The organism is Spirulina sp. LEGE 11439 (genome assembly GCF_059821285.1).
Genome location: NZ_JCAMRX010000004.1, coordinates 26395 through 141737, shown reverse-complemented (window position 1 = coordinate 141737; position 115343 = coordinate 26395). Strand labels below are relative to the sequence as shown.

Here is a 115343-nt window from a genome sequence, read left to right as displayed (position 1 = left end):
TTTCTGGGGCTAACCTATACGATAATAATATATTTGGGTTTCGATCTCGATCCAATCTTCGAGATTTGTTGGAAAAGATCGTGAAAGAGGGAGTAAGATCGGAACGATCGACCCAAGAGGGCGGCCGAAAAAGTGCCGTCACAAAAAAGTATCAAGGAAATATCGAGGAAATAATGACTTGCAAGAGGGTTTTCAGGAGATCGCACCAGATATTCTCAGCAAAAACTAATTTGGTGCTACAATAAGGAGCAAAATAAACTCAGAACCTCTTATATACTGAAAAATACCGAAAATTTATTAATCTTTATCAAAAAATTCAGTTTATAAAAAATGCTAAATCATTAAATTTAGAAGAGTTCATTGTGAGAATCGAATTAATTTAAAAATATGGAGGCATAGATAAATTGTCCGAACAAAAAATTCGTATCGCCATTTTAGGGGCAACCGGAGCCGTAGGAACGGAATTAATTGCACTTTTAGAAGAGCGAAATTTTCCAGTTTCATCCCTTAAATTATTGGCATCGCCGCGATCGGCAGGTCAACAAATTTCCTTTCGAGGCAACAGTTTAACCGTCGAAGCCGTTGAAGAAGACTCTTTTCAAGACATAGACTTAGTTTTGGCTTCCGCCGGAGGTTCGACTTCTAAAAAATGGGCGGCTACTGCCGTGAGAGCAGGAGCCGTTATGATTGATAATTCCAGTGCCTTTCGCATGGATTCTGATGTTCCCCTTGTCGTTCCGGAAATCAATCCAGAAGCAGCAAGCCAACATAAAGGAATTATTGCCAATCCCAACTGTACGACCATCCTCATGGGTATGGCCGTTTATCCCTTGCACCAGATTCAACCCATCGATCGCATTATCGTTGCGACTTATCAATCAGCAAGCGGTGCGGGCGCTCGGGCAATGGAAGAAGTTAAAATTCAATCTCGGGATATTTTGGCGGGGAAAGAACCCAAGGCTGAAATTTTGCCTTATCCTCTTGCTTTCAATCTCTTTCCTCATAATTCTCCTTTAGACGAACAAGGATATTGTCAAGAGGAAATCAAAATGGTGAATGAAACCCGCAAAATTTTCAATGCTCCCCAATTAAGGATCAGTGCAACTTGCATTCGCGTTCCCGTTCTCCGTGCCCATTCAGAAGCCATTAATTTAGAATTTAAATCCCCTTTTGACCGACAAAAAGCCAAAGATATTTTATCTGCGACACCGGGAGTCCGTTTAGTGGAAGATTGGCAAAAAAATTATTTTCCCATGCCAATTGAAGCATCAGGTCAAGATGATGTTTTAGTCGGACGCATTCGCCAAGATATTTCTCACCCAAATTGTTTAGAATTATGGTTGAGTGGCGATCAAATTCGCAAAGGAGCCGCCTTGAATGCCGTGCAAATTGCTGAGTTATTGGTTGAGAAAAATTGTTTAAAGCCTAAAAAAATAGCAGTTCCAGTATAAGCAAACAACCAACAAGCAGTGCGACCCCGGTGAATCGCATTCACCAAGCGGTCGAGGGACGGCGAGGTTTCCTCGCCATGTCCAATCGACCAAGAGGGAACGCGCACCAAGACACAAATAAACAAATTGGAGTGATAATGTGGTAGAAACAGGCTTTGGTCGAGTGATTACGGCAATGATTACGCCATTTAAAGCCGATGGCAGCGTCAATTATGAAACCGCGAAAAAACTCGCATCTTATTTAGTGGAAAATGGTTCCGACACGATTTTATTGTGCGGGACGACGGGAGAATCTCCCACCTTAACTCGAGAGGAAGAATATCAGCTTTTTCAAGAAGTCAAGGACGCGATCGGCGATCGCGGCAAGGTCTTAGCTGGCACGGGTTCAAATTCGACGATTGAAGCGATCGCGGCAACTCGAGAGGCAGCAAAATTTGGGATTGATGGCACATTGCAAGTCGTTCCCTACTACAATAAACCTCCCCAAGATGGTTTGTACGAACACTTTAAAGCGATCGCCGAAGCTTGTCCCGATCTGCCGATCGTGCTTTATAATATTCCCAGTCGTACCGGACGGAATTTAGAACCGGAAACAACGATCGAGTTGGCAAAAATTGATAACATTATCGGGATTAAAGAAGCCAGTGGCAATCTCGATACAGCCAGTCAAATCCGCGCCTCAACTTCTGCTAATTTTGCGATTTATTCTGGAGATGATTCCTTAACGCTTCCCCTATTAGCCGTTGGTGCCAATGGTGTTGTCAGCGTTGCCAGTCATCTTGTCGGCAATGCCTTACAAGATGCGATCGCAGCCTGCAAAAATGGCGAACTCCAAGTTGCCACAGCCATACATCTAAAATTATTTCCTCTTTTCAAAGCCTTGTTTTACACCACAAATCCCATTCCCATTAAAACTGCATTGAAATTACAAGGTTGGGATGTGGGTGGAGTGCGTCTGCCTCTTTGCAAGATTCCTGCTGAATTAGAAGCAAAATTGAAAGCGGTGTTAGAAGAATTAGGGCTTGTATAAAACGAATAACAAACAAACAACAACCAAACAACACATGACTAATAACCAATCGAAACTCAAAATTATTCCTCTAGGAGGATTGCACGAAATTGGCAAAAACACCTGCATTTTTGAATACGAAGATGAAATGATTCTGTTAGATGCAGGATTGGGATTTCCGACGGATGGAATGCACGGCATTAATATTATTTTGCCGGATATGACCTATGTGCAGGAAAATCGCCAGAAAATTAAAGGCATGATCGTCACCCACGGTCACGAAGATCATATTGGTGGTATTGCCTATCATCTCAAACAATTCGATATTCCCGATATTTACGGGCCGCGTTTGGCCATGACCTTACTGCGAGATAAATTGAGCGAAGCAGGAGTTAGCGATCGCACCACTTTACACAAAGTTTTGCCTCGGGATATCGTCAGGATCGGCAAACATTTCTTGGTTGAATATATTCGCAATACCCACTCCATGGCCGATAGTTTTTGCGTTGCCATTCATACCCCTTTAGGAGTCATTATTCACACGGGAGATTTTAAAATCGACTTTACCCCCGTAGATGGCGAACACTTCGACCTACAAAAATTAGCAGAACATGGAGAAAAAGGCGTACTCTGTCTTCTCAGCGATTCCACCAACGCCGAAACCCCCGGACATACTCCCTCCGAACGAGCCGTTTATCCTCACTTGGATCGCGTTTTTGCCCAAGCTCCAGCACGCTTATTTGTAACGACGTTTGCTTCTTCAGTCCATCGGGTCAATATTATTTTAGAACTGGCACAAAAACACGATCGCAAAGTGATTGTCGTCGGGCGATCGATGTTGAATGTCATCGCCCATGCGCGAGAACTTGGTTATATTAAATGTCCCGATAACTTATTTGTGCCATTAAGATCGCAGCACAGTTTGCCCGATGATAAGGTACTGATTCTGACAACAGGATCTCAAGGAGAAACTCTTGCTGCTTTAACCCGCATTTCCCACGATTCTCACCACCATATTCGCATTAAAGAAGGAGATACCGTCGTTTTCTCCGCCAATCCCATTCCGGGTAATACCCTAGGAGTCGTCGCAACCATCGATCGCTTGATGATGCGCGGCGCAAAAGTTATTTACGGTCGCCAGCATGGGATTCACGTCTCTGGTCACGGTTCCCAAGAAGACCACAAGCTCATGTTGGCCTTGACTAAACCTAAATTTTTCGTTCCCGTCCACGGTCAGCACCGGATGTTAGTCAAACATGCCCAATTAGCTCATAATATGGGGATTCCGGTGGAAAATACCATCATTATCGATAACGGTGATATTGTCGAACTCACGCAAGATAGCATTGGTATTGCTGGGCAAGTGCCTTCAGGAATTAAATTGGTAGACGGTTCGGGTATTGTTCACGATGAAGTGATGAAAGAACGCCAGCAACTGGCCGAAGATGGGGTCGTTACTGTGGCGGCGGCCCTTGATTTCGACCTGAAACTTATTGCTGCGCCAGAAGTTCACCTGCGTGGAGTGGCACGAACCATCGAGCGATCGCTTCTCCAGCAACTCGTCCTGCGTAATGTTGAACGCACCCTGAGCGAACGCGGCCAAGAATTTGTGCGAAAATCCGACGGTGAAAAACCCGAAATTGATTGGGTGGGTTTGAAAACAGAACTTGAAAGTTATTTGGAACGGTTGGCGCGACGAGAACTGCGATGTCGTCCTTTAGTGGTGTTCTTGTTACAAACCCCCGAACCCATTGTTCCCCTTGACATTCAATCAATCTCCTCTCCCAAATCACCAATCCTCAAAAAGGCCACAGAAAAAATTCCTCCCCCAAAAGAAAAAATAGAATCAAAGATTCCCGTGCCAGAAGAAAAAACCACAGAAGAAAACAAAACGGCTCCAACCCGAACGATTTCCCGACGACGGCGGCGCTCGGCGGCTTCTGTTGCTTCTTAGTTTTTTGTGAGTCTGTTTGAGATGTAGGGGTAAGCCGAAGGTTTTATCCCTACAATGTTGTTTGAGAATAACAAACAACCAATAACCAATCATCAAGAACCAAATTAGTGAGTACGAATTCCTTTGGCCGAACGATTGAAATGCAGGAGGTTGGGATCGCGATCGCGGCACTCGATCTCAACCCTCAGATGCTTAACTTGGACTTTCTCAAATTTAGCGGCATTATTGCTACCGATTGGGAATTAGTGAGGCAACCGATTCTTAATGCGTCAATGGCACAATTGTCCTTTAGTAACGGGGTGAATATACTGGCGCAGCCTCGCAATATTACTTTTTTAGAAGCGATCGGCGATCGCAAACCGGGAGAATTGCAAGCACCGCAAGCCGCTTGTCGTTATGTAGAAAAACTACCTCATGCGGACTATCAAGGAGTCAATATCAATCCGAAAATTCTCATCGGGTTTCTGGAAACCCAAGACCAAGACAGTGCAAGGCAATTTATTGTCGATCGCTTGCTTGCCCCCGGAGGATGGCAAAATATGGGACAAACTCCTGTAAAAGCCTCTGTAAATTTAAGCTATCAACTCAAACGCTGTCCTCTGAGCATTGCCATTACTGAAGTTAAATTACAGCAGCCGGAAGGAGAAGCAATTTCCGCTTTATTGTTTTCGGGAGGATTTAACTATACGATCGCGCCTAAATATCAAGATAAAAAAGCCCTTTATTTAAAAAAGCGCATGGAAACTTGGCCAACGGATTTGGAAATGTTTAAAGAAATCGTGCATAAAAAGTTTGTTGGACAGAATCAGAGTATTTTTCCTAACTCATTTTTATAGCTTAATTTTTATCATTCATCAGAATCGTGATGTTGGGCAAAGGCGCGATCGCTTTTGCGATCGGAATTGGTCAACGCAGACAAAGCCATGTAAAATCGATCGCGGCTCATGTCGAATCTGGGAAAATGTCGGAATCAATCGAGGGTTATTCTTCTCGCAATCTTTTATTGCAACAAGTCAGGGTATTAGACCCCATCTCTAATTGCGATCGCGTTGCCGATGTTTGGTTAAAAAATGGGAAAATTGCAGCAATAGAAGCACGGATCGCCGATATTCCTGCTGAAACAACGGTCAAAAATAGCGAAAATTTAATTCTCGGCCCCGGTTTGACGGATCTCTATAGTGCCAATAACGATCCCGGGCATGAAGAACGAGAAACGCTGACTTCTCTTTCTCAGGCCGCCCTTGCCGGTGGTTTTACTCAGTTAAATCTCCTTCCCAATACCGTCCCACCTCTCGACAATCCTGCCGGACTCACTTTATTACAGCGAAAAATTCCCGAAAATTCCCCTCGCTTACAATTCTGGGGAGCGCTGAGTGAAAATCTAGCAGGGAAAAAGATGGCAGAGTTGGCAGAATTGGCCAATGCAGGAGTTATCGGATTTACGGATGGGAAAGCGATCGCGAATTGGGGGGTTTTGCGTCGTTTGCTGGAGTATGCTCGGCCTTTAGGAAAACCGATCGCGATCGTGCCGACGAGCTTGCAATTGCGCGATAATGGAGCGATACGAGAGGGTACGTTTTCAATCCGCTCGGGGTTGCCGGGAGATCCTTCTTTTTCAGAAACGGCAGCATTAGCAGCACTATTAGAAATAGTAGCAGTTGTGAGGACTCCCGTACATATTATGCGCGTTTCCACGGCGCGAGGGGTGGAGTTAATTGCTGAGGCAAAACGGCGAGGACTACCCGTTACAGCGAGTACGACTTGGCTGCATTTACTATTAGATACGGAAGCAGTGGAGAGTTACGATCCCAGTTTGCGCCTCGATCCGCCATTGGGAAACCCGAGGGATCGCGTTGCTTTGGCCGATGGGGTTAAAAGTGGGGCGATCGATGCGATCGCGATCGATCATTCTCCTTACACTTACGAAGAGAAAACCGTCTCGTTTGCAGAAGCACCGCCCGGAGCGATCGGGTTAGAGTTTGCGTTACCTTTACTCTGGGAAAAGTTGGTGATTCAGGGAGATTGGACGGGGTTGCAACTATATACCGCACTAACGGCGGCTCCACGCATTTGTTTGGGTCAAAAACCGTTAGTTTGTGCGGTAGGAGAAGTGGCAGAGTTGGCATTATTCGATCCGCAAAAAACATGGATTGCCAATCGAGAAACCCTATTTTCTCGGAGTGCAAATACTTCTTGGTGGGGTCAGGAAATTAAGGGAAAAGTTTTATCGGTTTGGCAAGAAGTGGCTATAGAGTTGTCACCCTGAAACGGGAGAGGAAATTTAAGATCGATGATGAGTAGAGACAAGGTATGCCTTGTCTCTACTGGCGATCGCTTTCTGTCTCCAAGGGCAAAATCTAACCCGATGGGTATTTTTGCGTTTCCAATATCATCCTCTTGACAACCATGCAAATAATTGTTACATTAGTTTACATAAGGATTTACAAAACTATACAAGCAGTTACAAGGAGAATTCACATGACTATCTTATTTGCCTTCTTAATGATTGGTTGGGTTGCAGCAGCCACTTTAGGGACTCAGGCATATTTCCGAGGCGAACAAAGTAAGCCCATCCACGAACGAAACTGGAATTCTGAGGGGTTTGAAGTTGCCGCAAAAACAGTAACGGGTCGCGAAACGGACTACAGCGATCGCATTCCCGCTTATGGTTTAGATGCTTACGGCAGCAACGCGATCGCCAATTCCTAATCTTTAAAATCTCGATCGTCAATTTCTTTCAATCTCGAATGATCGTAAGGGTGCAAATTTGCACCCTTTTTTATTCGCTCTCTAGCTTGCAGCTAGGAGATATTGTAAAGAAATCTTGAAATGAGTTGACAAATTGCGTTAAAGTAAATCGATAATTTCAACTTTTCTATTCCTTTTGTCTTCAGCATCTCTCCTCGTTTGGCACGGAAGCCGCGATCGCCGTCCCCCTCTTGCCATTGCGCGGTTAACCGCCCTCGTCTCTCGAGAATTAGCGGCGATCGCCCCGAGTTCTGTCACGGGAAATACCCTCGTTTTACCCCGTCCGCCCTTAGTCGGAAGTGCCGCCCTCGAACTCGCCCCCGTTCCCTTGCGAGACAACATTCTCCGCTTTGCCAGACAAGCAAAATCCCAAGGGTGTCAGCGCGTGCAGATTTGCCCCTTATTCTTGTTAAATGGGATTCATGTCAGCGAAGATATCCCCACCGAAGTTGCCGCCGCGCGATCGCAACTGGGAGGAGAAATTGAATTAAAGCTCTTACCTCATTTAGGATCTCGCCTTGAAATGGTCAAGTTACTTGCGGCCGCTTTCTCCCAAATTCCGACTCAAAATCGCATTTTATTAGCTCATGGCAGTCGGCGCGAGTTCGCCAATCAGAAAATTGCAGAAATTGCGGTACAATTAAACGCCCTACCCGCTTATTGGCACGTCCAGCCCGATTTAGAAACACAAATTTCTCGTTTCGTTACTAGCGAACAGAAAGATATTGCCATTCAGCCCTACTTTTTATTCACTGGGGGAATTACCGACGCGATCGCACGAGAGATTCAGCAATTGCAATCTAAATTTACCGACGCAAATTTATGGTTGGGACAACCCTTCGGTGTAACCCCAGAACTGGCGAGATTAATTAAAAATTGGATTGATTCATGCAGCTAGCGCAAAAAACAACCTGTTTGGGCAAAGTATATCTCGTGGGGGCAGGACCGGGAGATCCCGGTTTAATGACTTTGAAAGGAAAAGGCATCCTCGAATGTGCGGATGTGGTGGTTTACGATGCCCTCGTCAGTCCGGCAATATTACAAATGATTAACCCCCAAGCCGAAAAAATTGACGCAGGCAAACGCAAGGGGAGACATTCCAAATTGCAACAAGAAACGACGCAAATTTTAATCAACAAGGCGCGAAATAACGCGATCGTCGTGCGTTTGAAAGGCGGAGATCCTTTTGTCTTTGGACGAGGGGGGGAAGAAATGGAAGATATTATCGCCGCCGGAGTTCCCGTAGAAGTCGTTCCGGGCATTACCTCTGGAATTGCCGCCCCCGCTTATGCAGGCATTCCCGTCACCCATCGCAATTATAGTTCCTCTGTTACCTTTGTTACGGGTCACGAAGCTGCGGGGAAATATCGTCCGCAAATTGATTGGGAGGCGATCGCCAAAGGGTCGGAAACGATTGTTATTTACATGGGCATTCACAACCTCTCCAACATTACCGCCCAACTACAAGCTGGCGGTTTGGATGCGGAAACCCCGATCGCCCTGATTCGCTGGGGAACTCGTCCGGAACAAGAAGAACTCATCGGTACCCTCGCGACAATCGTGGAACGGGTTGCCCATACTGGTTTTACCGCCCCTGCGATCGCGATCGTCGGCAAGATTATCAATTTTCGCGAACAGCTTGGAAAATGCGGACAAGAGTCAACAATTTCCTAGATTTTCCCGGTACTGGCGATCGATAATCGCTTCTCAATTACCGATTGATGGCATCATATTATCTATGAGAATCCCTTAACCCTTCGTTATATTGGCTTCATTGAGCCAGTCATCCCGATCGATCGTCCGAGATGAGAAGCCAAAAACGCAAGACTTGAGGTGGTGTCGTTTCCATAACAAAAAAATGGAACAAAAATCCATTGGAGGAGAAGAATGCGTTTTTTAAAATTTGCCGCGATCGCTTTAGCGGTGCTATTGTTCGGTTTACAAATGACCGTCGATAGCGCTCGGGCGGTTAATATAGATGAGAGCTACCGAACCGTCAAATTAAATTCAGAAGGCGAGACGGTTGTTGTAACCAACAAACAATTAGATAACGGGAAAAAGCTATTTAACGATACCTGTTCCCAATGTCACATGGCGGGAAGAACCAAAACGAACCCCAATATCACTTTAAAATTAGATGATTTGGCTGGCGCTTTCCCTCCCCGAGATAGCATCGCGGGCATTGTAGATTTCGTCAACGATCCCAAAACTTACGATGGAGAAATATCCATTGATGTTTTGCATTACAGCACGAGTCGTCTCGATCTCTGGCCGGAAATGAGAAAATACGACCAAGACGATCTCTATGATGTGGCGGGTTATATTCTCGTTCAACCTGCTTTACAGGGTGAAATGTGGGGTGGCGGTAAAACCGTTAACTAATTCTCTTTGAGAAAGGCTTGAGATGGCGAATTGGACGCTCTCACTCCTATCCCCAATTATCAAGCGATCGGGATGTGGCGATGCCATGTCCCTTTAATTTTTTCAGGGAAGAGGCCACAGAGGAAGAGGAATTCCCAATCACTAACCACCAACAACCCACCACTAAAATGCAAATTCGAGTCGATCTCCCTCAAAATGCTTACGATATTGCGATCGCGCCCAATAGTTTAGAGTCTATTGGCGAACAACTCCAACCTTTAAATCTCGGTCAAAAAGTTCTCCTCATCTCTAACCCGGCAATTTTTAAACATTACGGGGAGAGGGTGCAAAAATCTTTAGAACGTGCGGGTTTTGCTGTTGCAACTCATCTCATTCCTCCAGGAGAACGCTATAAAACTCTCAAGTCTATTCAAAAAGTCTACGATACGGCCTTACACAATCGCCTCGAACGATCTTCGACGTTTATCGCGTTGGGTGGGGGAGTAATTGGCGATATGACGGGGTTTGCAGCTTCGAGTTGGTTGCGGGGGGTGAATTTTGTGCAGATCCCGACTTCTCTCTTGGCGATGGTGGACGCGGCGATCGGCGGGAAAACGGGGGTTAATCATCCTCAAGGGAAGAATTTAATCGGGGCTTTTTATCAACCTAAACTCGTTGCGATCGATCCCTTGGTTTTAAAAACCCTGCATCCTCGGGAATTTCGCGCGGGAATGGCGGAAGTGATTAAATATGGGGTGATTTGGGATGCGGATCTCTTTGACCGTCTAGAAGCAGCGAAACGTCTCGATAGTTACCATTTTATTGATAAAGAATTATTACAAATTATCTTGCAACGTTCCTGCCAAGCAAAAGCTGAGGTAGTCAGTAAGGATGAGAAAGAAGCGGGTTTGCGTGCCATTCTCAACTATGGGCATACGATTGGTCATGCAGTAGAAAGTTTGACGGGATATCGCCGTATTAATCATGGGGAAGCGGTGGGAATTGGCATGGTGGCGGCGGGGGAAATTGCCCTAAAGTTGGGAATGTGGAGCGATCGCGCCGCCGAGCGCCAAAATGCTTTAATTGAGAAAACGAGACTCCCGACAAAAATTCCTGCGGATATTGAAGTCGAGGCAATTTTAGAAACTTTGAAAAGCGATAAAAAAGTTAAAGATGGGAAAGTTCGTTTTATTCTGCCCGATCGCATGGGTTCCGTGAGCATCAGCGATCGCGTTGGGGAAGAGGAGATAAGGAGTGCGATCGCGAATTGCCAGTCAAAATAATGTTTGATTAGCAAAATCATCTCAAATTAGAGGAGTTGCGATCGCACTTTACACGATGGATAGCCGATCGCTGAATCAGTAAATATTGATAGAGGAACTCGGGTAACTAGAAATCCGTCAGATCGTCAGAAGCCAGAACGGTCAGGAAAGCAGAATTTTTAGGTTTCCTTCTTTGCCGATCGCCTCTTCTTTGTTTCCCGTTTACCTTGTCAATATTTTGAAAATTTTCATGCTGAAACGATTATTAAAACCATCCCGATCGCTTTCTCTTATTCTCTCTTCCACTGTTGCGATCGCTGCCATCGGCTGGGCATCCCTCGCATTAGCCGGAGATCCCTTCCAACGTCTCCCCGAGAAACCCATTGGTGATGCGACAGAAGACGTATTTGAAGCCATGTTTAAAGAAGGGGATTATCGCGAAGCCGAACGCTTGATTAGTCAAGCCTTGCGCGAAGATGACGACGAACCCCTCGCCCATGCCCTCCAAGCAGCCCTTGCCTACAATAAAGGAGATTGGGAAACGCTGAAAACTTACGGAGAAAAAACCAAGGAAGCCGCAGAACGATTAATGTCCCGCGATCCCGTGCGCGGGAATCTCTATAAAGGTGTGGGTTTGATGCTAGAAGGCGCTTACGATGTTTTAAGAAATAAGAACTATCTCGGGGCAGTTCCCAAGCTACAAGGAATTTTCCAAGCCTTCGACGCGGCTAAAGCTGCCGATCCCGACGATCCAGAGTTGAATTTGGCAAAAGGCTATATGGAGTTACTCCTCGCAGTGAATTTGCCCTTTTCCAGTCCCGATACGGCCATTGAAAATTTCCAACGCACCGCTAAACCTTCCTATTTAGTCGATCGCGGCTTAGCCTTAGCTTATCGAGATTTAGGGCGCTTTCAAGAGGCACTCGATCGCGTCGAACGGGCGCGATCGCAAACCGCAGATAATCCCGAAATTATTTACCTCAAAGCACAAATTCTCCATGAATTGGGCAAAAAAGACAATCAAACTAAGGTTGTTCGAGAAGCTGTGGAACTATTTAACGATGCTTTAAAAGAGATCGACCAATTTCCTAACCCAGAAGCCAATCAACCGCAAATCGAACGAGAAAAGCGAATTGCTGAGGAGTGGCTGCAAGAGAACGGTTAAGCGATCGCAGCAAAACTGATTTTATAAGAATCCCGATCGCGCCAGATGCGATCGGGATTTTTAACTTAAGTTAACGTCTTCCCCACAGGAGATAAAACTCTGAGACCTTATAATTAGAAGCGATCGCATTGGAGGTCGAAAAATCTTGAAATTCGGCATTGATATGGGACACAATGCCCCTCCAGATACGGGGGCCGTGGGAATTCGACGAGAAGATGACCTGACCAAAGCTGTTGGCATGCAGGTCATGGCCAAATTACAAAATTTAGGGTATAGCGTTATCGACTGTACGCCGCGTTGGGCTTCCAGCGTTCTCGACTCTCTCAGAAAGCGCGTACAAACTGCCAATTCCAATGGAGTCGATATTTTTGTCTCCATTCACTTTAATGCTTTTAACGGACGGGCAAGCGGGTCGGAAATCTTTGCCACCAGTTCGGCTGGACGAAAAATTGCAGCCCCCATTCTCAACAATATCGTTGCCTTGGGATATTATAATCGCGGCGTTAAAAATGGCTCTCATTTATATGTCGTGAAAAATACAATAATGCCAGCCATCTTAATCGAAGGCTGTTTTATTGACTCGCGGCGGGATATGGATTTATATAACACGGAGAAGATGGTCAATGCGATCGTCAAAGGATTGACGGGGGTGAGTCCAGCGAACGATCCTCCTGACGATCGCGGCGATACCGATGCACCCATTTCCGTTAACCCAGAGGTACTCAGATTGCAACAGGCACTCAACCGCTTGCAAATTCGCGATCGCAATAGAAAAGCCCTCGTTGAGGACGGCATCAGTGGACCTGCGACCCAATCAGCCACCGATCGCTTTCATACCGTGATGGCCTTGCAAACCCTCAGTGCAGCTAGTGCCGCCACTTGGAAGGCGATCGAAGAGATTTTTGAGCGTCCCATTCTTCGTCCCTCTCATGCAACGGGAAAAGCCGTGCGCTACGTTCAGTTTCGCGTCCGAAGCGCGATCGACGGTATCTTCGGCCCAAATACGGCTGTAGCAGTTAAACGCTACCAACAAATCAACCATTTGACCGTTGATGGGATCGTAGGTTCGCAAACATGGAGCAAGTTAATTGGCTAGTTATTTGTTGTTTCTCAAGACGACTACAATCGCATTCTACAAACAGCAATTCTCGTACCAATAACCAATAACCGATAACTAATTTAAGGAGATAAGTTTATGAAATTCGGTATTGATATGGGGCATAATGCTCCCCCCGATACGGGCGCTTCCTCCAAATTTGGCAGCGAAGATCAACTAACCAAAGCGATCGGAACTTTAGTCATTAATAAACTACAGGCTCTCGGACACGAGGCCATAAACTGTACCCCCAGCAGTGCCAGTAGTGTCATCGACTCTCTCCGCAAGCGAGTCGGGACGGCCAATAGTCAAAAGGTTGATATCTATGTTTCGATTCACTTTAACGCCTTTAATGGCAGCGCTAATGGAACGGAAATTTTTGCCATTAGCGATGCTTCTCGCCGCATTGCCTCCCCGGTTTTAAAGAATATTCTCGATTTGGGTTTTTTCAATCGCAAAGTCAAAAACGGCTCGCATCTCTATGTTTTGAAAAATACCGCCATGCCCGCTATTCTGATTGAATGCTGCTTCATTGATGCTGAAAAAGATATGAAGCGCTACAATACCGAAGCGATGGCTAATGCGATCGTCAAAGGATTGGCGGGTAAACTCCCAGATGAAAAACCCGATACCCCTAAAGTTGAAGAACGACAAACTCTAGAATTACAAAAAGCCCTTAATCGCTTGCAAATTCGCGATTCTAATGGGAAAGCGTTGAAAGAAGATGGTATCCCCGGACCGAGTACGGAATCTGCAACCCAGAAGTTTCACCAATTAATGGGGATTAATGCTTCCGGTCGCCCGGTTTCCCTAACGTGGAAGGCGATCGATGAAATCATTTCTCAACCCATCCTGCGTCCCAATCATGCAGAAGGTTTAGCCGTGCGCTATGTCGAACATCGGGTCGGTGCCGAAATTGATGGGGTTTACGATGCGAAAACCGTTGAAGCAGTCAAAAATTATCAAAGACAGCAGGGACTCACCGCAGATGGAATTATTGGGGGGAAAAGTTGGGGGAAAATCTTCGGTCAACCCAAACCCAGTTTAGCCGTAGAAATTATTCGCGATACGGTACTCAAACAAGAACCAATCGATAGTACCCAAATCGCCGATCCCAATCAAAAATATCCCATTAAGGAAGGGGAAAAACTATCGTTACACAGTTGGGGAGAGGAAGGCAATCACGTCAAACTCGCTCTCCTTGAAGAGACTTTTAACGGTTTTAATACTTGGTATGCCTTTGTGGATCATATCGAGATTTTGCAGAATGGAGAACCATTACAGCAAGAACCCGAGGAGGAGGCTCCTCAACTGGGCGATCGCGGCGATGCCTTTAATTTACCGGGCTATACGAGTACGTTCTTTCTCAACGATCCGATCATTCCTAATGGAAGTTTTCTCTGGCGAGAAGCGATTCATAACGGCCAGCGAATCCCTCAAAGTAAGGCACATGTGGATAATATTATCGCTCTCGCAACCCGTTTAGAGGACGTGCGCGAACGTTTGGGAGGATTTCCGCTCACAATTACGAGTTGGTATCGCCCCGAACCTTGGAATTCTCGAGTAGGAGGGGCTAAATATTCCCGTCATAAAATCGGTCAAGCGGTGGATCTGCTGCGATCGGGCATGACGGGGCGACAAATGGCCAGCAAATTGCGAAATTGGCCGGGAGGGATGGGTATTTACCGCAATTATCCCAATCTCCTCCACCTCGATATCCGACCCTATCGCGCCCGTTGGGGAGGGGCTTAATCAGTTATCAGTTGGGAGTTGACTTTGCTGCCGATTATTTATAGCGATCGCTTTCTTTATGGCGATCGCAATTCATCTCATCCGGAATGTCCTCGGCGTTTAATGGCGATCGTGGAGGCGTTAAAATTGGCTTCTTGGCACGATCTTTTGCAATGGCATGAGCCTAAAATGAGAGAAGAAGAGGCGATCTCAGCATGGCTACTCAAAGCGCATTCGCAACAGTATACCGATCGTGTTAAATTGTCGCGTCAAAATTATCAAAGGGCATCTTTGGCGATGAGTGCTTGGTTAGATGGGATCGACCTCGTTTTAGAGATCGATAGTCCTGCTTTGGTTTTAGCGCGTCCGGCGGGACATCATGCGGAACGCAATCGCGGGATGGGATTTTGTGTATTTTGTAATGCTGGGATCGCGGCTTTGTATGCACTCAAACAACCTGAGATCGAACGAGTTGCGATTCTTGATTGGGATGTACATCACGGCAATGGAACTCAGGATATTATTAAAGAATATCCTCAAATTGCTTTTTGTTCTCTGCATCAGTTTCCCTGCTATCCGGGGACGGGAAAGGCAGAAGAGCGAGGAAAATACGATAATGTTCTTAATATTCCCCTATCTGCGGGAAGTACATTAAAAGAATATTGCTTTGAATTTGAAGCCAAAGTTCTTCCTTTTTTAAAGAATTTTGCCCCAGATATTCTCATTGTTAGTGCGGGATATGATGCCAATAGAGCCGATCCTTTGGCAGAAATTTGTCTCGAACCTTCTGACTATCGCATCTTAACTGAATATACTTTGCAAATTACCCATTGCATTGTCTATGGTTTAGAAGGTGGCTATCATTTGGAAGCCCTTGCGCGATCGGTGAAAGAAACAATTGAAGGAATCGTTAATAATTAGCTATTTTTTAACAGAGTACTCAAATAATCAATAACCAACAACTAATAAAAAATGCAACTACCTGTCCTTTATTCCGATCGCTTTCTCGACCATAAAACCGGACGCTTTCATCCCGAATGTCCCCAACGTTTAACGGCAATTGTAGAGGCGTTAAAAAAAGCATCGTGGCGCGATCGCTTACAATGGCAAGAGCCGACACCTATCGAACAGCGAGATGTAATCCCGTGGTTGTTGAAAGTCCATCCCCGTAGTCACATCGATCGCATCAAATTAGCGGCTGAAGAAGCGACGGGATTAGATATCGATACTCCCGTTTCTTCTCAAAGTTACGAAGTAGCATTACTGGCAGTGAGTGCGTGGCTGGATGGAGTCGATCGCGCGATCGAGACCCAAAATCCTGCTTTAGTTTTAGCACGTCCCCCCGGACACCATGCAGAACGCGATCGCGCGATGGGATTTTGCTTGTTTTCTAATGCAGCGATCGCGGCGTATTATGCCCTAGAACAGCCTGCGATCGAGCGAGTTGCCATTCTAGACTGGGACGTACATCACGGCAATGGCACGCAGCACATTATCGAGAACAATCCCCAACTCGCTTATTGTTCCTTGCATCAATCTCCTTTTTATCCGGGAACGGGAAGTTGTGGGGAGAGAGGACTTCACAATAATGTTCTCAATGTTCCCATGCAGGCAGGCAGTATGTTAGTTGAATATGAAGCAGCATTTACTGAAAAAGTTTTGCCTTTTTTAAAGAATTTTGCCCCCGATATTCTCATCGTTAGTGCTGGATATGACGCAACTCGAGTCGATCCTCTCGCAGGAATTAGCCTCGAACCCGAGGATTTTCGTCTCTTCACTGAATACAGCTTGCAAGTAACTCGCCGCGTAGTTTACGGTTTAGAGGGAGGCTATGATTTTGACGCGCTATCTGAGTCGGTTAAAGCGACAGTTGAAGGTATTATTGACAATTAAAATATAATAAGATTGAAAGGCGATCGCGAAAATCTTCAATAGGAAGATAAAACCCTCATGTTCAAAAAGTTTACTCTCAAAAATTATAAGACTCACAAATTAACAACAATTGAACTGAGTTCTGTAACACTATTGATTGGTAATAACAGTTCCGGTAAAACGAATCTACTATCAGGAATTCAGCATTTTGCCAACTTAGTCCGGCGAGGTAATCCTTCGAGAGAATCACATTCTACAGTTCGATCTAGTGATTATTTTCCCCATAAGCATCGTTTAGCGAATGACAACGAGAAAATGTCGATTGAGGTAGTTTGGTTAACTAATAACACAGAAGTAATCTATAAACTAGAATTATATACTAACAATAATTTGGAAGGTAATGTAGGATGTTGTGAAAAAATCAACATAAATATTTCTGGAAATGAGCAGGAACTGAAAAATGGATTTGAAAATGAAACTCAGAATTTAGAGCTACGAAAAATACTTGAATCGTCTGAGCAATCGAATACTATTCGGACTCTTGCAAATAATTTTTTTAGGGATTTTGCAACAACATTTAGTTATCATTTTCAACCCAGTTTTCTTAAAGGAAATGTTTCTCTAGAGGACAATAAAAATGGTGAGAAAATCAGAATTCCGAGTGCTTTAGGTTATGAAGGGCGGAACTTAGAAAAGCTGATTGTATATATTAAAGAGAAAGAAGAAAGGACATTTTCTAGATTTATTGTGCTGATGCGACGTTTTAATTCTTCATTTCAAGGTGTTCGTTTTGATGATTATCGTCGCCAGCGTTTAATATGGGAATTTGATTTAGGTCGTTCCGGTACAGATCGCCTCGTTGAAGAATTTACATCTGATTCAATTTCTGATGGCTTTATTAAAGCTGCCGCTATTGCTTTGTTGGTTTCACTGCAACGTTCACCTGCTTTGATTCTCATAGAAGAAATTGAAAATGGCATTAACCCCGGTAATATTCAGGAGATTATGGATTGGATTTGGCAAGCAACAGCATCAGAGGATCGTTCTCATACACCTCAGTTTATTTTGACAACTCATAGTCCCTCAGTATTACGAGAATTTCATAAGAATTTGGACTGTGTTTATACTACTCGAATTCAGAAAAAAGGATTTCAGAGTGATGTGCGAAATTTAAACCAAGCTCTCGATACGTTGATCGGAATTGGTGCTGTAGAGGGTGAAAGTTTTACCGATCCGGAAACTGGAAAAGTAAAAGTTGAAATGCCACAGTATCAATTAGCAGAGCTTTGGTATTCTGGGACTATTGGATAGTAATTATGGTTGAGTTATTGCAAAGAAATATCGGTATTATTGCGGATGGAGGCAGCGATTATGCTATTTTTAAACGAATCATTGAATGTATTATCGAAGGAAACTATGGTTCGCCATCAGAGGTAAATTGTGTTGAACTGAGAAACCAATCTATTCGAGATTATGTCGATCGCTATTGGATAAATACTAAAAATAGCGATCCTTCTTTACCGAGTTATCCTGCACTCGAGTTACGAAATAAAGTTTTATCAGTTCTCATTAAAGGATTTGATGAATTTGCAGGTGAATTGGATTCAGGTATTTTGACGAATAAGGATATTTTATTATTAACCACTGATTCCGAGCGTCGTTTATCATCAGAAGATGACTATTTTGAAGGATATGGCTTTCATGTTGTCAAAATTTTAGAGAGTGCTATTGAAAAATTCTACAACTTTAAATCTAATCAAGATTTCTCTTTTGAATATTTACCTTTAATTCTACCTTTTATTGTTTTTCCTTCAACAGAAATCTTAATTGCTTCATCTCGTTCTCTTTTGAGTAAATGTCGCGGCAAAAAGCCAACAGAGCTAAAGCAACTCCTTTATAAAACCAGCAATATTCATACAATGGATTCAAATGCTTTGAAAAATAAAGCATTACAGTATCTTGACGAACAAGGTATTCGGCGAATTTACAAAGATATTCCTGAAGCGAGGATATTGATTCAAACTCTTTCTACTCTCAATCCTCTGACTATTTAACTGACGATAATTACTATAAAATCATTCATCCTCATCCCAATCTTCTTCCTCGTCCCAATCAGGATATTGTTCTGGGGATTTCCCTTTTCGAGAAATAATTTTTGGTCGATCGCATTCCACTCCTTCCTCAATCTTCTCCAAAGTGACTGCAAATTCCCACCAATCGCCAAAATCGAAAATATACATCATCAAATCCCCTTCAGCTAAGGGTAAATCCCCAATTTTTACATCAGGGGTAGACGGCGAACCATCTGCGGCAGGATGCGTCGCTTCCACCGTGCGACCCAGCCGATCTTTATAGCGAAACATATCGAGATGATCCGCAGAAAATTTAACAGAATGTAAAATCATACGACTCAAATCGGCTAGGGTATTAGCACTAGAAATAGCAATTCTGCGCCAGATTTTGCCCAGAGATATTTTAAAGATATACATTCCCGAACGAGACTCGAATTTCGGGGTTTTTAATGTCTTGTTCCATTCAGGAAAATAAGGCTGTAATATGGGTTGTAATTCTCCCATAGGAATATTTTGATTGTTCTCAAATTCCCACGATAAACCGCGATCGCTAAATGTGCGGAACATTAATTCCATGAAGGCTTCCCCAAAGGGTAATTTTTTGATTTGTCGAATTCGCATCCCTTTTCCTGTTTCGGGTTTTCCGGTTTTAATTTCAATTAACCCGAACAGTTCCATCAAAGCAATATTATACAAAGCCGGCTCGTAACTGAGAGATTGCTGCGCCTCATAACTGGTAAATTTTCGACCATTATTGGGAATATGCGGCCAATATTGGAGACATTTGCTAGATGTATTGAAAATATCTCCACCTCGTTCTCCTAATATATCTTCATTCCCGCGAACCAACCATGCTTCAAGTAAAGTACAATAGCGTTCTGTGGGATTGAATTCATGCCACGATCGCATCATTTCCGGGTCGAGAACAAGCATTTTTGTCTTCCCATACTTTTCTATTCGGACTAACCCTGATGCTCGCAGGAGCAAGTATAAACCATGAATAGGAGGATAGGATTTTTGCAAGGGACGCTTGAGAGCTAAATCCACGGGTTGACTCAAACATTGATTAATCTCTCGCAATCGCTTTAAAGGAAAGAGATTATGTTTTCCCGTCACGGCAATTCCTTTTTTGCCAATAAGTTCCAGTAGAACTTGAAAATCTTGTAAAATTGTTCCGGGCTGAGTTTCAGAAATTTTCTGTTCTCGCAAAATCGCAATTTTTTCAGCTGAGAAAGGTGGTAATTTTTCTACTAATTCCTTAAACATTTTAACGCGCAATTCCTGTAAGAAATCCTGCGGGCTATTATCGCTATTAGAATGAGTAGCTGATTCTAATATTGCTCCTCCCAATAAAGAGTCAACAATATTTTTTAATTCTGGAGGCAGTTCGTCGATGGAAATATCTTCATTGGAGCTATCAGCCACAAGTTTAAACTCTTGTTCTGAATCGGGCATAAAAATTTTAGTTGTGGGAGAATTAGAAGAATTTGTTTTTGCTTGTTTGAGATTGGCATTATATTGTTTCTGAAATTCTGCAAGTCCCTCTGGATTAGTCATGTCAAATCCTGCCGCATTCCCTTGGGTTAAAAATGACTTAGCGATACCAAATTTACTGGAATCATTCATCATTTTTTTGAATTTGGGTTTAATTTTTTTAAGTAAAGCAACAATACGTTTGGCTTGAGGATGTTGGTAAGCGCGATCGAGAAAGCGCCAAAATGCTAAAAGTTCGGGAATAGCAGTATCGGCTTCATCGGGATTCATTAAGGAGACTTTACGAGGAAATAGTTCCGTGACGATTATCTCAACATCATTTCGTTTCATACGAGGCAATGTCACCGATTCGTAAGCGTAGCCAAAATAAAGGAGATTATCAATCCAACTACCTGCATATTGCTGCATTTCTGGGCATTGTTCGAGATAAGTTTTTCCTTCTGGCGCTGCGACAAATTCTTTGACTAAATCGCGAACATAATCTTCTAAGACGGCGATCGCTTCGTCGTAATCTTCAATTGAGTCGATGCAGTGGAGATCGATGCTCATAATTAATTATTCTCAATGATTATTTTGCCAATATTTTACTGTGATTCCGTTTTAGCGCTACGGCGATCGCAGAGTAATGATAAACCCTCCTTGTCTCTTAGGTCAGCGAATTTGAAGAACAAGCCGATCCCAAGTCCCCCCACTGGCTTAACATTAACTTTAGAAACAGTCTCAAGGAAGCGATCGATACTTGCGATCTCCCGAGCGGATTTTGGTAACGATGGAATCTTTTAGACTGACCCTTATCGGGATACCCTAAAAAATCTGCGTCTATCGAGGGTGCAGAATATCAAGCGAATAGATTTTCAATGACTTTTAATTTAATGACTTGGGCGAATTCTCTTCCCCTCATTGACTCCCCACTCCTCCCCGGGATTCCTCATCATTTCTTAGCCACCACAGAAGAGGCGGATAGCAGCTTAGTCCTCGCTGGGGTTTTGCTGAGTTTGGTGTTGATTTATGCTGCCAGTAAAATCGGCGGCGAACTTTGCGCTCGCATTAATCTTCCCCCGGTTTTAGGGGAATTGGTCGGCGGGGTTGCGATCGGTGTTTCAGCCCTACATCTCCTCGTGTTTCCCGAGGGCGGTTCTCAAGCCGGTGACTCCCTCATTATCCAATTTCTCGAACTAACCGCCAACCTCTCCCCCGAGGATGCTAACGCGGTCTTTAACTCCCAAAGCGAGGTGATTTCCGTTCTCTCAGAAGTCGGCGTGATCCTACTTTTGTTTGAAATTGGCTTGGAATCAGAACTCCAAGAACTGATCCGCGTTGGCCCCCAAGCTGCGATCGTCGCAGTTGTCGGTGTCGTCGTCCCTTTTGTGGCAGGAACTGCGGGATTAATGTTTTTGTTCGATGTCAGTGCCATTCCCTCGATCTTCGCTGGAGCCGCCCTCACTGCCACCAGTATTGGCATCACCGCTAAAGTCCTCGCCGAAATCGGACAGTTGAGTTCTAAAGAAGGACAGATTATTATCGGGGCGGCGGTACTGGATGACGTACTCGGTATTATCGTTCTCGCGGTCGTTGCCAGCTTGGTCAAAACTGGAGAAATTCAAATTACCAATATTGTTTATCTCATCATCAGTGCTGGGGTGTTCCTCATTGGCGCAATTTTTATCGGTCGTTTTCTCAAGCCCTTTTACACCGGCTTGGTGGATAAAATGAAAACCCGAGGCCAATTGTTGCTTGTCTCTCTTGTTTTTGCTTTTATTCTCTCCTATATTGCTGCCGCTATTCAACTGGAGGCTATTCTCGGAGCATTTGCCGCCGGATTGGTCTTAGCGGAAACTGAAAAACGCAAAGAACTCGAAGAGCAAGTGATCCCTGTTGCCGATATTCTCGTTCCAATTTTCTTTGTGGGAGTTGGGGCGCGAACGGATCTCAGCGTCCTCAATCCAGCCATTCCAGCCAACCGAGAAGGATTAATTATTGCGGCCTTCCTGATTGTCGTGGCAATTCTGGGTAAAGTAGTTACGGGATTTACCGTTTTCGGCCAGCCAGATTTGAATAAGTTGGCTATTGGCGTGGGCATGATCCCCCGAGGCGAAGTAGGATTGGTATTTGCTGGGGTCGGTGCCGCAAGTGGGGCGCTGTCATCCGCAACGGAGGCGGCTATCATTATGATGGTGATTACAACTACGTTTGTTGCACCACCTTTATTGCGGGTCGTCTTCCAAGAACCGCAAGCCGTTTCAGAAAAATCTTCTGAAGCCTAACGCCCTCGTTCGTCGTTCCTTGGTGAGGAAAGAGGATTTTGAGAAAATACTGGTTACTGTTTAGCGTATTGAGCATTTTGCTCTCTTGTTCTCCGGCAGAAGCCTCTCGGCTTCTGTTTTGGCGCTTCGATTCTTCTCAGAATCGCTTGGTTTTTACCACGGATAGCGACGTGCGACCGAGCGCCCAATTAATTGACGATCCAACGCGCTTGGTTATCGATTTGCCGGGGGTGCAGTTGGACGATCGCTTGGCCCCTCAGCGCATCGGCGGCGCGATCGCTGCCGTGCGAGTCGGGCAGGTCACTCCCGCTTCGGCGCGTTTGGTCATCGAACTGGCTCCCGGTTATACCCTCGACCCACAAAAAGTGAGTTTTACAGGGTCTTCGGCGACGCAATGGGAGGTCAAATTACCGGAACCCGAACGGATCGCGGTGGCGACTTTTACACCGGAGTTGACCCCGATCGCTGCTTCTCCTGCTCCGAGGCCGGCGCGATCGTTGAGTAAAGGCGATCGCCAGCGCTTTCAAAGCACTCGTAATGGTTTTTTCGTGCGCTTGGAGAATGCCAATTCGGGGCAAGTTAGCGTCAGTCACGGGGAAGATATTCGACAAGTGGAAATCGATCTGGACGGTATCGTTCTGCCTAACGATCTGGTCTCTCGTTCTTTTGATGTCGAGCGTTTGGGGGTTAATCGCGTGGCTTTTGCTCAGTTGAGCGCTTCTCCTCCCAAGGCCAGAATTACCCTCGATACGACGGGAGAACAACCGGATTGGAATGCCGCACTGGGTCGCAATGGCTTAGCGATCGTGCCGATGGCAGGGGCTGAGCTTCGCAGTGAAAATTTATCTCCCCCAGAATCCCTCACGAATAGTTTTTCGTCGGAGTCTCTCAATACGAACGATATTGCTTCCGTAGAACCGATCGCTAATCGTTCTCAACCCGATATTGACCCCAGGGAATCCCCTGTTAATTTTGCCCAACGCGATCGCCTGACGACAATTCGTTCGGTCGATTGGGGTTTGGGGGAACAACTCTACATTCGCGGTAATGGCAGGATTCGCGGTTCGATTAATTGGAATAGCGATATCGAGGCTTATGTGATTACGATTCCCAATGCTCGTTTGGCGGAGGGTGTGCGCGGTCCTCAACTACGTGCCAACGGACCGATTACCGAGATGCGCTTGCGCCAGCACGATCGCGAGCAAACCGTAGAAATCACCTTAAAAACCGCTCGCGGCATTGTTGCCGGAGAACTCAATCAACTGGGTTCGACTCTTCTCGCCCTCGAGTTACGCGACGATCCCATTGCTTCGACTCCAGTTCCGTCTCGTCCCATTCCTCCTCGCGTTTCCACTCCTCGCAGAACAACCCGACCGAGAAGGACGACTCCACCTCGGACGACCACCCCACCCCGGACGACTATCCCCCCTCGCCGCATTAATAGCCGCGTTTTAATTACCATCGATCCAGGCCATGGAGGCAAAGACCCCGGCGCGATCGGGATTGGTGGACTCCGAGAAAAAGATGTGGTTTTGCCGATTTCTTTAGAAGTATCTCGTATTTTGCAACAAAATGGCGTACAGGTGGTGATGACCCGCAATCGAGATTATTTTGTGAGCTTGGCCGGGCGGGCATCCATTGCTAATCGCTCTCGCGCTGATATTTTTGTCAGCATTCATGCTAATGCAATTAGTATGAGTCGTCCTGATGTAAATGGGGTAGAAACTTTCTACTATTCTTATTCGGGGCGGCGTTTGGCGAGTGCCATTCAGTCGCGGATTCTTCGCAATATTCGCATTGGCAACCGAGGGGTGAAGCGTGCGAGATTTTACGTGCTGCGTCATACATCCATGCCTTCAGCTTTAGTGGAAGTGGGTTTTGTGACTGGACGCTACGATGCTCCCCGCTTGAGGACTTCCGCCTTCCGCTCGCAAATGGCTCAAGCGATCGCAGATGGAATTCTCGATTATATTCGCGCAACTCGGCGTTAATTTGTTATTTATTATTTGTTGTTTGTGTCTGAGTCAGCAGTCCCTTGGCCAATTTGATTCGCTGAAGTTTAACTGCTTGTTCGGAGTCAAATAACGCATAATCAAGAACCAATAACCAAGAACATTTGAATATGAACGAACTCCAAGACAAACGCATTGGCGTTTTTGATAGTGGTGTGGGGGGGTTAACTGTTCTCAATGAGCTTTACCGACAGTTGCCAAGAGAATCAATTCTTTATTTTGGAGATACGGCGCGATTACCTTATGGAACGCGATCGAAGGCGGAAATTCTTCAGTTTGTCCGAGAAATTTTAACTTGGATGGATGGGGAAGGGGTGAAAATGGCGATTATGGCTTGCAATACCAGTTCTGCTTTGGCTTTGGATGAAGTGCGATCGCAGTTTGATTTCCCCATTCTCGGCTTAATTTTACCGGGGGCGAGGGCTGCCGTTCGACAAGGCCGGCGAATTGGTGCGATCGCCACTCCTGCAACCGTTGCCAGTAATGCCTACCGTCAAGCAATTTTAGAAAGTGATGTTGATGTTCGCGTTTGGCAGGTGGGTTGTCCGGAATTCGTTCCTCTCATCGAAGAAAATCGCATTCATCATCCCTATACGCGTCAAGTGGCGATGAATTATCTCCAACCATTACTCAAAAATCAAATCGATACTTTAATCTACGGTTGTACTCATTATCCTCATCTCGAACCCGTCTTAAAAACAATTTTGCCTCCCCGAGTTCGTTTAGTGAATCCGGCTTATCATGTTGCCAAAGCTGCACTGCGAGAACTTCAACTATTAGGACTAGACAGCCCTCGAAAGAAGCGCTCAACTCGCTTTTGTGTTAGTGGAGATCCGCAACGTTTTGCTCAATTGTCTCGACAGTGGCTGCCAGAAGTCCCTAATGTAGAAAAAGTCAATGTAGAAAAAGTCTACCTTTTATCCGCACGACTTGCATCAATGCCTCTGAATTCGGTAGACTTATAGAGCTTTATTCGAAATATCTGGGATTGCTTAACTCCCAGATTCAATCTGGCGAGGTGCTGGTCGTTCTGTTTTATTCTTCCGTCCGACCAGCATCAATAAACCATAAACCAGTAACAAGTAGCCTGTTGCTACCAAGAGAATCATCATAAGCCCACCTCCAAAGCAACGCGAAAAAACACCTTTGAACTAGCCTAATTTGGGTTTGCAATCTTCAATCTAGAAGTTATCCCAAAAGAAGAAGTTATCCCAAAAGAAGAAGTTATCCCAAAAGAATATGACGGAAGATTTCACATTCTTTGATTTTAGAGATTTTTACTTCCCAGATCGCGATCGCAAACTTCCTTTTAAGTTCTGATTGCAAAAATCCCGCAAAAACCTATCAGTCAGAAACTGAATTACGCTTCCAGTCCGCTCCTCTTTCAACCCTCTGCATTTAATGTCATTGTTAAAACAATGCCGTTCTTTAAACAATGCAGAATTGGATTTGCAGGTGCTATGCACTGCTCCCATAATGCTTTGCTGGAATCCAACCAGAATCGAGCGTAAAATTAAAATGCAAAATCTAAGACTTGCTAAAGCAACTTGAGAATAAGAGTAGATGAAAAAATACTTTTGTTCTCACTTCTTTACTCAATCGCTCTAGCTCGCGGCTAAGATATTTTCCAAAGATTTGTGTTTCAAACATTTATCCGAACGGGATCGATAAAATCCTATGGACAAACTTCAAATGAAAATCAAAATTCTCATTCTTAGATATAAAACTTAAGCTGTTAAAGAAAAATCATTGAATTTAAGTATTCTTGATTTATATCCTTTACTTAAGCTCTTTTAACAATCTCTTTAAAAGAAACCTTTGAAAAAAGCGATGATTTTTTACGATCGCTTCAGGGAAGACAAAAATCAGTCTTTCCTTCCTGCAATTATGGGTTATTTATTTCTCATTCTGCCCAAAGAGTGCAAATGAGTATAGTAAATCTTGGAAACCCTTAATATAAGATTAACACAACTAATCTCACTCGTGAAGAATTTGCAAAAATTTTTTTTTATTTTCAAGGTGACGCGATCGCGTTAAAACTAGAAGAGATGAGGACGAGCAAATAAGATGATGAGCCGGCAAGTCGAATTGGAACAAAAGCGAATTTTGCAATTGGTGCGCGAAGGCAATCCCAAGGCGATCGCATCACTCTTCAATCATAAACTCAAAGCCAAAGGCATTACCGCCCGAGTGGCATGGCAAAGCAATATTCTTGTGGTCAACCTCGAATCGGAAGAGATTCCCGATCGCCCCTTCAGTTTAGCCATTATCGCCAAAGGATTAAAGCGTCTGCGAATTCAATCCCTAACGGGGGCGGAGATTGCCGGATATATTCAAGGTCAAGGACAACCTGCTTGGCAAGAACACATTGAAATCGATAATACCCGAGTCGCGATCGATCTGGAATCTTGGTTAGAATCGGGTTCTTCTCTGGATGACTCGATTATTGAATTTTCTTTGGAAGAATCAAGACCAATCGAGATTGGAAGAGGCGATCGCAATCCCTCTGCTCCTATACCTGAAGAGAAATTTTTAGGCTGTCAAATTGCGATCGAAAATACAGCCTTATTCCCTGTCGAAAATATTCAAGAAATTTTGCGAATTCGTCCGGCGCAAATTCTCTCCATTCCAGATATGCCAGAATTTGTCTTGGGGATCTATAACTGGCGAGGGGAAATGCTATGGTTAATCGATCTCGATCGCCAATTGGGATTAGGAGATTTGCCCGAGTCCCTAGCAGACTCATTGAATATTATTGTCGTTCGCGTTGAGAGCCGAGTTTTAGGGTTAGTCGTCAAGGGCGTTGATGAGATCGAATCTCTTGCTATCGAGGAATTTCAATCTCCCGTCGGTTTATTTGCACCTCAACTCGAACGTTTTATTACGGGATATCTACAACAAACCGGGCGCGTCATTCTCAATCCGCAAACAATTCTCAGCCTTGTGAATTAGCCGGACGAGAATGAGCAAAAATAGCCGCTTGAGTCCGAATCATTCTCAATATTGCTAAGTTTTAATAACTCGCATTTGGAGCGGATAGCCCCCAAAAGATTTCTGCTACAATATTTTGTAACTCGCTACCGCCCGATAGCGGGTCATTGCGCTAAGTTATTTCACTAACTCAAGCCAACGTGGGGTAGAAGCAGGCTAGTTTTTTACAGGCTAGTTTTTCCTTAGCGTAATCATTGTTCAATCGTCTTGCAAGCATCTACAGTCCTAAAGGGCATGGGACCCAAGTCCCAAAAAAAAACAGAGGACTCCTGCCTCATGGGGGATAAAGCCTCTTCAGTCTAGAATAAATTCATCGGAAAACCGACCAGAAAGATTTTCAACCCAAAAAAAATGGGGCAAAAGAAACCATGAGTACGATTTTAGTTGTTGAAGATAGCCGAACTCAGCGCTGTATCATTTCTCAGTGGCTTGCAAGCAGAAATTTTACTGTGACTTCAGCTAAAGACGGCATCGAGGCAATCCAAAAAATCAAAAAAGAACGTCCCGATGCAATTATTCTAGACATCATCATGCCCAAGCTCAATGGCTACGAGTTGTGCCGCAAACTCAAGTCTCATCCCGCCACAAAAGATATTCAAGTCATTCTCTGTTCTTCCAAGTCTACCGAGATCGATCGCTATTGGGGTTTGAAGCAAGGCGCAGATGCCTATCTCGTTAAGCCGTTTAAAGCACACGAACTCATTACTACAGTACAGCATTTACTGAACCTCGATCAGGAGTGATATTCAGTCACCAGTCACCAGTCACCAGTCACCAGTCACCAGTTATCCATTCAACGCAAAACACCATCAAAAAATTTTTTCTATCTCCTTGACAAATCCGTAACATACTTGTAGTATGTGGTCATGGGAATAAAAAAAGGAACACAATCCAAGAGATTCCCGGTTTTTAAAAACTTGTTGAATGATTAAAAAGAAGGATAGAGGTAAAGACAATGGTTCACATTCGTTTTGAAGGTCGTTCTTACGATGTAGCCGAACCCCAAGTCAATATTAACACGGGAATGAATGATACTCAAGTGAAAGAGCGACTGGCACAGTATTTTGATGTCCATCGCGATCGCCTTTCCGATTACGTCATCGATCGCCCGCAAAATGGAGATTTGATCGTTCGTCCAGAAGCCGTTTACGGTTAAGAAACTCAATAATTGTTCAATGGTAAAGGAATATTCCCGCGCCCTAACAATAAAAGCGTACACACTTCTCCTGTAAAGAGGATAATGTGGGTTCGAATCCCACCTAGTGCATCTATGCGCTAGTAGCCTAAATGGAAAAGGCATCTTGTGAAACTCACTTTTTAAACTTGCGCGGGACATATCAATTATCAATGAACAATTATCAATAACTGATAACTGTTTACTGATAACCGATAATTGATTTAAGCCCGCACCCTAACCTCGCGTAGCTTACATACCTTGTTTAATCCATTGGTCGCAGGTTCGATTCCTCGCCAGCCGCGTTCCGTGCGGTTGTAGCTCAGTGGTAGAGCGATGGACGTGTGAAAAAACAGCTTTGCAAACTTGTGCGGGTTTATTTCAATCATCAATTAATTTTGTATCGATTTGCGAAATTTATCTTTCCATTCTATTTGCAATTTTGACAATATCTGGAGGTGATAATGATGCTTCATTGTTTAACAAGTTTGAATTTAATGAGTGATTTGCAGAGATTAGTGCGATCGCGAGAAAAATCATGTTATCGAAAAATCTTTCATCTCAGATTGAATTGTGAGCGAACATCGTTTAGATCGAATTGTTATCGAACGCCCTCGCAGTGGCTTGAGAGTTAGCTGCAAGAAAGTCAAAGGGTATAAAAAAGCCCTCGATCGCATTACCCGAGAAGCTAGCGAAGATGGGCTATTAAAGCCTTTTGTCATTAAGAAAAAACACTGGCGATCGCGCTATTTTTCCGACCATCTTTCCCCTTTATATCGTTGGCTTCGTTCTTACATCGGACAACCTTGGAATATCGTTTATAGCGAACTTTGCTATCGACTGGATACCAGTACGCTTTCCGGGCAGCATATCCTTTCTCATGTTTGGGATTTTGTCGAACAGGATGTCATTATAATTGATGGAATTCCTTATCGAAAAGCGGCTCGAAGTTACAAGCGATCGCGATTAGACGACTATTGCTGGAGAAGACGAGAAAATCTCTACATTCATCCAGAAACCGGTATTCTTTGCCTTGCCAAGAAACAGCCTCGGATCGAGGAAAAAAAGCGGGATGATATCGTGGAATGCGATCGCGATCGACAATATCGCAAAATTGACGGAATTTGGTATCTTATTTCTTTTCAAGTTCTTCCTTTAAAAAGACAACCCTTTGATATTTTGCTACAGCGAAAAATTAGCGATCGGCAAGCCTTAAATGAATACGGAAAAAATATTTACGCTTTTCATAGAAGGCACTGTACAAAAAAGGAAATTAAAGCTATAATGAAACAGATGCAACCGAAATAAAGAATTTGATTTCGCGCCCTAACATTGATAGCTTACATACTAGCCGAATGGTAAGGCACTTGACTCAAGATCAAGCGATTACAGGTTCAAATCCTGTGTATCTCCAACAGCTTTCTTAACTTGCGCGAAATCTTGATTTTCTCTCAATTTTAAATTTCCTTCAATCTTCAGAAGCAGAACAATAGCATCAAAAATAAATTCATATTCGTTCGCCGATTATTGAACTCGGGGAGGTGAGTCAAATGTCTGCAAAAGTGATGACAATTATCGAGCAAATGAAAACCTTAACCTTGGTTGAAGCTGCCGAACTTATCAAACAAATTGAAAAGAATTTTGGCATAGACGCCTCCCCGATGAAAGTGAAATTTATCTCGCCCATCAATCGGGATATTCAATCCAAACCAGAAGATTTTCAAATGGTCGATGTGGTTCTCGAAACCGCACCGAAGAATAAAAAAGCAGCAATTACCCGCGCCGTTTGGAATGTCACGGGATTGGGCTTAAAAAATGCCAAAATTTTGGTTAATTCTACGCCCAGTATTGTCAAGCAAGCCGTTACACCAGAAGATGGTTTAAAAATTAAAGCCAATCTCGAATCTTTCGGCGCAATTATTTCTCTAAAATCCTAGAGAAGCACATCTGCGAAAGACCAATAAAATTTGTGCCGCGTCCCGATCGCAAAGGCATACATACTTCTACCAAAAGTACGGTGCGCTTAGAAGTTAGCGCTGCGAGCCCGAGCCATAAAGCGGGAGCCTTTGCAACTTACGCGGCCTGCCATTCTTGACATCAACCCAAGTCAAAAGTTATACTGGCAGATGTCGCCGCGCCCCAAGATAGAGGGCATACATACTCGACTCTAAAATCGATAACAAAAGCCCTCTAAACTTGCGCGGCCACTTTTCAATTATCAATGAGAAAAGTTACCCATTCACTGATAACTGATAACTGATAACTGATGACTGAAAAAGGCGACACCTGCCTCCCTAGATTTCCCTACAATCACTAAGGAGGTAGCTCAAATGACCACTGCAACGATGAATAACACCGAACGAGATTTGCGTTTGGAAATGCTGAATAGCTTGCTGACGACTCCTCACCGTAAGCTGGAAGATGTGGCAGAAATTCACAAAACGATTATCGAACTCGACCCGCTCTTTTATGGTCGCTTAGCAGCTTGGTACGGCAAAAACGGGGACGTGCGCGATCATAAGGAAGTTTTTACCGGAAACTTGCTCGCGAGTGCCTTGATGGAGCATCGAGATGCCGGATTTATGATGTTGCAAGATTTTCCTCCCTACCAAGTGGCGAGGATTGTAGACTTTATGAAGCAACATCGGAATAAAATGCCGCGATCGGCACGAACTGCGGTGCGTCGGTATCTGCGTCACCGGGAAGCGAAACCAGAATTCTTCGATCGCGCTGCTTTGCGAGGTCGGAAAGCCATGAAACACCTGTATGCGACCCTGCACATTAAACCCAACCCTCGCGCCGATGCCATCTTGTTTAAAGATGCGCCCCCTGCTGGTAGTTTGGCTTATGCAGTAAAAATGCTGGCTAAAGCCGATACTCCCACAGACCAAGCCCGGGCGATCGTCGAGAATAAGATTCCTTATACTGTTGCGATCGGGGCAGTGAAACAAGTAACTCCTGTAGTATTGGTGGCACTCATTAACGCCATGAGTCCTCAAGAGACGATCAACAACCTCAAATCTCTCAAAGAACGCGGCGCGCTGGAAAACCCAGATGTGAAAGCGTTGATCGATGAGAAATTGGAGGCGGCGAAGTCTAGCAAGCGAGTTTCGGCTTTGAAAGGTAAGGTTGCGGCGGAGGCTGCTGGCTTAGATGCAGAAACCACCGCGAAGTTAGAACAAGTGATGGACGCACAAGTGAAGCAAAAAGGGTCAATTAAAAAACCCACAGCTTTACTGGTGGATAAGTCGAGTTCGATGGATGCGGCGTTGGAAGTCGGGAAGCAAATTGCCGCTTTGATTTCCGGGGTTGTAGAGGCGGATTTGTTTGTCTACGCTTTTGACACGATGCCCTACCCGATTACCGCATCAGGTCAGAACTTGAGTGACTGGGATAAAGCCTTTCAACACTTGCACGCAGGTGGGGCAACGAGTATCGGTTCTCCAGTGGAAGCAATGCGCTTGCGGAAACAGGTGGTAGAACAGTTCATTGTGGTCACGGATGAAGGGGATAACACGGCTCCTTACTTTAATACGGCGTTTGCTGCATACTGCAAAGAGTTAAACGTAAAACCCAACGTCGTTATCGTTAAAGTCGGTCATGCTTCTGATTTCGTAGAACGCAAATTGCGATCGGAAGAAGTGCAAATTGATACGTTCACTTTTAGCGGGGACTACTACTCGTTACCGAACTTGATTCCGTTGTTGTCTCGTCCTTCTCGGTTGGAGTTGTTGATGGAAATTCTGGAAACTCCTTTACCGGTGCGGAACGATCGATAAATTTTCTAGGGTGGGTGGAATACCTGCCCTTTTTTATGGGTTATAACTTTTGCCCTAATCCGAATTTTGGCAGAGGGTATTGAATTGATGGAATCACAAAAAGGCTGTTGCAATAAATAGTATGATTCTTGAAAGGCGATCGCATTTCCGATGATGAGGACAAAGTAATGAGTCAGACAATCCGAATGACAATTCAGTTTATAGATGGGACAAGTCAATCTTTTGAATGGGAAGTAAAGCCTGAAGAAACCCCAGCCGTAAATATGGTCAGCAAACTCCAAAAAGGTCTTCTAGAAGACTATCTTTTGCTAGAAATGGGAGACAAATTTACAATTATCCCCAAATTCAATATTAAAACTATCGAAATTAACGCAGTCCCTCCCAAATTACCACCTTCCACAATTCATGGCGTTCGCTTAGTCGAGGAAAAATCTTGAAACCCTTTCACTTATTTCAAAATTTCCTTTTTGCTGGCGCGATCGCCGCGATCGGAATGTTGGCATCGCCACAAAAATTAGCCGCGCAAACCTCTCCAGAGGCTTCCATGCGTTGGCAACCCGAGCAAGGAACATGGCAGCCCGTTCCTTCTCGTCGCGAAGACTATGGCAAAATTAAGGTGGTTTGGTTGAAAGGTACGCCCTATGAGATGGGCTATCAACACGGCACATTATTACATGATGAAATTGCCGCCCTCGGAAAAGAAATCATTGATTCGCTGAACTTCTTTGGTCGAGGACTGGCTCTCGGTAGACTGGCACGCAAACGCTCTTTTCCCAATGTCATCGAAGAATGTAAAGGCTTGGTTGCTGCCACTGAAGATATTGGCATGACCTTAGATGGTTGTATGGTTCTCGCTCTTGGGGATGTTTACCAAGAATATTTTACCTATTTAGCCCCCAATATTCTCTTTAATGATGGCTGCGCTCATTTTATTGCCTTTGGCGATGCGACTGCTGACGGACGGATGTATCACGGTTGGACGCTAGATAATGATGGTTCGCCGATCCCTTACTGGATCGACCATCCCACGATTCTTGTGCGCCAGCCTAATGATGGTATTCCCCACGCCTTTATTACCATTCCCGGTATGGTTTGGCCGAATGCTGGATTTAATGCTGAAGGAATTATTATTTCGAATAACACCTCTCATCCTCGGGATTATGGCGATCTCTCCTTGCAAGGCAAAAGTACAGTGCAACTCATGGCACGAGTGACACAGTATGCGAGAAACTATGAAGAAGCCTATGCTATTATGAATGCTTACGAACGAATGCGATCTACACTGGTCATTATTTCTGACGCAAAATCCGAACGTGCGGGAGTATTTGAACTTTTGGGGACAGAAATGGGAGTGCGGGAGTTGAATCAGAATGGACTCCTCTATATGACCAATCATTTTGCCGCACCAGAAACAGAAGGTCGAGATAGTTCCAGCGAATCGAGTTTTAATCGTTTCAGAAGTTTTCAGCAACTACTAGAACCCAATGGATCGCGATCGCATTATGGCAAAATCAACCCAGAAACCACCGTAGAAATTTTGCGCGATCGCATTCACTCGGAAACGGGAGAATTTAGCCCCTTTGACGTTTTTGATAATAATGCCAGCATTGGCGGTAATGGCTCTTTGCGTCAGGTAGTTTTCGATCCTCAACGATTGCTTTTTTGGGTGGCTGCTGGAGAAGTGCCGATCCCGGAAAATCCCTTTACCTGTTTTTCTCTAGGGGAAATGCTCGGGCTTCCCGGTGCTGAATCCTGCCCGTCTCCTGCGATCGATTAAATTAAAGAGATTCAATTTATGTTTTCTGTATTCCGAGGAAAGAAATTTTCAATGCGATCGCGTCTCAAAGAGTTAAGCCGAAAATATCTCGCACCTAGTTTGTTTCTGTCTGCGATCGTTCTTTTTAACTCTGTCGCAAGTGCCACGGCTGCGGAGACTGTCTTTTTAAGATATCAAAACATTACGGCGACATTGCCTGTTAGTGAGATAGAAGAGTTTGCGACAGAAGGCGAAACGTCTGAAGCATTGCAAGCCTTCTTGGATCGTACTCCCTTATCTGCCGACCTGATGGCAACCCTCCTCGCCGATGAAATTCCCGATACGGGTATTCCTCTCGGTCCGACGGATATTCAATTTTTGCTCTTCCAACTCAATAAACTGGTTGGAGATCCGTTAGAGCGAGAAAATCTGAATTCGTTAGGTCAAGCGCTCTATTCTGCCTTTTTAGATAAAAATATGTCCGTTTTGGAACTCGTCAAACGCTATCCAGAATCAGAGGTACGCCTAGATTTAGGACGATTGAGCCGAGTTCATCGGGATATCGATCTTTTTGTACGACGACTCTCAACCCTGTTTAGTTTTTTCGAGGATCTTCTTCCCGATCTTGTTTGTGAATGTGAGGAAACGATTTCTCGAGAAATTTCCTCATCAAAGGAGAATCTTGCGATCGCTACAGTTAAATCTCAAAAATCGAGGAACGAATCATCCTGTAAGATTTCAGACGATCTGAGCTTAGCATTAGAAATAATTGAGAAAGAAGTCTGGTTAAAAGACTCTGCAACCCCAGAAGAAGCAATACGATTGGCTCAATTTTCTTCTCCTACTTTGCTCTCGCCTTATCGACCCTCTCGAACAGCAGAAGAAATAATTTTAGTCTTTGGTCCGCTTCGTTTCAACTTTTCTATTGCCGACTTAACGACCTTTGCTGAAACCGGTAAAGTTCCTCCCGGTTGGCGCTTTTTTATGGCACAGGCGAATTTAGAGCCGGAAGATTTACAAACGATTCTAACTTCAGAAACAAAATTAGAGTTTGCTTCAATTAATCGCATTCTCAAAAGTCTTCTCGGTGAGTATGCTTTATTTCAACTAGGACAGGTGATTCACACGCCTTCAAGCAGTGCGAATGTTCAATCTATTCGGAGTGCCGTAATTTTCTCCATTCTTGATGATGGTAAAATCTCTTTGCTGGAATTCTTGGGAAACTTTCCCACCCAGCAAGTCATTATCGAAGGAGAAAAACTCCTCGGGTTGGGAAAAAGTTTACAAGATAGAGGACTTGTTCCTTCAATAACAGGCAATCTTGAAGATTTGCTGGTAGAAATTCAAGTCGCGATCGCAGACCAAATTTGTAATTGCAACGATCTCAATTCACAATAAACGACTATCCAACAAAAGATTCTGATGTTTTTGTGACCAGTCAAAAAGTCTATTTTTTCATTTAAACTATAGTCATTTTCTCATCGTTTTACCCACCAAATGGCCCCAGCTCCCACAAAAGCGCATAAAGGAAAAAAGGCGATCGCAAGCCAGCCTAATAATGCGGCTAATTCGGGTGATAAATTAATCCGGCGATTGGACAATTCTTTCGGACGAATTGATAATAATTGTTCATCTTCATTCGCCAGCCATTTAACAGAATTGAGGAATACATCGCTGTTAAATTGTTGCTCAAACCAACCATTGGTGGCAAAACTTGAATTCCCAAAAACAACCATTCTGACTTTAGGCGAATTGTCTTCTTCCTCGTCTGAATCTGTTGTCTTAGTCTCTGTATCTTCTTCGCTAGATTCTTCTGTATTTTCTTCCTCTTCTTGGCTTTCGGTTGACTCTGAATTTTCGTTATCTTCTGCTGCTGATTCTAAAGACTGTTCGAGGGCAACCCCAATATTAATCGGCCCGGCTAAATCTTCCTCGGGATCGAATTCGAGGGTATCCGAAGTTAAGTCTCTTTCAGCCCAGCTTTCCTCATTGGTCATCACAAGAGGGACAGCTTCAATATCATTTTTATCTTCAATAATAATGGGCGCAGATAGGGGATAAACCGAGAAGCGATTGTTAAATTCAAGAGTAATAGGATGAGTGCCGTAGCGGTTGACTAAGGGGGTAGTTGGGCTATAACCGATCGCACTTCCCGTTCCCGAAGCATCGATCGCCAGACGAGTATCGAGTTCAATTCCCCATGCTTCTAAGAGGTCATTTAAGCCTGCATTACTATTGGGAGGTAACAAGAGAAGTAGTCCGCCGCCCTGCTTTAAGTAGTCTTCCACGGCTTCTCGTTCGCCAGTAAAGAGCGGTCGTTCTGGAGAAGCGATCGCCAGCACTGTTGTATCTTCGGGAATGTCAGATTCCCTACTGAGATCGAGAGGTTCGACAATGTACCCCCGCTCTTGCAAACTGGTGACAGCTTGAGAAAGTCCCCCTTCGATCGGTTCTAAAGGTAATTCCCCATGACCCTGCAAAAAGTAAATCTTGGGAGTGCGATCGCGCAATATTTTCTCGATCCCATTGGTAATCTGAATTTCCGAGAGAGGCTGTCCTTGCTGGCCTTCTCGTAAGGTTTGTACTAATTGCGTTTTGTTCCCATAATCTAAATGAACTTCTCCGCGTTGTTCTACCCCATAACGTCGAGATAAACCGATCTCCACTTGCGGATCGACAAACTCATACTCAAAATTGGGACTCAATTTCCTATAGCGCTCGAGCAGGTTGCGATCGGGAGGGGTGAGAGTAGGTTCAAATACCCAAACTTTGAGGGGTTGAGTTAAATTTTTTACCAGTTGTTGCGTTTGAGGTGCAAGGGTAAAAAGCTGGGTTTCGGTAAGATCCCAACTTTTGCCATAACCTACGGCCAAGAAATTCAAGCAACCGAGAATAACAATAAACGCGATCGTCGCGATCGCGGCATCGCTTCCGGCTCGAGTGGAACGTTTTTCCTGAAGCCCTTGAAATTTTCCGCCCCATAATCCCGCACTCACTAAAGTTATAAAAATTCCCAAAACCACCAAGAAGATTGTCAAGAACGACCAACTTCCCTGAGTAAATCCTGCCACCAAGGCGGCTGTGGTAACGAATAAACCCACCCAAAATAGATATTTCCACAAGCTGCGATCGAAGCGAAAGTGTTGGACGAAGTTTTTCATCGGTAATGAGCAATCAATAATGGGTTAGGAGCGCTGAAAGCGTAGAGCTTCGATAGACTGAGCGGTGAGGAATATTCCTAGGATAATGTAACTGGCAAAGAGTGCCAAACTGCCCAAATCAAAAACCCCTTGCAGGAGAGTATCGTAATGTTTGATGAGGGAAAGATGAGTGAGAATTGCTGCAGTGGATTGGGGAAGGCGATCGGCAATAATGTCTAGGAGGGAGAGAAAGAGGACGAGTGCAAAGGTGACGAGTGCTGCAATGAGAGAACTCGCGGTTAAAGAGGAGATGAACATTCCCAAGGACAGAATTGAAGCGGCCAAAAGAATCAATCCCAGATGAGCGAGTAAAGGAACGGCGGCCGGAAAGCTGGGATCGGCTGCACTGAAAGCGATCGCTTCGCAAATTACGATCGGGACGAGCAAGGTGATATAAAATGTCACCACTCCCAATAGTTTTCCAAGGGCAATAACCCAATTAGAGATCGGAGAAGTTGCCAATAACTCTAAGGTGCGTCGCTTGCGTTCGTCTGCATAGAGTCCCATAGAAAGAATCGGCAAGATAAAAGATGAAATCGAACCAATCGTACTTAAATATCTAACCAAGAAAATATAAGCGACATCTACAGACGGCATCGGCAAACCTAATTGTTCTCCGGTCGCCACCTCTTGAATGACTCCCCTCGGTCCGAGGAGTAAAAAGACAAAGACAAAACCCGACAGCATCCAGAAAACCCCCGCCACGATATAAGCAAGGGGAGAGGCGAAGTAGCTCTGCAATTCTTTACGGAAAATCGCAAAAACCAGCATGAGTTGTTTGTTGTTTGTTGTTTGTTGTTGGTGATGAGCGATCGCTCTGAAATTATGGTGAAATTTACTATAATTAGAGACAACCCCCGCCCCAATGAACAAAAATGACATTAGATCGAGCGTTGACGATCGGCAAACATGAATATAGCTTGTTGACCGATCTTTATCAACTGACCATGACAGCTTGCTATGTTGGTGAAGGCATTGAAGAGAAGCCTGCGAGCTTCGAACTTTTTACGCGATCGCTGCCCTCTCAGTTTGGCTATTTAATCGCGATGGGACTGGCACAGGTTTGCGAGTATTTGCAGAATTGGCAGTTTAGTCCCGAACAAATTGCGGCGCTACAAGCAACGGGAATTTTCCCCCATGCCCCCGATCGCTTTTGGCAGGTCTTGGAGTCGGGGCGGTTTACGGGGGATATTTGGGCGGTGGCGGAAGGAAGCGCAATTTTTCCCGACGAACCGATTTTGCGGTTAGAAGCGCCTCTCTGGCAGGCACAAATCGCGGAAACGTATCTTTTAAATACCATTAACTATCAAACTTTAATTGCCACGAGAGCCGCAAGGATTCGCGATACGGCGGGGGAAAGGGCGAAAATACTGGAGTTCGGCACGCGCAGGGCATTTAGTCCGCAAGGGGCAATGTGGGCAGCACGGGCGGCATTGGCAGGGGGGTTGGATAGTACGTCTAATGTTTTGGCCGCTTTGAAATTGGGAGAGAAACCCGTCGGGACAATGGCTCACGCTTTGGTGATGGCGGTAGGGGCGCTCGCAGGAGGAGATGAAAATGAGGCGTTTAATGCTTTTGGTCGCTATTTTCCTCAAGCCCCTTTGTTAATCGATACTTACGATACCGTCAAAGCGGCGGAAAGTTTGGCAAAACAGATCGCAGCAGGTAAAAAACAAGTGAAAGGAGTGCGTTTGGATTCGGGAGATTTAGTGACTTTATCGCGACAAGTGCGATCGCTTTTACCTGAAGTCTCAATTTTTGCCAGTGGGGATCTCGACGAGTGGGAAATCGCCCGGTTGCAACGCGAAGGAGCCGCGATCGACGGCTATGGCATCGGCACGCGTTTGGTAACGGGAAATCCGGTAAATGGAGTTTATAAATTGGTCGAAATTGACGGTATTCCCACCCTGAAACTCTCTGCGGGTAAGGCCAGTTATCCCGGGCGCAAGCAAATTTTTCGGCGGTCAACCCCAGCAATGCGCGATCGTCTCGGTTTGATGACCGAAGAACCCCAAGGAAAAGAAACACCCTTATTAGAATTGGTCATGAAGGCGGGGAAACGGGTCAAAGAAGACGACGCGATCGCGACCATTCGCCGCCGCACGGCTGCTTCTGTTGCCAATTTACCGGGAGAAACGCGCCATTTGGAACACCCCAAACCCATTCCCGTCGAGATTTCCCCATCTTTGCAGCACTTGAAAAGAGAAATTGACGAACAGCTATCAGCCACAAATAAATAACTCATCACAAAATGAAAAATATTGCTTTATTTGGTACCAGTGCCGATCCCCCCACTGCGGGACATCAAATGATTTTGCGCTGGTTGTGCGATCGCTTTGATTGGGTTGCGGTGTGGGCTTCCGATAATCCACTCAAATCCCAGCAAACTCCCCTCGAACATCGCATGAGGATGTTAGGATTGGCGATCGCAGACATCGATGCACCGCGCCATAACATTAGCGTGCATCGCGAATTAAGTCACCGCTACAGTGTGGAAACTTTAAAGATAGCCAAACAAATGTGGGGGAAAAACAATCATTTCACTTTTGTTATTGGTTCGGATATTATTTCCCAATTACCCCGTTGGCATCGAGGAGAGGAGCTTTTGCAGCAAGTTTGCCTTTTGATCGTTCCGCGTCCGGGATACCCTTTACGGGAGGAAGAATTAAAAGCAGTCGAAGCAATGGGCGGAATCTATGCGATCGCGGCTCTCAATGCGCCAGAAATCTCGTCTTCTGCTTATCGCAATTGGGGGGATAGTCGCTTAGTCATGCCTCTAGTTGAAGACTACATTCACCAAGAACAACTCTATACAATGAGCAATGAATAATGGGAGAAATCGCATTATTAAAATATGATTGAAACTTTTCAAGTCGGGGTAGATAATGTTATTTTTTCGGTGGATCTGCAAAGCAATCACCTTCTCGTTCTTCTTACTCAACGGTTGCACGAGCCTTTTAAAGAGTGGTGGAGTTTGCCGGGGACTTTGGTGCGTCGGGAAGAATCTTTGCAACAAGCTGCCGATCGCATTCTCAAGGAAAAAATCAAAGTTCAAAATTTATATCTCGAACAACTCTATTCTTTTGACGAACTCGGACGCGATCCTTGGGAAAATCCCCAACCCTTAGAAGTTCGCTCTCTATCGGTCAGTTATTTTGCGTTGGTTCGCTTTGAAGAGGCTGAATTAATAGCCGCAGAAGGAGGAATGACGGCTTGGTTTTTCGTTCCTGAAATTCCTCCCTTGGCCTTCAATCGCGATCGTATTTTAAAATATGGTTATCGCCGATTGCGTAATAAATTAGAATACAGCCCGATCGCTTTTGATGTTTTGCCTACGATGTTTACCCTCAACGAACTCTATCAATTTTACAGCACGGTTTTGGGAAAGGATTTTGCCGATTATTCTAATTTTCGCAGTCGCTTGTTAAAACTGGGTTTTTTAAAGGATACTGGATTGAAATCCTCGCAAAGGGCGGGACGACCTGCTAAATTATATCGCTTTGATGCGGAATCTTTTGCCCTTTTAAAAGATAAGCCTATGGTTTTTATCTAAAGATTTTTTGGGTTTGCTGTTGTACTGTTGTGCTGCTTGAGAAGCGATCGATATCCTGAAAGCAAATTTCTCAAAGTCTTTGCGTTAAAATCTGAAAAGGTTTCCTCACTGCTATATCCCTTACTTAAATTATCATGCAATTTCTCAAACAAGTCTTCGCCAGTTTGCTCGGAACGTTTTTGGCACTCATCTTCTTTTCTATCTTTGGGGTCAGCGTTTTCACCATGATTTTAGTCGCGTCTTTAGCAACAGAAGAAGATACACCTCGAGTGAAAGATAAATCGATTTTAACGTTTGATTTATCCGAGGCCATTCAAGATACTATCCCGATCGACGCTTTGGCTGAAAGTTTTACCGAGGGCGATCGCGAGATTCTGTCTTTGCGTCGTGCGGTAAAAGCGATCGAAGCGGCAGCCGAAGACGATCGCATTGTTGCCCTCTTTTTAGATGGAAGTGGAGGAGATGGAGGGACGGGATATGCAAATTTACAGGCGCTTCGTCGTGCTTTAGAAAAGTTTCGCGCGGCAGATAAAAAAATTATTGCTTATGATGTCGATTGGGGAGAACGAGAATATTATCTCGCCTCAGTTGCTGATGAAATTTTACTCAATCCGAGAGGGGCGATCGATGTTAATGGGTTGGGAGTACAACAATTATTTTTAACCGGTGCTTTAGAAAAGTTTGGCATTGGTATACAAGTCGTAAGAGTTGGTAAATATAAATCTGCCGTCGAACCTTATACGCAAACAGAATTCAGTCCGGAAAATCGCGAACAACTCGAGAATTGGATCGGAGATGCGTGGACAGAATTTTTACAAGTTGTGGGCAAAGGACGAGGAATTCCCCCACAACAATTACAAAATTTGGTGAGTACAAACGGGATCTTTTTACCGCAAGATGCAATTTCTTCTGGGTTGGCGAATGAATTGGCCTATTTTGATGAAGTCGAAACAAAATTACGAGAAATTACGGGACAGTCCCAGAAAAAGAAAGGATTTCGCCAGATCGATCTGGGAGCTTATTCAGAAATTACGCGAAAAGATGACTCATTTTCTCGTCATAAAGTCGGAGTTTTGTACGCTCGCGGTATCATTATCTATGGAGAAGGAACTCGAGAGCAAATGGGTAGCGATCGCCTCGTGAAACAGTTGCGAAAGTTACGAGAAGATAAGGATCTCAAAGCCGTTGTTTTGCGAATTGATAGTCCGGGGGGTAGTGCTTTGGCTTCAGAGTTGATTTTACGAGAATTAAAATTACTTCAGGAGACTAAACCGACTATCGTTTCGATGGGAAATATGGCAGCATCGGGAGGTTATTTAATTGCCATGGGATCTGATTATATTTTTGCCGAATCTATGACTACTACAGGATCGATCGGGGTATATGGTATTTTGCCCAATATCGAGAAAATTGCGGCGGATAATGGCTTCACGCGGGATGTCGTGAAAACGGCTCCTTTTGCCGATACACAGTCAATTTTACGTCCGAAAACGGAACAAGAATTAACCATTATTCAACGGTTTGTCGATCGCATTTATGAGGTCTTTCTCGATAGCGTGGCGGAATCTCGCGATTTACCCCGGGAAACTGTGGCTGAGATCGCCCAAGGTCGCGTTTGGTCGGGCTTGGATGCGAAGGAATTAGGGTTAGTGGATGAATTGGGGGGATTGGATGTCGCGATCGCTTATGCGGCGAAAAAAGCGGATTTGGGAGAAGATTGGGAGGTAGAAGAATATCGGGAAGAGCCAACGTTTAGCGAACTATTGGAGAGTTTTTTATCAATTGCGATCGCGCCGCAAAAAACTCAAGAGATGAATATTGCTCCCTTAATGAAAGAATGGCAGCATTTACAGGAGGAGTTCCGCATTTTGCAAAGTTTAAACGATCCTCAAGGGGTTTACTCGATTTTATGGGGTAGAGGGAATTAATCGGGGTGAATTGCGATCGCTTGAGATCGGCACCGCGATCGCAAAATAAATAGGGCTTGATGAATAGGTTCAAATAATCCTGTATTTAAAACATCCCTCTCAAAGTTTATAAGGTTAAGATATAATATAAGAAAAAATGACTGGGAGAGACAATTCATGTTGAAATCTTATTTATTAATAGCGATCGCTGGGGTGACAATCTTAACGGCAGGAGGGTCTTATCTTTTCTCTCGCGATCGCGTCCAAATTTCTGCCGATCAATCTAATTCTACAGTTTTAGCCAGTGTTTGGGATCGGGAAACTGAGACTTATTCGGGAAATCTCAATATGACCGTCTATCGCAGTCCTTCCTGCGGATGTTGTGGAGGATGGATCGAACACGCTCAAAAACATGGGTTTCAAGTTACCGATATTAAAACTGATAATATAGAAGCTGTTAAACAAGATAATAATATTCCTGAAAATCTCGCTTCTTGTCATACGGCCATCATTGATGGTTATGTGATGGAAGGACATATTCCGGTAGATGATGTCAAGCGTTTTCTCAAACAAAAACCTCAATTTTCGGGATTAGCTGTCCCCGGAATGCCTTTAGGAACTCCCGGAATGGAATCGGGAAATCGGAAACAACCTTTTGATATTCTGGCGTTCGATCGGAATGGACAAGTTGAAGTATTTGCCAGCTACGAAAACTATTAGATTTAGAATCGTGTTTAACATTAATCGCCGTCAATTTATAACCTTTGCAGTGGCAAGTGGAAGTATTGCTGCTGCATCTCATTTGTGGTTGAGACGAGGTGATTCTGAAGTCAAGGGGAGGCAACAAGCATCAAATCAAACTCAAGTTTATCGGAGTCAAAACGGTTTACTTGAAGTTAACTTGGAAGCCAACTATACGACCGTCGATTTAGGTGGACGGACTGCTAATTTACTCACTTATAATGGACAAATTCCCGCCCCGCGTTTGGAAGCCAAAGCAGGCGATCGCGTCCGAATCAAGTTCACTAATCAATTACAGCAGCCGACCAATTTACATTATCATGGCTTACATATTTCTCCGACAGGTAAAGCCGATAATGTTTTTCTACAAATCAATCCGCAAGACAGCTTTAACTATGAGTTTGAAATTCCTCAAAATCAACCCGCCGGAACATTTTGGTATCATCCTCATTTACATGGCTATGTTGCCGATCAATTATCAGGAGGTTTAGCGGGATTATTTGTCATTAGAGGTAAATTGGACGAGATTCCAGAAATTAAAGCGGCAACAGAAGAATTTCTCGTTTTACAAGATTTTTCCCTTAACGATCGCGGCCAACTATTATCCTCAGATCGTATGTCTATTATGGCAGGCAGAGAGGGCAATTTGATTACCATTAACGGTCAAACTAACCCGACTTTCATCCTCGCGCAGAATGGGTTATTGCGCCTGCGAATTCTCAATGCTTCAACTTCTCGTTTCTACAATCTTTCTTTTGATAATCATCCTTTTTCTCTCATCGCAACAGATGGCGGCGCGATCGCAAAACCTATTGAAATGACCCAATTGCTTCTCACACCGGGACAAAGAGCAGAAATCTTGCTCGAAGGAACGCAAAAACCGCAAACTTATCGTTTACTCAACCTTCCTTATAATCGAGGGGGAATGGGGATGATGGGGCGTGGAATGAGAGGAGGAATGAGAGGGAGAATGGGGGGAATGATGGGCAGAAATCGTAACTCAAATCCATCTAATCTTTTGGCAACACTGAACTATAGTTCTGCGGTTGAACCTCTTCGTGTACCCACTCAACTGACTACTATTGTTAATTTACCAGAACCCGATCGCCACAGGCGTTTAACTCTCAATCATGGAATGTCCCCGGGGATGGGAATGGTATTCTTAATCGACGGTCAATCCTACAACCATCAACGAATTGATACTCAAGTTAAATTAAATACCGTGGAGGAGTGGGAATTAATCAATACAGGGGTTATGGATCATCCTTTTCACGTTCATGTTAATTCCTTCCAAGTCGTCAGTCGCAACGGACAAAATGAACCTTATCCAGCTTGGCGAGATACAGTTTTAGTCCGTCCGAGAGAAACTGTAAAAATCCGCATTCCTTTCCAAGATTTTACCGGCAAAACAGTTTACCACTGTCATATTTTAGACCATGAAGACTTAGGCATGATGGGCAATTTAGAGATTATTCGTTAAATAAAAAAGAGTAAAGCCTTCTTTTAATTTCTCTTTTAGTTAAGAGAAGTAAAAGGAGTATATTAATGATAAACCCGCCGATTGCAAAGTTAAGATGAATTCAGAATATCGCTATCAAGTCGGAGGCGCATTAGGCTCGCAAAATTCAACCTACGTGACGCGATCGGCAGACTCAGAGCTTCTCGACGCATTAGAAGCTGGCGAAATCTGCTACGTTCTCAATTCTCGACAAATGGGAAAATCGAGTTTGCGCGTGAGAATGATGCAGCACCTCAAACAAAAAAATTATCTGTGTGCCGCGATCGATCTTACGCGTTTGGGCAATGAAGAAATTACCTCAGAACAATGGTACAAAGGTATTTATTCCGAATTGGTTCGGGGTTTTCGTTTGGGAAATTGCTGCGATCGCCATTGGTGGAAAGAAAGAAAAGAATTCTCTCCTCTTCAGCGTTTGAGTCAATTTGTCGAAGAGGTTTTGCTCGTTGAAATTGCTGCTGAGAAAATCTTTATTTTTCTCGATGAAATTGACAGCATTCTCAGTTTAAAATTCCCCGTTGATGATTTTTGGGCTTTCATTCGCTTTTGTTACAATAACCGGGCAGAAAATTCTCACTACAAGCGTTTGAATTTTGCGCTGTTTGGCGTGGCAACACCGGGAGATTTAATTTGCAATGCCTACCGCACGGCATTTAATATCGGTCGAGCGATCGCGCTAACGGGATTTACCCTTGCAGAAGCGCAACCTCTCGCCCGAGGTTTAGAATCTCGAGGGGGAAACCCACAAGCAACTTTAGCGGCAATTTTGGCTTGGACGGGAGGACAACCATTTTTAACCCAAAAACTCTGTCAGTTGGTGGTGCAACTCGAGGGAGAAATTCCCAGAGGAGAGGAGAAAGAAGCGATCGCAACTCTCGTTCGCCAGTCTATTTTAGATGGTTGGGAAGCTAAAGACGAACCCGTACACCTCCGCAATATTCGCGATCGCCTTTTGCAAGACGAGAAAGAAACCGGATGTTTGTTAGGATTTTATCAAAAGATTTTACAGGATGGCTCGATTCCTTTCACTGGCAGCCTCGCACAACAGCGCCTCGCTCTTTCTGGCGTGGTTTGTCGCGATCGCGATCGTCTCAAAGTCAGCAATCTTATCTACCAAGAAATTTTCGATACTCAATGGGTCGATCGCATTCTGGGAGATATGCGCCCCTACACTGATGCAATGGTCGCTTGGGAAGTTTCCCACAACCAAGATTATTCGCGTTTATTGCGCGGTCAAAGTTTACAAGAAGCCCTCCTCTGGGCGCGAGAGAAAAACTTGCCTCCCGAGGATTACCGCTTTCTCAATGCCTCGCAAAAATTAGCCCAACAGGAAGAAGAAATTCGCTGGGAAGCCGAACGCGCTCAAGCGATCGAATCTCGTTTAAAATACCAGCGTTTTTTTCTGATTGCAGTGAGTTTTGCCTTGGGTTTATCGAGTTTATTGGGAGCGATCGCTTTCTTCCAGTATCGCCAAGCCCTACGCAACGAACTCACAGCCCTTCTCACCTCCGCCGATGTTCTCCTCAATAGCGATCGCCAATTTGATGCCCTCGTTGCGGCCATCCGTGCTAAAAATAGATCCTTGCAATTACAATGGTTGCAACCATCCACCCACGATCGCGTCGATGCGACCCTACAACAAGCGATCGATAATGTCCGCGAAACCAATCGCCTTTCGGGTCATTTAGATGGGGTTTGGGCAGTTGCGTTTAGTCCAGACGGCCAACTTATTGCCACGGGAAGCCGAGATAAAACCATTAAACTTTGGCGGCGCAATGGTGAATTAATCGCCACGTTGCAGGGTCACGAAGATTTAGTCTATTCCGTGGCCTTTAGCTCCGACGGTCGCCTTTTGGCTTCAAGCAGTTTGGATCGCACGATCGCGATCTGGGATTTAAATAAGAATGGTGCAAGTTTGCAGACGAGGTTTGTCGCCCATCAAGCGGGAGCGATCGGTCTGGCCTTTAGTCCAGATAGTCAGTCTATTGTCTCGGGCAGTCGCGATCGCACGGTCAAACTCTGGAATTTAGACGGCACTCTCTCCAAAATCTTTACAGGACATAAAGCCCCGGTCGTGAGAGTTACTTTTAGTCCAGATGGCCAAGCGATCGCTTCAGCCTCCGACGATAAAACCGTGAGACTGTGGGGACTCAATGGCAAAGCGATCGCCACCCTACGCGGTCATACGGATGAAGTTTATGCAGTCGCCTTCAGTCCCGACGGTACCCTCATTGCCTCGGTATCTGATGACAATACCGTGCGCCTGTGGCAGCAACGAGAGTACAGTTGGGAGAACGCGAAGTTACAAAAGATTCTTTCCGGTCATACCGATGAAGTTTATGGAGTCGCCTTTAGTCCCGACAGCCAAACCCTTGCTACAGGCAGTCGCGACCAAACCGTGAAACTTTGGCATCGAGACGGACGCTTGCTCACGACCCTCGCAGGACATCAGGGGGAAATTTGGCAAACTGCCTTTAGTCCGGACGGAAAAGCCTTAGCGTCAGCAAGTTCTGATGGTACAGTCAAATTATGGCAGCCCCAGCATCCCCGTTCCACTTTATTATCGGGGCATCGAGCCACGGTTTGGGATGTGGATTTTAGTCCGAATGGCAAGTTTGTGGCTTCTGTGGGAGGAGATAATGCCCTAAAAATCTGGAGTCGAGAAGGGCGTTTAGTGCGGGAAATATCGAGACATGAAGGAGGGGTAAAAGGCGTAAAATTCAGTCCGGACGGGCAGTTTTTGGCTTCAACCAGTTTGGATAATAGCGTGCGGTTGTTGCGGATCGATGCGATCGCGGGTATTCTCTCACAAAAAGTTCTCCTCGATCACAAAGACGCAACGGGGCCGATCGCTTTTAGTCCTAATGGTCAACAGTTCGCGATCGGTAGCGATGACAGTACGATTACCTTTTGGACAAGAGAAGGAAAATTATTAAAAACCCTCACTCAACATCGAGGGAGTGTCAGAGCGTTGAGCTTCCATCCCGACGGTGAAATATTTGCCTCGGGGAGTTTGGATGGCACGATTAAATTATGGCAGCAAGATGGGACATTATTGCGATCGCTAACAGGACATGATGCGGGAATTGTGGCCCTTGCGTTTAGTCCAGACGGAAAAACCTTGCTTTCAGGAAGCCGCGATCGCACTTTGAAACTCTGGACGCAAGCCGGAGAATTATTACAAACCTTTCACGGACATCGACAAGGGGTAAATGATGTCGCTTTTAGTCCAGATGGGGAAATTATCGCCTCAGCCGGAGATGATGGCGCGATCGTCTTATGGCAGCCTCAAGGCAAGCAATTGACCGCATTACGGCAACATCAGCAGGGAGTTAATAGTATTGCTTTTAGTTTTGACGGCCAAACTTTAGTTTCTGGAGGTACGGATAATCGCGTAATTCTTTGGAATTTAGAACAGATATTAGCCTTCGATCGCTTATTAAAACAAGGCTGCGATCGGGTACGAGATTACTTACAATACAATGCGGAAGTTGCAGCGAAAGATAAGAAACTGTGTGAATTTTAGGCGATCGATTGTTGTTTGTTGAGATGAGATCGAATTGAGTTGCCAACAGAGATCGAACTCACCATTTAAAGCGCGATAGTGAAAGTAAGACAGGCGAAAGAAATTCGTCTTAACTAAAAAGCAAATTTAATTCTTTAAATTCAACCATGAAACTATCGCCAAAGACTTCAATTTTCTCGCTGCCAAATTTAGCGAAAACACTTCTTTGTAGTTTGGGAATTTCTATCTCTCTCGGAGTGACAATTTCTTCAGTTCAAGCAGCTTCTCTTGCTTCTTTCAATCAATCCTTTGGTGTTCATACAGGCAATCGTTACCCGATTGATGGATTAATTAATTTGGGCATGCGTCCTCTGGCTATGAGTAAAGGGTTCTCCACGACAAAATTTGGCGAAGGAGATGTTGGCAAAACCTTTATATTCAATCAAGAAAATCGCGGTTCTCGCTTCACTCAATTGATTGAATATTTAACGAATGGTGTCAATGATACAGCGAATGTTTTTGCTGCCGCACCCGGTATTGCTGGATACGGTCAACATCGACAAGAATCGTCTTTATTTGCGAATTCTAATCTAGAAGCTGTCGATCTATATGGCCTTGATGTTGAGGAGATCCGAGTTACCATTGGAGACTTTAAAATTCAGAAAAATCAACATGGGTATTATTCTCGAGGTTGGGCAACTTGGAGTTTTCATGATGGACAAGAAGATCCGTCGCAGTCAGTTCCAGAACCCAGTTCATTAATGGGTTTATTAGGGCTGGGTTGTCTAGGGATGGCAGGGTTCATGCGTCGCCGTTCTGAAAATATCAACCTGTAGTTTGTTCTTTTTTAAAGTAAGTGAAAAGCGATCGCGCAACCATCGGGATATTGCTATATGCGATCGCTTCAATATCTTAGTTCCCAAAACGATAGATAGTTTTGATGAGTTGATTTTTAGGGTTCAAGTGTTAGGTTTGCTCTGGGAACGTCGCCCACTTTGAAACCATAAGATTGCACCTGTTATCAGGAGAAAAAATAATCCCGATCCGTTGAGAAATACATAGGTGAGTTCTAGGTCGATCGTACCAAAACGACCGCGATGTAGCGCCAATAACCACAGATAATTTTCTTCATTACCCGTCAGTGCGGCAATGTGGAATAATACTCCAGTTGTGAGGGTTAAAGTCAAAGGAAACAGCATTAAAGGCGCAAGGGCGCGATGCAACTGTCGAGGATAGCGTTTGAATAGGGAAACGGGTGAAGGCATTGGCTGAGTCTATCAGTGATGTTTGAGGGCATAAAGTCCTACTGGAACGGCAACAAGTAGAACAGATAGGGTTTCGCCGAGACCTTGAGGCATCGTTCCGGCGGCTTGGACGGGTGTGGGTTGGGGTGTAGAATTTGATTCTTCTGCGATCGCAGGGGTGTCGATTATTGCTGAATTTTCCTCACTCATAATACCATTTTCTGTCGGCATATTTGGCATCTTTTTCCTTTCTTCACTCATAATATTATTTTCCTCCATTATCACGTTCTGTTTTATATTTTTATTATCTATTTTGTTATCGGGGTTTTGAGAATTGGGCTTCTCTAAAATGTTCATTTCTTTCTTCGGACGATGGGATTCCGAGCCGTGAGCATGGCTAGGTAACGAGGCAATCATGGTCAACAAAGAAAGAAGTATTGCCCCACCTAATTGATTAACGATTCTAGTCATAGTTTTTACTTCTTTAACAGAATATTTATGTAGTTAGAATTCATTAATTATAACTTTCAATCGGGAATAAATCAAGAGAGTTTTTGCATTTACCCGGATTTTTCAAAGTTGTACTTCTATAATTTCATGCCAATATTTTTATCCTGCTAATAAAAAGAATTCAATTGAGTCGGACTCGAACATCTCTGCGAATCAGCGATCGCAATATTCTCAATTCATCTTTACTCTAAACTGCGAATGTCTAAATTGATAATATTTGATTCATCAATTAAATCTTCCTTGGTGTAAAATGCAAAATGACGTTTTCCTTGTACGCGCTGCCAAGTTTTCTGCACGATCGCATCGGGATAAGTTCCTTCATCTAATTGTTCCAAAATCGACGGCCAATTTTGAGAAAGAATGAGAGCATCGCCGAGAAATAGTTTGCAATCGCCAATATGAGCAATAGTGTAAATTCCTGAAGACATGATATTCAATGTAAAATGTAGAGAAACTCGAAGCAATACAAATTTGATGCGCGGAACTTTTAATTAACAAAGAGAGTTGAATCAAAACAATCGAGATAACCTTCCGAACTGATAATAGCTAAAGCGCGGAGATTTTCCACGTGTAACTGCTGATTCCAGTACCAGATTTGGCGTAATGTCCCCAGTAAGGTAAAACCAATTTCAAGGCCGTAAGAATCGGAGAATTGTAAAATCGAGGCGAGATAGTCAAAGGCATTCATGATTGATGTGTCGGAATCGTCCGTCTTTTGCCACGAAATTTCCTGACTATCAAAAGATAAAGGAAAACTGGGCAAAATTGACAGGTTTTGGGGATCTTGAGGAGAGCAAAAGACTTGTAATAAGCGATCGAGAGCGCCAGATAAATGCGGGTTTTCAGTATCTCCCCATCTCAACCGCAAGATGCCCCAGAATTTTGCAAGATGTCCGAGTTCATCCTGCAAAAGTTGAGCGATCGCATTGTATAATTCTCCGGTTGAATGGGACATTAACCAAAGATAGACAGAGGTCGTTATCCATTTAGCAATAACGCATTGAAAGAGATAGCGATCGGCTTCCAATACCGCCGTTGGAGACGAATTCAGATCGGAGGCAATCGGTAATATGTCCCCAGTCAGTTGTTCGTAAATTTGGCGAAAAATTGCTGAATGTTGGCGTTCTTCTTGTTCCCAAAGTCCCAATTCTAAAAGATTGCCTTTTTTATCCATCACTCTGCCTAAAAAAGAGGCAATTTGTGGGGTAATTCCGGGTAACTTTAACCATGTTGAGCGGGAATATACAGGCATTGTTTTGACTTCTACGGAAATCGCGATCGCGGCAAAAAACAATTCTACCGGAACAGCGATAATTTGTTCGGGCGCGATCGCATTCCAGTCAATTGGTTGCCAAGGATGAAGCCGAGAACCATTATGATGAAAGGATAGCTCAAACAAGCGATCGCTCAGCATCTCCGAGGCTAAATTGCGAGCGATCGCTGCTTTAATTCTCGTTTTTGTTCCAGAATGGGCGGGCTGTGGGGTGCGATCGCCGATTAAATTGCGATGAGAAGTGAAGGAAGTTTGATAAATTGTGAACATGAACTGGGTTCTCCGAACGAATTTCCTTATACTTAAAGTCTGCACTGGGTTGGCGAAGGATCGAACCCACTTGGCAACTCACCCCGATCTCAGTGAAAATTCGGAACTGGGAAATTCAAGTCTTGAGATTTGTAACCGATCTTGAGAAAACAGGGACTATCCGCACTTTTTTATGAGCGAAACTCTCAAAGCCTCGATCCGAGGACTAGCAGTAATAGAACGAGCAATTCAACGACAGGGATGGACAAAAACTAACACCCCCGCTTTTTGGACGGCGGCTTATACTTCTCAAGCGACGTTGCGACGCTTTTGGCGAAAGATTCCCATTCAAAAGGCGACTTTTATTGCGATCTGTCTGGCTGTCGAGATTGAAGACTGGGAGGCGATCGCCGATCTCGATGATGCGGAACGAGAAGATCTACCCAATGATATCCTCGCACAAGTGGCAGCATTTCCTACTTACGTCCCAGAGAAACGCCTAGCCGTTTTATTACTGACAGAAGCTGTAGATTTTAGCGATCGCATGACGGCAAATGAGGAACAGGCTTTAGGGTTAATTCGCCGAGACGCGAAGCGTATCGCCCTTTGCTGCAAAGAAGGTGGAGGACGGGTTCTGAAATTTACTGGGGAAGGATTGCTGGTATATTTTACCAGTGCAATTGAGGCGATCGAGTGCGCGATCGCCATTCAGAAAACCCTTATCGAAGGTGTTGCTAACTTTTCCTCTCTCGATATTTTGCCGCATCGTATAGGCATTCATTTAGGAGATATTTATATTACCGAAGGGGAAGTGATGGGCAATGGCATTAATATTGTTGGGGATGTTCTCCTCGAAGCAAAACCGGGGGAAATCTGCTTATCTCAAAGCGTCTATAACGTCGTGAAATCTTCACTGGATAAGGAGATACGAGACTTAGGGAAAAAGCCCCTCGCCAGTTTGTCCGATGCGATCGCCCTCTACTATCTTCCTGCCCTCACTTCCCCATTGCCAACTCAAAGGATCGCACCTCAACTACCAGATCTTCCGTCCGTCCCTGAAGGCCCCATTCCTCTCACTTCTCCTTTTTATATCGAGCGATCGGTGTTAGAACAACAGTGTTACTCGGAACTTAAACAACCGGGAGCTTTATTACGTCTAAAAGCCCCCGGACAAATGGGTAAAACCTCCCTGTTACATCGATTACTGCACCATGCCGCCCGAGGGGGGACTCGTACCGTCCGCTTGAATTTGCTGCAAGTAGAAGATGCGATCTTATCCAGTTTAGAACAATTTTTACGTTGGTTTTGTATTTGCGTAACCCAAAAATTACGCTTGAGTAACCGCGTCAAGGAATATTGGGATGAAGACAATAGCAGCATTCTCAACTGTACTTACTATTTTGAAACCTATCTCTTAGAAGAATGCGAGGAAGGTCTTTTGTTAGGATTGGATGAGGTCGATCGCATTTTCCAATACCCGACAATTACACGAGGATTTTTGCCCATGCTGCGAAGTTGGTATGAGGAAGCTAAGACCTTAGAAATATGGGCAAAATTTCGTTTGATCGTGGCACATTCAACGGAAGAATACGGTTTATTGGATTTGAATCAATCTCCTTTTAATGTCGGTTTACCAGTCGAATTAACAGAATTTAATCGCGAACAAATTGAAAAGTTAGCTCGCTATCATCAATTAGAATGGAATAATACTCAACTTCAGCAAGCGATCGCCATGTTGGGAGGACATCCCTACCTCGTGCGCTTGGCAATGTATCATTTAGCTCGCGGTTATATTACCTTAAAACAATTATTAACAGAAGCACCGACAGGGGCGGGAATTTACGAAGAACACTTGCGCCGTCACGGGCAAACCATTCAAGCCAATTCCCATTTATTGAGTGCAGTCGAAAAGCTAGTTAAAGCACAAGAAGCGATCGAGATCGATACGCTTTCAGCCTATCAGCTTGATAGTATGGGTTTGATTCAAAGACAAGGGAATCTTGTCATGTGGCGATGCCAACTTTACAAACGATATTTTTGCAATATCTTCAGTCCGAAAAATTGATATTATCTCGCACTGCCTCAATTCCTCTTTCTGTTTGACTCATAAAAACCTCTTGACCGATTCTTGACCGAATAACGAGCGCAATTAGAGATAATTGCGCTCGGATAGATGCAGCCAAATGCAGTTAACAAAAATCAACAAATCCCGCACCCCTTGAAAATAAAGGGATACGGGATTCAATTAGACGCAGAAGAACTAAGGCGGCAGTCGGAATCGAACCGACGATAAGGATTTTGCAGACCCCTGCCTTACCACTTGGCTATGCCGCCATGAACTTCCGATTTACTAGCGTAACACAAATCGGAAGACTAGGAGTGAAATTATCCCAATAATTTAGAAATTAATGCCAAATTTAACCGCCGCACTGGGATTATTTTCTAAGGGGCGAGTATCAATCTGTACATCTACCGGTTCAGAAGCCGCAAAATCATAGTTTGCCAACTTGTCATCAAAAGTAAAGTCGCTGTTGACCTTCCATTCATCGGTAGGAATGATGGTGACAACATAATCTCGTTCCCCAAAACAGCGAATGTTATCGCCATTGGTGTTGGGAAGACAGGCAAGATCGCCTATATTTTCAGCTTGATAAGCGACTAACCCGGCTCTGGAATATAGATTAGCCGGGGAAGAAGCCATTCCTCCTTCATGAGACATTGCTTCGGATGCACCATATCCCACACCCCCAAAAATTAATTGATTAGTCGGTTGTAGGGGTTGATAGAAGTCCGAGGTACGAACCTCTGTTTGCGCCAAAGCACTCGCGCCAATTAAGGCAGCGCCACTGGAAAAGGCAACAATCAAAGCAAGAGATTTCATAAGATTTCGTTCTCCTTTTCTCCTTGAGAAAACAGCCCTGAAGAAATATTGCGTTCTTCTTTCTTTATGGTAAAGAAATAATGGCGAGGAGAGATCGCTATCTTTATAAAATTTGGTTTAAGGTCGCACTCCCTTCTTTTTATTTTAAAAAACTTAATCTTTCGTTACTTTTAGAAATAATTTTCCCGTTGCGAGTCATACCGATGGATGGAAGGCGATCGCATTTATAACATTAAGTTAAGCGGGGGTCAGATTGAGATAATCTAGATCGAGTGACTGAATTTTTTATCATCGTTCTATGACCGCCACGATTTCGAGTCCTCCCCGTCCTATTCGCATTGCCTCGCGTAAAAGTCAGCTGGCATTGGTGCAAACCCATTGGGTGCGCGATCGCTTGAAAGAGGCGTTTCCCGATCGCAACTTTGAGGTGCAGGAAATGAGTACCCAAGGGGACAAAATTTTAGATGTCGCCCTCTCCAAAATTGGCGATAAGGGACTATTCACCAAAGAGTTAGAAGTGGGGATGCTGGAAGGACGTGCAGATTTTGCCGTTCACTCTCTCAAAGATTTGCCGACGCGCTTGCCCGATGGGTTAATGTTGGGATGCGTAACGGCACGAGAAAATCCTGCTGATGCGTTGGTGGTACGGGAAGAACACAAGGATAAAACTCTAGAAACTTTGCCAGAGGGCGCAATTATCGGGACTTCTTCCTTACGTCGCTTGGCACAATTGCGGCATTATTTCCCCCATTTTACCTTTAAGGATATCCGAGGCAATCTCAACACGCGGCTGGCGAAATTGGATGCTGAAACAAAAGAGTATGATGCCATCATTTTAGCCGTGGCTGGGCTGGAACGTTTGGAGATGAGCGATCGCGTTCATCAAGTCATTCCGGCAGAAATTTCTCTGCACGCGGTAGGACAAGGCGCGTTAGGAATTGAATGCCGCGAGGGAGATGATGAAATTTTAAACTTATTACAGGCAATTTCTCATCAACCTACTACCTATCGCGCTCTTGCCGAACGCTCTTTTTTACGCGAGCTAGAAGGAGGATGTCAAGTTCCCATTGGAGTCAATACTGTTATCGAAGGAGACAGTCTGACATTAATAGGTATGGTTGCAGCATTGGATGGCAAGCGATTGATTAAAGATACCGTAAGTGGCAAGGCTAGCGATGCAGAACAATTAGGAATCGATCTCGCAGAGATTCTCAAAGGAAAAGGAGCAAAAGAAATTCTGGATGAGATTTTTGCTGAAATTCAACGTTAGAAAGTGAAACTTTAAGCAGTGAAAATTTAAGAGCAGCGCGATCGCGTTTCTGCAAAAGTTGTGAAATGACAATTCATTTCACAACAAAATTTGTAATAATATCTGTTCCCAATCTTCATACTTTTCCTTGCCGTTTGCGTTTAACTCGATTTTTAGATTTTCCCAATTCAAGTAGTATGGGTGTAAATGTAAAGCACTTACATCACTTTGTCGAAAATCGAGTCCGACTTCTTCTTTTAAGAATTGTCCTAATTTTATCTCTGGATCTTTTATAAATGAAAATTTTTCAGGATAAAAAAGAGAATCTGTACAATATCCGATGCAATTTATCAAGCAGTCGATCGCGATATTTCAGTTCTTCCTCGCGAACTCATTCCTGCTAAGTGCGATCGCAATTCTAGAACAGAGCCTCCAACCGCAAGAGGACGCGCCGAAATGGTATAATCACCAATCCCTCTAGCACAATTGCCAGACCAATATTATAGTTGTGTCCATCGAGAAAATTTTATGACTGAAATTGCAGAACGTCCCCTCCCGCAAACCGATACCTCTAACATGAAACTCACCCGAGAAGAGGCATCAATGCTCTACGAAGACATGGTACTGGGGCGACAGTTTGAAGATAAATGTGCTGAAATGTACTATCGGGGCAAAATGTTTGGGTTTGTCCATCTCTATAACGGACAAGAAGCCGTTTCCACCGGGGTCATTAAAGCCATGCGTCCCGATGAAGACTATGTTTCCAGTACCTATCGAGATCACGTTCACGCCCTGAGTGCCAATGTACCCGCCCGAGAGGTCATGGCAGAATTATTCGGTAAAGAAACCGGATGCAGTCGAGGACGAGGGGGATCCATGCACATGTTCTCCGAACCTCATCGTTTACTGGGGGGCTATGCCTTTGTTGCTGAAGGGATTCCCGTCGCCACCGGTGCCGCTTTTCAGAGTAAATATCGTCGAGAAGCCCTCGGAGATGAAAGCGCCGATCAAGTGACTGCCTGTTTCTTTGGGGATGGTGCCAGCAATAACGGGCAGTTTTTTGAATGCCTAAATATGTCCGCACTCTGGAAACTTCCCATCCTGTATGTCGTGGAAAATAATAAATGGGCGATTGGCATGGCCCACGATCGCGCCACTTCTCAGCCAGAAATTTACAAAAAAGCCAGCGTTTTTGGGATGCACGGCGTAGAAGTGGATGGTATGGATTTACTCGCCGTGCGTAAGGTTGCCCAAGAAGCGATCGCTCGCGCCCGGGCGGGAGAAGGTCCCACCTTGATCGAAGCCCTCACCTATCGTTTCCGAGGTCACTCCCTCGCAGATCCCGACGAACTTCGCAGCCCACAGGAAAAAGAATATTGGAACGCCAAGGATCCGATTAAACGCTTTGCCAGCCACGTCCTCGAACAAAATTTGCTGAGTCAAGCAGAGTTAGACGCGATCGATCGGAAAATTCACGACATTATTGAGGATGCCGTGACATTTGCCGAAGCCAGTGCCGAACCCGATCCCAGTGAATTATATCGTTATATTTTTGCGGAAAAATAGACGCTTCTTGTGAGTTAGACGCGATCGCTCATTACCAATTCACAGCAGAAAGAGCCAGTTTCTTTAGGAAAACTGGCTCTTTGCGTGCGATCGTGTTTTTTTTATATTCAGGGTCTTTTATTGTTTTGACCCCATTTAAAAATTAGGGTTTTTATATCAGCTAACCCTATTTGAATACTTATTATCTTGTCAGGGATCGCGCTTTTTCCAAGAATTCATAATATTTTCTTTATGTTTTTGGATTTTGCGACTTTTTTCAAGGATTTCCCGATCCCCAATTTTGGCGAAATGAGATTCTCCTCAAACTCAAAACCCATGATTGACTCAAGTTCCCGTCAACGATACGGGATACGGCTTGGGGGATCTATCGGAAATTGCTGGGGATGAAACAACATTATATTTAACGAGATCGGCCAATTCTTGCAGTTGACTGATGGCTTCTGCACCCTCTAACTTCATCAATTCGCGATCGTCCCGCATTTCCGTCCACGTGATCCCATAGTCGGAAACGAGAAAGCGAATGAGGTGATTTTCTCCCAAACTCACCATAAAGGAGGCACTATTCATCCGATCGCCACAGGTATAGCAAGACGCTAAATAACCTCGACCCTCTAACACCGTTGCTAGTGCTTGCAAATTCATAACGAGATCGCGAACAAATCGACGATGTTGTTGTGCTAATCGTAAAAACACGGCCTTTTCCTCCAAACACCACGTAAATTTCTATTGTAAGTCTTTTAACATTTTCTTAAGATTTTGTCTCGCTCGAAGTAATTTTGTACTCAATATAGGGTGAGATGATTGTGCGATCGCCATTGACAACACATTCTCTTCTACCTCAGCCGAGAGAACCTTTATTCCTCATCATGGCAACGCAGTCCTCAAATGCGATCGATTGTTGACACCGTGAAACCCTCCCATGGTCTCAACTAATACATGTTTTTTGGTTTCTGTCAAGTTTTTAGACTTGATAAGTTTTCTTACTATCTAAATCTGCTTCTGAAATCCTGAGTTTCTTTTCCTGCAAAAGGTTTTAACTGATTTTTATCGGTTTATACTTCTGTTCAGAAATTCTTATCTTCAAGCACCTTTACAAAACTTTGCAAAAATAAATACAATGAAACAGAAGCAATGAGTATTTATTCCTAATGTACTGGTCAAGCATAGAATTTCCGTGGCTGACAGCAACAATCCTGTTACCACTTATCGCTTCCCTAGCGATCCCCGTCATTCCCGATAAAGAAGGTAAAACCTTGCGCTGGTACTCCTTCAGTGCTGGTTTTGCAACCTTAACCCTTGCTTTGTGGGGATTCTGGCAAAATTACAATCCCAGCGAAACGGGATATCAACTCACAGAAACTATTCCTTGGCTGCCGCAACTGGGGGTTAATTGGTCGCTAGGGGTAGATGGTTTATCGATGCCCTTAATTATTTTATCTTGTTTTATAAGCACTCTTGCATTATTGGCATCATGGCGAGTGGAACGCAAACCTCGGTTATTTTACTTCCTTATGTTGGTGCTTTATAGCGCCCAAATCGGTGTTTTTGCAGCCAAAGATTTGTTCCTTTTCTTCCTCGTCTGGGAGTTAGAATTAGTCCCAGTTTATCTCTTGATTTCTATTTGGGGCGGCAAAAAGCGCCTGTATGCAGCGACTAAATTTATTCTTTACACGGCTTTAGCCTCTTTATTTATTCTCGTTGCCGCTTTAGCAATGTCATTTTATGGCGGTAATGTCACCTTTGATATGGCCGAGTTAAGTTTAAAACAGTATCCGATCGCATTAGAAATGTTAACTTATGTAGGATTTCTGATTGCTTTTGGCGTTAAGTTGCCGTTATTTCCTTTCCATACTTGGTTGCCTGATGCTCACGGCGAGGCTTCTGCACCTGTTTCAATGATTTTGGCAGGGGTTTTATTGAAGATGGGAGGATATGGTTTAATTCGCTTCAATGTAGAAATGCTTCCCCATGCTCATATTAAATTTGCCCCCATTCTGATCATTTTAGGAGTGGTTAACATTGTTTATGGTGCATTTGCAGCCTTTGGACAAACCAACTTAAAACGCCGTCTTGCTTATTCATCTATTTCCCATATGGGCTTTGTCTTAATTGGGATTGCCTCTTTTACAGAATTAGGGATGAGTGGGGCAATGTTACAAATGCTTTCTCATGGTTTAATTGCGGCAATTTTATTCTTCTTAGCTGGGGTTGTCTACGATCGTACTCATACTTTAATGATGGACGAAATGAGCGGCCTCGCCAAATTAATGCCGAAAACGTTCGCGCTTTTTGTCACCGGATCGATGGCTTCTCTGGCATTACCGGGGATGAGCGGATTTATTAGTGAGTTAACAGTATTTTTAGGACTCTCTAACAGCGATATGTACGGCACAACCTTTAAGATTGTGGTGATATTTTTGGCTGCAGTTGGACTGATGATTACACCCATTTATTTACTGTCTGGGTTGCGCGAAGTCTTCTACGGGAAAAATAAAGAAGTATTGGTATTTAAGCCTTTTGAAACTGATGCTAAACCTCGGGAAGTTTTCATCGCGGCTTGTTTGGTGATTCCCGTTATTGCGATCGGGGTTTATCCTAAATGGGTGACGGATACTTATGATGTCAAAACTGTCGGAGTAGCGATCGCCTCTCGTCAAGCCTTTCCAATCGTCGCCCGAGAAACGTCTAACCCAACCAGTTCGCACTTTTTACCGATTTCCGCTCCAGCTTTAATTGCACCTACTTTGGACAATTAGCAAGCAAAATTAACAAATCCTAATAAGAGTAAAAGCGATCGCCTCTTAGCGATCGCTTAAATACTGAAGATCCACAGTGGTTGATTAATGGATCGCGAGGAGTGATTCAATTTGTGGAGATTGTCAAGAAAATTTAAGAGAAATGAGGAAAAAGAGAGAGCGCCTGTTTTTTTGTTAAACTGATTTTATCTCTAGGTTGGGATCTCACTGATGGAAACCTACACGCTTGAGGATTTAGTTTGGGCGATCGAGGGCAATTTTCCTTATCAATAGACAATAAATAATCAGTCTTTCTTGAGCGTTACTAAAGTAATATCATCATAAACTGTCTGGGTTCCAATATGGTTTTGTAAATCTTCAAGAATGGCATTTTGAATTTCTTCTACACTTTTTTTATGGTTTAATTGCACGGTCTCGCATAAATTATCCAGCCCATATTGCACGCCGTTAATATCCTCCGCTTCCGAAATGCCATCAGTATAAATGACGATTGTATCTCCCGACTTTAATTCTATCTTGGTTTCATCAATAAATGGCGTAATATCTTCATCTAAGCCGACGGGAAATCCTAAATTAATTGTATCAATTCGATTGAGCTTTCCATCGGCACGCACTAAAATTAATTCTTCATGCTGTCCGCTTAAATATAATGAATTGTTGCGGTAATCCAACAACAAAAGGGTTAGCGTTTTATCAGAATTAATTCGATTAATATTATCAATTAAAACGCGGTTAATCACATCCCAAAATCTCTCTAAATTAGTTTCTTTGTTTGCCAATAAAGTTCGAATTGCCGTTTGCAGGACAATTGTTAACACGCCGCTTTCTAAACCATGTCCTGTCACATCACCAATACAAATTTTGACGCGATCTCCATAGGTAATAATATCGTAATAATCTCCTCCTACCTCTGTTGCCGGTTTCATATATCCAGCAATATCCAATCCGGGGATTTTTTTGAATTCTTCTGGTTTGGGCAAAAACATTTTTTGTAATGCTTGGGTAATTTCTAATTCTCCACTCAGTCGAGAATTCTCTTGTTCTAGTTGTGTATTGAGTGCAGAAATTGCTTTGTTGGCTTGTTCTAGTTGTTGAGTTCGTTCGTTAACTTTTTCTTCTAAAGTATGAAAAGAGTCTTTTAGCTGAGTCGTCATTTGATTGAATGCGTCTGCTAAAATGCCAATTTCATCTTGACTTTGAACTGTAACAAATCGATCCAAGTTACCACGAGCGATCGCGCGAGCGCTATCTACGAGATCTTGAATGGGAGAAGTTAAGCTGCGAGTGAGCCACCAGCCAATTAATAAAGCAACCGGAAGCGTAACCGAAAAAATTATCAAAGAAGTCCGCCTCGCTCGTCTTTGACTCATAATGACTGCTGAAGCATCAAATTCAATGATTAAAAATCCCTCCTGTTGATTAAAATTATCTTGTATGGGGGAATAACTATAAAGAATAAACTGTCCGTTGGGCTTGCGAAATAAGTCCTCTTCCACTGATGTCTTTGTAACTATTCTTTCTTTTCTCTCTAATGGAACAGGAAACCGAACAACCTCTCTGCCAATAATCGAAGTTCGTCCGGGTGGTGGTGCATAGTCTAAAACGAAAACAAATTTTTCATTGGCAAGACGGCGAAATGTAGAAATTCGCTGAATTGAATGATTAATCTCGATAATTTCTTCAAGGCGCTGAATTAAGATATTATAGTAATAGCTTTGAGAATCTTGGGGCTCTACGAGCAAACTATGAAAGTTAGGGGTAATTTGTAAAGCAGTGAGAGAGGTAATATCTTTCAGGCGAGCGCGGAGATCTTGAATTTCAGTCTGATGAAGTTGATGATAAAGACTTTCAGTTAAAATTCCGACGATAAAAAGTGTCAAAAAAGAGTATGCGGCTGTAAGTTTATAGCGCAAACTCCAGCCTCTTTTTGTTCTATTTTGAGAGCTTTTTCTTAAATTTCGGAACATAGAAATTACTTATTGTTATTCGATAATTGATAATTTTTAATTGTTGAGAAAGATTGCGGCCTTCCATCCCGAGAAACTTTGTGATGACCTCCTTTGTCTTTGTTGTCGTCGGAGATCGCGTACTTTTGCCTCTTTCAGTATTACCCAATCTCTGTGATTCGGTAAAACATTCCGGTAAGAGTCGTTCGCCAATCGATAAATAAATGTTAAGATTACTGCGTTTTGTTAAACCAAGGAGTGGAACGGAATGAAACAAAAGCGTCTCGCATCCTTAGCTTCTCTCGCGGTGCTGGCTGCAACGGCGATCGCCCCGATGGGGGTCGTCCGCGCTGAAACCGTAGAAGCGTCGGATCCATTAATCGCCCAATCTGTTGCGGCGGGGATTTGTCCCAACCAATTACAGGGAGCGATCGATCGCGTGATTCGCAATCCGACGTTTTCGGGAGCTAAGTGGGGCATTCACGTGGAAACCTTAGAGGAGGGTCGCGTTCTGTATTCTCATGGAACGAACCAATATTTGATTCCCGCCTCTAATATCAAGATTTTAACCACGGCGGCTGCTTTACAATTGTACGATCCGCTTTCTCCCATTCGTTCCTCGAATTTGGGGAGTTGGGTTCGCACGATCAATCAAAGAAGCCACAATGGTTATGCTGATTCCCTATTGCGCGGAATCGGTGGTGCTGGTGCGGCGCGAGCAGCATTAACTCGTTTGGGGGTGCGGCCGGATTTCCGACAGGCGGATGGTTCTGGGTTATCTCGGAATAATTTAGTTACGCCTTCGGCATTGGTGAGCATTTTAAAGGCGATCGTGCAACGAGGTCACGGAAAAGAGATTTTCTATGCTTCTTTACCCCTCGCCGGACGAACCGGTACCCTCGCACGGCGTTTTCGCGCAACTCCCGCTCAAGATATCGTTCGCGCTAAAACCGGTACTCTGCGAGGCGTGCGAGCGCTTTCTGGCTATTTAGAACACCAAGAGTACGGAGTTCTCGTGTTTAGCATTCTCGTTAATCAACCCGGTCAGTCGGGACAGCGATTATTGAATGCGATCGATAATATTGTGCTTCGCATGGTGAGCATGAATAGTTATAACTGTTCGCGCCGTTTTTAAGCCATGAAACGTTTTTATTTTGGTGTTGAGGAGATTTTGTCTGGTGTTGAGGAGTTACGGGGGTGCAAATTGCACCCCTTTGAATTTTTGGGGGAGTTTGAGGAAGGCGATCGCGTTTTTTTGTGGGAAAGTTTAATTGCGATCGCTTAATCACCCTCGCACGTATCAAGGGTACAAGCATTGCACCCCGATAAAAATAATCTTCAAGCGGCGGCGAATTCCTCAGCAATACGGACGGTACGTCCCGAGGCTGTCGCAATGAGGGATAGCGATCGCACTAACTCTATCATCGCTTCGAGGGAGAGTGCCTGACGCGCATCGGAAACGGATTTTTCCGGTTCCGGGTGACATTCGATGATTAACCCATCAGCACCGCAAGCGATCGCGGCTTTGGCTAAGGGGGCGACGAATTCCCTCTTACCGGTGGCGTGGGACGGATCGACAATCACGGGAAGATGTGTGAGTTGTTGTAGGGCGACCACTGCACCCAAGTCGAGGACATTGCGCGTCTGGGGATCAAAGCTGCGAATCCCTCGCTCGCAAAGGACAACATTCGGGTTACCATGACTGAGAATATACTCTGCTGCCCCGAGAAATTCCTCGAGGGTTGCCGAAAGTCCTCGTTTGAGTAAGATAGGTTTTCCTGCCTGTCCGAGGGCTTTGAGGAGATCGAAGTTCTGCATATTGCGACTGCCCACCTGTAGCATATCTGCATGAGTTGCGATCGCGTCAATTTGGTCAATCGCCATGACTTCGGTAATGATGGGAATGCCGAATTTTCGCCGTACTCGAGTGAGAATTTCTAAGCCTTCCGGCCCCAATCCTTGGAAGGAGTAGGGAGAAGTACGCGGCTTGTAAACGCCACCCCGCAAGGCTTGGACAGGAGCAGAGCCTAATTTGCGAGCCACGGTTTCCATTTGGCTCAAACTTTCTACGGTACAGGGTCCGCCAATGATGACGATTTCCGCATCGCCAAAGGTGACGTTTTCGGAGAGTTGCACGCGGGTTTTGTGCTGGGGATGGGTTTTTTCGTTGAGTTTGGCGGTTAACATGATTTCCTCGTGAGTATAATGAGCAATAAAAAAGCCCGGACTATGCCGGGGAAAAGACAACGCAATACGAACGCATCCACCCGGCTAAGTTGGCGGCCAGATAAAGTAAAATCCGTAAAACCAAAGATGGAGAGTTGCGATCGCCATTGTCTCGATAGAGTTGTGGGTTGTTTCCAGTCCCATCAAAAAACCGCAAGTTTTTTATGCTTGCGGTTCGCCGATTTCATACCAGATTCAACTGGATTCACTGTCGGCGAACCAAGCTAAACCAAAAATAAAAGTAGTGGCAATTAAATTTCATGGAATGGAAAAAGAAAAACTTTGTTGTTTGAGATTCTTCTCACGCTAGCAGAAAAGGGGTGTAATGTCAAGGTTTATTGCATCGCTGGTGACTGGTGACTGGTGACTGGTGACTGGTGACTGATTTAAAGCGGTCTCGGTAACTCGATCGCAAAGGTCGTCCCCCGATCGCGTTGGGAGTCGCAGGATAATGTCCCGCCGTGTTGTTCGACGATGACCGAGTAACAGATCGATAAGCCCAACCCTACCCCTTTTCCGACGGGTTTGGTGGTGAAAAACGGCTCAAAAATGCAGCCGCGCACGGCTTCCGTCATGCCGATCCCATTATCCACGATCGCGATCGCCACCCGCTCTGCCGATAACACTCGAGTTTGAATGTGCAAAGTGGGGGTTTCGACGAGATTTCGAGCGATCGCGTCCTCGATCGCATCAATGGCATTCCCTAAGATATTGAGAAAAACTTGATTGAGTTGTCCGGCGTTGCACTTGACGCGGGGGAGAGATTGGTAATCTTTGGTCACGATAATTTCTGGGCGTTTCGGCTGGGCATTGAGACGGCTTTGTAACACCAGCAACGTACTATCTATCCCTTCCACGAGATCGACAGGTTTCACCCCTGTTTCATCGAGACGGGCAAAAATTCGCAGGGAGAGGACAATATCGCGAATCCTGCGGGCTCCTGTGGCAATAGAATCAAGCATTTTGGGCAGATCGTCGGCGACAAATTCCAGATCGATGTCTGCTAAAACATCGCGAATTTCTGGGGTCGGCTCGGGATAGGCTCGTCGGTAAAGTTGGACGAGTTGCAGTAAATCTAAAGTATCCTGTTGTAAATGTTCCGCGTTCCCGTAAATAAAGCTGACAGGGTTGTTAATTTCGTGAGCAATTCCCGCCACCAATTGACCCAAACCCGCCATTTTTTCCGTTTGAATCAATTGCGCTTGGGCGATCTTGAGCTTTTTGAGGGTTTGTTGTAATTGAGCGTTATTTTGACTCAATTCTTGGGTTCGCCGTTCGACTTTGGCCTCGAGATCTTGGCTGTATTCTGTGAGTTGTCCGTAAGCCGATCGCAATTCGAGAATAGTTTGATTGAAGGCTTTGGCGAGGGTCCCGATTTCATTGTCGATGAGAATGGGGGTGGTGGGGAGGGTTTGAAATTCTTGACGCTGCACCCCTTCGCTGACTTGGCGGGCGGTTTTGGCGATGGCGAGAATGGGTCTGACAATTTGACGACCGAGGATCCACATTCCCAAAGCAAGGAAAATGGAGCATCCCAACCCGATCGCGGCGATGGCGATCGCTAAATTACGGGCGGGGGTAAAGGCTTCTCGTTGGCTTTGTTCGGCTAATAATGCCACATCTTGTGGTTCTAGGAAACGATAAACGCCAATGACGGGAATATTTCGATAGTTGCGATAGAGTCCGCGATCGCTTTTTCCTGCCATAGCTGCAATAATGCCCGGGCTGGAAAGTCCTTCGGTAAATTCTGCTGACTCAAAGCCCTTGGAAGTGAGGAAAACATAGCGGATGCCAAGAGAGCCGCCAATATTGCCACCCACATTAGCCACGAGATAGGTTTCTCCGGTTTGACCCAGATCGCGATCGCGGTTGATAATCGTATCAATGCGTTGGAGATCTAAATGAGTAGCGAGGGAGCCAATATTTTTTCCATCTCTGTCTAAAATGGGGGTTTCAAAAGTAATTTGCGGTTTACCTGTCTTGGGATCGGGGTAAAAATTAGCACTGGGAAGCGGATTTTTATCGAGGGAGAGTCGGCTATATTGCACCCGAGGCTGATATTTGCCAATCTTTTCCGCATGACTGGAAGCCAAAATGCGACTGCTGCGGGAGAGAAGAAAGATTTCTTGGAGTCCGGATTCTTGACCGACAAATCCCCCCAAGACTTGATTGAGGAAGAGGCGATCGCTTTCTTTGCCTTCCTGTAATAGGGCTTCTAGGCGATCGCGGACGGGGGGAAGATCGGCAAGGGATTGTAAAGATCGCGCCCGATCCAGCAACCAGCGATCGATTTCTGCTTCTTTGAGGGAAACAGCTAAACTCAAGCGATCGAATACAGCTTGGGTGAGAGAAGATTTGGCGCGATCGAAGGCAGCAACTCCCATCAAAGTTACGCCAACGAGGGAGAGGATGAGAAACGAACCGATAATTTGTACCAGCAGGCTTTTTTTCCAGATCCCCATTTTTTTAATTCAAAATTCCAAAAAATTCACTTTTTCATACTTGATAATTTTGAATTGATGATTGTCATTACCAATCTTCGGCGATCGCTTGAATTTGGGCGATCGCTTCATCTGCTGCTTTGGTGGGAGTCCATCCCTCATTCAGAATACGCGAGATGGCACGACCCCAAACATTTTCTGCTTGTACGCGGGCATAAGCGGGGTTAAAAACGGGATAGGAAGGTCGAGTGAAGCCATCGCTAAACTGTCGCGCAGCAACAGCAACGTGGGGATCTTCTTCATCGTTCCAAAACGGATCTTCCCATAATTCCGGCATAACGGGAAACCAGCGACCGGAAGAACCTTTGACGTATTCCCCGAGGCGATCGGGTTGAATGAGGAAGGCGAGGAAACTTTTAGCGGCTTCTTGTTGGGGGGAGGTGGTGAAAATGAGGGCGTGTTTGACTCCGACGATATAGTTAGGGGGTTCGCCGTCGGGTTCTTTGGGAAAGGGAATGGTGGCCATTTCTTCGCGATATACTTGGGGATCGGAGCGTTGGGAACCCGGAATGGAGAGGGTGGGGTTCACAGTCATGACCACTTGGCGATTGAGAAAACTGGCATTATTATCGGCATCTGCCCATGCGATCGCGTTTTCGGGGACGTAGCCTTCGCGATAAAAACGGGTGAACCAGTCGAGGGTTTGAATGATGCCGTCGCGAATTTCTGGGCGATCGACTTGGAGGTTCCCCTCGCGATCGACGATTTCTACGTCGTAGGCTTCCAGCATTTGTTCAAATTGATAGAAGGTATCCACGGCGTAGGGTGCATAAGTGAGTCCCAGACCATAGATATCTTCTTGCCCTTGCTCTCTGAGGCGATTTTGCACTTGTTTCCAAAAATTCCAAAAGTTATCCCAATCTCGAGGGATATCGGCTTCGCTAAATCCAGCTTCTGTCAGTAAATCCCGCCAATAGTGAATGTGAATGGTTTGCTGTTCGATGGGGACAGCATAATAGGCGCGTTGGTTGGTTTTGTTGTTAAAAAGGCGCACGGATTCGAGGGCGCTGGAACTATAGCGAGATTTTACAGGTTCGATGAGTGGGGATATGTCTGCGAGTTGTCCTTGCCACGCCCAACGGGGACTCTCGATAAAGTCAGCGCGGACGGAGAATAATATATCGGGAGGATCTCCGGTTTCTAAGGCTTTGAGGGTGCGAGGGAGAAGATCCTCTTCGTGAATGAATTTTAAGTTAACTTTGAGAGTTTCTTGTTCTTGCCATTGCGCGATCGCATTTTCGAGAGCTTGGTCTTCTTCGGGATAAAAACCTTGACTCCACCATATCGTTAAGTTATCGCGATCTTTGCTTTTGGGGGAGGATTCTGGGGGGGAATTGCCGGTACAACTATTAAGCAGGAGACCTAACAGGAGTAGTGAAAATAAATAGCAAGGGCGCATGAGTATTGAGTTTTCTAGCATTCTTGCCCTAATATAACGAATTCGCAATTCACAATTGGGTAGATTTTTGTTGACAAGATGTGCATATTGCGAGGCGATCGCATCCAAGAAGAAAAGTAGGGGTGAATTTTTTTGGATCGCGTTTCCTAAATCTCTCAATATTGAGAAACTTTACCGATATTTTTCTCTTTTTTAAGAGAAAAGACAATAATTATTCAAGGAGTGGTGAAAATGAGTGAAAAGCGGGTGAATTGGCTGACACCGTTGGGCGCAGTTTTGGCATTAGGGTTGGGAAATTTGGCGGAAGTCGCAGCACAATCGGTGATTCCCGATGATACGTTGGAGGCGGAAAGTTCCCGGGTGCATGGGGTGAATGGGAACCGCGATCGCGTTGAGGGAGGGGCATTACGAGGGGCGAATTTGTTTCATAGTTTCCGCGAGTTTAGTGTTCGCGAAGGGCATGAGGTTTATTTTGCGAATCCTGACGAGGTTAATAATATATTTAGTCGGGTAACGGGGGCAAATGCGTCTCATTTATTGGGAACTTTGGGAGTTTTGGGGGAGGCAAATTTCTATTTAATTAATCCGCAGGGGATTATTTTTGGGGAGAATGCGAGTTTGGATATTCGCGGGTCATTTGTGGGGAGTACGGCGAGTGCGGTGCTGTTTCCCGATGGCAGTCAATTTAGTGCTATAAACCCGGAAATGCCGCCGTTACTGGTGAATAACGTGCCGATAGAGATTGAGTTACAGTTTGCGGGGGAGACGGCTGCGATCGTCAATTTGGGGCGCTTGGGAGTGGGGGAAGATTTGACGTTGGTCGGGGGAAGATTGGATTTACAAGGGCAGGTGATTGCGGGAGAAGATTTATATTTGCAAGGGCAAGAAACAGTAACAATTCGAGATAGCAAAAGTGCGCCTTTTATTGCGGCGGCTGGAGGGGAGTTAGAGATACGAGGAGATGATGCGATCGATATTTTTGCCTTGAATCATCTGGAGAGTGGGTTGTTTTCCGGTGGCGATATGGTCTTGAAGAGCAATAATACTGTGATTGGCGATGCTCATTATTATAGCGGGGGAAGTTTTGCGATCGAGCAGTTAGATGGAAGTTTGGGCGGTTTAGAAAGTCCTACAGATCCGATAATTCGTTCTCTGGGTGATGTAAGTTTTGATTCTTATCAAGGAGCCTCGTTGCATATTTTAGCAGGAGGTAAAGTAGAAATTCCGGGTTTAATTTGGATTACTGGCGCAGATTCAATTAATGGATTAATCGAAACAGTGGCGTTATCAGATGGGAGCATAGTAAATATTGATGGCAAAAATGAACCGACTGTGGATATTCGTGCAGGAGTCGATCCTGCATTTGTCGGGAGTCCATCAATTCCCACTACTGCATCAAGTGCTGACATTAATATCGGTACAATTCTTTTTGCAGATCCAACTTTAATTGCCGATTGGTTAAAAAAAGCAGCAGAATATTATGTAGAAAGTTGTGGAACTATCCGAAGATGGATTGGAGAAATCATTGCTTATTTTGACTATCGAACTACTCAAGGAGTAGTGGAAGGAATTAACAATAAATTGAAATTAATTAAGCGTTCGAGGGATGGCGAGGTTTCCTCGCCATATCCAATCGACCAAGACAAACGAAAAGGATACGGCTTCAGAAACTTTGATAATTTCAAAATCAGAGTTGGGTTGGATTCGTTTTTCTCAACTTAGTTCTACATACTAGGTTCGGTAGACTCGATTAATCGATAAGTTACAGGTTTTAAGTCCGGCAACAATTGGTTTAGATATTTATCATTCAGAGAACTTTAAAGAGGATTTATTGCCTTTTTTCCAAGCGCAAGATAATTTATTCTATATTTGTAAAAAGCGATCTAAAAATCTCGATTACAAATCTACTGGACAGTCTCCACTAGGATATTTATATAATATTAATCAAGGAGATAGTAGTTATCAAAAATTTGATGATGGTGCGACTCAGATTCTTATTGACTATACTTCATATCAAAACTCATTTCAAGAACGATTTCACCATATTTCTTTAAAAGAAATTCTAGAAAACAAGATACCAATTTCTTTTCTTCCTATAACTTTAACTTTAGTTATCGGTTATAGTTTAACAATTACAAATATCCCTTTCAATTTTTTTGCCGATCATTCATTAGAAAATTAACCATGAAACACTTTGCCACTAAAACATTCTTGATTTTTTTATATCTATTTGTTCTCAATTCCAATTCTCCGATTTTTTCTCTTCCTATAGAAAATAGAAAGTAAAGTTTAGACAAGGAGTATACTATTATTTTTCAAAGATCAAATGTTCCCGATAATGGAAAACCTGTTGGTACTCCAGAAGGTGCAGGAACAGGAGGATTATGTCAAGTAGATAATCAGACAATAGAAATTAATCCGCTTATTGCTCTTGTTTCTATCGCTGATACAGAAACGCCAGATATTAGCTTTGTTTGGGGAGAAACAACGAAGTAAATCCGACATTTTTCTTTTATGTTGCTTATCCAAATAGCAGTTATGCTGAATTTGTTCTCAATAATGAAGAAGGAGAAGAGGTCTATAGTAGCGATCTGTTTGCTTTAGCAGGCACGCCCGGTATTGTTGCGTTTACTCTTCTAGAAGGCAATGTTTTAGAAGTCGGTAAAGCTTATCACTGGTATTTTAAAATTAAATGCGATCGCGAAGGTTCGACAGATGATTTTGTTGATGGTTGGGTGCGAAGGGTACCAGAACTCGATCGCGAATTATTATCGGACAAAAATGAAATAGAAATAGCGATCGCTTATGCTGAGGATGGGATATGGTTAGATGCCCTCAGCTTACTCGCACAATTGAGAAATCAGTCTCACGATCGCAATACTATTGATAAACTCTGGAATGACTTGTTAGAGCAAGGTGGTTTTGCTGAATTGAGTCAAGAAGAAATTATTCTTTACGCTCCTTAAACCATCCGATCGCGATCGCAAAATGCTACCATGAAAGATAATTGATTTTGCCTTCATGAGTGGCTGCCCTCCTATTTCTATCTTAATTGTTGAAGATGAAGCCGTGACCCGGAAACGACTTCAGGCACATTGCGATCGCCAAGGTTACGAAACCAAAGCCGTAGCAACCAAACAAGCTGCTCTAACGCATCTCCATCGCGATCGTCCGCAGATTGTTCTCTTAGACGTTCTTTTACCGGATTCTTCGGATTTTCAACTCGCTACCCGCATTGGAGAACAACGCAACTGTGGTTTAATTATTATTAGTTCTCTCAACGATCGCGACTATCGTTTAGAAGGATTGCGAGCAGGGGCTGACGACTATTTAAATAAACCTGTTGATATTGACGAACTGCTCTTAAAAGTCTCTAAACTGGCAACTCGCATTCAACCTGAATTGAGTTTATCTCAATCATTTCAATTTGAAGACTGGATATTTACTCCCGATCGCTGTGAATTACAACACGAAAAAAGGAAAATCATTTCTTTAACCACAAAAGAACAAGAACTCTTACTTATTTTTGTACGCTCGCCTAAGCAACTTTTTTCCCGCGATCGCCTACTTGGATTATTAGCATCTTCAGAGGTTAATTGTAGCGATCGCGCCATTGATTCTCGTATTGTTCGCCTGCGAAAGAAAATCGAAGTCAACCCGCGATCGCCTAAAATCTTACAATCGGTCTATGGGGGAGGATATCGCTTCAATGCAGAAGTTCGCATCGTCGATCGCTCGTCTGAGTCGTAAATTATTTTCTCAATCAATCTTCTCGCAGGATGACTTGAGAGAGAAGCACGATCGTAACTTTAAACAGTGGCGAATTTTTTTGCGAGAACTGCCAATTTTTTTAGTTTTATATTTTGTTTCCTTTGGTCTCTTGTTTCCTCTCATCGATCGCAGTGCCTCTATTACCAGTTTACCTATAATACTTTATGCGACCTGGAAATTCGGTTGTTTTGCCGGGATTATCACGGCTGTAATTTTTATTCCTATTGGTTTATTCAGTGTTTATATTGTCGGTGGAGAAGAACACTTTTCCCAGATTTCTACTCCTTTTTGGCTAGGGCATTTTGGGATGATTGTATTTTCTTATTTCTTTGGTCAAGCTAGGCTATTACAAAAACACTTACGTCAAGAACTCGAGAGAACTCAGGCTCTCCAACAAAAACTCCAACAAGAAAAAGACAACGCAGAGATTGCCAACCGTGCTAAAGATACACTTTTGATGAGTATCAGCCACGATTTGCGAACCCCCATGAGCGCGATCGCCCAAACCGCCCAACTCCTGCGCTACGATATCGATCGCGATCGCCGTCTTTCCCTCATCGATAATATCGAAACTTCGACCCAGCAACTCTTACAAGTCGTCAATGATTTACTCTCTCTCTATCGCAGCAATATCGGTACTATTGCCGAAGTGAGAGAATCTTTTTGCCTGCGACAAGCAATCGCAGAGATATCTCGTTTGATGCAGCCACTGTTTACTGAAAAAGGATTAACGCTAAGCGATCGCATTGCTCCCGATATTCCCGACGAATTATTTGGTCATCCTAAACTATTGCGCCAAGTTCTCTTTAATTTATTGGGAAATAGTTTAAAGTATACCGATTGCGGCGGTGTAGAAATTGCCATTACTCTCCAAAAACAGCAGAATGAAAGCGTAGAATTGCTTTTTTCCTTGCACGATACCGGACGAGGAATTCCTCCAGAACGCATTCCGGGCATTTTAGATGAATCCTATCGTTTTTCGCGTTTGGAAGGTCAAGGAGAAGGCTATGGGTTGGGCTTGGGAAATTGTCAGCGCATGATTGCAAAGATGGGAGGAACTCTGAGGATCGAGTCTGCTGAAGGTCAAGGAACAACCATTTTGCTTGAACTGAGTTTTCGCAAAGTGCATCAAACAGAGATATTTGCATCCCAGCGATCGCGATCGCATTTTATTCCTCGTCCCTTAGCCACAGCCCAGAAAATCCGGGTTTTATTAGTAGAAGATGATGCCGTAAATCTGGCCACTGTCGTCAAAATGTTGCAGATGTTGAATTGTGAGGTCGCAGCAACAACGAATGGTGTAGACGCATTGGTCAAAAGTAGAAAAGAAGAATTTGCGCTGGCGATCGTTGATATGCAGCTTCCCGATATGACAGGGATAGAGATCGTGCAGGATTTACAGAAGCGCAGCCAAAGTATGCCTTATACCGTATTATTAACCGCTAATATCTTACTCGCTTCCCTCAAAGAATCTCTGCATTCTCCCATCGATCTCATTTTAACCAAACCGATTCGATTTGAAGAACTGCAACGCATCCTCGATCGCCTGAATACTGCCGATGAAATGCGATCGCAGAGACTTCCCATTTGTCTTGATGAGGCTTTTTTAAGTCAAGAAACTGACATTCTGGGAATAGAGACCATGAGAGAATTAGGGGAAATTTTTCGCGAGACAGCATTGACTTCTCTCGATGAATGCTTGCGGACTTATGCAACAGAGGAATACCGACAATGCGCCCTCAATGCCCATCGTTTGAGCAGTGCTGCGGTCAATATGGGATTGGTTGCACTGGCAAAAGTAGCAAAAGAGATTGAAAAAGTCTGCGATCGCCGCGATCGCTTGCAACTTTATCGCTTATTGAAAGACTTGGTACGAGAATGCGACAGAGGAAATGAAGAATTAGAACGGTTTTTGCGCGATCATACCCCCTGAAAACCGCTTTCAGAATCAAACTCGACACAAAACTTTACAATTTTTCGCTCTTTTGCCATATTTCTGACACATTCTTTGCTTAATATCGCGAATGCAAGCCTCGATTCTGTTTTCGATTTGGCTCCCTAGGGTTTGCACTACTTCTATCTCAAGGTATTGCCATGACTTCACGATACAGAACCTATCAGCAGCAATCTCGCAAAGCTGTCCAGACAAAACACAATGAATCCCCGAAGAAGCAACAACCTCGGAGCCAACATGAGTATCAGTTTGCTAATGTCCCCCCTCGGGCGACCATTGATAATGTTTCTCGGTCTTCTGTGGTACAACCCAAACTACAAATTGGGGAAGTGGGAGATAAATACGAACAAGAAGCCGATCGCGTTGCTCATCAAACAGTAGAACAAATTAACGCTCCACAAACAGAACAAGTGCAGCGAGATATTCTCTCTCGAGAAGAAGGAGAATTGCAAATGAAGCCGTTAGCAGAAAAAAGAGTACTGCAAGCGAAACCAATACCTACCATTAGTCCTTTGCAAACTCCGAAAATTTCCCTGCAAGCGAAAGGTGTGGGAGGAGGAGAAGCCAGTCAAGATTTAGAAGAAAATATCCATCGTGCTAAGAGTGGAGGACAGTCTTTAGCTCCTGAGTTGCAAGCGAAAATGGGACAGGCAATAGGTGCGAATTTTAGTAATGTTAAAGTGCATACCGATACGAATTCAGATCGTTTAAATCAATCTCTCCAAGCCAAAGCATTTACGACAGAACAACATATTTTTTTCAAGAAGTCGGAATATAATCCCACGAGCAAAAGCGGACAGGAATTAATTGCTCACGAGTTAACTCATGTTGTTCAACAAAATAGTAGCGCCGTTCAATGTAAAAATGACAATACAATTGTCCAAAAAGATGAGCAAGAAGACAAAAGAAAAAAAAGCGCAGAGGTTAAGCTTTTATTGCCCCTATTGAATTCATCTCCTACAATCAAAAAGAAAGGATTATCCGGAGTAACAGTATCGGATTTTGTCGATCTCGATACGAAAGGATTAAAAATACCGATCAAAGATATTAGCCTTTTTAAAGCAATGTCTTGGTACTGCAACAAAGAATACTCTACAGAGAATACCAACTCAATTTTAATGATGAAAGCCTTGAATATTGACTCGATCGAGCAAATCATGGCAGTCACCGAGCGATTTTGCCAGCGATTAACAAACTATAAATATGACAGATATTTGCCCCGGATTTCTTATTACTATGGTGATATCCCAGAAGATATCAACTTACCGAGTAATGTAATGACTAAAATGGTCAATAATTACACCACGATCCGTAATGCAACATATGATGAAACAGACAAGCGAAGACCTACAAAAGATTGGGATATCGATCTTCTCGTGCAAACCCAAATTACAATGATTGCAGGTTTTGAAAATGTGAAAAAAGAAATTCTAAGTCTTTTACGTGACAGTTTAAATCGATTCCTTCGTAACTCAGAAGTCATGAAAGCGGTAGCTATGATGAGAAGCTTGAGTTCAATTCCGGGAGGAGCGATGAAAGCACGGATATTGGGTGGATATAACGAATCAAGCGATTATCCACCAACAAGAAAGAGAAGATAATTAGTTATCTTTGACGATCGTTTTATCTTCTTTAATTAAATTCTAATTTTCTGCTATCATGGACAATTTCGATCGCACTGATAATCATCTCGACACCTTGTACCGAGAAATTAGCAAAGTTCGCGCGATTATCGAGAGTTATTTGGCAGGAGAGGAACTGCCTTGGTCTCCTTCAGAAACTCTTTCAACACCGCTCAAGCAATTGCGCGATCGCTTTCACCTGTCATCCTTCGAGGAAAATATTTTACTCCTTTGTACGGGCATTGAACTCGATCCGCAATTGAGTTCTCTCTGTGCTAAAATTGCCGATAATCCCAAACAAAATTATCCCACTTTTTCCCTTGCTCTTTCCTTATTTCCCGAGGCAGAATGGCGCGTTTTATCTTCTCAAAGTCCCTTACAATATTGGCAGTTAATTGAAATTGCTCCCAATATTACTCTCACTCAAGCCCCACTCTCCATCGATCGCCGCATTCTTTCCTACTTACTGGGCAACCCCGATCGCGATCGCCAACTAACAGGTCAGATATCTTCGTTACCCACCCATGAAACCTATCTCCCTCCTTCTCGAGGGGAGATCGCCCAATCTGCCCTCGAAACATGGATGAATGCCCCCAACTATCCCTTACTGCAACTCTGCGGTAGCGATACCCGTGCCAAAATTGAAATTGCACAATGGATATGCGATCGCCTTGGTTTTACCCTGAATCGCTTGCCGGCATCCATTTTACCCGTTACACCCAACGAACTCCACCAACTCGGGCATCGATGGATGCGAGAGGCTATTCTCGATAATAGCGTTCTTTTAATTGAGAGCGATCTAACTCCTCAAAGCGATCGCCAAAACGCCCTCGAACACTTCATTGAAAACCTGCAAACTCCAGTTATTCTCAGCAGCCAACAACGCCAGCATTTCCCCAATACGGCTACGATTACCTTTGAAGTGACCGCCCTTCCTCACGACGAAAAACGCTATCTCTGGCAACGCCATCTCGGTGAAAAAGCAATCCAACTCAACGGACACCTCGAACCCCTCATCGCTCAATTTAATGTCAGCGATCGCACCATTCATGCCGCTTGTGCATCCATGCAAAGAGAAGATGAAGACTTAGGCAAACATCTTTGGAACTTTTGTCGCCAACAAGCTCGCCCTCGCTTGGAACACCTCGCCCAACGCATCGATACAACAGCAACTTGGGAAGATTTGATTCTCCCTGAAAAAGAAAAAGGCATTTTGCGAGATTTAGCCGTGCAGGTGAAACGCAGAGCCAAAGTTTACGAACAATGGGGTTTTGCCAGCAAAAATAGGCGCGGTTTGGGCATTGCCGCTCTTTTTGCCGGGGCAAGTGGAACCGGGAAAACCATGGCCGCAGAGATATTGGCGAAAGAGTTTAATCTCGATCTCTATCGCATCGATCTCAGTGCCGTCACCAGCAAATATATTGGCGAAACCGAGAAGAATTTATCGCAAATCTTTGATGCGGCAGAAGCCGGAGGAGTCGTGTTACTCTTTGATGAAGCCGATGCCCTTTTTGGCAAACGCACTCAAGTGAAAGACAGCCGCGATCGCCATGCCAATCTCGAAGTTAGCTATCTTTTGCAACGAATGGAGGCTTATCAAGGCTTAGCCATTTTAACCACCAACTTGAAAGATTCTCTCGATCAAGCCTTTATGCGTCGCCTGCGATTTATGATTAACTTTCCCTTCCCGAAAGCCGATGCGAGAAGCAAAATTTGGCAGCGAGTTTTCCCTGAAAAAGCACCGACACAAGATTTAGATTTCGGGAAGTTGGGGCGGTTGGATGTAACGGGAGGAAATATCCGCGCGATCGCCCTCAATTCTGCCTTTATTGCCGCCGATACAGACAATCCGATAATGATGGAACATATTTTACAAGCAGCAAAAGCAGAATATCTTAAAGTCGGGCGGAGTTTGACCAATGCTGAGGTAAAAGACTGGTAATTCCTTTAAAGTTCGGGAAACCGTACTGATTCCATGCTTGCCAGACGATCGCCTTGTTAGGTAGATTAGCACTCGGACGGTGAGAGTGCTAACTCCACCGAACCCAAGCACTCTCAAGCCAAACACCGAGTTTTTTAGGAGTAAATTGCATGGCTGCATTAACCATTAACGTCTCTACAGTAAAACCTTTAGGCGATCGCGTCTTCGTCAAAGTCAGCCCCAGCGAAGAGAAAACGGCTGGCGGAATTCTCCTACCCGACACAGCTAAAGAAAAGCCTCAAGTTGGCGAAGTTGCTGCCGTTGGTCCCGGAAAAGCAGATAAAGATGGCAACCGCGTCGAACTCGAAGTCAAAGTCGGCGACAAAGTCCTCTATTCCAAGTATGCCGGCACCGACATCAAACTGAGTGGCGATGATTACGTTCTCCTCTCCGAGAAAGATATTTTAGCCGTTGTGGACTAATTCTTTTTATTTCTTTCTTTTTTGTTCCATTCGTACTCAACACTTCAAAAAAAGCTATGGCTAAGAGCATTATTTACAACGAAGAAGCCCGCCGCGCTTTAGAAAAAGGCATCGACCTTTTAGCAGAAGCAGTGGCCATCACCCTCGGTCCAAAAGGCCGTAACGTGGTTCTCGAAAAGAAATTCGGCGCACCGCAAATTGTTAACGATGGTGTCACCATCGCTAAGGAAATCGAATTAGACGATCACATCGAAAACACTGGGGTTTCTCTAATTCGTCAAGCTGCTTCTAAAACCAATGACGTTGCTGGAGACGGAACCACCACTGCAACAGTTTTGGCTCACGCAATGGTAAAAGCCGGCTTGAAAAACGTGGCCGCCGGTGCCAACCCGATCGCGATCAAGCGCGGTGTTGACAAAGCAACTGAGTTTTTAGTCGGTCAAATTGCTGATAAGTCTCGGGAAATTTCCGATTCCAAAGCGATCGCCCAAGTGGGTTCTATTTCTGCCGGTAACGATGTAGAAGTCGGCGAAATGATTGCCTCGGCAATGGATAAGGTCGGCAAAGAGGGTGTGATTTCCTTGGAAGAAGGAAAATCCATGACCACCGAACTCGAAATTACCGAAGGGATGCGCTTTGAAAAAGGCTATATTTCCCCCTACTTCGTCACTGATGCCGAACGCATGGAAGCGATTTTTGAGGAGCCTTATTTGCTCATCACCGATAAGAAAATCGCCCTCGTACAGGATTTAGTTCCCGTGTTGGAACAGGTGGCACGTTCTGGCAAACCCTTAATCATTATCGCTGAAGATATTGAGAAAGAAGCCCTCGCAACTTTAGTCGTCAACCGTCTGCGCGGCGTTCTCAATGTGGCTGCGGTTAAGGCTCCCGGTTTTGGCGATCGCCGCAAGCAAATGTTAGAAGATATTGCGGTTCTGACAGGCGGTCAAGTTATTACCGAAGATGCCGGCTTAAAGTTAGATAACGCCAAGTTGGAAGACCTCGGGACGGCGCGTCGTTTGGTCATCACCAAAGATACCTCGACCATCGTTGCTGAAGGTAACGAAGAAGGTGTGAAGGCACGTTGCGAACAAATCCGCCGTCAAATCGAAGAAACCGATTCTTCTTACGATGTAGAGAAATTACAAGAACGTTTGGCGAAATTGTCCGGCGGTGTTGCAGTCATTAAAGTGGGTGCGGCAACGGAAACGGAAATGAAGGACAAGAAACTACGCCTCGAAGATGCCATCAATGCCACCAAAGCGGCAGTAGAAGAAGGCATCGTCCCCGGTGGCGGTACGACTTTAGGACACCTTGCTCCCGTTTTGGCAGAGTGGGCAAATGCTAACTTACAAAACGAAGAGTTAACCGGGGCGACCATCGTCATGCGGGCGTTGACGGCTCCTTTGATGCGAATCGCCGAAAATGCCGGACAAAACGGCGCGGTGATTGCAGAACGGGTGAAAGAGAAAGATTTCAACGTCGGCTACAATGCTGCTAATGGCGAGTTTGTCGATATGTTTGATGCGGGTATTGTTGACCCGGCTAAGGTGACTCGCAGTGCTTTACAAAATGCGGCTTCGATCGCGGGTATGGTTCTCACCACGGAATGTATTGTGGTAGACAAGCCTGAGAAGGAGAAAGCAGGTGCGGCACCAGGCGGCGGGGACTTTGACTACTAAGTTAGGAATAAAGGTCTAGATATTTTTGAAGGCAGGCGATCGCGCCTGTCTTTCTTCATTGGATGGGTTGAGTGCGATCGGTTGTATAATGTCAGCACGAGTACACTGAATTTTAATCTCTACCTTTAAATCAATTTCTAGACCAATGGAAACAATAAATTTCTCTAAATCAATTACTTGTATTGAAGTTGAAAAACTATTCGGAAAATATGATTATAAGTTACAAAAAGAAAAAACCCAGTATTCCAACAATTCGTTGATGATCCTATATGGTGATAATGGATCGGGCAAAACAACAATTTTAAAACTACTTTTTCATATATTATCTACTCGAATACATCATCCCTTTATTCTGGACACTCCATTTCGAAAATTTTCAGTAGAATTTTTGGATAGTACAAGAGTGATTTTAACTCGTAATAATGATGCCTTAACAGGTGTATTTAAAATAGAAAAAATTTACAGCGAAGATTATAATGATTTAAAGGAAATATCTTATTCACATCTTGATTTGTTTATTTTAGATGACGAAAGAGTATTAGACAGAAAAAACTTTAATATTTCTAACATAGAAATGGATAGAAACAAGAGGATAAGTTCAAAAAACGTATTTATTGAAAATAGTAAAAATAGAGTGAATAAAAAAGATACAATTCATGTGCATGGTGATGGAAATACAATATATTACATGACTGGAGATACTGTTGATGATTCACAAAGCCAATTTAATGTTCATTCAGAATCAGCACTAAAACTATCAATTCAAAGACTTGAAAATTGGATTCGAGAGCAACTATATCAAGGTTCAGATCTCGGGGATAGAAATGTACATAATTTATATGAAGAAATTGTGGAAAGTATCGTAATGTTAGATAAAAGAGAACTAAATAATTTTAATGATAAATTTGACAAACTAATTGATGATTTTGAAGTTCAAGAAAAAAGAAGTCAAAGATATTCAAAATTTGGTTTGATGTCTCCATTAAATGCAGAAACACTAATTAAGTCTCTCAAAAAAACTTCCGTACAGACATACTCTGTATTGCAAAATATTCTTTCTCCTTATTTAGATAGTATGACTGCAAGAATGGACGCATTGCAAAATATTCAAGAAATTTTAACGACTTTTGTAAATATAATTAATAATGGATTTCTTCACGATAAAAAAATCAAATTTTACATTCGAGATGGTTTAGAAATTTTGACTCAAGAAAATGGCAAAGAAATCTCTCTAGAACCAGAAATGTTATCTTCTGGAGAAAAGCAAATAATATTGCTATTTTGTAATATTATTGCTGCCCGAGAAAAACCAACAATCTTTATTATCGACGAACCAGAAATTTCACTTAATATAAAATGGCAGCGTCAACTGATCCAATCCTTGCTAAAATGTACCGAAGGCAGTCAAATTCAATTTTTGCTTGCAACCCACTCAATCGAATTATTATCTCAATACGATAATGATGTCGTCGATCTAGAAAATATAGTAGAAAAAACAGAACATGGGGAAGAAAAGACAAGAGAGACGACGATCGCTTCGTGAATTAGTCAGTCGCTACAAACGAGAACCCGAACTTTGTGATATTTATGTTGAAGGAGAAAGCGATCGCTCTTTCATCACATGGTTTTTAGAAGAGAAAGGACTTGATGATTTTGTTGTTTACGGTATTGATACTATCGACATTCCTCCTGAAAGCATCCAAAATCTTGGCTTGAATGTAGGTAGCAATCGAAGTGAAGTGATTGCATTAGCAAGTCATTTAGAGCAAGAATTGGCTGCTTTGCTGGATACTTTGAGAGTTACTTGTATTTGCGATCGCGATCTTGACATCCTCTTAAAAAATACAGAAAAATGGCAATTAAAATTATTGCTTTTTACCGATTATTCTGGTCTTGAGATGTATTGGTTTAACGAGACAACAATCCATAAATTTTTGCGTTCTATAAATTATAATGGTGATATACAGCCCGATCGCATTCTCAATATTCTCTCCTCAGTTTTGCTAGAATTATTTTTAATTCGTGCAGCGAATCAAGCGCTTAATTTTGGTATAAAAGTGTTAAAGAATTTGGGGAATTGTTGTAAACTTAAAGGCAATGCTATTTCTTTTGAAAGTCAAACATACATTACAAAATATTTAGATAGTGGAACAAAAAGAGCAGAAGAGAACAAATTTATAGATAAGATCGATGAGTTACGCGACTATGCAGAACAGAATATTCCCGATCCTCGCATGAAAATGCACGGTCACGATTTCGGTGAGCTTTTATGTTGGTATGTCAAAAAATATCTCGCAAAAAACAAGCAAAACTTGTACAAACCAGAAACTGTTGAAATGATGTTATCTGGTTGTGGTAAAGATAAAGATTTAGCAATGTTAGAATCGGAAACTCTATTCAAAAATTTATTATATCGTCTAAGTTTGAGAGAATAAGAAACAAGCGATCGCACTTCCCAAGACGATTGACAAGTAAAGCGATCGCGTATAATACAATCAAGAGATTGGAAAGATAAAAACCACCATGACAACGTTACAAACAATTGAAACAGCAATTAAAGAATTAAGCGATCGCGAGGCTCATCAGCTTTTAGAATGGCTGCAAACTTATATCGACGATCGTTGGGAAAAACAAATGCAGGCAGATTTAGAAACAGGGAAACTCAACGCTCTAATCAACCGAGCAGAAGCAGATATTGAAGCAAATAAGGTTAAGGAGCTTGATGAAATCTTACACGACTCCTGACTTTTGGAAAACTTATACTAAATTATCTAGCGAGGCTAAAGAACAAGCTCGAAAAGCCTATAAGCTCTGGAAATCAAATCAATTTCACCCCTCTCTACATTTCAAAAAAGTTGGTAAAAATTTATGGTCGGCTCGTATTACACTCAATATTCGTGCATTAGCTCTAAAAAAAGGTGAAGCTTATTACTGGATTTGGATTGGAACTCATGATGAATATGATGCCCTTTTGAGTTAGATTTTGTCAAGATAATAAGCGATCGCACCTCCTAAGATTATCGATCGGCAGAGCGATCGCGTAAAATAAAGGTGCAAGTGTTCAGCAGAGGAATTTAGATGTCAGAATTATTATCCAGAATCACAGTAAATCCTCGACAATGTGGAGGTCGTCCCTGCATTCGAGGAATGAGAATTAGAGTTTCTGACGTGCTGGAATTACTAGCAGGAGGATTGAGTTTCGAGGGAATCTTAGAAGAAATGCCCGATCTCGAAAGAGACGATCTGCGAGCGGTTTTATTGTATGCTGCACGTAAATTAGATCATCCAGTTCTCGTCGCATGATTATTTGGTTAAATGCTCATCTTTCCCCTGCGATCGCAACATGGATTACAAATGAATTGGGAATAACCGCGATCGCTTTACGAGATGTTGGTTTGCGAGATGCAGAAGATGAAGAAATTTTTACAGCAGCTAAAGAACAAAGCGCTATTTTAATGACGAAAGATCGAGATTTTGTCGATTTGCTCGATCGCTTTGGTTCTCCTCCGCAAGTCATTTGGCTAACTTGCGGCAATACTTCCAATGCCAGACTCAAAGAAATTTTAGCAGCTACTCTTCCCGATGCGATCGCTCTATTGCGATCGGGAGAAAGCCTTGTTGAAATTACTGGCTAAATGATAGAAATTAAGACTCGTATTGTAATCTGATTTTTGCGATCGCTTTGGTTTTTCCTCTCTCGATACGATGAAAACGGTACAATCTAATTATTAAATCGATCGCCAGTCCAAAAACACTTTCTCTCAATCATGCTCGATCGCGTTGCCGAAGCCATTAAGCGGCAAGATTACCGCATGGCAGCTAAATTATTAAAACCTCTGATTGCAACGGACTCTCAGAACCCTTGGGTGCGATTTTATGCCGGTCGCATTAAGGAAGGACTCGGGAAGCGAGAAGAAGCGGAAAAAATTTATCTCTATCTTTTACCTCGTACCACAAACCCCAAACTTATCGGACAAATTCGTCAGGGAATTTCTCGCCTCGAAGCAGCCGCACGATCGCAAAAAGAACAAGCGATCGCCGATGCACTGACCAATACCGGTGGGGAAGAATTAGGGGTGTTAATTCTCGAACCGATCGCCGCAGAAGCCAAACTCGCTGCGGCGAAAGCCTTTGGTGAAATTATGAATATGGACGCTTACACCGCCCGGTTGCGCTTGCCCGCGCGAGGATGGCGGTTGTATCGTCCGGGAAAAATAGGAGAACTCAATTATTATGTTTCTCGCCTCCAACAGGCCAATATTCCCAGCTTTTGTCAGCCTTTGCAGAAAATTGACGCGATCGAGGTGTTTGAGGTGCATTATTTTAAAACCCTCAAACCCCCAGTTAAAGTGCGCTGCAAAAATAAGACCGGACAAGAAGGAGGATTTAGTTTTGACTGGGAAGAGGTTACTCAACGTATCACCGGACGGATTCCTTTATTTGAGTCGGTGGTGGTCTTGGATGTCAGGAGAAACTTAAAGCGCAAAACCCAAAAACAAGATAGCGTGCCTTTCTGCGATCTACACTTACCTCGTCGAAACTGCATTCTCCGCTTTTGCGATCGCACCTATCAATTTCAACAAGGAATGACCTTGACAAACAAACCTCCTTCTCTCTCCCTCGGAGAACAGGAAACTGCGAGTAAAAATTGGGACTATCTGACAGAATTTCTCAATGAAACCTTAGCCGATCGCCCCGTTCGAAATAATTTTACAATTTTTGCCGAGACGGCGATCGATTTTCGCGAAACCCTCAATCGCATGGAATCTCGCATCGATCTCGAACGACGCAAACCCAGTCTTTGGGATCCCGCCTTTCAACTTTATAGCGGCTTGCATTTTTGGCGCGATCGGGGATTTTAGTTATCAGTTATCAGTTATCAGTTATCGGTTATCAGTTTCTTCAGCTTAAGTTAGGAGATTTGAATATCGCACGACTCAAAACCCCTTTAATTTCCTTTTACTAAAAAGGGAATTAAAGAGGTCAACTAACAACTAATAGCTATTCCGCCACATCTTCAATGAGTTGACGAATGCTAATCGGTGCAGGCGGTGTAACCGGGGACTCTTGTTGGGCAAAACGTTCCTGTAAAACATTCAAAGCACGACTATAATGAGGATCCTTTTGGCTTCCTCGCACCGTCGGATTGCTGCGTAAAAGTCGTTGTTGTTCTCGCGTTAATCTGACTTCAACATCAGGCGCAATACCATTATGATTGATGTTAATACCGCTAGGAGGATAGTAACGAGAAATCGTAACGGCTAAGCCTGACTCATCTGAGAGAGAGTGAACCGATTGCACTGTTCCTTTGCCATAGGTCTGACTTCCTACTAATGTCGCCCGTCCGTTATCTTTTAACGCACCGGCAAGAATCTCACTAGCACTGGCAGAATAGCCATCCACTAAGACCACCAAAGGCAACTCGGTTAAAGAAGTGCGATCGGCTGCATATTCGCGATCGCCTCCCGATCGGTCTATGGTTTTCACGATCGCCCCAGTTTCCATCCACATCCGCGCAATATCAACGCTGGAAAATAACAACCCTCCCGGATTACCCCGCAAGTCCAAAACGAACCCGTCTACATTCTGTTCTTGTAGTTTCGCGATCGCCCGTTGCATTTGTTCGGCGGCGTGAGAACTAAATTCCTCGAGGTACAAATAGCCCACGCGCATCCCATTTTCTTCTTGTAGGCTGTAATGCAGAACGGGAACTTCCACGGGGGCGCGAGTGAGGGTAATTTCAAACAAGCCTTTATTGGGGCGCGTCAGTTGCAATGTTACATCGCTTCCTTCTTCTCCGCGCAAGAGTTCGGCTGCTTGTTCGGTATTCATCAAAGCCGTAGTTTGACTATCGATACGCAGAATGCGATCGCCTTCTTGAATGCCAGCTTCTTCGGCAGGTGAATTCCCCAATAGCTCAACAATAGTGAGGGCGCTTCCAGCCGTGTCAATTTTCAAGCGCACGCCGATTCCCGATAGTTCTCCTGTTGTTTGAGTGGTCAAATCGGCAAATTCTTTGGGATCGAGAAAGCGAGTGTAGGGGTCGCCTAAATCGCGCAAAGCCTCACGAATTGCTCGATAAGCCTCGTCGTGAGAAGTATACTCCCGTTCGAGTAAGTCTTGGCGAGTGACCTGCCATTCTTCGCGATCGAAGTCGCCCCCGACAAATTCGTTATTCACAATTTGCCACACTTCATCAACAATAGCTTTGGGGCTGTTTTCCAAGCTCGCTTGTGCGGGAGGAACGAGAGAAAGAGCAACTGCAGAAGTAACAGCCAAAGTGACAAAGGTGCCATTTGCGAACCAATGCTGCAGACGAGAAGACAATTGGGGTATTTCTTTCATGGACGGGTGGACTGGGTGATGATATGGGATAACCGAGGCGGTGGACTTCTACGTTTTACGATTTGACCGAGGATTGCCTGAATTGCAATCGTCTTGCTGTATCAAAATCGCGTTCCATCGGAGTTGAAATGGTTTTACCATAGCAAAGGTCTCAAAACACTCACTTCCCAACCTGCCAGTTTGGCAAGCGTCCTCAAGTTGTAGGACGGTCTAGACCCTTGAACCGATTCGGAAGTCCGGATCGACTTATGATTACTTTACCCAATTGTAATCAAATTTTTTTAACTTAACTGCACAACAACACGATTTTCTAACAAAATACGATCGCTTAATAGATCTTCTACGGTAATGCGTAAGAGGCGTTGTTCGTCAACCGTAAATTGTATCTTTATACGATCGCTTCCCGGGTAGCCCGCAGGGGACAATTCGGCGATAGTTCTTGCCCCGGGGCGATCGTTGAGGGGTTTGACGGTTTGTTCCCCTGCCGCATCAAGGGTTCGAGTGATGAGGCGATCGCCATCAAAGTAAACTTCAGTACTGGTGTTTTCTTCTCCCAATTCGCCGATAATGAGTTCGATATTGGGTTGATTGTCGGCAGATGCCCCAAGGAGCAATTCGACGGGTTCTGGGGTGGGATAAGGCTGTCCGGCAGGGATAATGGAATGCCAGTCATGGCACTTATTGCGACGATTCCAGTAGCGGATACCGTAGCTGTGGTAGAGAAAGTCTTTCAGTTCAAATCCTCGGGATAGTTGCAATGCCCCCGTCGCGATCGCGTCAAAGGGGCGATCGCTTTTGATTTTCTCGAGGGGAAAATAATTGGCAATCCAGTCTTGAATCGCAGGGATTTGTGTGGTTCCACCCACGAGAAGAACGGCATCAATATTATTTTTTTCAATCCCTTGCAAGCGTCCTTGTTGTAGAATTCCTGCCATCATTTCGTCGAGTTTTGGGAAAAAGTTGCGTTCTGCAAGGATCGTTTGCAAGCGATCGCGATCGAGTTTCAGTTCGTAACTTTCTAAGGTTTCATCATTAAAGTAAACTTCACTGGCTTCGAGTTGAGAGGAAAGTTTGATTTTGACTCGTTCGGCCAAACGAAGGGTTAAGGCAGATTTGGGTAAACCTTGTTCTTGAATGAAATAATCGATCAACCAATTATCAATATCTGAGCCGCCCAAATTCTCTCCTGCCTTAGCTAAAACTCGTGCGGTTTTTACTTTTTGATTAGCATTTTCTCCTAATAATTTATCTCCCCATTTGAGAATAAATCCCATTGGCTTCTGCGAGTTTTTATTGTTACCTAAATTTAATTGTACGAGGGAGAGATCGAGAGTTCCGCCGCCAAAATCCACCACTAACAAAATATCGTCCGTTTCCGTACCGTATCCTAATGCGGCGGCAGTAGGTTCGTCGAGAATGCGAACTCGATCGGCATTTAAAGATTGACAAATATGGGTTAACCAGTTGCGATAGGACTCAAAACTATCAACAGGAACCGTTAAGATGAGAGAGTCGAGTTCTTCTGCTGCGTCGATCTGTTGCAAAAGGGTTTTTAAAAACCACGTTCCGACCTGTTCAAAGGTAATAATTTTGCCATCGAGAGTGGGTAAAAAACCTTGAATGTCTGTCCCGATCCCGCGTTTAAAGTTGCGAAAAAAGCGGGGATCGCTGACGAGATCCAAACCGCGATCGCGCACCTGCTGGCCGATCGGAATGTTTTCTGCGATCGCATCTTCCACGTACACTAAGCTGGGGATGAGGGGAGGATTTTTGCCGAGTTGTTGGGAGAGAGCGGGAAATTTTAGGGTTTCTGCTTGTTGTTTGGCGGCATTCCACCGGGTAATTACCGTGTTGCTGGTGCCAAAGTCGATCGCGATCGCCATATCTTCTGAAACAAACCATTATTTTTCTGTATCATGCCCTGAAAGATGCCCAAAATCAATACGACTATAGATTGAGGATGATAAATTGCTCAATGAGAAGAATTGTTTAAGCTTCTTTCTCCAACAATAATGTGACAGGGCCATCATTTTCAATGCTGACTTGCATCATTGCACCAAAGCGTCCTGTTGCAATTTTGAGGTTGCTTTGGCGAAGTTTTTCCACAAAGCGATCGTAGAGCTTTTCAGCAATATCTGGAGAGGCAGATTGACTAAAGGAAGGACGGCGACCTTTACGACAGTTTCCATAGAGAGTAAATTGACTGATGACTAAAATTTCTCCGCCGATTTCTTGAATAGAATTATCCCATTTTCCTTCTCTATTTTCTGGGTTGGGAAACAATCGCAATTGCAAACATTTTCCCGCCATCCAATCCAGTTCCTTTTCTGTATCTGTGGGAGCAATTCCCACTAATAAATTAAGTCCTCGTCCAATTTGACCGACAATTTCGCCATCGATAGCGACTTGAGAAGAGCGGACTCGCTGAATGATAACGCGCATAAATTGATTGAAAATAAAAGTTTAGCGATCTCAGCTTTATTTTATAGTTAACCAGTCGGTAATTGAGTCATTTTAAAGTTGACACGAGCGTAATTTAGGTGGGCATTGCCCACCCTATTTTTAAGCGACGCATTCTCCTAATTGTTGCAGGATTTTTTCATGTTCTAGATCCTGACCGATGAAGACTAATTGCGTTTTTTGTTCGCGATCGCCCCATTCGTCATCCTCAATTGAGAAGCGCTTGCCACTGAGATGAAAAATATGGCGATCGGGACTTTCTTCAAACCAGAGAATCCCTTTAGCACGGAAAATATTGGGCGTTAAATGATAGTCTAAAAACTGCTGGAATTTGCGAACTGACATTGGTTTATCGCTTTGGAAAGAAATGGAAGTAAAACCATCATTTTCTAAGTGATGAGAATGTTCGTGATGGTCGTGGGAATGTTCGTGATGGTCGTGGGAATGTTCGTGATGGTCGTGATGATCGTGGGAATGGTCGTGATGGTCGTGGGAATGTTCGTGATGGTCGTGTTCGGATTCTGTTTTCTCGAAGTACTTATCCGACTCAAATAAACCTACACTCAAAACTAAAGGAAGCGGAACTTCAGAATTACTGGTTCGAATAATTCTTGCATCACTTTTAATATCGCGAATTCTAACCTCTAATAGATCCACATCCCCCTCATCAACGAGATCGACTTTGTTGAGTAAAATGACATCACCATAAGCAATTTGACTGTAAGCAGCCTCGCTATTAAACAGATCTAAACTGTAATTCGCACAGTCCACCATCGTCACAATAGAATCGAGACGAGTCATATCTCGTAATTCTGTCCCTAAAAAGGTCAGTGCAACCGGAAGCGGATCTGCTAAACCCGTTGTTTCTACGACTAAATAGTCAATTTTATCGTCCCGTTCGAGAATGCGATAAACTGCATTGACTAAATCTTCATTGATCGTGCAGCAAATACAACCGTTATTTAACTCGATCGTGTCATCTTCCGTCGTGACGATCAATTCGTTATCAATGCCAATTTCTCCGAACTCATTGACGAGAACCGCAGTTTTCAGTCCTTCTTGATTGCTTAAAATATGGTTGAGAAGCGTAGTTTTTCCGCTCCCGAGAAAACCGGTAATAATGGTAACGGGTAAGCCTTGTTTGGGGGCTTCCAGTCCGAGAACGTTACTAGATTGAGGATCGACTGTTTGCATAATTTCTCTGGGTGCGATCGCAAAATCGCAAAAGAATTGTAAAAATAGTCAGCATATCCCATTATTGCTTAGACTGAGAAAGTAGGAAGTTCCTTAAGGAAGACTTCCGCGATCGCACTACCCCATCCGACTATGACTCTAACTCTCTACAACACCCAAACCCGTCGCAAAGAAGCCTTTATCCCTCTTGTCGAAAATGAGGTGAAAATGTATTGCTGTGGCGTAACGGTGTACGATTTGTGTCATTTGGGTCATGCGCGATCGTATATTGTTTGGGATACGGTGCGCCGTTATTTGTTGTGGTGCGGGTATAAAGTGCGCTACGTGCAGAATTTTACCGATATTGATGATAAGATCCTCCGACGTGCCAAAGAACGCGGGACGACGATGCAGGAAATTAGCGATCGCTATATCCAAGAATATTTTGCCGACATTCGCCCTCTCAATGTACTGGATGCAGATGAATATCCTCGCGTCACGGAACATATTCCTCAGATTCACCAATTGATTCAAGATTTGATTGATAAGGACTATGCTTACCCCGCAGGAGGAGATGTTTACTATCAAGTCGAACGGCTTCCTAACTATGGTAAACTCTCCGGACGTAAGTTAGAAGATATGCAAGCGGGCGCAAGTGGACGCTTAAGCAAGGAAGAGACGAAAAAGAAACATCCCTTTGATTTTGCCCTCTGGAAAGCGGCCAAACCGGGAGAACCTGCATGGGACTCTCCTTGGGGAAAAGGTCGTCCCGGTTGGCATATTGAATGTTCGGCGATGGTGCGGGCAATTTTAGGGGAAACGATTGATATTCATAGCGGGGGAGGCGATCTGGTTTTTCCTCATCACGAAAACGAGATCGCTCAGTCAGAAGCTGCAACGGATAAGCTATTGGCGCGGTATTGGCTGCATAATGGCATGGTAAAAATTGGCGGTGATAAAATGTCGAAATCTCTGTCTAATTTTATTACCATTCGCAACTTTTTAGAGCATCCTTACGACCCGATGGTGTTGCGCTTGTTTGTTCTTTTAGCACATTATCGCAAGCCGTTAGATTTTACCGAAGACGCGATCGCCTCGGCAGAAAATGGCTGGCAAACTCTCCAAGAAGGATTGCGGTTTGGCGAGCGTTATGGGGCAAAATTAGGCTGGAAATTGTCTCAGATGCAAACAACTACAAATGAGTATAAAGAGCGCTTTCAAGCAGTCATGGATGATGATATTAATACCCCTGAAGGACTGGCGGTAATTTTTGAATTGGCGAAGGAGTTGCGTAAGGAAAGCAATTTACTCGTTCATGAAGGCAAAACGGATAATTCTTCTGAAGAATTAGAAGTACAATGGAAAACCTTAGTTGAATTAGCGGGAGTTTTGGGAATTGAAACTCAACCCGAGGAAACCAAAGCCTCTGAGATCGATGAGGTGGAAATTGAGGCATTTATCGCACAACGTACTGCAGCGAGGAAAGCCAAGAACTTTGCTGAAAGCGATCGCATTCGCGACGAATTAAAGGCAAAAGGAATTATTCTCGTTGATAAACCTGACGGGACGATATGGCATCGCAGTTAAGGCAGCGATCGCAATGAATCAAAGTCTCAAAATCTCACGGATAACTGGTGACTGGTGACTGATAACTGACAAAATGCCTACTTTAATTTTAACCCCACGCTTTACAGAAGACTCCCAAGCACTTTGGAGAGCGGCGATCCAATTGGGTTGGAATGTCGAACGACTGAGCAGTTGGCGAGTTAGCGATCGCTTTCTTTCTCTTCCCGATCCTATTCTTTATCTTGAAGCATTAATGGCAAAAAGTATTGCCAGAAAATTCGGGATAACCTTACCAGAAGTTCCTTTAAATTGGTTGCCTCAACTTCCCGAAGAATATCGTCAACGCTGGGTTTATCTAACAACTTTAGCTGAAGCTAGAACACTTAAAAAACCTGCTTTTATTAAACCTCCTAACGATAAAAGTTTTCCCGCTCGGACTTATTTTGGTGCAGAGTTACCTGATGATTTTTTGCAGGAAACTCCCGTTCTTGTTGCGGAAATTATTCAGTGGGAAAAAGAATTTCGCTGTTTTATTTTAGAGAAGGAATTACAAACTTTTTCTGTTTATCTGCGCGATGGAGAATTACAAAAAGAAACAGGTTTTCAATATAGCGATCGCGAGGAAAGTGAACTGAGAGAATTTGTGACAAAATTACTCTCAGATTCGCGCATAAAATTGCCTAGATCGGCTTGTTTGGATGTTGGAATGATTCGCGATCGCGGCTGGGCTATTGTCGAACAAAATGCGGTTTGGGGAGCGGGAATTTATGGTTGCGATCCGGTGGAAGTTTTGCAAGTTCTCAAAGTGAGTTAATCTAAGTGTTCCGGAGAATTTTGTAAAATATTCTTCTTTTTGCGTCCTAATAAAATATAATAGAAAATAGCAAATTCTACCCAATATACAATTAATCCGATTAATGGATTACTAGAATCAGAAAGAAAAATTGCCGGGGAGACTAAAGCAGAATCTTTTGTATTAAAAAGTGCGACGATAACAAAATTATTGGCTGCATGTTGCCCCAAAGCTAACTCTAAGCCATTATCTTTGACTGCAATAAGTCCCAAAAACCAGCCTAATGATAAATAAGTTAAAGATAAAAGGGCTGGGCTTCTCAACATCTCTGGATTCAGAAAATGAGGAATAGCAAAAATGATTCCAGTGACGATAATTAAAACAGTTTTATTTTTAACGAATAACCTGATACCTTGTAATAAATATCCTCGAAAAAACAACTCTTCTACACCTGATTGCAGAATAACAACAAAGAATGCTGGAATAACAAAAACTAGCCATAATATCGGATTAAAATTAATCTCAAAACTCCCCGGATTGAGAAAATAAACTATAAAATTAATGCTACTTAAAAGAATAAACCAAAGACCAAAGCCTTGCCAAAAACGCCACCAACGAATCTTGCGATCGCCTCGAATGAGTGTAAAAAAATGCCTGCGATGAATGATACAAACAACAAAAAATAAACTTAAGAAGAACAAGACAGAAGGGATGTTTTGCAGAAAATAAGCGATCGCCGGAGGAATTTGGTTGACAATTTCTTGTATATCTGCGGCACTATCTAAGGTAACAGTTGGCATTTCTCCTTCTATAATTTCTCGCGTCACTAGCGAAACTGCTAAGGCGACAGTTAGAGTAATAATATAAAGAATACCGCCAACAATTAACCAAGAAAATAGCGTGATAAAGATTCCTAACATGTATCTCCACCAGTTATTTTTTCCTTGTCGGGCTGCATCGAGAAAATTATTCATTTGATTCAATAATGAGTAATATTTTACTGTATGCTTAATGTTAAAATGCGATCGAACTCTCACTTTTCTCAAAGTCTTAGCCTGAGTTTGTGACAAGGCGATCGCAATTCTCAATTCTTAGAGAGCTTACAAGAAAAATGCAAATCCAAACAGAACGATTGCAATTATCGCCAATTATAGAGCAAGATACTGAGGAACTCCATCAAATTTGGATACAGCCTTCAGTTCGGCAATATTTATGGGACGATCTTATCATTCCAATTGATGAAACTCGAAGAATTGTAACTCGCAATCAAACTGCCTTATCTCAATCCTTATATGGTTTATGGGGAGTTAGAAAAATTGACCAAAATCCCTTGATTGGATTTTGCGGTTACTGGCCGTTTTTTGAGCCGCCCGAGATACAATTAATCTATGGCTTATCAGATAGTTGTTGGGGTCAAGGATTAGCAATAGAAATGGCGAAAGCAATGGTAAAATATGGTTTTAATACCCTTGGTTTTACACAAGTCTTTGCCAGTACGGATGCGCCCAATCAACGCTCCATCGCTATTCTCGAAAAGCTGGAGATGTTCCGAGAAAAACAGAAAAATATTGATGGGAAAGAAACTATTTTTTATAAATTAGAAAAAGATAACTTTGAGAGATCTCACAATTATTAAAATTCTGGATTTTAGAAATTATGACGATCGGAGAAACATCACGATTAATCATTCGGAAATTGCAACTGAGCGATCGCGACGATCTCAACAATATTTTTGGCGATCCGGAGGTGATGAGATTTTCTTTAAAAGGAATTTTAACACAGGAAGAAATAGACGTATTTTTGCGCGATCGCGTTTTACCAGCTTACGATTGCCAAGGCTTTAGTTTTTATGCTGTTATTGATAAAGCTCAACAAAAATTAATTGGAATTTGCGGTTTACTGGTTCAAAAAATTGGCGATCGAGAAGAGATCGAAATTGGCTATCGTTTTATTCGGGAATATTGGGGATATGGTTTGGCAACAGAAGCAGCAACAGCCGTGCGAGATTATGGTTTAAAACAGTTTAAATTTGAGCGTTTAATTGCGATTATCGAACCTGAAAACATTCGTTCGATTCGTGTTGTCGAGAAAATTGGCATGACTTACGAAAAAGATGCTTTCTTTCATAATATTCCCGTACAAATTTATAGTTTAAATTTAAAACAACAGTAAATGAGAGAATGAATACTTGCAAGTGAAATAAAATTTAACTTTATCTATTTTTGCTCACAAAGCGATCGCGATCCTCGTGCTTTAAATTTACAAGCTACAATAAACAAAAGTTGCTACTCGAGTTAATACCATGATAAAACTCTACAATAGTCACATTTCTTCCAATACTCGCCGTGTCTGGGTTGCTCTCATTGAGAAAAATCTCGAATTTGAGGAGATTTTTATCCAACTCAACCAAGGCGAACAATTTAAACCCGAATTTCTGGAAATGAACCCCTTTCATCATATTCCTGTCTTGGTTGATGATGGTTTCAAAGTATTTGAATCTCTAGCAATTCTCGACTATCTTGAAGCAAAATATCCCAATCCTCAATTAATGCCAACGGATGCAGAAAGTATCGCTAAAGTTCGCATGGTAGAATTAGTGACCCTCAATGAACTGATTCCGCCGACTTTTCCCTTAATGCGAAAGGCTTTAGAATTTGAAGTCCCTCCCGAGCTATTAGAGAAATCCCAAAAGCAAGTTGCGACAGTTTTACAATTTTTTGAGGAGCAACTTGACGAAAATAAACCGTATTTTCTCGGCGATCGCTTCACTTTAGCCGATATTGTGGCGGGAACAACGGTTCCGACTTTATATTTCTTTGGCGTTTCCTTAGCCGCATATCCCAAGGTCGAAAAATGGTGCGAGACTTTACAACAACGAAACAGTTGGCAAAAAACAACACCTTCTCCTGAAGTCATTGAAGCAGCAAAAGCAGGAATCAAAAAAATTATTCAACAACGCGGTTAGCTTTCGTTAGGTGGGCTATGCCCACCCCAAACCGTAATTCCTGAGTTATTCAGGAAGATATGCTCTATATTTATTACGCCGTGCTTGAATTGTGACACGGCGATCGCGATCGCGTCTGGTGTCATTAACGACAAAAAAGCTAAAATACAAATGAGAAGAAAGTGGACGATCGCAATTTCTTTCCTTTTCCTCTAATCTTTTCACAATAAAATCGTAATTATAACTTGGTACGACATGACAAAAATACAAGATAAAATTTTCGCGGCTTTAACTTATCTGATTCCGGTTATTGAAGCATTACGTTTTGGCGTTCTAATTTTTGCCTTCTTTCCTCCTCTGGCATTATTATTTATGCCTTTGTTCCTGTTAATGCCGATTTATTTCTTGTCCGTTGGCGGACTGGCGATCGTTGAATTTGGGATATTTATCGCTCTTTATATGCTTGTCGTTCAAAATCCAAGGCATTCGCATTTTTTACGTTTTAATGCCCTTCAAGCCCTTTTAATCTCAATTTTAGCTTTTTTGTGCAGTCTCGTTCTCGAGTTTTTGGGGTTCTCTCAAGAATTATTGAATCCTTTAACGGGCAGGATCGGTGGAGGAGGAAATTTTCTCCCAGAATACATTTTACCTACTGTAATTTTTATTGGTGCTATGGGAGTATCAGGCTATGCGATCGTTCAATGTTTGCGCGGAGTCTATGCTGAAATACCCGTCATTTCCGAAGCAGCGTACAATCAAGTTCGGTGAACAATGAACAGTTATCAGTGAACAGTTATCAGTTATCAGTTCCAAACACTAAAATGGAAGGCTTGGAATTTGGTCTGGGGAATTTCTCAGGGTTTAATCCTCATCCCTTGGGGATAATTGTTGAACGGGATTTTCTAAAGAGCCGATCCCTTCGATTTCAATACGAATGCGATCGCCATCTTTGACTTCCCCTACCCCTCGAGGTGTTCCCGTTAAGATAATATCCCCGGGTAGTAAGGTCATAATCTGGGAAATATAGGACAGTAAAACAGCCGGAGGAAAAACCATTTGTTCGATTGATGCCGACTGACGGGGTTCGCTTTCCTGATTCACAAAGGTTTGTAAAGAAGCGCCTGCACTTAATTCGCGCACGATCCAAGGACCCAAAGGACAAAAACTATCAAAACCTTTGGCTCGCGTCCATTGACCGTCCTTGCGCTGCAAATCTCGTGCCGTCACGTCATTGGCGATGGTATAGCCCCAAATTTTACTTTCTGCTTCTTTTGGGGACAGAGAGCGCAAGCGATCGCCAACTACCAGAGCCAATTCGCCTTCATATTCAACCCGTTGGGACTGGGAAGGATAGATAATGGGTTGATGATGGGGAAGGACGGTAGTCGGGGGTTTTAAAAAGAGTAAAGGCTCGACTGGTACGGGAGTTCCCATTTCCTCCGCATGAGCGGAATAATTTTTCCCCACGGCAATAATTTTAGAAGGAGCGCACGGAGCGAGTAGGGTATAGTCCTCCCCTCCGAGCATTAAGTCGGTAGGCTGCCCTCCCAACCAAGGAGGAGCATCGAGGACTCGGATGCTGCGATCGGGGTCTAGCAGTCCGTAAAAGGTCTGTCCTTGAGAATTTTTGACTCGGACATAACGTTGCGCCATAGGACAAGAAATCTTGGAAAAACAACAAATTCAGGCGATCGCAAGACATTCGCGATTTTAAACAGTTGGTAAAATTTGGATTGGGGAAAATATTAACCCCTTAAAATAATCCAGACTACTCTAGATCGTAGTAAGATTGTAAATCCTTGCTTCTTTATTGTTGAGCTAAAGCGAAAATCTCAGGCGATCGCCTTTGACAACTGCGAAGAAGCCTCTCGTCCACAAGGAGAAACCCAACATGAGCCGAAGTTACGAAATGATGCTGATTCTGCGCCCTGATTTAGGGGAAGAGCGAACGAGAGAAACAATTGATAAGTATAAGCAAATGCTGGGAGACTACGGATCGACGGATATTTCCGTGCAAATCCTCGGTAAGCGGCGCTTGGCTTATCCGATTCAAAGGTTTCAAGATGGAACTTATGTTCTATTTACTTACAAGTCCGCAGGAGAACAAGTGGCACCGGTCGAAAAATCGATGCGTTTTAGCGAGGAAGTGATTCGTTATTTAACCCTCAAACTCAGCGATCGCAAAGAAAAGGTCAAGGAAGAAGAACCCGAACCCGTTGCGGCAGAAGCATAAAATATGAATTGGCATATTAATTGGCATATTAATTGACAACTGATAGATTGCCTTTGATCAACAAGCACCGATAAACAGGTTCATTTTTGGCAAACGTTGCTTTTTCCCTTTCCGTGGTGACGGGAAAGGGATTTTTTTCTTGCCATTTTTCTCGGTGCTGTGGGCAGAATTGGGGATGTTGTTGAAATTGCTCGCGCATTTCTGTAGCGATCGCTTCCACGTCCGATTGTAAAAATATTGTTGCACCATCCCGAAGCGATCGCGCCAATTCTTCGACCAATTCCGGTTGCACGACCCGACGTTTAGCATGACGTTTTTTAAACCACGGATCGGGAAATTGGATACTCACGCAATCTAAAACGCGATCGGGTAAAGATTCGAGCAAAACTGATAAAGAAATATTAGCGTTACCAAAAAGATAGTGTAAATTGTTGAGTTCTAATTCATCTCCCTTGCGATTCGCTGCAATGACAAGGGGTTCGCGAATTTCCAAACCGAGAAAATTGCGATCGGGTTGCAATTGTGCCATTTCTAAGATGAATCGCCCCCGAGCGCACCCAATATCTAAATGTAACGGCTGTTGAAGGTTGGCATAAATCTGCGTCCAGTCTGGGGGAATGAGAGGAATCTGATATTTATCGCTTAAGGGGTTGACGTGCTGGCGAACTCGAACTCGGGGCATTTCAATGAGCAATTAACAACAGGTCGCTCTCTTCATTGTACTAAAATTACAAAACTTCATAACCCCTAGCAACTCATAGTCGTTATGAGTACGATATAAAGATAAGCGATCGGAATGGGTTAGCAATTTTTCCCTACCCGACATTTTAAAGATCTAGGAGAAATACCATGCAACTTCACCGTTTTGAACACTTAAACTTAAGCTGTAAAGATATGGATGCCAGTCAAAAATTCTATCAGACGTTATTTCCCGATTGGCGCATTCGATCGCAAGGCATAACTCCCGAGGGTCGACGATGGCAACATTTTGGTAACGACCGCGTTTATATTGCCCTCAATGATGCGACCCAAGGCGATCGCCAGCAATATCCCTATGAGGGAGTCGGTCTCAACCACGTCGGTTTTGTCATTGACGATGGAGAAGAACTCAAAAATATTCTCTTGGCACACGAGATTGAATATTACCTTCTCGAATCCCCCGAAACCAAATACCGCATCTATGTTAGCGATCCAGACGGGAATGAAATTGAGTTTGTAGAATATACTACAGATTATTCTTTAAAATAGCAGGTTCATTCTTTTCATGCGATCGCCGTTGAATCTTTGTCTTCTGTTGGGGGTGACCTTTCTGTCTCTGAGTGGCTGCCAGAGTCAATCCGTACAAGGCAATCGCCCCGATCGCCTTCCTCAAGATACTTTGGTGGAAGTCTACATGAATCAAAATCAGGCCAAAGGGGCAGATTATACCGATCCCTATCGCAAAATTGCGCGACCCGGAGACAATCTCGAACAAGTCATTATCGATGCTATTACCTCGGCACAATCAACCATTGAGGTTGCCGTACAAGAGTTTCGCCTGCCTAATATTGCCCTCGCCCTTGCCGAAAAACAGAAAGCAGGGGTAAAAGTGCGAGTGATTTTAGAAAATAACTATAGTCGTCCTTGGAGTGAGTACAACAAAAAAGAGATAGAAAAACTTAGCGAACGCGAACGCAACCGCTACGAAGAGTTTATCGCTTTAGCCGATCGCGATCGTAATAAAATTATCTCCCCAGAAGAGCGCGATCGGGGCGATGCCCTCATGATTCTCCGCAATGCTGGAATTCCCGTCATTGATGATACTGCTGACGGCTCGAAAGGATCGGGATTAATGCACCATAAATTTATGGTGGTGGACGGGTTTACCGTGGTGACAGGATCGGCAAATTGGACCACAAGTGGAACTCATGGCGATTTGACAACCGCAGAAAGTCGGGGAAATGCCAACAATATACTGAAAATTAATGATACTTCCTTGGCACATTTGTTTATTGAAGAATTTAATTTGATGTGGGGGGATGGAGTAGGAGGAAAAACCGATAGTAAATTCGGCGTGCAGAAGCCCTATCGTTCGCCTCGAAAACTGCAAATTGGCGAATCTACCATTACTATTCAATTTTCTCCCATTTCTGGTTCTAAAAGTTGGCAGGAAAGCAGTAATGGTTTAATTGGGAATACCTTAAATCAAGCTGAGAAAGAAATTAATTTAGCCTTATTTGTTTTTTCAGAACAGAGATTAGTGGATATTATTGGCAATCGTCACCAACAAGGGACAAAAGTTAAAGCACTCATCGATCCGAGTTTCGCTTTTCGGGAATATAGCGAAGGATTGGATATGCTGGGAGTAGCAGCACTGCGGCGGGATTGCAGCATCGAACCGGGAAATCGCCCTTGGCAAAATCCCATCTCAACTGTTGGCATTCCCAACTTACCCTCTGGCGATGTTTTACATCACAAAGTAGGGGTCATCGATCGCACAACGGTTATTACGGGTTCCCATAATTGGTCGGCAACAGCGAATCATAATAATGATGAAACTCTCCTAATTATTGAAAATCCTATTGTTGCGGCTCATTACGATCGCGAATTCAATCGCCTTTACAATAACTCATCTTTAGGCGTATCTTCTGCACTACAGCAGAAAATTACTGAAAGAGAACAAAGCTGTCAGTCGTAATATATCCGGAAAGATATTTTTTTCCATGACAAGAAAAAGCTGGGTCAGATAAAAACCGCAAGACACAGGAACAATGCGATCGCGATCGCCAAACGTCACATTGAAACTTTACAATTGCCTTCCTTTGGATCAAGATTCGGTAAAGATTGCCATTTGACCCTAGACACCTCATAAAAATTGGGGACAATGGTTATAGACAAAGATAGAAGCAGTTTTTAATAATTCTTATCTGAGTACAAAGCAGGGTGTTTGCTTCTCAATATCTCATTACACTAAATTTCATCCAAACAGGGAGACCAACTAAAAATGCAACTAAACAACATCATAAAAACTACACCCCATCTTTTCGGTAAAGTTTTAGGTGTAATTTCTTTAGCAGCAGGAGTGTTAACTGTAGGTCTTCCCGCCGAAGCCTTTACCCTTGGCTACAACGGTTATTTTGGCAGCACCAATGACCCCGCAACAGGAGCATCGGCAACAGTAGACTTCACCTTTACCGATTTGGCAGATGGTAGCATTCAACTAGAATTACTCCTGACTAATACCACCGGACAAGCTAATATGACCGAAGGACTGACAACAGATGGGGCAACTGAGTCAGAATTTCTGAGTGTAGGTTTTGATTTTGCCGATGGAGATTTAGCCGATCGGTTAAACATTGTCAGTTATAGCCTCGGGAATCCGGCTTTTGATGAAATCGTTTACGACGATACTTCTCTGAGTGGTGGAACTTCTTCTTCCACAGCGATAGACGGTGACGGCTGGGGAAATGTTAGCTTAAATGACATTACCTTTGATATTGGTCTTGTTACTAGCAGAAATTTATTATCCACGGGAAACCCAAGAGATGGGTTAAACGCGGGTGCATCAGAAACAGTTACTTTCAATTTAGCTCCTACGGAATTTGCTAGTGCTGCGGAACTCGAGCAATGGGTTGTTGATGGCTTCGTTGAAGGGGGTTACTTAACGACGGCTGCGCGTTTCAAAGCGGTTGATGGAACGAATATTGACGGAGGAAGCGATAAGCTCATCGGCGGAAATTTAGAAGAGTATAATAATTACATTCTTGTTGAAGAAGGGGGTTTACCTCCTACCGAAGATCCCGCTCCCATAGATATTCCCGAACCTACCGCGACAATAGCTCTGGTCATCTTTGCTTTGGGAGGAGGGAAATTTCGCCGCCAAGTCAAATCGCAGGTGCGATAATCGTCAATACAGGTATTGACTCAACGGAAAAAGCTGCGTTATGGAGAAAGAGAAGCAACTTTAACGCTTGGCGATCGCGATCGCCAAGCGTTATATTAAAATTTTACAATTGCCTTCGTTTGAATCAAGAGCAGGTAAAGATCGCCATTTTGCCCTAAACACTGCATAAAAATTAGCGAAAATAGTTAGAGATAAAGATAGAGCTAATCTGTGGTGGCTCTAATAGGGGTAAAAATCAGGGTGCGTACATCTAAACATTTAGATTCACTTGAAACGGAGACCAGCTACAAATGATTCTTAAAGTTGCTTCCAAAATAACCAAATATTCTCTCTTGAGCGCAGCAACCACTGCGATCGCGATAGGAACATTATCAACCTCAACTGGTGCTGCCAATGCCTTCACCATTAACTTTGATGAAGGACTAGCCGGCACAGCCGGAGATGGCACCCTCATCACCGACCAATACAAAAAAGATTACGGTGTCACCTTCGATAGTCAGAACAATAGAACCACTGATTACGGTCTCGTGCTTTACGATACCGAGTGCATCGGGAAAAGTGGCTGGCGAGGTGTCTCCCAAGATGGCTTTACCGATGTTTGTACTGGAGGAGACAGAGACCTCGCAACTGGAAAAGGGAAATATTACCACAATAGTAGTTGGTACGATTACGATACCGAAGCTCAAGGAAATGTCCTCATTCTGCAAGAAAATAGCGATTACTTCGATCCCGACGATGATGCAAAAGGAGGTGAAGTTTCTCTAAACTTTAATACAGAATTTGATAATAATAACCTCTTCTTTGAAGAAGGGGTAACATTTGAAAAATTTGGTTTTGTCGATCTTGATGAAGCCATCATTCGCAACAAAAAATTATCTTTTACTTTCGAGTATGTTGACGAAACTCGAAATCCTTTCATTATCGATGATAGCAATTACGCGAATTATATTGAGGAAACGCTCTTATCTTATGATTGGGATGGTAATACCTTAGAAGGCGATAATTCTTTACGAGAGTATTACTTCAAGAATGAAGACGGTACATTTGACGGCGTGAAAGATGTTAAGGTCGAATATAATAACGTCAGTGGCGCGATCGCTTACTTTGAGTATATGGAATCGCAACCTCCTCAAGAAGAACCCGTTGATATTCCCGAACCTGCGGTAACAATTGCTTTAGTCACTTTTGCTTTGAGTAGTATTAAATTACGTCGCAAAGTTAACCATCAATAAAACTGTCATTTCAGTTATCAGTTATCAGTTATCAGTAACGATTTTACTTTTGCCTTAGATAAAGAACGACTTCATCTCGTTCGTAAATGCGATCGAAACGTTCATCTTTACCTAAGACTTCAGTTAAACGAGTAACAGTTTCAGGAGAACTGGCAAAACCGGGATGGCGGCGATCGAGAAGAATGTATTTAAAGTTTTCTAGCTCTATAAATTCGGTTTCGGGTCTGGGAACTTTAACTGTTTGTCGATGGGTTAAATAAGGAATAAGTTGAGAGGGTGCCATAACAGCTTCTCGGGTTTGAATGAGTGCGATCGCTTCTCGGTTTGCCTGCCATGTATCGAGAGAATCTAAATAAAGGGTGCCAAAAAAGTAATATTTCCCTAAGACTAAAAACCCGCACAAACTCCAAGCTAAAATTATTTTGCGACTGCGAATCCACATTTTTCCCTGACTTCTGGCAGCAATAAGCGCCAATATAACAAAAGGGAAAATCGGTACGGCATAATGTTGAACGAGGGTACGCTGTCCGAAATGATCCGAGAGAATATTTAACATTAAAGCTGGCATTGCGGAAATTAATGGCGCTAAATAACGCGGAAATAGTCCCCAGAAAACAGGCACGAACAGTAACGCCAAATATTCTAGAGTGGAGAAAGAAAGAATGCGTCCCCAAATGAGATCGGGTTTGAGAATGAGACTAAGAGCAATTTCTAAGACAGAATCGCCTAAATAACCATAGCGAGAAACAGAATCTTGTTCGGCACCCAGAAATTGAGGAATAATTAATTGAGTTGTTGTTATAAACCAACCCATTCCTGAAAATAGCGCGATCGCACCATACCAACGCCGTCTCTCACAGAAAAATAACCAAAACCCCATTGCAGCCACAGTCAGGGAAAGAACGGCTTTACAGCTTAAAATTAGGGCAATACAGCCGCAAAACCAAGCTATCTTTCTCTCTCTCGCCGCCCAAACTGCGCCCAAAATCCCCGGAATGGCAATAACTTCTGGATGAAAGCCGTAAATATTGACATTAAAAATGAGGGGATAGAGTAAATAAACCCCCGCCATCATCACCCCATCGCGATCGCTTAAACCTGCTTGTAACGATACTCGCCACGTCAACCAACAGCCGCAACCCAAGGCGATCGCTTGGATGGCAAACAACCAATGTACGGTAGGGTAAATTTTGTACAGTAAAGCAAAAGGATAAAAAATAATTGCTGCATGATCTGCCAAAAGGTGAAATTCTTGATAACCCCAAAAAGAAACAACCGGCGGTAAACCTTGACTGATTAAATAAACATATTGATCGAACCACCCTAAATCGTAAGCATTGGATTTGAATAAAGCGTGTCGCAGGGTTGCGAGGAAGAAAAATAACATTGTACTGCCAACACTCATTAATAATGGGTATTGGGGAATCTGCGATCGCTCTTTATTCATTGATATCGGAATTCGAGACAATTGCGCGATCGAGTAGTTCTTGGAAAGTTGTGAGAGAATCTGTCATAGCAGCTTCTTGAAACAGTCGAGTTAAAATTGAAGTGTCCTGAATTTGCTCGAGTAAATTCCCCAATTCTTCGGATACGGATTCAAAACGAAGGTCTAATAGCTTAAGAATTAATTCTCGACTTGTACGGATAGCTCCTTCTTCACGTCCTTCTTCACGTCCTTCTTCACGTCCTTCTTGACGAGCTTGACGTTCAATATGGGTAACAAATGTCATTTGATTTTCCTCCTCGAAACGTTGAATTTCTGTTTGGAATCCCTGTTGAATAGATTCGGGTAGGGTCATCATCCAATCGATGAGCCGATATAGTTCTAGGATATCTTGTCTTTGATAGCCGCGTTGATAGAGACTCTTGGCAATTCTCAATTTTTCCCGAGAGCGATTATTTGGGTTATTCTTGGTTTTTTGAGTTTCCCGGTGTGCCGTGACGATAATGGCAAAGGGATTTTCGCTCTCCTCTAGGGTTTCTGTAGAATAGTCCAGAAGTTTTACTGTGGGAAATTGCAGTGAAACGCTACAGCCCAAAATATTATAACTATAGCGATCGGGTCTCCATAATTCCCGTTCGTCGGCCAGTACGGCTAAACTCAAGACTTGATGGCGATAGCGATCGAAAATACGGCTATTGTAAATGTACATCCGTTCGGGAAATATGGTTTGAGCTTGGCTTTGAACTTCGATATGAATCAAAATCCAAGTTTCCTCACCGCTTTGTTGCCAGACTTTTACCAATTTATCAGCATCTCTGCGTCCGGTTTCGGCATCTCGCACGATCTGCTGAAATTCCTTATCTAAGAATTCATAGCCTCGAGTCCAGTCTAAGCGATCGCATATTGAAGGAAAGAAGAATGCCATAAAGGGTTGAAAGTAGAAGGAAATGGCTTCTTTCCAAGGGGAGTCGTATTCTGCACGTTGGTCGAGTTCGGTCATGTATCAAAAGAGCGATCGCTTATTATTGATTATCGGTCTTAACCCAACCTTCAATTGTTGCCGCTACTATTGCGCCAATAGGGGTTTGCTTAATTGCTTCTACTGCTCCATTTTTTGCTGCATTAATGACGCGCTGTTTGAGAGTTGGATTATTTTCAATCTGTTGAATGGCTTCTGTTGCAACAGCCATTTGTTCTAACGTTGTTGAAGTAGGGTTTGACTCTTCTAATTGCTTGAGAAGGTTTTGAATTTCTTTGGCTGCTTCGGCAAGATTCTGTTGTGATTGAGCATAATTATGTTGCGTACCAACAAGTTCACTATTTTGAGCTTGTTCGATATATCCAGCACCAAAAGAACCACTTTGCTCGATCTTGTTTTTCTGTGTTTCTGACACGGCTTGACTCTCCGCAGTTGTATTAATTTCTAAAATTACTGGTCTGACAGCTAGTTTATCGACCAGACTTTTTAAATTGGTTGTATATTGTTGGTAAAATTTTAGTTCATAGTCTTTACTTGTCAACTCCTTTCGATATTGTGCTTCTAAAGACTCTAGCTTGATTTCATAAGTTTGTGTCAAATCTTGATAAAGTTTTATTTTATCCACATCTGGTGGAACTTTTACTCTAACCATCAGTATATCATCTGTGTTTTCAATTGCTTGTATTTTCAAATCTATCTCTTCATTTTGGACAACTAAATTAAATGAATATTGAAAAGCCGTCCAATCAATTCCATTATAAAATTGCAATTCTATTGTATTAGGAGTATTTCCAAGAACGGCTCTAGCTAAATTTATATCCCCAATTGCGATCCTAGTAACTTTAATTCCCCAATTATAGCTTCCTTCATCTGCTACAATCAATAATCTTCGATTAATTGTCTCTTGAGAGGAGTAAAATTTCTCTAAATCAATCTTGCCAATTTCTGATTGTAATGCTGATTTTATTAGCTTCTCAAGTGCGTCCAAATAATCTTCAACTTCATAAAATGCCCTTTCTAGATTGATAATTTCCCAATATAAATATAAATTGATTTGCAAAGGAATCCCATTTTTACTAATAACTAAACCAGAATCTAGCTGTCTTACACGTTCTCGTATTGTGTCTCGAACAACAATTTCATCCAAAATAGGCAATATAAAGTTAAGTCCGGGTCTAAGTGTTATATTATATCTACCTAGTCTTTGTACAAGAGCTTCCTCTCCTTCTTCAATGATTACCATGCTTGTAATTATCGTTGAACCCGATCCAATAATCAGACTAATAAATATATAACTAATGGCAGATAATTTGTTATTCGGCTCAATAATCAATAATGTAGTTATAAATAATAGAGTAAAGAAGACAAAACTCAAAAATTTAAATAGTGTTAATCTATTATAAATTATTGACTTTAAAGATTTTCTAACTTTTGTAAAAATATTTTTCAGCATTATTATAACTTAAATATTGTACTGGTTCAAATTTTAGCAACTTTCTTATGCGAGCGATCGCGATTCATTACAATACTTTTGCACCATCTCTACAGATAACAATCTCACTTCATCCAATAGGCAAAGCAGTAATATCATAGTTGATAATTGTTCATTGATAATTGATACTTGGTACAAGTTCCCTATTTAAATCTCCTTGGCGTTCATCACGATCGCGATCGCCTTCTCTCTACCATTGCCTCAGTTATCGACTCGGGCTGGTATATTTTAGGGCGAGAAGTTACAGAATTTGAGAAAGAATTCGCCTCATTTTGTCAAGCTGAATATTGTATCGGGACGGGAAACGGGTTAGATGCCCTGCGTTTAATGTTGCTTGCGGGGGATATTGGCGAGGGGGATGAAGTCCTTGTTTCTGCCAATACCTACATTGCAACCATTTTGGCGATTACGCAAATTGGGGCGATCCCCGTTCTCGTCGAACCTTGTTGGGAAACTCTGCAAATTGATTGCGATCGCATTGCGGAAAAAATAAGCGATCGCACCAAAGCTATCCTTACCGTTCATTTATACGGCCAACCCGCCCCAATGGACAAATTAGAGGCCATTGCTCGCCAATATAACTTACTCCTCTTTGACGACTGCGCTCAAGCACACGGGGCAAAAATTGGCGATCGCTTTGTCGGATCGTGGGGGGATGCCAGTGCGTTTAGCTTTTTTCCCACTAAAAATCTCGGTTGTTTAGGGGATGGCGGTGCGGTCGTTACCTCCAATGCACAAATCGACGAAAAAGTCAAGCTATTGAGAAACTATGGTTCCGGGAGGAAATATTACAATCAACTCGCAGGTTGGAATAGTCGATTAGATGAAATTCAGGCAGCTATTTTACGGCAAAGATTACCGGAATTAGAAACAAAAAATGCAGAACGGAGACGTTTAGCTCAGCGCTATACTGAAAACTTACGCAATCTCCCCCTTTATTTGTTACCCTATAATGCCAACGCAGTCTATCATATTTTTCCAATTTTAGTGGAGGAACGCGATCGCCTGCAACATTTTCTCAAAGAGTCCGAAATTGGAACGCTCATTCATTATCCTATTCCTTCTCATCAACAAGAATGCTATCGCGATCGAGCTTGGGCTAATCTCTCTTTACCGATTACCGAAAAAATTGCCCGAGAAGAACTCAGTTTACCCCTTTATCCTAGTTTAACCAACGAACAGCAAGATTATGTCATCGACAGAATTAAAGCCTTTTATCAATCAAGATGAACTATTGATTCAGTTTCCGACAATTGGCTCTCGAGAAGAAGGCTATCTTGCTGTTGCTGAAGCACAAAAAACTTGTCCATTTTCGATTCAAAGAACCTATTGGGTTTATGGCTGTCGCGATCGCATGAAACGAGGAGGACACGCTCATCATAATTTACACCAAATTCTTATTTGTGTGGCAGGAGAAGTAGAAATAATCTTACATGATGGTTTAAACAAATACGAGTTTTGTTTAAACTCTCCCACCATCGGATTACATCAAAAACCACTCATTTGGGGCGATTTGATCTATCATAAAGATTCAGTTTTAGTGGTTTTGGCTTCCGAACATTATATCGCTGAAGACTATATTCGAGATTACCAACAATTTCTCGAAATTGCCGCAACCAAGCATCAATAATTAATTATTCACGAACAGTCATCAATGAGTCACTATCGATTATCACTACCAGAGAATACTTATATTCATCCACAAGCAATTGTTGAGACGAAAGAAATCGGCGATCGCACAAAAATCTGGGCATTTGTTCATATTTTATCCAAAGTTAAAATCGGGGAAGATTGTAATATTTGCGATCATGTTTTTATAGAATCTGGCGTAAAAATTGGTAATGGTGTCACAATTAAAACTCACGTTTCTCTATGGACGGGAATCGAGATCGAAGACTATTGTTTTATCGGTCCTAATGTTGCTTTTACAAACGATATTTATCCTCGTTCTCATCGCAATCCTGCCATGCAAAAGCGCTATTTTGAAGACACTGATGCCAGTTGGTATCGCGGTACAACTTTAATTGGTAAAGGTGCTGCCTTGGGTGCAAACTCTACTATTTTATGCGGTTTAACTGTAGGTCATTATGCAATGGTTGCTGCTGGTGCCGTCGTTACCAAAGATGTCAAACCTTTTGAATTAGTTGGAGGCGTTCCAGCAAAGCATATGGGATGGGTAGATAAAGAAGGGAGAAAAGTAAAATCACAGCCTATTGATGAAATATGAATAAACCAAAAATATCAATTGTTATTCCCTTGTATTATGCCGAGAGACTTTGGACAGTTTTACCCAAAGAACTGGAAAAATTGGCTTTTGCCGATCGAGATTATTTTAATACAGAAATTGTTTTTGTTGATGATGGTTCTCAAGACAAAACTTTCGATCTCGTGCGCGATTTAAAGTCAGAAAACTTTACTTTTAAAGCCATTCGACTCGCTAGAAATTTTAAGTCATATATTGCTATTCTTGCAGGTATTCAAAACGCGACAGGAGATTATATAACATTTCTTCCTCAAGACTTGCAAGAACCTCCCGATTTAGTCTATCGATTATTTTCAGAAATTCAACAAGGATATGATGTCGCTTGGGCGGTAAGAAGGACTCGTGCGGATCGTTTTCTCGATCGCTTATCCTCCCATTTATTTCACCGTTTAATGCACGCTGTTTGGTCGGAATGGCCAAAAACAGGAGCAGATATGTTTATGATTTCTCGTCCGGTTGCTGACGTTTTATTATCCATGCAGGAAAAGAATTCTCATATTACCGGACAAATTTTATGGAGTGGTTTTCGGCAAACGAGAATTAGTTACGATCGCCAACGTCGAAAAACGGGAAAATCTGGCTGGAGTTTTTGGAAAAAGGTAGAATTAGCCATTAGTGTCATTACTCAGTTTTCTTATTTACCGATTCGAGCCTGTACCGTGTTAGGAATAGGGCTGGCTTTTTTAGGATTTCTCTACGGAATTTTAATTGCGATCGAACGTTTAACCTTGAAAATCTCCGTACAGGGATGGTCGGCTTTAATGGTGGTTATCTTGTTAATTGGCGGCTTTCAACTTATCTTTCTAGGGGTTATTGGCGAATATTTATGGCGTATTTTTGATGAAGTGCGAAAGCGTCCGGTTTATATTGTAATGGAGAAAATCGATTCCGATTCTCATTAATCTTTTTAATTATTATACCTTGACGCAAAAATGTTATAGTTACAGTATAAAATAAGGATGAAACTGAACAAAATAATAAATTGTGAAAAATATGATAAATGGATATTTATAAATTAACAATTAAACCACTCTTATTTTCTGGACTCAAAGCCGATCCAGAATTCATTCATCGCAATACTCTAAATATTCTTCATTGGCTGGATTCTCATCCAAAAAATCTTCTCGCAATTTCTCTACTGCACTCTTTAGAAGCATCTTGCTGTATTGAAGATCGTCGCTTAGAACAAACCTTATGGGGATTGAAGTTTGCGAATCCTTTTGGACTGGCTGCGGGGTTTGATAAAGATGGTATTGCGGCGGGGATTTGGCGTAAAATGGGTTTCGGTTTTGCAGAATTAGGCACTGTAACTTTCCATTCTCAAAGTGGAAACCCTCAACCTCGTTTATTTCGTTTGTTTAAAGATGAAGCCGTTCTCAATCGGATGGGCTTTAATAATCAAGGAAGCGAAGTTTTAAAACAAAATTTACAGCAGCGAGAAAAGCAGTTTTTAATTCCAATTGGGATTAATTTAGGGAAATCTAAAATAACACCTTTAGAAGCAGCAGCCGAAGATTATTTGGGCAGTTTCCAGCGCTTGCAAAGTTTAGGAGATTATTTTGTTATTAATGTCAGTTCCCCGAATACTCCCGGGCTGCGATCGCTACAAAATAGCCAGCAACTCGCCTCCATTCTAGATGCCATTCAACAGGAAAATCGAGGCGAAAAACCCATCCTCGTCAAAATTGCCCCCGATCTCGAATGGGAAGCGATCGCAGATGTTCTCGAATTAGCTAAAACTTATCAACTTGCAGGAATTATTGCGACGAATACCACCATCCGCAAGGATAATTTAAAAACGGGAATCATTAGCGCAACAGGAAACCCCGTAACAGAAGAAGCCGGCGGAATTAGCGGATTCCCTCTTCGCGATCGCTCTACTGAGGTAATTCGCTTTATTTGGCAGCAAACTGAGGGAAAATTACCCATTGTTGGAGTAGGGGGCATTTTTACAGCCGAAGATGCTTGGGAAAAAATGACGGCGGGTGCGAGTTTGATTCAAGTGTATACCGGTTTGGTTTATGAGGGTCCGTGGATGGTCAAGCGCATTTTAGAAGGGTTGGTGCAGAAATTAGAGGAAAATGAGTTTGAGACTATTTGTGATGCGATCGGATCCGGAGGATAAAAATATTGATTTTTTGCTAATTAATTTTCTGCGATCGCATTTTCCAGTTTTTAAAAACCTCAATTCCTTCAACTTGGAATAACTCACTCGCTTATTCTGGAAAATACGACATCTATGTAGCTTGACAAATTTTAATTCATGTGTATTCAGCCTCGACTCTTAGCCTGTAATCCAGTTTTAGCAAGGTATTCAGGATTTTTTCCGAGGAGTTATTTAGAAATTTAGCACTCCGGTCGAGAGAGTGCTAAATTTGCTAATGGTAGAGAATTAGAGATAGCGGAACTCGAAATAAAAATGGCTAAAATCGTTTCGTTTAAAGAAGAATCCCGACGTGCATTGGAAAAAGGGGTTAATACCCTTGCCGATGCAGTTCGCATTACCCTCGGACCGAAAGGACGCAACGTTCTCCTCGAGAAGAAATTCGGCGCACCGCAAATTGTGAACGACGGCATTACCGTTGCCAAAGAAATCGACATTGAAGATCCCCTCGAAAATACCGGGGCGAGATTAATGCAAGAAGTCGCCTCCAAAACTAAGGATATTGCTGGTGATGGCACCACGACGGCGACAGTGATCGCTCAAGCTCTGATCCGAGAAGGATTGAAGAACGTGGCGGCGGGAGCCAACCCCGTAGCTTTGCGTCGCGGCTTAGAAAAAACCATCGCCCATTTAGTCGCAGAAATCGCCAAGATCGCCAAACCCGTAGAAGGCGATGCGATCGCGCAAGTGGCGACAATTTCGGCGGGAAATGATGAAGAAGTCGGTCGCATGATTTCTGAAGCCATGGCCAAAGTGACCAAAGATGGGGTCATTACCGTAGAAGAGTCTAAATCCATGGCCACGGAATTAGATGTCGTGGAAGGGATGCAAATCGATCGCGGCTACACCTCTCCTTATTTCGTCACCGATCAAGAACGGCAAATCGTCGAGTTTGAAAATCCTCGCTTGCTGATTACCGATAAAAAAATCAGCGCGATCGCGGATTTAGTTCCCGTTCTCGAAAAAGTAGCCCGAGAAGGGGTTCCCCTCCTCATTATCGCGGAAGACGTAGAAGGCGAAGCCCTTGCAACTCTCGTCGTCAATAAGGCTCGCGGCGTACTCAATGCTGCCGCCATTAAAGCCCCCGGTTTTGGCGATCGCCGCAAGCAAATGTTACAAGATATCGCCGTTCTCACCGGAGGACGAGTCATTTCTGAAGAAGTGGGCTTGAGCTTAGATACCGTCACCCTCGAGATGCTGGGATCGACGCGAAAAGTGACCATTGATAAAGAAAATACCACCATCGTTGCCACCAGCGATCACAGCAATGATGTCAACAAACGCATCAGTCAAATTCGCAAGCAACTCGAAGAAACTGACTCAGACTACGATAAAGAAAAATTGCAAGAACGCATCGCCAAACTCGCAGGCGGCGTTGCTGTAATTAAAGTCGGAGCAGCAACGGAAACAGAACTCAAAGACCGCAAGTTACGGATCGAAGATGCGCTCAATGCGACCAAAGCCGCCATTGAGGAAGGTATCGTCCCCGGAGGTGGCACGACTTTGATTCACCTTTCCAGTAAGGTGGCCGAATTAAAAGAAACCTTCAGCGACGACGAGGAAAAAGTCGCGGCAGATATTGTCACCCGCGCCCTCGAAGAGCCATTGCGCCAATTGGCGACCAATGCGGGAGTAGAAGGTTCCGTCGTGGTGGAGAAAGTCCGCACCACCGAATTTAATGTCGGTTATAACGCGGTCTCCAATACCTATGAAGACATGATTGCTGCGGGAATTATCGACCCGGCCAAAGTCGTGCGATCGGCGCTACAAAATGCTGGTTCGATCGCGGGCATGGTTCTCACCACCGAAGCCTTAGTGGTTGAGAAACCCGAACCCGCTCCCCCGATGCCTGCTGGCGATCCCGGCATGGGCGGCATGGGCGGCATGGGCGGCATGGGTGGTATGGGCGGTATGGGCGGCATGGGCATGATGTAGTCCCCCATCCAAATCCCATGACTGAGGATATATTGTGATGCCATTGCTAGGAATGTTTAACATTCCTAGCAATGTTTAGTTTTGTAACAAGTTTTTCTTTCTCTGCATAAAAGTCATCCCTTCTTCCAGACAGGTAGGTAGAAACGTTAATTTCAGAAATATCTACTATGTTGCTCGTTCTCAATCTACTGCTGAAACTATTTCGTCGTTCCGAACAGGCTCAAGAATCGTCAGAACCCTATTTTCAGGCTTTTATCCTCGAACCGATTTTAACTCCCAGTGCTTTCGTGGACAATCCTTTTGATGGTGAGGAAGTGCCGGATGTGGATGATGTTTTGGGGGATGAGGTGCTGCCCCCTCTCAGTGTCGGGGAAACCTCTGCTGCACAGTTTGATGCGGGAGTCTTTACCGTCGGAGAGTCGGGAGAAGTGGGTATTGAGTTTCTCTTTGATGGCGGTAAGTATAAAGGGGAGTTGGGGATTTTTAGTTTGGAGGGAATGGGGGATTTAGAACCCGGTTCTGAAGAATTTATTGCTGAGGCGGCGGAACGTGCCTTTTCTAATACGGAGGAGGGCTATATTGTTATTTCCGACAAAACTGAGGGAGCGTTATTCGATGGCACCTTGGGAGAAAAGACAGATTGGAATGCGGGAGAATATAAAGGGGTCAAAAACTTGCAAATGAAGGCGGGAACGAAGTTTGGGGTCATGTTGATTCCCAATGGGACGGTAGAAGAGGTGATGGAAAATCCCGATATTGGGGGAGCGAAAACGCCGCTGTTTTCTTTAGCAACGGCTAACCCCGATGATGGCTTGCATTTGGGACAAATTGCCGATGTGGATGGGGAGGGGAATACGTTTGTTATGGAAGATTTACGGCTGGATCGGGGGTCGGATGAAGATTATGACGATATTATCTTTCGGGTAACGGGGGCAACGGGAGAAGCTCCGGATATGGACGATTTCATCGATCCGGATATGGATTGGCGAGGAACGGATACGGGTTTGGAAATCCTCGATTATATCACGGTGGAGGATGTGGAGAATGAGAGCCAGCCTTTTGTCGGGGTAATTGATACGGGTTTTAGTGAAAAGAATCCAGATTTGGATTATTCTCGCATTATTTTGGGTTCGGATTTGATAGACGGTGACGGTAATCCTTTATTGAGTGAGGCCGAAGGGAGCGAACATGGAGATGGCGTTCTAGGGATTATTGGGGCGACGCAGGATAACGATCTGGGCATTGATGGGATTAATGACGATGCGCCGTTGTGGGTGGGGCGTGCAGTGGGTTCGGGGAAATGGGCTGAGTCTTTGGTGGAGTTTGTGGACGCAGCACAGGAGTCGGGACAACCCAATGCTGTTGTTAATTTAAGCATGGATTTGACGCAAATCGATGTAGAGGGTAACGTCAGTACGCGCTATGAGTTTACACCTTTGGAAATGGCGGCGTTAGAATATGCCCGTCAAAATGATGTCTTAGTCGCAGTTGCTGCGGGGAATGATGGGGGTGTGATGTCGGCTTTGGGTCAGGCTTCAGAACAGTTCGATAATATCATTACTGTGGGTGCTGCGGATGGCATGGAACGTGCGGACTATTCCAGTTATGGGAAAGGGTTGGATATTGTTGCGGAGGGAGGGACGTTAGAAAATCCGGTTTTATCTACTGTTGGCGATCGCGTGGAGGGAATGCACGGAACTTCTGTGGCGACAGCACAAGTCACGGGGGCGATTTCTCGCGTTTGGGCGACAAATCCGGAGTTACATTATCGACAAGTCATTGATATTTTGAAGGAGACTGCGATCGATCTGAAGGAGCCGGGGCTGGATTTGGAAACGGGTGCGGGGTTGTTGAATATGGCGGCGGCGGTCAATTTGGCGCAGTCGAAGCAGGAGGAGGAGTACGAGAAGGAGTTGCAGTATGTGCCGTTGACTTGGAGTGGGGAAGGTGAGGTGACTCCGATGGAACGGGCTGCAAATAACGGTTCTTCGGGTTCTGCGAGTGGTTCTTTGCCTTCTTGGGATTCGTTTTTGGGGATTTTTGGGGGCTATTCCAGTCCAAATTGGCATCAGTTCTTACGAAGGATTTTCAGCCGCTTTTATAAGACTCCCAAATCTTCTAATGTTCCGAATGATTTCAATGGAGATGGACAATCAGATATTCTGTGGCGACATCAACGATTGGGTCAAAATTCGATTTGGTTAATGGGAGGTCAAGACGGTCATACAGTTCTCAATAATGAGGTTATTGTTCCTGTAGAAGATCCCGATTGGAAGATTGTCGGAACGGGAGATTTCAACGGAGATGGAAAATCAGATATTCTATGGCGACATCAACGATTGGGTCAAAATTCGATTTGGTTAATGGGAGGTCAAGACGGTCATACAGTTCTCAATAATGAGGTTATTGTTCCTGTAGAAGATCCCGATTGGAAGATTGTCGGAACGGGAGATTTCAACGGAGATGGAAAATCAGATATTCTATGGCGACATCAACGATTGGGTCAAAATTCGATTTGGTTAATGGGAGGTCAAGACGGTCATACAGTTCTCAATAATGAGGTTATTTTTCCTGTAGAAGACCCTGATTGGA

At 43.6% G+C, this 115343-nt stretch carries 101 protein-coding genes, 2 tRNA genes and 2 pseudogenes; 79 read left to right on the top strand and 26 right to left on the bottom strand.

Translation table 11 applies throughout. The features are described from left to right. Nucleotides 1-404 precede the first annotated feature (404 nt). The 17 genes from AC6RV6_RS04315 (at nt 405) to AC6RV6_RS04235 (ending at nt 18703) form a co-directional block, all read left to right on the top strand. Nucleotides 405-1451 carry an aspartate-semialdehyde dehydrogenase gene (locus AC6RV6_RS04315; protein WP_500239178.1) on the top strand — a complete coding sequence of 349 codons (1047 nt, stop codon included), beginning with the start codon at nt 405-407 and terminating at the stop codon, nt 1449-1451. Nucleotides 1452-1590: 139 nt separating this feature from the next. Next, nucleotides 1591-2481 (top strand): 4-hydroxy-tetrahydrodipicolinate synthase, encoded by an 891-nt coding sequence (gene dapA / locus AC6RV6_RS04310; RefSeq protein ID WP_500239176.1) that lies wholly within the window; start codon nt 1591-1593, stop codon nt 2479-2481. Nucleotides 2482-2515: 34 nt separating this feature from the next. Continuing rightward, complete coding sequence (locus AC6RV6_RS04305) at nt 2516-4414, top strand: ribonuclease J (RefSeq protein WP_500239175.1); 1899 nt, start codon at nt 2516-2518, stop codon at nt 4412-4414. 107 nt (nt 4415-4521) lie between these two features. Beyond that, entirely contained in the window at nt 4522-5250 is a 729-nt protein-coding gene (locus AC6RV6_RS04300; protein ID WP_500239174.1) for a hypothetical protein, read from the top strand. A gap of 125 nt (nt 5251-5375) precedes the next feature. Next, nucleotides 5376-6680: a dihydroorotase gene (locus AC6RV6_RS04295; RefSeq protein WP_500239342.1), complete on the top strand. Its 1305-nt coding sequence runs from the start codon at nt 5376-5378 to the stop codon at nt 6678-6680. A gap of 212 nt (nt 6681-6892) precedes the next feature. Next, complete coding sequence (locus AC6RV6_RS04290) at nt 6893-7123, top strand: photosystem II protein, Psb35-related (RefSeq protein WP_500239173.1); 231 nt, start codon at nt 6893-6895, stop codon at nt 7121-7123. A 175-nt stretch (nt 7124-7298) separates the two neighbouring features. Then, the gene (locus AC6RV6_RS04285; protein WP_500239172.1) at nt 7299-8060 is read left to right on the top strand and encodes a sirohydrochlorin chelatase; all 762 of its coding nucleotides are present in this window, start codon (nt 7299-7301) and stop codon (nt 8058-8060) included. Further along, nucleotides 8051-8836, top strand: coding sequence for a uroporphyrinogen-III C-methyltransferase (gene cobA, locus AC6RV6_RS04280; protein WP_500239171.1), 786 nt, complete (start codon nt 8051-8053; stop codon nt 8834-8836). Before AC6RV6_RS04285 ends, cobA begins: the two co-directional genes overlap by 10 nt. Nucleotides 8837-9049: 213 nt before the next feature. After that, entirely contained in the window at nt 9050-9544 is a 495-nt protein-coding gene (gene psbV / locus AC6RV6_RS04275) for a photosystem II cytochrome c-550 (protein WP_500239170.1), read from the top strand. A 167-nt stretch (nt 9545-9711) separates the two neighbouring features. Beyond that, a complete protein-coding gene (aroB, locus tag AC6RV6_RS04270) occupies nt 9712-10806 on the top strand; it encodes a 3-dehydroquinate synthase (protein ID WP_500239339.1) in 1095 nt (364 codons plus the stop codon). Nucleotides 10807-11035: 229 nt separating this feature from the next. Beyond that, nucleotides 11036-11950, top strand: a complete 915-nt coding sequence (locus AC6RV6_RS04265) for a Sll0314/Alr1548 family TPR repeat-containing protein (protein ID WP_500239169.1) — start codon at nt 11036-11038, stop codon at nt 11948-11950. Nucleotides 11951-12095: 145 nt separating this feature from the next. Next, complete coding sequence (locus tag AC6RV6_RS04260) at nt 12096-13046, top strand: N-acetylmuramoyl-L-alanine amidase (protein ID WP_500239168.1); 951 nt, start codon at nt 12096-12098, stop codon at nt 13044-13046. A 99-nt stretch (nt 13047-13145) separates the two neighbouring features. Next, on the top strand, nt 13146-14798 hold the full coding sequence (locus tag AC6RV6_RS04255; RefSeq protein WP_500239167.1) for an N-acetylmuramoyl-L-alanine amidase: 1653 nt from the start codon (nt 13146-13148) through the stop codon (nt 14796-14798). 24 nt (nt 14799-14822) lie between these two features. After that, entirely contained in the window at nt 14823-15698 is an 876-nt protein-coding gene (locus AC6RV6_RS04250) for a histone deacetylase family protein (RefSeq protein WP_500239166.1), read from the top strand. Between the two features lie 51 nt (nt 15699-15749). Further along, nucleotides 15750-16670, top strand: coding sequence for a histone deacetylase family protein (locus AC6RV6_RS04245; protein ID WP_500239165.1), 921 nt, complete (start codon nt 15750-15752; stop codon nt 16668-16670). A gap of 57 nt (nt 16671-16727) precedes the next feature. Further along, on the top strand, nt 16728-17960 hold the full coding sequence (locus AC6RV6_RS04240; RefSeq protein ID WP_500239163.1) for an AAA family ATPase: 1233 nt from the start codon (nt 16728-16730) through the stop codon (nt 17958-17960). Between the two features lie 5 nt (nt 17961-17965). Further along, nucleotides 17966-18703, top strand: a complete 738-nt coding sequence (locus AC6RV6_RS04235; protein ID WP_500239162.1) for a hypothetical protein — start codon at nt 17966-17968, stop codon at nt 18701-18703. 21 nt (nt 18704-18724) lie between these two features. Here AC6RV6_RS04235 and AC6RV6_RS04230 read toward each other — a convergent pair whose 3' ends face one another. After that, complete coding sequence (locus tag AC6RV6_RS04230; RefSeq protein ID WP_500239161.1) at nt 18725-20764, bottom strand: IS1096 element passenger TnpR family protein; 2040 nt, start codon at nt 20762-20764, stop codon at nt 18725-18727. Nucleotides 20765-21072: 308 nt separating this feature from the next. On the opposite strand from AC6RV6_RS04230, the gene AC6RV6_RS04225 reads away from it, so the two are divergent. From AC6RV6_RS04225 to AC6RV6_RS04165, 13 genes are all read left to right on the top strand, one after another. Further along, nucleotides 21073-22479 carry a cation:proton antiporter gene (locus AC6RV6_RS04225; protein ID WP_500239160.1) on the top strand — a complete coding sequence of 469 codons (1407 nt, stop codon included), beginning with the start codon at nt 21073-21075 and terminating at the stop codon, nt 22477-22479. 68 nt (nt 22480-22547) lie between these two features. Then, the gene (locus AC6RV6_RS04220; RefSeq protein WP_500239159.1) at nt 22548-24470 is read left to right on the top strand and encodes an N-acetylmuramoyl-L-alanine amidase; all 1923 of its coding nucleotides are present in this window, start codon (nt 22548-22550) and stop codon (nt 24468-24470) included. Between the two features lie 131 nt (nt 24471-24601). Further along, the gene (murI, locus tag AC6RV6_RS04215) at nt 24602-25456 is read left to right on the top strand and encodes a glutamate racemase (protein ID WP_500239158.1); all 855 of its coding nucleotides are present in this window, start codon (nt 24602-24604) and stop codon (nt 25454-25456) included. A 1102-nt stretch (nt 25457-26558) separates the two neighbouring features. Continuing rightward, nucleotides 26559-27443 (top strand): chemotaxis protein CheW, encoded by an 885-nt coding sequence (locus AC6RV6_RS04210; RefSeq protein ID WP_500239157.1) that lies wholly within the window; start codon nt 26559-26561, stop codon nt 27441-27443. Nucleotides 27444-27850: 407 nt separating this feature from the next. Then, nucleotides 27851-28225, top strand: coding sequence for a response regulator (locus tag AC6RV6_RS04205; RefSeq protein WP_500239156.1), 375 nt, complete (start codon nt 27851-27853; stop codon nt 28223-28225). 212 nt (nt 28226-28437) lie between these two features. After that, nucleotides 28438-28638, top strand: a complete 201-nt coding sequence (locus AC6RV6_RS04200; protein WP_500239155.1) for a hypothetical protein — start codon at nt 28438-28440, stop codon at nt 28636-28638. 591 nt (nt 28639-29229) lie between these two features. Further along, nucleotides 29230-29964: a hypothetical protein gene (locus tag AC6RV6_RS04195; protein WP_500239154.1), complete on the top strand. Its 735-nt coding sequence runs from the start codon at nt 29230-29232 to the stop codon at nt 29962-29964. 38 nt (nt 29965-30002) lie between these two features. Further along, nucleotides 30003-30070, top strand: a tRNA-Leu gene (locus AC6RV6_RS04190). Between the two features lie 136 nt (nt 30071-30206). Next, entirely contained in the window at nt 30207-30593 is a 387-nt protein-coding gene (gene rplL, locus AC6RV6_RS04185) for a 50S ribosomal protein L7/L12 (RefSeq protein WP_500239153.1), read from the top strand. 408 nt (nt 30594-31001) lie between these two features. Continuing rightward, nucleotides 31002-32435 carry a hypothetical protein gene (locus AC6RV6_RS04180; protein ID WP_500239337.1) on the top strand — a complete coding sequence of 478 codons (1434 nt, stop codon included), beginning with the start codon at nt 31002-31004 and terminating at the stop codon, nt 32433-32435. 167 nt (nt 32436-32602) lie between these two features. Then, on the top strand, nt 32603-32872 hold the full coding sequence (locus tag AC6RV6_RS04175; RefSeq protein WP_500239152.1) for a hypothetical protein: 270 nt from the start codon (nt 32603-32605) through the stop codon (nt 32870-32872). Next, nucleotides 32869-34212 carry a C45 family autoproteolytic acyltransferase/hydrolase gene (locus AC6RV6_RS04170; protein ID WP_500239149.1) on the top strand — a complete coding sequence of 448 codons (1344 nt, stop codon included), beginning with the start codon at nt 32869-32871 and terminating at the stop codon, nt 34210-34212. The genes AC6RV6_RS04175 and AC6RV6_RS04170 overlap by 4 nt, the downstream gene beginning before the upstream one ends. A gap of 18 nt (nt 34213-34230) precedes the next feature. Beyond that, complete coding sequence (locus AC6RV6_RS04165; protein WP_500239148.1) at nt 34231-35589, top strand: alpha/beta hydrolase; 1359 nt, start codon at nt 34231-34233, stop codon at nt 35587-35589. Nucleotides 35590-35669: 80 nt separating this feature from the next. Here AC6RV6_RS04165 and AC6RV6_RS04160 read toward each other — a convergent pair whose 3' ends face one another. Together AC6RV6_RS04160 and AC6RV6_RS04155 are read right to left on the bottom strand one after the other, a co-directional pair. Beyond that, nucleotides 35670-37352, bottom strand: coding sequence for a GldG family protein (locus AC6RV6_RS04160; protein WP_500239147.1), 1683 nt, complete (start codon nt 37350-37352; stop codon nt 35670-35672). A gap of 24 nt (nt 37353-37376) precedes the next feature. Then, nucleotides 37377-38162, bottom strand: a complete 786-nt coding sequence (locus AC6RV6_RS04155) for an ABC transporter permease (protein WP_500239334.1) — start codon at nt 38160-38162, stop codon at nt 37377-37379. Between the two features lie 104 nt (nt 38163-38266). Between AC6RV6_RS04155 and AC6RV6_RS04150 the strand changes: the two genes are divergently transcribed. The 8 genes from AC6RV6_RS04150 to AC6RV6_RS04115 all read left to right on the top strand — a co-directional run bounded on the left by AC6RV6_RS04150 (nt 38267) and on the right by AC6RV6_RS04115 (nt 49449). Then, entirely contained in the window at nt 38267-39631 is a 1365-nt protein-coding gene (locus AC6RV6_RS04150; protein ID WP_500239146.1) for a nicotinate phosphoribosyltransferase, read from the top strand. Between the two features lie 11 nt (nt 39632-39642). After that, nucleotides 39643-40221, top strand: coding sequence for a nicotinate-nucleotide adenylyltransferase (locus AC6RV6_RS04145; RefSeq protein ID WP_500239144.1), 579 nt, complete (start codon nt 39643-39645; stop codon nt 40219-40221). A gap of 24 nt (nt 40222-40245) precedes the next feature. Continuing rightward, complete coding sequence (locus AC6RV6_RS04140; RefSeq protein ID WP_500239143.1) at nt 40246-40944, top strand: NUDIX hydrolase; 699 nt, start codon at nt 40246-40248, stop codon at nt 40942-40944. Nucleotides 40945-41078: 134 nt separating this feature from the next. After that, nucleotides 41079-42872, top strand: coding sequence for a signal peptide peptidase SppA (gene sppA / locus AC6RV6_RS04135; RefSeq protein ID WP_500239141.1), 1794 nt, complete (start codon nt 41079-41081; stop codon nt 42870-42872). Nucleotides 42873-43028: 156 nt separating this feature from the next. Beyond that, nucleotides 43029-43571: a DUF411 domain-containing protein gene (locus AC6RV6_RS04130; protein ID WP_500239139.1), complete on the top strand. Its 543-nt coding sequence runs from the start codon at nt 43029-43031 to the stop codon at nt 43569-43571. Nucleotides 43572-43581: 10 nt separating this feature from the next. Next, nucleotides 43582-45072, top strand: a complete 1491-nt coding sequence (locus AC6RV6_RS04125) for a multicopper oxidase family protein (RefSeq protein WP_500239138.1) — start codon at nt 43582-43584, stop codon at nt 45070-45072. Nucleotides 45073-45166: 94 nt separating this feature from the next. Next, nucleotides 45167-48634, top strand: a complete 3468-nt coding sequence (locus AC6RV6_RS04120) for a WD40 domain-containing protein (protein ID WP_500239136.1) — start codon at nt 45167-45169, stop codon at nt 48632-48634. A gap of 146 nt (nt 48635-48780) precedes the next feature. Continuing rightward, a complete protein-coding gene (locus AC6RV6_RS04115; protein ID WP_500239135.1) occupies nt 48781-49449 on the top strand; it encodes a PEP-CTERM sorting domain-containing protein in 669 nt (222 codons plus the stop codon). Nucleotides 49450-49572: 123 nt separating this feature from the next. On the opposite strand, the gene AC6RV6_RS04110 is transcribed toward AC6RV6_RS04115, so the two are convergent. From AC6RV6_RS04110 to AC6RV6_RS04095, 4 genes are all read right to left on the bottom strand, one after another. Continuing rightward, entirely contained in the window at nt 49573-49878 is a 306-nt protein-coding gene (locus AC6RV6_RS04110; RefSeq protein ID WP_500239133.1) for a PepSY domain-containing protein, read from the bottom strand. A gap of 12 nt (nt 49879-49890) precedes the next feature. Next, nucleotides 49891-50328 (bottom strand): hypothetical protein, encoded by a 438-nt coding sequence (locus AC6RV6_RS04105; RefSeq protein WP_500239132.1) that lies wholly within the window; start codon nt 50326-50328, stop codon nt 49891-49893. Nucleotides 50329-50549: 221 nt separating this feature from the next. Then, nucleotides 50550-50795 carry a GIY-YIG nuclease family protein gene (locus tag AC6RV6_RS04100; protein WP_500239131.1) on the bottom strand — a complete coding sequence of 82 codons (246 nt, stop codon included), beginning with the start codon at nt 50793-50795 and terminating at the stop codon, nt 50550-50552. Nucleotides 50796-50854: 59 nt separating this feature from the next. Beyond that, nucleotides 50855-51910, bottom strand: coding sequence for a hypothetical protein (locus AC6RV6_RS04095; RefSeq protein WP_500239129.1), 1056 nt, complete (start codon nt 51908-51910; stop codon nt 50855-50857). 172 nt (nt 51911-52082) lie between these two features. On the opposite strand from AC6RV6_RS04095, the gene AC6RV6_RS04090 reads away from it, so the two are divergent. Next, a complete protein-coding gene (locus tag AC6RV6_RS04090) occupies nt 52083-53954 on the top strand; it encodes an AAA-like domain-containing protein (protein WP_500239128.1) in 1872 nt (623 codons plus the stop codon). A 198-nt stretch (nt 53955-54152) separates the two neighbouring features. On the opposite strand, the gene AC6RV6_RS04085 is transcribed toward AC6RV6_RS04090, so the two are convergent. Together AC6RV6_RS04085 and AC6RV6_RS04080 are read right to left on the bottom strand one after the other, a co-directional pair. After that, nucleotides 54153-54223 (bottom strand) — tRNA-Cys (locus AC6RV6_RS04085). Between the two features lie 64 nt (nt 54224-54287). Next, nucleotides 54288-54770: a hypothetical protein gene (locus tag AC6RV6_RS04080; protein WP_500239126.1), complete on the bottom strand. Its 483-nt coding sequence runs from the start codon at nt 54768-54770 to the stop codon at nt 54288-54290. A gap of 298 nt (nt 54771-55068) precedes the next feature. On the opposite strand from AC6RV6_RS04080, the gene hemC reads away from it, so the two are divergent. Together hemC and pdhA are read left to right on the top strand one after the other, a co-directional pair. Next, nucleotides 55069-56040, top strand: coding sequence for a hydroxymethylbilane synthase (gene hemC / locus AC6RV6_RS04075; protein ID WP_500239125.1), 972 nt, complete (start codon nt 55069-55071; stop codon nt 56038-56040). Nucleotides 56041-56547: 507 nt separating this feature from the next. Beyond that, complete coding sequence (pdhA, locus tag AC6RV6_RS04070; RefSeq protein WP_500239123.1) at nt 56548-57585, top strand: pyruvate dehydrogenase (acetyl-transferring) E1 component subunit alpha; 1038 nt, start codon at nt 56548-56550, stop codon at nt 57583-57585. Nucleotides 57586-57909: 324 nt separating this feature from the next. Here the strand turns inward: pdhA and AC6RV6_RS04065 are convergent, their stop codons facing one another. Next, nucleotides 57910-58278 carry a DUF1815 family protein gene (locus tag AC6RV6_RS04065; RefSeq protein ID WP_500239120.1) on the bottom strand — a complete coding sequence of 123 codons (369 nt, stop codon included), beginning with the start codon at nt 58276-58278 and terminating at the stop codon, nt 57910-57912. Between the two features lie 455 nt (nt 58279-58733). Between AC6RV6_RS04065 and AC6RV6_RS04060 the strand changes: the two genes are divergently transcribed. Continuing rightward, the gene (locus AC6RV6_RS04060) at nt 58734-60341 is read left to right on the top strand and encodes an NAD(P)H-quinone oxidoreductase subunit 4 (RefSeq protein ID WP_500239118.1); all 1608 of its coding nucleotides are present in this window, start codon (nt 58734-58736) and stop codon (nt 60339-60341) included. 284 nt (nt 60342-60625) lie between these two features. On the opposite strand, the gene AC6RV6_RS04055 is transcribed toward AC6RV6_RS04060, so the two are convergent. Next, nucleotides 60626-62221, bottom strand: coding sequence for a SpoIIE family protein phosphatase (locus AC6RV6_RS04055; RefSeq protein WP_500239116.1), 1596 nt, complete (start codon nt 62219-62221; stop codon nt 60626-60628). A gap of 334 nt (nt 62222-62555) precedes the next feature. Here AC6RV6_RS04055 and AC6RV6_RS04050 point away from each other — a divergent pair, with 334 nt between their 5' ends. Further along, entirely contained in the window at nt 62556-63422 is an 867-nt protein-coding gene (locus AC6RV6_RS04050; RefSeq protein WP_500239114.1) for a D-alanyl-D-alanine carboxypeptidase, read from the top strand. Between the two features lie 3 nt (nt 63423-63425). Further along, nucleotides 63426-63572: a hypothetical protein gene (locus AC6RV6_RS04045; protein ID WP_500239111.1), complete on the top strand. Its 147-nt coding sequence runs from the start codon at nt 63426-63428 to the stop codon at nt 63570-63572. A gap of 53 nt (nt 63573-63625) precedes the next feature. On the opposite strand, the gene aroF is transcribed toward AC6RV6_RS04045, so the two are convergent. From aroF to AC6RV6_RS04025, 4 genes are all read right to left on the bottom strand, one after another. Beyond that, nucleotides 63626-64474 (bottom strand): 3-deoxy-7-phosphoheptulonate synthase, encoded by an 849-nt coding sequence (gene aroF, locus AC6RV6_RS04040; protein WP_500239110.1) that lies wholly within the window; start codon nt 64472-64474, stop codon nt 63626-63628. A gap of 40 nt (nt 64475-64514) precedes the next feature. Next, the gene (locus tag AC6RV6_RS04035; RefSeq protein WP_500239109.1) at nt 64515-64670 is read right to left on the bottom strand and encodes a hypothetical protein; all 156 of its coding nucleotides are present in this window, start codon (nt 64668-64670) and stop codon (nt 64515-64517) included. A gap of 229 nt (nt 64671-64899) precedes the next feature. After that, nucleotides 64900-66975 carry a sensor histidine kinase gene (locus AC6RV6_RS04030; RefSeq protein ID WP_500239108.1) on the bottom strand — a complete coding sequence of 692 codons (2076 nt, stop codon included), beginning with the start codon at nt 66973-66975 and terminating at the stop codon, nt 64900-64902. A 67-nt stretch (nt 66976-67042) separates the two neighbouring features. Then, nucleotides 67043-68434, bottom strand: a complete 1392-nt coding sequence (locus AC6RV6_RS04025; protein WP_500239107.1) for an ABC transporter substrate-binding protein — start codon at nt 68432-68434, stop codon at nt 67043-67045. Between the two features lie 210 nt (nt 68435-68644). On the opposite strand from AC6RV6_RS04025, the pseudogene AC6RV6_RS04020 reads away from it, so the two are divergent. The 17 genes and pseudogenes from AC6RV6_RS04020 to AC6RV6_RS03940 all read left to right on the top strand — a co-directional run. Further along, nucleotides 68645-69481 (top strand): annotated as a pseudogene (locus tag AC6RV6_RS04020) (filamentous hemagglutinin N-terminal domain-containing protein); the annotation flags it as partial. 378 nt (nt 69482-69859) lie between these two features. Further along, nucleotides 69860-70135, top strand: a pseudogene (locus tag AC6RV6_RS04015) (transposase); the annotation flags it as partial. A gap of 109 nt (nt 70136-70244) precedes the next feature. Further along, nucleotides 70245-70595, top strand: a complete 351-nt coding sequence (locus AC6RV6_RS04010; RefSeq protein ID WP_500239106.1) for a hypothetical protein — start codon at nt 70245-70247, stop codon at nt 70593-70595. 292 nt (nt 70596-70887) lie between these two features. After that, a complete protein-coding gene (locus tag AC6RV6_RS04005) occupies nt 70888-71379 on the top strand; it encodes a DUF928 domain-containing protein (protein WP_500239105.1) in 492 nt (163 codons plus the stop codon). Between the two features lie 55 nt (nt 71380-71434). Further along, nucleotides 71435-72163 (top strand): response regulator transcription factor, encoded by a 729-nt coding sequence (locus tag AC6RV6_RS04000; protein WP_500239103.1) that lies wholly within the window; start codon nt 71435-71437, stop codon nt 72161-72163. Continuing rightward, nucleotides 72123-74117 carry an ATP-binding protein gene (locus AC6RV6_RS03995; RefSeq protein ID WP_500239101.1) on the top strand — a complete coding sequence of 665 codons (1995 nt, stop codon included), beginning with the start codon at nt 72123-72125 and terminating at the stop codon, nt 74115-74117. Before AC6RV6_RS04000 ends, AC6RV6_RS03995 begins: the two co-directional genes overlap by 41 nt. Before the next feature lie 161 nt (nt 74118-74278). Further along, nucleotides 74279-75739, top strand: a complete 1461-nt coding sequence (locus AC6RV6_RS03990) for an eCIS core domain-containing protein (RefSeq protein ID WP_500239100.1) — start codon at nt 74279-74281, stop codon at nt 75737-75739. A 58-nt stretch (nt 75740-75797) separates the two neighbouring features. After that, the gene (locus AC6RV6_RS03985) at nt 75798-77702 is read left to right on the top strand and encodes an ATP-binding protein (RefSeq protein ID WP_500239098.1); all 1905 of its coding nucleotides are present in this window, start codon (nt 75798-75800) and stop codon (nt 77700-77702) included. A 149-nt stretch (nt 77703-77851) separates the two neighbouring features. Then, nucleotides 77852-78163: a co-chaperone GroES gene (gene groES / locus AC6RV6_RS03980; protein ID WP_500239097.1), complete on the top strand. Its 312-nt coding sequence runs from the start codon at nt 77852-77854 to the stop codon at nt 78161-78163. A 56-nt stretch (nt 78164-78219) separates the two neighbouring features. Beyond that, the gene (groL, locus tag AC6RV6_RS03975) at nt 78220-79845 is read left to right on the top strand and encodes a chaperonin GroEL (protein WP_500239095.1); all 1626 of its coding nucleotides are present in this window, start codon (nt 78220-78222) and stop codon (nt 79843-79845) included. Nucleotides 79846-79990: 145 nt separating this feature from the next. Beyond that, nucleotides 79991-81388 (top strand): AAA family ATPase, encoded by a 1398-nt coding sequence (locus AC6RV6_RS03970; protein WP_500239094.1) that lies wholly within the window; start codon nt 79991-79993, stop codon nt 81386-81388. Beyond that, nucleotides 81348-82280, top strand: a complete 933-nt coding sequence (locus tag AC6RV6_RS03965) for a DUF4435 domain-containing protein (RefSeq protein ID WP_500239093.1) — start codon at nt 81348-81350, stop codon at nt 82278-82280. The genes AC6RV6_RS03970 and AC6RV6_RS03965 overlap by 41 nt, the downstream gene beginning before the upstream one ends. 88 nt (nt 82281-82368) lie before the next feature. Next, entirely contained in the window at nt 82369-82590 is a 222-nt protein-coding gene (locus AC6RV6_RS03960; RefSeq protein WP_500239092.1) for a hypothetical protein, read from the top strand. Further along, entirely contained in the window at nt 82568-82825 is a 258-nt protein-coding gene (locus AC6RV6_RS03955) for a ParE family toxin-like protein (RefSeq protein ID WP_500239090.1), read from the top strand. Before AC6RV6_RS03960 ends, AC6RV6_RS03955 begins: the two co-directional genes overlap by 23 nt. Before the next feature lie 98 nt (nt 82826-82923). Beyond that, nucleotides 82924-83148, top strand: coding sequence for a DUF433 domain-containing protein (locus tag AC6RV6_RS03950; protein WP_500239088.1), 225 nt, complete (start codon nt 82924-82926; stop codon nt 83146-83148). Then, entirely contained in the window at nt 83145-83480 is a 336-nt protein-coding gene (locus AC6RV6_RS03945) for a DUF5615 family PIN-like protein (RefSeq protein ID WP_500239087.1), read from the top strand. The genes AC6RV6_RS03950 and AC6RV6_RS03945 overlap by 4 nt, the downstream gene beginning before the upstream one ends. A gap of 132 nt (nt 83481-83612) precedes the next feature. Then, on the top strand, nt 83613-84707 hold the full coding sequence (locus AC6RV6_RS03940; RefSeq protein WP_500239086.1) for a tetratricopeptide repeat protein: 1095 nt from the start codon (nt 83613-83615) through the stop codon (nt 84705-84707). Between the two features lie 139 nt (nt 84708-84846). On the opposite strand, the gene ctpB is transcribed toward AC6RV6_RS03940, so the two are convergent. From ctpB to AC6RV6_RS03920, 4 genes are all read right to left on the bottom strand, one after another. After that, complete coding sequence (gene ctpB / locus AC6RV6_RS03935) at nt 84847-86190, bottom strand: carboxyl-terminal processing protease CtpB (protein ID WP_500239083.1); 1344 nt, start codon at nt 86188-86190, stop codon at nt 84847-84849. 281 nt (nt 86191-86471) lie between these two features. Next, complete coding sequence (locus AC6RV6_RS03930; RefSeq protein WP_500239080.1) at nt 86472-88073, bottom strand: Hsp70 family protein; 1602 nt, start codon at nt 88071-88073, stop codon at nt 86472-86474. Between the two features lie 106 nt (nt 88074-88179). Beyond that, complete coding sequence (gene dtd, locus AC6RV6_RS03925) at nt 88180-88632, bottom strand: D-aminoacyl-tRNA deacylase (protein ID WP_500239076.1); 453 nt, start codon at nt 88630-88632, stop codon at nt 88180-88182. Between the two features lie 120 nt (nt 88633-88752). Next, nucleotides 88753-89844 carry a CobW family GTP-binding protein gene (locus tag AC6RV6_RS03920; RefSeq protein WP_500239073.1) on the bottom strand — a complete coding sequence of 364 codons (1092 nt, stop codon included), beginning with the start codon at nt 89842-89844 and terminating at the stop codon, nt 88753-88755. Between the two features lie 132 nt (nt 89845-89976). Here AC6RV6_RS03920 and cysS point away from each other — a divergent pair, with 132 nt between their 5' ends. Then, on the top strand, nt 89977-91410 hold the full coding sequence (gene cysS, locus AC6RV6_RS03915) for a cysteine--tRNA ligase (RefSeq protein WP_500239070.1): 1434 nt from the start codon (nt 89977-89979) through the stop codon (nt 91408-91410). 73 nt (nt 91411-91483) lie between these two features. Next, nucleotides 91484-92203, top strand: coding sequence for an ATP-grasp domain-containing protein (locus AC6RV6_RS03910; RefSeq protein ID WP_500239067.1), 720 nt, complete (start codon nt 91484-91486; stop codon nt 92201-92203). Here the strand turns inward: AC6RV6_RS03910 and AC6RV6_RS03905 are convergent. Beyond that, nucleotides 92200-93156, bottom strand: a complete 957-nt coding sequence (locus AC6RV6_RS03905) for a CPBP family intramembrane glutamic endopeptidase (RefSeq protein ID WP_500239065.1) — start codon at nt 93154-93156, stop codon at nt 92200-92202. The genes AC6RV6_RS03910 and AC6RV6_RS03905 overlap by 4 nt on opposite strands. Nucleotides 93157-93293: 137 nt before the next feature. Between AC6RV6_RS03905 and AC6RV6_RS03900 the strand changes: the two genes are divergently transcribed. From AC6RV6_RS03900 to AC6RV6_RS03890, 3 genes are all read left to right on the top strand, one after another. Then, nucleotides 93294-93818, top strand: coding sequence for a GNAT family N-acetyltransferase (locus AC6RV6_RS03900; protein WP_500239063.1), 525 nt, complete (start codon nt 93294-93296; stop codon nt 93816-93818). A gap of 20 nt (nt 93819-93838) precedes the next feature. After that, nucleotides 93839-94354: a GNAT family N-acetyltransferase gene (locus AC6RV6_RS03895; protein ID WP_500239061.1), complete on the top strand. Its 516-nt coding sequence runs from the start codon at nt 93839-93841 to the stop codon at nt 94352-94354. Nucleotides 94355-94484: 130 nt separating this feature from the next. After that, nucleotides 94485-95147 carry a glutathione S-transferase family protein gene (locus AC6RV6_RS03890; protein WP_500239060.1) on the top strand — a complete coding sequence of 221 codons (663 nt, stop codon included), beginning with the start codon at nt 94485-94487 and terminating at the stop codon, nt 95145-95147. A 45-nt stretch (nt 95148-95192) separates the two neighbouring features. Here AC6RV6_RS03890 and AC6RV6_RS03885 read toward each other — a convergent pair whose 3' ends face one another. Further along, entirely contained in the window at nt 95193-95351 is a 159-nt protein-coding gene (locus AC6RV6_RS03885; RefSeq protein ID WP_500239056.1) for a hypothetical protein, read from the bottom strand. Nucleotides 95352-95381: 30 nt separating this feature from the next. On the opposite strand from AC6RV6_RS03885, the gene AC6RV6_RS03880 reads away from it, so the two are divergent. After that, the gene (locus tag AC6RV6_RS03880) at nt 95382-95894 is read left to right on the top strand and encodes a Tic20 family protein (protein ID WP_500239052.1); all 513 of its coding nucleotides are present in this window, start codon (nt 95382-95384) and stop codon (nt 95892-95894) included. 93 nt (nt 95895-95987) lie between these two features. Here the strand turns inward: AC6RV6_RS03880 and AC6RV6_RS03875 are convergent, their stop codons facing one another. Then, entirely contained in the window at nt 95988-96779 is a 792-nt protein-coding gene (locus AC6RV6_RS03875; RefSeq protein WP_500239049.1) for a fumarylacetoacetate hydrolase family protein, read from the bottom strand. A gap of 238 nt (nt 96780-97017) precedes the next feature. On the opposite strand from AC6RV6_RS03875, the gene rpsF reads away from it, so the two are divergent. Then, nucleotides 97018-97359, top strand: a complete 342-nt coding sequence (rpsF, locus tag AC6RV6_RS03870; RefSeq protein WP_500239045.1) for a 30S ribosomal protein S6 — start codon at nt 97018-97020, stop codon at nt 97357-97359. A 28-nt stretch (nt 97360-97387) separates the two neighbouring features. On the opposite strand, the gene trmB is transcribed toward rpsF, so the two are convergent. Continuing rightward, nucleotides 97388-98041: a tRNA (guanosine(46)-N7)-methyltransferase TrmB gene (gene trmB / locus AC6RV6_RS03865; protein WP_500239041.1), complete on the bottom strand. Its 654-nt coding sequence runs from the start codon at nt 98039-98041 to the stop codon at nt 97388-97390. Between the two features lie 167 nt (nt 98042-98208). On the opposite strand from trmB, the gene AC6RV6_RS03860 reads away from it, so the two are divergent. The 4 genes from AC6RV6_RS03860 (at nt 98209) to AC6RV6_RS03845 (ending at nt 102474) form a co-directional block, all read left to right on the top strand. Beyond that, nucleotides 98209-98607, top strand: coding sequence for a VOC family protein (locus tag AC6RV6_RS03860; RefSeq protein WP_500239036.1), 399 nt, complete (start codon nt 98209-98211; stop codon nt 98605-98607). Between the two features lie 16 nt (nt 98608-98623). Beyond that, the gene (locus tag AC6RV6_RS03855) at nt 98624-100036 is read left to right on the top strand and encodes a phospholipase D-like domain-containing protein (protein ID WP_500239032.1); all 1413 of its coding nucleotides are present in this window, start codon (nt 98624-98626) and stop codon (nt 100034-100036) included. Between the two features lie 306 nt (nt 100037-100342). Then, nucleotides 100343-101242, top strand: coding sequence for a hypothetical protein (locus tag AC6RV6_RS03850; protein ID WP_500239026.1), 900 nt, complete (start codon nt 100343-100345; stop codon nt 101240-101242). Between the two features lie 332 nt (nt 101243-101574). Beyond that, nucleotides 101575-102474 carry a hypothetical protein gene (locus AC6RV6_RS03845; RefSeq protein ID WP_500239022.1) on the top strand — a complete coding sequence of 300 codons (900 nt, stop codon included), beginning with the start codon at nt 101575-101577 and terminating at the stop codon, nt 102472-102474. Between the two features lie 43 nt (nt 102475-102517). Here AC6RV6_RS03845 and AC6RV6_RS03840 read toward each other — a convergent pair whose 3' ends face one another. Genes AC6RV6_RS03840 through AC6RV6_RS03830 form a run of 3 tightly spaced genes read right to left on the bottom strand, consistent with a single transcriptional unit; the run spans nt 102518 to nt 106350 of the window. Then, nucleotides 102518-103921 (bottom strand): DUF2079 domain-containing protein, encoded by a 1404-nt coding sequence (locus AC6RV6_RS03840; RefSeq protein WP_500239019.1) that lies wholly within the window; start codon nt 103919-103921, stop codon nt 102518-102520. Then, on the bottom strand, nt 103914-104918 hold the full coding sequence (locus tag AC6RV6_RS03835; protein WP_500239018.1) for an RpnC/YadD family protein: 1005 nt from the start codon (nt 104916-104918) through the stop codon (nt 103914-103916). The genes AC6RV6_RS03840 and AC6RV6_RS03835 overlap by 8 nt, the downstream gene beginning before the upstream one ends. A 22-nt stretch (nt 104919-104940) precedes the next feature. Further along, the gene (locus tag AC6RV6_RS03830) at nt 104941-106350 is read right to left on the bottom strand and encodes an SPFH domain-containing protein (protein WP_500239016.1); all 1410 of its coding nucleotides are present in this window, start codon (nt 106348-106350) and stop codon (nt 104941-104943) included. A gap of 168 nt (nt 106351-106518) precedes the next feature. Between AC6RV6_RS03830 and AC6RV6_RS03825 the strand changes: the two genes are divergently transcribed. The 7 genes from AC6RV6_RS03825 to AC6RV6_RS03795 form a co-directional block, all read left to right on the top strand. Then, complete coding sequence (locus AC6RV6_RS03825; protein ID WP_500239015.1) at nt 106519-107619, top strand: DegT/DnrJ/EryC1/StrS family aminotransferase; 1101 nt, start codon at nt 106519-106521, stop codon at nt 107617-107619. Beyond that, a complete protein-coding gene (locus tag AC6RV6_RS03820; protein ID WP_500239014.1) occupies nt 107579-108019 on the top strand; it encodes a sugar 3,4-ketoisomerase in 441 nt (146 codons plus the stop codon). The genes AC6RV6_RS03825 and AC6RV6_RS03820 overlap by 41 nt, the downstream gene beginning before the upstream one ends. Nucleotides 108020-108043: 24 nt before the next feature. Next, nucleotides 108044-108616, top strand: coding sequence for an acyltransferase (locus AC6RV6_RS03815; protein WP_500239013.1), 573 nt, complete (start codon nt 108044-108046; stop codon nt 108614-108616). Beyond that, nucleotides 108613-109554: a glycosyltransferase family 2 protein gene (locus AC6RV6_RS03810; protein WP_500239011.1), complete on the top strand. Its 942-nt coding sequence runs from the start codon at nt 108613-108615 to the stop codon at nt 109552-109554. The genes AC6RV6_RS03815 and AC6RV6_RS03810 overlap by 4 nt, the downstream gene beginning before the upstream one ends. A 98-nt stretch (nt 109555-109652) precedes the next feature. After that, nucleotides 109653-110777, top strand: a complete 1125-nt coding sequence (locus AC6RV6_RS03805; RefSeq protein ID WP_500239010.1) for a quinone-dependent dihydroorotate dehydrogenase — start codon at nt 109653-109655, stop codon at nt 110775-110777. 294 nt (nt 110778-111071) lie between these two features. Then, on the top strand, nt 111072-112751 hold the full coding sequence (gene groL / locus AC6RV6_RS03800; protein WP_500239009.1) for a chaperonin GroEL: 1680 nt from the start codon (nt 111072-111074) through the stop codon (nt 112749-112751). 167 nt (nt 112752-112918) lie between these two features. Beyond that, on the top strand, nt 112919-115343 hold a 2425-nt coding region (locus tag AC6RV6_RS03795), incomplete at its 3' end, for a S8 family serine peptidase (RefSeq protein ID WP_500239008.1).

Excerpts from the sequence above, each read along its gene's own strand:
- AC6RV6_RS04060 (WP_500239118.1), top strand. The coding sequence starts at position 58,734 with ATGTACTGGTCAAGCATAGAATTTCCGTGGCTGACAGCAACAATCCTG.
- AC6RV6_RS04095 (WP_500239129.1), bottom strand. The coding sequence starts at position 51,910 with ATGTTCACAATTTATCAAACTTCCTTCACTTCTCATCGCAATTTAATC.
- cobA (WP_500239171.1), top strand. The coding sequence starts at position 8,051 with ATGCAGCTAGCGCAAAAAACAACCTGTTTGGGCAAAGTATATCTCGTG.
- ctpB (WP_500239083.1), bottom strand. The coding sequence starts at position 86,190 with ATGAAAGAAATACCCCAATTGTCTTCTCGTCTGCAGCATTGGTTCGCA.
- AC6RV6_RS03880 (WP_500239052.1), top strand. The coding sequence starts at position 95,382 with ATGACAAAAATACAAGATAAAATTTTCGCGGCTTTAACTTATCTGATT.
- cysS (WP_500239070.1), top strand. The coding sequence starts at position 89,977 with ATGACTCTAACTCTCTACAACACCCAAACCCGTCGCAAAGAAGCCTTT.
- AC6RV6_RS03965 (WP_500239093.1), top strand. The coding sequence starts at position 81,348 with ATGGGGAAGAAAAGACAAGAGAGACGACGATCGCTTCGTGAATTAGTC.
- AC6RV6_RS03970 (WP_500239094.1), top strand. The coding sequence starts at position 79,991 with ATGGAAACAATAAATTTCTCTAAATCAATTACTTGTATTGAAGTTGAA.
- AC6RV6_RS03990 (WP_500239100.1), top strand. The coding sequence starts at position 74,279 with ATGACTTCACGATACAGAACCTATCAGCAGCAATCTCGCAAAGCTGTC.
- AC6RV6_RS04305 (WP_500239175.1), top strand. The coding sequence starts at position 2,516 with ATGACTAATAACCAATCGAAACTCAAAATTATTCCTCTAGGAGGATTG.
- AC6RV6_RS03830 (WP_500239016.1), bottom strand. The coding sequence starts at position 106,350 with ATGCTGAAAAATATTTTTACAAAAGTTAGAAAATCTTTAAAGTCAATA.
- AC6RV6_RS04210 (WP_500239157.1), top strand. The coding sequence starts at position 26,559 with ATGATGAGCCGGCAAGTCGAATTGGAACAAAAGCGAATTTTGCAATTG.
- AC6RV6_RS04110 (WP_500239133.1), bottom strand. The coding sequence starts at position 49,878 with ATGCCTTCACCCGTTTCCCTATTCAAACGCTATCCTCGACAGTTGCAT.
- AC6RV6_RS04295 (WP_500239342.1), top strand. The coding sequence starts at position 5,376 with ATGTCGGAATCAATCGAGGGTTATTCTTCTCGCAATCTTTTATTGCAA.
- trmB (WP_500239041.1), bottom strand. The coding sequence starts at position 98,041 with ATGCCCCGAGTTCGAGTTCGCCAGCACGTCAACCCCTTAAGCGATAAA.
- AC6RV6_RS03950 (WP_500239088.1), top strand. The coding sequence starts at position 82,924 with ATGTCAGAATTATTATCCAGAATCACAGTAAATCCTCGACAATGTGGA.
- AC6RV6_RS04200 (WP_500239155.1), top strand. The coding sequence starts at position 28,438 with ATGGTTCACATTCGTTTTGAAGGTCGTTCTTACGATGTAGCCGAACCC.
- AC6RV6_RS03820 (WP_500239014.1), top strand. The coding sequence starts at position 107,579 with ATGTCATCGACAGAATTAAAGCCTTTTATCAATCAAGATGAACTATTG.
- AC6RV6_RS03985 (WP_500239098.1), top strand. The coding sequence starts at position 75,798 with ATGGACAATTTCGATCGCACTGATAATCATCTCGACACCTTGTACCGA.
- AC6RV6_RS03875 (WP_500239049.1), bottom strand. The coding sequence starts at position 96,779 with ATGGCGCAACGTTATGTCCGAGTCAAAAATTCTCAAGGACAGACCTTT.
- AC6RV6_RS03810 (WP_500239011.1), top strand. The coding sequence starts at position 108,613 with ATGAATAAACCAAAAATATCAATTGTTATTCCCTTGTATTATGCCGAG.
- AC6RV6_RS03805 (WP_500239010.1), top strand. The coding sequence starts at position 109,653 with ATGGATATTTATAAATTAACAATTAAACCACTCTTATTTTCTGGACTC.
- AC6RV6_RS03920 (WP_500239073.1), bottom strand. The coding sequence starts at position 89,844 with ATGCAAACAGTCGATCCTCAATCTAGTAACGTTCTCGGACTGGAAGCC.
- AC6RV6_RS03850 (WP_500239026.1), top strand. The coding sequence starts at position 100,343 with ATGCAACTAAACAACATCATAAAAACTACACCCCATCTTTTCGGTAAA.
- rplL (WP_500239153.1), top strand. The coding sequence starts at position 30,207 with ATGTCTGCAAAAGTGATGACAATTATCGAGCAAATGAAAACCTTAACC.
- AC6RV6_RS04120 (WP_500239136.1), top strand. The coding sequence starts at position 45,167 with ATGAATTCAGAATATCGCTATCAAGTCGGAGGCGCATTAGGCTCGCAA.
- AC6RV6_RS04150 (WP_500239146.1), top strand. The coding sequence starts at position 38,267 with ATGACATTAGATCGAGCGTTGACGATCGGCAAACATGAATATAGCTTG.
- AC6RV6_RS04050 (WP_500239114.1), top strand. The coding sequence starts at position 62,556 with ATGAAACAAAAGCGTCTCGCATCCTTAGCTTCTCTCGCGGTGCTGGCT.
- AC6RV6_RS03910 (WP_500239067.1), top strand. The coding sequence starts at position 91,484 with ATGCCTACTTTAATTTTAACCCCACGCTTTACAGAAGACTCCCAAGCA.
- groL (WP_500239095.1), top strand. The coding sequence starts at position 78,220 with ATGGCTAAGAGCATTATTTACAACGAAGAAGCCCGCCGCGCTTTAGAA.
- dtd (WP_500239076.1), bottom strand. The coding sequence starts at position 88,632 with ATGCGCGTTATCATTCAGCGAGTCCGCTCTTCTCAAGTCGCTATCGAT.
- AC6RV6_RS04090 (WP_500239128.1), top strand. The coding sequence starts at position 52,083 with ATGAGCGAAACTCTCAAAGCCTCGATCCGAGGACTAGCAGTAATAGAA.
- AC6RV6_RS03930 (WP_500239080.1), bottom strand. The coding sequence starts at position 88,073 with ATGGCGATCGCGATCGACTTTGGCACCAGCAACACGGTAATTACCCGG.
- AC6RV6_RS03960 (WP_500239092.1), top strand. The coding sequence starts at position 82,369 with ATGACAACGTTACAAACAATTGAAACAGCAATTAAAGAATTAAGCGAT.
- AC6RV6_RS03995 (WP_500239101.1), top strand. The coding sequence starts at position 72,123 with ATGCAGAAGTTCGCATCGTCGATCGCTCGTCTGAGTCGTAAATTATTT.
- AC6RV6_RS03855 (WP_500239032.1), top strand. The coding sequence starts at position 98,624 with ATGCGATCGCCGTTGAATCTTTGTCTTCTGTTGGGGGTGACCTTTCTG.
- AC6RV6_RS03900 (WP_500239063.1), top strand. The coding sequence starts at position 93,294 with ATGCAAATCCAAACAGAACGATTGCAATTATCGCCAATTATAGAGCAA.
- groL (WP_500239009.1), top strand. The coding sequence starts at position 111,072 with ATGGCTAAAATCGTTTCGTTTAAAGAAGAATCCCGACGTGCATTGGAA.
- murI (WP_500239158.1), top strand. The coding sequence starts at position 24,602 with ATGAACGAACTCCAAGACAAACGCATTGGCGTTTTTGATAGTGGTGTG.
- AC6RV6_RS04045 (WP_500239111.1), top strand. The coding sequence starts at position 63,426 with ATGAAACGTTTTTATTTTGGTGTTGAGGAGATTTTGTCTGGTGTTGAG.
- AC6RV6_RS04165 (WP_500239148.1), top strand. The coding sequence starts at position 34,231 with ATGTTTTCTGTATTCCGAGGAAAGAAATTTTCAATGCGATCGCGTCTC.
- AC6RV6_RS03815 (WP_500239013.1), top strand. The coding sequence starts at position 108,044 with ATGAGTCACTATCGATTATCACTACCAGAGAATACTTATATTCATCCA.
- AC6RV6_RS03940 (WP_500239086.1), top strand. The coding sequence starts at position 83,613 with ATGCTCGATCGCGTTGCCGAAGCCATTAAGCGGCAAGATTACCGCATG.
- AC6RV6_RS04255 (WP_500239167.1), top strand. The coding sequence starts at position 13,146 with ATGAAATTCGGTATTGATATGGGGCATAATGCTCCCCCCGATACGGGC.
- rpsF (WP_500239045.1), top strand. The coding sequence starts at position 97,018 with ATGAGCCGAAGTTACGAAATGATGCTGATTCTGCGCCCTGATTTAGGG.
- AC6RV6_RS04240 (WP_500239163.1), top strand. The coding sequence starts at position 16,728 with ATGTTCAAAAAGTTTACTCTCAAAAATTATAAGACTCACAAATTAACA.
- AC6RV6_RS04100 (WP_500239131.1), bottom strand. The coding sequence starts at position 50,795 with ATGTCTTCAGGAATTTACACTATTGCTCATATTGGCGATTGCAAACTA.
- sppA (WP_500239141.1), top strand. The coding sequence starts at position 41,079 with ATGCAATTTCTCAAACAAGTCTTCGCCAGTTTGCTCGGAACGTTTTTG.
- groES (WP_500239097.1), top strand. The coding sequence starts at position 77,852 with ATGGCTGCATTAACCATTAACGTCTCTACAGTAAAACCTTTAGGCGAT.
- AC6RV6_RS04180 (WP_500239337.1), top strand. The coding sequence starts at position 31,002 with ATGAATAACACCGAACGAGATTTGCGTTTGGAAATGCTGAATAGCTTG.
- AC6RV6_RS04205 (WP_500239156.1), top strand. The coding sequence starts at position 27,851 with ATGAGTACGATTTTAGTTGTTGAAGATAGCCGAACTCAGCGCTGTATC.
- AC6RV6_RS04030 (WP_500239108.1), bottom strand. The coding sequence starts at position 66,975 with ATGGGGATCTGGAAAAAAAGCCTGCTGGTACAAATTATCGGTTCGTTT.
- AC6RV6_RS04155 (WP_500239334.1), bottom strand. The coding sequence starts at position 38,162 with ATGCTGGTTTTTGCGATTTTCCGTAAAGAATTGCAGAGCTACTTCGCC.
- AC6RV6_RS04145 (WP_500239144.1), top strand. The coding sequence starts at position 39,643 with ATGAAAAATATTGCTTTATTTGGTACCAGTGCCGATCCCCCCACTGCG.
- AC6RV6_RS03945 (WP_500239087.1), top strand. The coding sequence starts at position 83,145 with ATGATTATTTGGTTAAATGCTCATCTTTCCCCTGCGATCGCAACATGG.
- AC6RV6_RS04245 (WP_500239165.1), top strand. The coding sequence starts at position 15,750 with ATGCAACTACCTGTCCTTTATTCCGATCGCTTTCTCGACCATAAAACC.
- AC6RV6_RS03860 (WP_500239036.1), top strand. The coding sequence starts at position 98,209 with ATGCAACTTCACCGTTTTGAACACTTAAACTTAAGCTGTAAAGATATG.
- hemC (WP_500239125.1), top strand. The coding sequence starts at position 55,069 with ATGACCGCCACGATTTCGAGTCCTCCCCGTCCTATTCGCATTGCCTCG.
- AC6RV6_RS04140 (WP_500239143.1), top strand. The coding sequence starts at position 40,246 with ATGATTGAAACTTTTCAAGTCGGGGTAGATAATGTTATTTTTTCGGTG.
- pdhA (WP_500239123.1), top strand. The coding sequence starts at position 56,548 with ATGACTGAAATTGCAGAACGTCCCCTCCCGCAAACCGATACCTCTAAC.
- AC6RV6_RS04225 (WP_500239160.1), top strand. The coding sequence starts at position 21,073 with ATGACTTTTAATTTAATGACTTGGGCGAATTCTCTTCCCCTCATTGAC.
- AC6RV6_RS04115 (WP_500239135.1), top strand. The coding sequence starts at position 48,781 with ATGAAACTATCGCCAAAGACTTCAATTTTCTCGCTGCCAAATTTAGCG.
- AC6RV6_RS04235 (WP_500239162.1), top strand. The coding sequence starts at position 17,966 with ATGGTTGAGTTATTGCAAAGAAATATCGGTATTATTGCGGATGGAGGC.
- AC6RV6_RS03905 (WP_500239065.1), bottom strand. The coding sequence starts at position 93,156 with ATGAATAATTTTCTCGATGCAGCCCGACAAGGAAAAAATAACTGGTGG.
- AC6RV6_RS04265 (WP_500239169.1), top strand. The coding sequence starts at position 11,036 with ATGCTGAAACGATTATTAAAACCATCCCGATCGCTTTCTCTTATTCTC.
- AC6RV6_RS03895 (WP_500239061.1), top strand. The coding sequence starts at position 93,839 with ATGACGATCGGAGAAACATCACGATTAATCATTCGGAAATTGCAACTG.
- AC6RV6_RS04000 (WP_500239103.1), top strand. The coding sequence starts at position 71,435 with ATGAGTGGCTGCCCTCCTATTTCTATCTTAATTGTTGAAGATGAAGCC.
- AC6RV6_RS04130 (WP_500239139.1), top strand. The coding sequence starts at position 43,029 with ATGTTGAAATCTTATTTATTAATAGCGATCGCTGGGGTGACAATCTTA.
- AC6RV6_RS04230 (WP_500239161.1), bottom strand. The coding sequence starts at position 20,764 with ATGAGCATCGATCTCCACTGCATCGACTCAATTGAAGATTACGACGAA.
- AC6RV6_RS03840 (WP_500239019.1), bottom strand. The coding sequence starts at position 103,921 with ATGAATAAAGAGCGATCGCAGATTCCCCAATACCCATTATTAATGAGT.
- AC6RV6_RS03890 (WP_500239060.1), top strand. The coding sequence starts at position 94,485 with ATGATAAAACTCTACAATAGTCACATTTCTTCCAATACTCGCCGTGTC.
- AC6RV6_RS04290 (WP_500239173.1), top strand. The coding sequence starts at position 6,893 with ATGACTATCTTATTTGCCTTCTTAATGATTGGTTGGGTTGCAGCAGCC.
- AC6RV6_RS04080 (WP_500239126.1), bottom strand. The coding sequence starts at position 54,770 with ATGAAATCTCTTGCTTTGATTGTTGCCTTTTCCAGTGGCGCTGCCTTA.
- AC6RV6_RS04175 (WP_500239152.1), top strand. The coding sequence starts at position 32,603 with ATGAGTCAGACAATCCGAATGACAATTCAGTTTATAGATGGGACAAGT.
- AC6RV6_RS03835 (WP_500239018.1), bottom strand. The coding sequence starts at position 104,918 with ATGACCGAACTCGACCAACGTGCAGAATACGACTCCCCTTGGAAAGAA.
- AC6RV6_RS04160 (WP_500239147.1), bottom strand. The coding sequence starts at position 37,352 with ATGAAAAACTTCGTCCAACACTTTCGCTTCGATCGCAGCTTGTGGAAA.
- aroB (WP_500239339.1), top strand. The coding sequence starts at position 9,712 with ATGCAAATTCGAGTCGATCTCCCTCAAAATGCTTACGATATTGCGATC.
- AC6RV6_RS03955 (WP_500239090.1), top strand. The coding sequence starts at position 82,568 with ATGAAATCTTACACGACTCCTGACTTTTGGAAAACTTATACTAAATTA.
- AC6RV6_RS04105 (WP_500239132.1), bottom strand. The coding sequence starts at position 50,328 with ATGACTAGAATCGTTAATCAATTAGGTGGGGCAATACTTCTTTCTTTG.
- aroF (WP_500239110.1), bottom strand. The coding sequence starts at position 64,474 with ATGTTAACCGCCAAACTCAACGAAAAAACCCATCCCCAGCACAAAACC.
- AC6RV6_RS04025 (WP_500239107.1), bottom strand. The coding sequence starts at position 68,434 with ATGCTAGAAAACTCAATACTCATGCGCCCTTGCTATTTATTTTCACTA.
- psbV (WP_500239170.1), top strand. The coding sequence starts at position 9,050 with ATGCGTTTTTTAAAATTTGCCGCGATCGCTTTAGCGGTGCTATTGTTC.